The organism is Paenarthrobacter sp. NEAU-H11, from assembly GCF_050573415.1.
Taxonomy (GTDB): domain Bacteria; phylum Actinomycetota; class Actinomycetes; order Actinomycetales; family Micrococcaceae; genus Arthrobacter.
The window spans coordinates 127,170-213,432 of sequence record NZ_JBNZGA010000007.1; the positions used below are offsets into that span (position 1 = coordinate 127,170).

The 86,263-nt window shown below is 67.1% G+C and carries 89 protein-coding genes and 3 tRNA genes (1 of these 92 running past the window's edge); 37 read left to right on the plus strand and 55 right to left on the minus strand.

All coding sequences use genetic code 11. The features are described 5' to 3' along the window. Positions 1 to 56 carry the final stretch of an HAD-IIA family hydrolase gene (locus ACQ3DC_RS10985; RefSeq protein WP_157239385.1) on the plus strand. It extends 775 nt beyond the left edge of the window, so the window shows 56 of its 831 coding nt (coding positions 776–831); the start codon falls outside the window, past its left edge; its stop codon occupies positions 54 to 56. Here the strand turns inward: ACQ3DC_RS10985 and ACQ3DC_RS10990 are convergent. From ACQ3DC_RS10990 to pyrE, 4 genes are all read right to left on the minus strand, one after another. Then, on the minus strand, positions 53 to 1,093 hold the full coding sequence (locus ACQ3DC_RS10990) for an alpha/beta fold hydrolase (protein ID WP_321215236.1): 1,041 nt from the start codon (positions 1,091 to 1,093) through the stop codon (positions 53 to 55). The genes ACQ3DC_RS10985 and ACQ3DC_RS10990 overlap by 4 nt on opposite strands. Before the next feature lie 82 nt (positions 1,094 to 1,175). Then, a complete protein-coding gene (locus ACQ3DC_RS10995) occupies positions 1,176 to 1,799 on the minus strand; it encodes a hypothetical protein (protein ID WP_430752226.1) in 624 nt (207 codons plus the stop codon). Between the two features lie 102 nt (positions 1,800 to 1,901). Beyond that, entirely contained in the window at positions 1,902 to 2,669 is a 768-nt protein-coding gene (locus ACQ3DC_RS11000; protein ID WP_157239389.1) for a GAF and ANTAR domain-containing protein, read from the minus strand. A gap of 117 nt (positions 2,670 to 2,786) precedes the next feature. Then, on the minus strand, positions 2,787 to 3,371 hold the full coding sequence (gene pyrE / locus ACQ3DC_RS11005) for an orotate phosphoribosyltransferase (protein WP_157239391.1): 585 nt from the start codon (positions 3,369 to 3,371) through the stop codon (positions 2,787 to 2,789). Between the two features lie 74 nt (positions 3,372 to 3,445). Here pyrE and nadE point away from each other — a divergent pair, with 74 nt between their 5' ends. Continuing rightward, positions 3,446 to 4,300, plus strand: a complete 855-nt coding sequence (gene nadE / locus ACQ3DC_RS11010; protein WP_321215234.1) for an ammonia-dependent NAD(+) synthetase — start codon at positions 3,446 to 3,448, stop codon at positions 4,298 to 4,300. A 99-nt stretch (positions 4,301 to 4,399) separates the two neighbouring features. Here the strand turns inward: nadE and ACQ3DC_RS11015 are convergent, their stop codons facing one another. After that, complete coding sequence (locus ACQ3DC_RS11015) at positions 4,400 to 5,191, minus strand: IclR family transcriptional regulator (protein ID WP_321215233.1); 792 nt, start codon at positions 5,189 to 5,191, stop codon at positions 4,400 to 4,402. A gap of 178 nt (positions 5,192 to 5,369) precedes the next feature. On the opposite strand from ACQ3DC_RS11015, the gene ACQ3DC_RS11020 reads away from it, so the two are divergent. The 3 genes from ACQ3DC_RS11020 to ACQ3DC_RS11030 are packed head-to-tail and all read left to right on the plus strand — an operon-like array spanning position 5,370 to position 8,007. Next, positions 5,370 to 6,101 carry a CoA transferase subunit A gene (locus ACQ3DC_RS11020; protein ID WP_421093016.1) on the plus strand — a complete coding sequence of 244 codons (732 nt, stop codon included), beginning with the start codon at positions 5,370 to 5,372 and terminating at the stop codon, positions 6,099 to 6,101. 29 nt (positions 6,102 to 6,130) lie between these two features. Next, positions 6,131 to 6,820 carry a CoA transferase subunit B gene (locus ACQ3DC_RS11025; protein ID WP_157239398.1) on the plus strand — a complete coding sequence of 230 codons (690 nt, stop codon included), beginning with the start codon at positions 6,131 to 6,133 and terminating at the stop codon, positions 6,818 to 6,820. Further along, the gene (locus ACQ3DC_RS11030; protein WP_430752227.1) at positions 6,817 to 8,007 is read left to right on the plus strand and encodes an acetyl-CoA acetyltransferase; all 1,191 of its coding nucleotides are present in this window, start codon (positions 6,817 to 6,819) and stop codon (positions 8,005 to 8,007) included. Before ACQ3DC_RS11025 ends, ACQ3DC_RS11030 begins: the two co-directional genes overlap by 4 nt. A gap of 3 nt (positions 8,008 to 8,010) precedes the next feature. Here ACQ3DC_RS11030 and ACQ3DC_RS11035 read toward each other — a convergent pair whose 3' ends face one another. Together ACQ3DC_RS11035 and ACQ3DC_RS11040 are read right to left on the minus strand one after the other, a co-directional pair. Next, positions 8,011 to 8,700, minus strand: a complete 690-nt coding sequence (locus ACQ3DC_RS11035) for an ankyrin repeat domain-containing protein (protein ID WP_430752228.1) — start codon at positions 8,698 to 8,700, stop codon at positions 8,011 to 8,013. A 15-nt stretch (positions 8,701 to 8,715) separates the two neighbouring features. Beyond that, entirely contained in the window at positions 8,716 to 9,276 is a 561-nt protein-coding gene (locus ACQ3DC_RS11040) for a GlcG/HbpS family heme-binding protein (protein ID WP_430752229.1), read from the minus strand. Positions 9,277 to 9,477: 201 nt separating this feature from the next. Here ACQ3DC_RS11040 and ACQ3DC_RS11045 point away from each other — a divergent pair, with 201 nt between their 5' ends. The 5 genes from ACQ3DC_RS11045 (at position 9,478) to ACQ3DC_RS11065 (ending at position 13,085) form a co-directional block, all read left to right on the plus strand. After that, complete coding sequence (locus ACQ3DC_RS11045) at positions 9,478 to 10,764, plus strand: sensor histidine kinase (RefSeq protein ID WP_430752230.1); 1,287 nt, start codon at positions 9,478 to 9,480, stop codon at positions 10,762 to 10,764. Then, positions 10,761 to 11,387 carry a response regulator gene (locus ACQ3DC_RS11050; protein ID WP_430752231.1) on the plus strand — a complete coding sequence of 209 codons (627 nt, stop codon included), beginning with the start codon at positions 10,761 to 10,763 and terminating at the stop codon, positions 11,385 to 11,387. The genes ACQ3DC_RS11045 and ACQ3DC_RS11050 overlap by 4 nt, the downstream gene beginning before the upstream one ends. A 133-nt stretch (positions 11,388 to 11,520) precedes the next feature. After that, positions 11,521 to 11,724, plus strand: a complete 204-nt coding sequence (locus ACQ3DC_RS11055) for a cold-shock protein (RefSeq protein ID WP_013599688.1) — start codon at positions 11,521 to 11,523, stop codon at positions 11,722 to 11,724. 149 nt (positions 11,725 to 11,873) lie between these two features. Then, positions 11,874 to 12,233 carry a hypothetical protein gene (locus ACQ3DC_RS11060; RefSeq protein WP_321215225.1) on the plus strand — a complete coding sequence of 120 codons (360 nt, stop codon included), beginning with the start codon at positions 11,874 to 11,876 and terminating at the stop codon, positions 12,231 to 12,233. Positions 12,234 to 12,266: 33 nt separating this feature from the next. Then, on the plus strand, positions 12,267 to 13,085 hold the full coding sequence (locus ACQ3DC_RS11065) for a MerR family transcriptional regulator (protein ID WP_430752232.1): 819 nt from the start codon (positions 12,267 to 12,269) through the stop codon (positions 13,083 to 13,085). Here the strand turns inward: ACQ3DC_RS11065 and ACQ3DC_RS11070 are convergent. Beyond that, the gene (locus ACQ3DC_RS11070; protein WP_430752233.1) at positions 13,082 to 14,272 is read right to left on the minus strand and encodes an acyl-CoA dehydrogenase family protein; all 1,191 of its coding nucleotides are present in this window, start codon (positions 14,270 to 14,272) and stop codon (positions 13,082 to 13,084) included. The genes ACQ3DC_RS11065 and ACQ3DC_RS11070 overlap by 4 nt on opposite strands. Before the next feature lie 92 nt (positions 14,273 to 14,364). Between ACQ3DC_RS11070 and ACQ3DC_RS11075 the strand changes: the two genes are divergently transcribed. Continuing rightward, positions 14,365 to 14,871, plus strand: a complete 507-nt coding sequence (locus ACQ3DC_RS11075) for a MarR family winged helix-turn-helix transcriptional regulator (protein ID WP_321215222.1) — start codon at positions 14,365 to 14,367, stop codon at positions 14,869 to 14,871. A gap of 29 nt (positions 14,872 to 14,900) precedes the next feature. Here the strand turns inward: ACQ3DC_RS11075 and ACQ3DC_RS11080 are convergent, their stop codons facing one another. From ACQ3DC_RS11080 to ACQ3DC_RS11100, 5 genes are all read right to left on the minus strand, one after another. Continuing rightward, positions 14,901 to 15,554, minus strand: coding sequence for a DedA family protein (locus ACQ3DC_RS11080; RefSeq protein WP_323057747.1), 654 nt, complete (start codon positions 15,552 to 15,554; stop codon positions 14,901 to 14,903). A 75-nt stretch (positions 15,555 to 15,629) separates the two neighbouring features. Further along, on the minus strand, positions 15,630 to 16,406 hold the full coding sequence (locus ACQ3DC_RS11085; RefSeq protein WP_321215221.1) for an enoyl-CoA hydratase: 777 nt from the start codon (positions 16,404 to 16,406) through the stop codon (positions 15,630 to 15,632). Then, positions 16,403 to 17,428 carry a 3-hydroxyisobutyrate dehydrogenase gene (gene mmsB / locus ACQ3DC_RS11090; RefSeq protein ID WP_430752234.1) on the minus strand — a complete coding sequence of 342 codons (1,026 nt, stop codon included), beginning with the start codon at positions 17,426 to 17,428 and terminating at the stop codon, positions 16,403 to 16,405. Before mmsB ends, ACQ3DC_RS11085 begins: the two co-directional genes overlap by 4 nt. A gap of 2 nt (positions 17,429 to 17,430) precedes the next feature. Beyond that, the gene (locus ACQ3DC_RS11095) at positions 17,431 to 18,549 is read right to left on the minus strand and encodes an enoyl-CoA hydratase/isomerase family protein (protein WP_430752235.1); all 1,119 of its coding nucleotides are present in this window, start codon (positions 18,547 to 18,549) and stop codon (positions 17,431 to 17,433) included. An 11-nt stretch (positions 18,550 to 18,560) separates the two neighbouring features. Beyond that, positions 18,561 to 20,060 carry a CoA-acylating methylmalonate-semialdehyde dehydrogenase gene (locus ACQ3DC_RS11100; protein ID WP_430752236.1) on the minus strand — a complete coding sequence of 500 codons (1,500 nt, stop codon included), beginning with the start codon at positions 20,058 to 20,060 and terminating at the stop codon, positions 18,561 to 18,563. 245 nt (positions 20,061 to 20,305) lie between these two features. Here ACQ3DC_RS11100 and ACQ3DC_RS11105 point away from each other — a divergent pair, with 245 nt between their 5' ends. Next, complete coding sequence (locus tag ACQ3DC_RS11105) at positions 20,306 to 21,112, plus strand: exodeoxyribonuclease III (RefSeq protein WP_421093024.1); 807 nt, start codon at positions 20,306 to 20,308, stop codon at positions 21,110 to 21,112. 34 nt (positions 21,113 to 21,146) lie between these two features. Next, positions 21,147 to 22,046, plus strand: a complete 900-nt coding sequence (locus ACQ3DC_RS11110; protein WP_321215216.1) for a hypothetical protein — start codon at positions 21,147 to 21,149, stop codon at positions 22,044 to 22,046. A 23-nt stretch (positions 22,047 to 22,069) separates the two neighbouring features. Here the strand turns inward: ACQ3DC_RS11110 and ACQ3DC_RS11115 are convergent, their stop codons facing one another. The 5 genes from ACQ3DC_RS11115 to ACQ3DC_RS11135 form a co-directional block, all read right to left on the minus strand. Next, the gene (locus tag ACQ3DC_RS11115; protein WP_321215215.1) at positions 22,070 to 23,122 is read right to left on the minus strand and encodes a LacI family DNA-binding transcriptional regulator; all 1,053 of its coding nucleotides are present in this window, start codon (positions 23,120 to 23,122) and stop codon (positions 22,070 to 22,072) included. 134 nt (positions 23,123 to 23,256) lie between these two features. Next, entirely contained in the window at positions 23,257 to 23,505 is a 249-nt protein-coding gene (locus ACQ3DC_RS11120) for a hypothetical protein (protein WP_321215214.1), read from the minus strand. Further along, positions 23,502 to 24,398, minus strand: a complete 897-nt coding sequence (locus ACQ3DC_RS11125; protein WP_157239419.1) for a carbohydrate ABC transporter permease — start codon at positions 24,396 to 24,398, stop codon at positions 23,502 to 23,504. The genes ACQ3DC_RS11120 and ACQ3DC_RS11125 overlap by 4 nt, the downstream gene beginning before the upstream one ends. Then, complete coding sequence (locus tag ACQ3DC_RS11130) at positions 24,395 to 25,429, minus strand: carbohydrate ABC transporter permease (RefSeq protein WP_157239420.1); 1,035 nt, start codon at positions 25,427 to 25,429, stop codon at positions 24,395 to 24,397. Before ACQ3DC_RS11130 ends, ACQ3DC_RS11125 begins: the two co-directional genes overlap by 4 nt. Before the next feature lie 7 nt (positions 25,430 to 25,436). Then, positions 25,437 to 26,726, minus strand: a complete 1,290-nt coding sequence (locus ACQ3DC_RS11135; protein WP_157239421.1) for an ABC transporter substrate-binding protein — start codon at positions 26,724 to 26,726, stop codon at positions 25,437 to 25,439. 140 nt (positions 26,727 to 26,866) lie between these two features. Between ACQ3DC_RS11135 and ACQ3DC_RS11140 the strand changes: the two genes are divergently transcribed. Further along, complete coding sequence (locus ACQ3DC_RS11140) at positions 26,867 to 28,684, plus strand: glycoside hydrolase family 13 protein (protein ID WP_323057752.1); 1,818 nt, start codon at positions 26,867 to 26,869, stop codon at positions 28,682 to 28,684. Positions 28,685 to 28,688: 4 nt separating this feature from the next. Here ACQ3DC_RS11140 and ACQ3DC_RS11145 read toward each other — a convergent pair whose 3' ends face one another. The 8 genes from ACQ3DC_RS11145 to ACQ3DC_RS11180 form a co-directional block, all read right to left on the minus strand. Beyond that, positions 28,689 to 29,300, minus strand: coding sequence for a hypothetical protein (locus tag ACQ3DC_RS11145; protein ID WP_323057753.1), 612 nt, complete (start codon positions 29,298 to 29,300; stop codon positions 28,689 to 28,691). Then, complete coding sequence (locus ACQ3DC_RS11150; protein WP_430752237.1) at positions 29,297 to 29,875, minus strand: hypothetical protein; 579 nt, start codon at positions 29,873 to 29,875, stop codon at positions 29,297 to 29,299. Before ACQ3DC_RS11150 ends, ACQ3DC_RS11145 begins: the two co-directional genes overlap by 4 nt. 74 nt (positions 29,876 to 29,949) lie before the next feature. After that, on the minus strand, positions 29,950 to 30,330 hold the full coding sequence (locus ACQ3DC_RS11155) for a hypothetical protein (RefSeq protein WP_430752238.1): 381 nt from the start codon (positions 30,328 to 30,330) through the stop codon (positions 29,950 to 29,952). Beyond that, positions 30,327 to 30,518 (minus strand): hypothetical protein, encoded by a 192-nt coding sequence (locus ACQ3DC_RS11160; protein WP_104996645.1) that lies wholly within the window; start codon positions 30,516 to 30,518, stop codon positions 30,327 to 30,329. Before ACQ3DC_RS11160 ends, ACQ3DC_RS11155 begins: the two co-directional genes overlap by 4 nt. Next, a complete protein-coding gene (locus ACQ3DC_RS11165) occupies positions 30,515 to 30,976 on the minus strand; it encodes an Asp23/Gls24 family envelope stress response protein (RefSeq protein ID WP_430752239.1) in 462 nt (153 codons plus the stop codon). The genes ACQ3DC_RS11160 and ACQ3DC_RS11165 overlap by 4 nt, the downstream gene beginning before the upstream one ends. Positions 30,977 to 31,162: 186 nt before the next feature. Next, a tRNA-Phe gene (locus ACQ3DC_RS11170) sits at positions 31,163 to 31,238 on the minus strand. A gap of 48 nt (positions 31,239 to 31,286) precedes the next feature. Continuing rightward, positions 31,287 to 31,360, minus strand: a tRNA-Asp gene (locus ACQ3DC_RS11175). A 91-nt stretch (positions 31,361 to 31,451) separates the two neighbouring features. Beyond that, a tRNA-Glu gene (locus tag ACQ3DC_RS11180) sits at positions 31,452 to 31,524 on the minus strand. A 164-nt stretch (positions 31,525 to 31,688) separates the two neighbouring features. Between ACQ3DC_RS11180 and ACQ3DC_RS11185 the strand changes: the two genes are divergently transcribed. After that, entirely contained in the window at positions 31,689 to 32,735 is a 1,047-nt protein-coding gene (locus ACQ3DC_RS11185; protein WP_430752240.1) for a PHP domain-containing protein, read from the plus strand. A 17-nt stretch (positions 32,736 to 32,752) separates the two neighbouring features. Here ACQ3DC_RS11185 and ACQ3DC_RS11190 read toward each other — a convergent pair whose 3' ends face one another. After that, a complete protein-coding gene (locus ACQ3DC_RS11190) occupies positions 32,753 to 33,436 on the minus strand; it encodes a DsbA family protein (protein ID WP_323057756.1) in 684 nt (227 codons plus the stop codon). A gap of 127 nt (positions 33,437 to 33,563) precedes the next feature. On the opposite strand from ACQ3DC_RS11190, the gene ACQ3DC_RS11195 reads away from it, so the two are divergent. The 4 genes from ACQ3DC_RS11195 (at position 33,564) to ACQ3DC_RS11210 (ending at position 37,596) form a co-directional block, all read left to right on the plus strand. Then, positions 33,564 to 34,547 (plus strand): DMT family transporter, encoded by a 984-nt coding sequence (locus ACQ3DC_RS11195; protein WP_430752241.1) that lies wholly within the window; start codon positions 33,564 to 33,566, stop codon positions 34,545 to 34,547. 9 nt (positions 34,548 to 34,556) lie between these two features. Further along, positions 34,557 to 34,985, plus strand: a complete 429-nt coding sequence (locus ACQ3DC_RS11200) for a metallopeptidase family protein (protein ID WP_157239432.1) — start codon at positions 34,557 to 34,559, stop codon at positions 34,983 to 34,985. A 10-nt stretch (positions 34,986 to 34,995) separates the two neighbouring features. After that, on the plus strand, positions 34,996 to 35,916 hold the full coding sequence (locus ACQ3DC_RS11205; RefSeq protein WP_430752242.1) for a cation diffusion facilitator family transporter: 921 nt from the start codon (positions 34,996 to 34,998) through the stop codon (positions 35,914 to 35,916). A gap of 213 nt (positions 35,917 to 36,129) precedes the next feature. Further along, positions 36,130 to 37,596 (plus strand): C40 family peptidase, encoded by a 1,467-nt coding sequence (locus tag ACQ3DC_RS11210; protein ID WP_430752243.1) that lies wholly within the window; start codon positions 36,130 to 36,132, stop codon positions 37,594 to 37,596. A gap of 26 nt (positions 37,597 to 37,622) precedes the next feature. On the opposite strand, the gene ACQ3DC_RS11215 is transcribed toward ACQ3DC_RS11210, so the two are convergent. Genes ACQ3DC_RS11215 through ACQ3DC_RS11235 form a run of 5 tightly spaced genes read right to left on the minus strand, consistent with a single transcriptional unit; the run spans position 37,623 to position 44,675 of the window. After that, positions 37,623 to 38,516: an ABC transporter permease gene (locus ACQ3DC_RS11215; protein ID WP_421093033.1), complete on the minus strand. Its 894-nt coding sequence runs from the start codon at positions 38,514 to 38,516 to the stop codon at positions 37,623 to 37,625. Next, positions 38,506 to 39,441 carry an ABC transporter ATP-binding protein gene (locus tag ACQ3DC_RS11220; RefSeq protein WP_409339703.1) on the minus strand — a complete coding sequence of 312 codons (936 nt, stop codon included), beginning with the start codon at positions 39,439 to 39,441 and terminating at the stop codon, positions 38,506 to 38,508. The genes ACQ3DC_RS11215 and ACQ3DC_RS11220 overlap by 11 nt, the downstream gene beginning before the upstream one ends. Before the next feature lie 59 nt (positions 39,442 to 39,500). Then, positions 39,501 to 40,772 (minus strand): LolA family protein, encoded by a 1,272-nt coding sequence (locus ACQ3DC_RS11225; RefSeq protein ID WP_430752244.1) that lies wholly within the window; start codon positions 40,770 to 40,772, stop codon positions 39,501 to 39,503. A 57-nt stretch (positions 40,773 to 40,829) separates the two neighbouring features. Further along, a complete protein-coding gene (locus ACQ3DC_RS11230) occupies positions 40,830 to 43,616 on the minus strand; it encodes a PEP/pyruvate-binding domain-containing protein (RefSeq protein WP_430752245.1) in 2,787 nt (928 codons plus the stop codon). A 27-nt stretch (positions 43,617 to 43,643) separates the two neighbouring features. Then, positions 43,644 to 44,675, minus strand: coding sequence for a universal stress protein (locus tag ACQ3DC_RS11235; RefSeq protein ID WP_157239440.1), 1,032 nt, complete (start codon positions 44,673 to 44,675; stop codon positions 43,644 to 43,646). A 424-nt stretch (positions 44,676 to 45,099) separates the two neighbouring features. On the opposite strand from ACQ3DC_RS11235, the gene ACQ3DC_RS11240 reads away from it, so the two are divergent. Further along, positions 45,100 to 45,726, plus strand: a complete 627-nt coding sequence (locus ACQ3DC_RS11240) for an FAD-dependent monooxygenase (RefSeq protein WP_321216333.1) — start codon at positions 45,100 to 45,102, stop codon at positions 45,724 to 45,726. Between the two features lie 28 nt (positions 45,727 to 45,754). Here ACQ3DC_RS11240 and ACQ3DC_RS11245 read toward each other — a convergent pair whose 3' ends face one another. Next, positions 45,755 to 46,393, minus strand: coding sequence for a copper resistance protein CopC (locus ACQ3DC_RS11245; RefSeq protein WP_430752246.1), 639 nt, complete (start codon positions 46,391 to 46,393; stop codon positions 45,755 to 45,757). A 110-nt stretch (positions 46,394 to 46,503) separates the two neighbouring features. On the opposite strand from ACQ3DC_RS11245, the gene ACQ3DC_RS11250 reads away from it, so the two are divergent. Next, positions 46,504 to 47,943, plus strand: a complete 1,440-nt coding sequence (locus tag ACQ3DC_RS11250; RefSeq protein WP_157239444.1) for an NCS2 family permease — start codon at positions 46,504 to 46,506, stop codon at positions 47,941 to 47,943. A gap of 49 nt (positions 47,944 to 47,992) precedes the next feature. Here ACQ3DC_RS11250 and ACQ3DC_RS11255 read toward each other — a convergent pair whose 3' ends face one another. Further along, complete coding sequence (locus ACQ3DC_RS11255; RefSeq protein WP_430752247.1) at positions 47,993 to 49,297, minus strand: cation:proton antiporter; 1,305 nt, start codon at positions 49,295 to 49,297, stop codon at positions 47,993 to 47,995. Positions 49,298 to 49,476: 179 nt separating this feature from the next. On the opposite strand from ACQ3DC_RS11255, the gene hutG reads away from it, so the two are divergent. Beyond that, positions 49,477 to 50,451, plus strand: a complete 975-nt coding sequence (hutG, locus tag ACQ3DC_RS11260) for a formimidoylglutamase (protein ID WP_430752248.1) — start codon at positions 49,477 to 49,479, stop codon at positions 50,449 to 50,451. Positions 50,452 to 50,475: 24 nt separating this feature from the next. On the opposite strand, the gene ACQ3DC_RS11265 is transcribed toward hutG, so the two are convergent. Both ACQ3DC_RS11265 and ACQ3DC_RS11270 read right to left on the minus strand, forming a co-directional pair. Further along, a complete protein-coding gene (locus ACQ3DC_RS11265; RefSeq protein WP_104996630.1) occupies positions 50,476 to 51,144 on the minus strand; it encodes a response regulator in 669 nt (222 codons plus the stop codon). Next, on the minus strand, positions 51,141 to 52,718 hold the full coding sequence (locus ACQ3DC_RS11270) for a sensor histidine kinase (RefSeq protein WP_430752273.1): 1,578 nt from the start codon (positions 52,716 to 52,718) through the stop codon (positions 51,141 to 51,143). Before ACQ3DC_RS11270 ends, ACQ3DC_RS11265 begins: the two co-directional genes overlap by 4 nt. Positions 52,719 to 53,067: 349 nt before the next feature. Between ACQ3DC_RS11270 and ACQ3DC_RS11275 the strand changes: the two genes are divergently transcribed. From ACQ3DC_RS11275 to ACQ3DC_RS11295, 5 genes are all read left to right on the plus strand, one after another. Continuing rightward, positions 53,068 to 54,078, plus strand: coding sequence for a Bug family tripartite tricarboxylate transporter substrate binding protein (locus ACQ3DC_RS11275; protein ID WP_430752249.1), 1,011 nt, complete (start codon positions 53,068 to 53,070; stop codon positions 54,076 to 54,078). Then, positions 54,075 to 54,578 carry a tripartite tricarboxylate transporter TctB family protein gene (locus tag ACQ3DC_RS11280; RefSeq protein WP_321215197.1) on the plus strand — a complete coding sequence of 168 codons (504 nt, stop codon included), beginning with the start codon at positions 54,075 to 54,077 and terminating at the stop codon, positions 54,576 to 54,578. Before ACQ3DC_RS11275 ends, ACQ3DC_RS11280 begins: the two co-directional genes overlap by 4 nt. Next, complete coding sequence (locus ACQ3DC_RS11285) at positions 54,578 to 56,116, plus strand: tripartite tricarboxylate transporter permease (RefSeq protein ID WP_157239452.1); 1,539 nt, start codon at positions 54,578 to 54,580, stop codon at positions 56,114 to 56,116. Before ACQ3DC_RS11280 ends, ACQ3DC_RS11285 begins: the two co-directional genes overlap by 1 nt. A 48-nt stretch (positions 56,117 to 56,164) precedes the next feature. Next, positions 56,165 to 56,557, plus strand: a complete 393-nt coding sequence (locus ACQ3DC_RS11290; RefSeq protein ID WP_157239454.1) for a universal stress protein — start codon at positions 56,165 to 56,167, stop codon at positions 56,555 to 56,557. Between the two features lie 136 nt (positions 56,558 to 56,693). After that, positions 56,694 to 56,954 carry a hypothetical protein gene (locus tag ACQ3DC_RS11295; RefSeq protein ID WP_323057767.1) on the plus strand — a complete coding sequence of 87 codons (261 nt, stop codon included), beginning with the start codon at positions 56,694 to 56,696 and terminating at the stop codon, positions 56,952 to 56,954. 96 nt (positions 56,955 to 57,050) lie between these two features. Here ACQ3DC_RS11295 and ACQ3DC_RS11300 read toward each other — a convergent pair whose 3' ends face one another. From ACQ3DC_RS11300 to ACQ3DC_RS11315, 4 genes are all read right to left on the minus strand, one after another. Next, a complete protein-coding gene (locus ACQ3DC_RS11300; protein WP_157239457.1) occupies positions 57,051 to 57,287 on the minus strand; it encodes a hypothetical protein in 237 nt (78 codons plus the stop codon). A gap of 162 nt (positions 57,288 to 57,449) precedes the next feature. Further along, on the minus strand, positions 57,450 to 59,042 hold the full coding sequence (gene hutH / locus ACQ3DC_RS11305) for a histidine ammonia-lyase (RefSeq protein ID WP_321215194.1): 1,593 nt from the start codon (positions 59,040 to 59,042) through the stop codon (positions 57,450 to 57,452). 90 nt (positions 59,043 to 59,132) lie between these two features. Then, entirely contained in the window at positions 59,133 to 60,830 is a 1,698-nt protein-coding gene (locus ACQ3DC_RS11310; protein ID WP_430752250.1) for a urocanate hydratase, read from the minus strand. A 149-nt stretch (positions 60,831 to 60,979) separates the two neighbouring features. Further along, the gene (locus ACQ3DC_RS11315; RefSeq protein WP_430752251.1) at positions 60,980 to 61,786 is read right to left on the minus strand and encodes an IclR family transcriptional regulator; all 807 of its coding nucleotides are present in this window, start codon (positions 61,784 to 61,786) and stop codon (positions 60,980 to 60,982) included. Between the two features lie 263 nt (positions 61,787 to 62,049). Here ACQ3DC_RS11315 and ACQ3DC_RS11320 point away from each other — a divergent pair, with 263 nt between their 5' ends. The 3 genes from ACQ3DC_RS11320 to ACQ3DC_RS11330 all read left to right on the plus strand — a co-directional run bounded on the left by ACQ3DC_RS11320 (position 62,050) and on the right by ACQ3DC_RS11330 (position 64,817). Further along, positions 62,050 to 62,622, plus strand: coding sequence for a DinB family protein (locus tag ACQ3DC_RS11320; RefSeq protein WP_323057770.1), 573 nt, complete (start codon positions 62,050 to 62,052; stop codon positions 62,620 to 62,622). Continuing rightward, on the plus strand, positions 62,619 to 62,831 hold the full coding sequence (locus tag ACQ3DC_RS11325; RefSeq protein WP_430752252.1) for a hypothetical protein: 213 nt from the start codon (positions 62,619 to 62,621) through the stop codon (positions 62,829 to 62,831). Before ACQ3DC_RS11320 ends, ACQ3DC_RS11325 begins: the two co-directional genes overlap by 4 nt. A gap of 504 nt (positions 62,832 to 63,335) precedes the next feature. Beyond that, positions 63,336 to 64,817, plus strand: a complete 1,482-nt coding sequence (locus tag ACQ3DC_RS11330) for an amino acid permease (protein WP_430752253.1) — start codon at positions 63,336 to 63,338, stop codon at positions 64,815 to 64,817. 155 nt (positions 64,818 to 64,972) lie between these two features. Here the strand turns inward: ACQ3DC_RS11330 and ACQ3DC_RS11335 are convergent, their stop codons facing one another. Beyond that, positions 64,973 to 65,836 (minus strand): SDR family oxidoreductase, encoded by an 864-nt coding sequence (locus ACQ3DC_RS11335; protein ID WP_430752254.1) that lies wholly within the window; start codon positions 65,834 to 65,836, stop codon positions 64,973 to 64,975. Positions 65,837 to 65,935: 99 nt separating this feature from the next. Here ACQ3DC_RS11335 and ACQ3DC_RS11340 point away from each other — a divergent pair, with 99 nt between their 5' ends. Both ACQ3DC_RS11340 and ACQ3DC_RS11345 read left to right on the plus strand, forming a co-directional pair. Further along, positions 65,936 to 66,328 carry a winged helix-turn-helix transcriptional regulator gene (locus ACQ3DC_RS11340; RefSeq protein WP_157239470.1) on the plus strand — a complete coding sequence of 131 codons (393 nt, stop codon included), beginning with the start codon at positions 65,936 to 65,938 and terminating at the stop codon, positions 66,326 to 66,328. A 192-nt stretch (positions 66,329 to 66,520) separates the two neighbouring features. Continuing rightward, positions 66,521 to 66,784 (plus strand): hypothetical protein, encoded by a 264-nt coding sequence (locus ACQ3DC_RS11345; protein WP_157239472.1) that lies wholly within the window; start codon positions 66,521 to 66,523, stop codon positions 66,782 to 66,784. A gap of 44 nt (positions 66,785 to 66,828) precedes the next feature. Here ACQ3DC_RS11345 and ACQ3DC_RS11350 read toward each other — a convergent pair whose 3' ends face one another. Together ACQ3DC_RS11350 and ACQ3DC_RS11355 are read right to left on the minus strand one after the other, a co-directional pair. Beyond that, a complete protein-coding gene (locus ACQ3DC_RS11350; RefSeq protein ID WP_430752255.1) occupies positions 66,829 to 67,578 on the minus strand; it encodes a 3-hydroxybutyrate dehydrogenase in 750 nt (249 codons plus the stop codon). 79 nt (positions 67,579 to 67,657) lie between these two features. Then, a complete protein-coding gene (locus tag ACQ3DC_RS11355) occupies positions 67,658 to 69,040 on the minus strand; it encodes an MFS transporter (protein WP_157239476.1) in 1,383 nt (460 codons plus the stop codon). A gap of 132 nt (positions 69,041 to 69,172) precedes the next feature. Between ACQ3DC_RS11355 and ACQ3DC_RS11360 the strand changes: the two genes are divergently transcribed. Further along, the gene (locus ACQ3DC_RS11360; protein WP_321215189.1) at positions 69,173 to 70,090 is read left to right on the plus strand and encodes a LysR family transcriptional regulator; all 918 of its coding nucleotides are present in this window, start codon (positions 69,173 to 69,175) and stop codon (positions 70,088 to 70,090) included. 28 nt (positions 70,091 to 70,118) lie between these two features. On the opposite strand, the gene ACQ3DC_RS11365 is transcribed toward ACQ3DC_RS11360, so the two are convergent. From ACQ3DC_RS11365 to ACQ3DC_RS11415, 11 genes are all read right to left on the minus strand, one after another. Beyond that, a complete protein-coding gene (locus tag ACQ3DC_RS11365) occupies positions 70,119 to 71,054 on the minus strand; it encodes a spermidine synthase (RefSeq protein ID WP_157239480.1) in 936 nt (311 codons plus the stop codon). A gap of 47 nt (positions 71,055 to 71,101) precedes the next feature. Next, on the minus strand, positions 71,102 to 72,640 hold the full coding sequence (gene rfaE2 / locus ACQ3DC_RS11370) for a D-glycero-beta-D-manno-heptose 1-phosphate adenylyltransferase (RefSeq protein WP_430752256.1): 1,539 nt from the start codon (positions 72,638 to 72,640) through the stop codon (positions 71,102 to 71,104). Then, positions 72,637 to 74,064: an aldehyde dehydrogenase family protein gene (locus ACQ3DC_RS11375; protein ID WP_157239481.1), complete on the minus strand. Its 1,428-nt coding sequence runs from the start codon at positions 74,062 to 74,064 to the stop codon at positions 72,637 to 72,639. The genes rfaE2 and ACQ3DC_RS11375 overlap by 4 nt, the downstream gene beginning before the upstream one ends. A gap of 41 nt (positions 74,065 to 74,105) precedes the next feature. Continuing rightward, complete coding sequence (locus tag ACQ3DC_RS11380; RefSeq protein WP_430752257.1) at positions 74,106 to 74,822, minus strand: SDR family oxidoreductase; 717 nt, start codon at positions 74,820 to 74,822, stop codon at positions 74,106 to 74,108. Between the two features lie 57 nt (positions 74,823 to 74,879). Further along, positions 74,880 to 76,394 (minus strand): PfkB family carbohydrate kinase, encoded by a 1,515-nt coding sequence (locus ACQ3DC_RS11385; protein WP_430752258.1) that lies wholly within the window; start codon positions 76,392 to 76,394, stop codon positions 74,880 to 74,882. Further along, positions 76,391 to 77,101, minus strand: a complete 711-nt coding sequence (locus tag ACQ3DC_RS11390) for a D-sedoheptulose-7-phosphate isomerase (protein WP_430752259.1) — start codon at positions 77,099 to 77,101, stop codon at positions 76,391 to 76,393. The genes ACQ3DC_RS11385 and ACQ3DC_RS11390 overlap by 4 nt, the downstream gene beginning before the upstream one ends. Next, the gene (locus ACQ3DC_RS11395; protein ID WP_430752260.1) at positions 77,098 to 78,351 is read right to left on the minus strand and encodes a glycosyltransferase; all 1,254 of its coding nucleotides are present in this window, start codon (positions 78,349 to 78,351) and stop codon (positions 77,098 to 77,100) included. Before ACQ3DC_RS11395 ends, ACQ3DC_RS11390 begins: the two co-directional genes overlap by 4 nt. Beyond that, entirely contained in the window at positions 78,348 to 79,385 is a 1,038-nt protein-coding gene (locus tag ACQ3DC_RS11400) for a glycosyltransferase (RefSeq protein WP_430752261.1), read from the minus strand. Before ACQ3DC_RS11400 ends, ACQ3DC_RS11395 begins: the two co-directional genes overlap by 4 nt. Beyond that, positions 79,382 to 80,470 (minus strand): glycosyltransferase family 9 protein, encoded by a 1,089-nt coding sequence (locus tag ACQ3DC_RS11405; RefSeq protein WP_157239490.1) that lies wholly within the window; start codon positions 80,468 to 80,470, stop codon positions 79,382 to 79,384. The genes ACQ3DC_RS11400 and ACQ3DC_RS11405 overlap by 4 nt, the downstream gene beginning before the upstream one ends. Then, positions 80,470 to 81,006: a D-glycero-alpha-D-manno-heptose-1,7-bisphosphate 7-phosphatase gene (locus tag ACQ3DC_RS11410; protein ID WP_157239492.1), complete on the minus strand. Its 537-nt coding sequence runs from the start codon at positions 81,004 to 81,006 to the stop codon at positions 80,470 to 80,472. Before ACQ3DC_RS11410 ends, ACQ3DC_RS11405 begins: the two co-directional genes overlap by 1 nt. Positions 81,007 to 81,184: 178 nt before the next feature. Beyond that, positions 81,185 to 82,150, minus strand: coding sequence for a sigma-70 family RNA polymerase sigma factor (locus ACQ3DC_RS11415; RefSeq protein ID WP_430752262.1), 966 nt, complete (start codon positions 82,148 to 82,150; stop codon positions 81,185 to 81,187). Between the two features lie 149 nt (positions 82,151 to 82,299). Between ACQ3DC_RS11415 and ACQ3DC_RS11420 the strand changes: the two genes are divergently transcribed. Further along, positions 82,300 to 83,355, plus strand: a complete 1,056-nt coding sequence (locus tag ACQ3DC_RS11420) for an NAD-dependent epimerase/dehydratase family protein (protein ID WP_430752263.1) — start codon at positions 82,300 to 82,302, stop codon at positions 83,353 to 83,355. On the opposite strand, the gene ACQ3DC_RS11425 is transcribed toward ACQ3DC_RS11420, so the two are convergent. Further along, the gene (locus ACQ3DC_RS11425) at positions 83,352 to 83,996 is read right to left on the minus strand and encodes a hypothetical protein (RefSeq protein WP_430752264.1); all 645 of its coding nucleotides are present in this window, start codon (positions 83,994 to 83,996) and stop codon (positions 83,352 to 83,354) included. The two genes, ACQ3DC_RS11420 and ACQ3DC_RS11425, sit on opposite strands and share 4 nt — an antisense overlap. A gap of 214 nt (positions 83,997 to 84,210) precedes the next feature. On the opposite strand from ACQ3DC_RS11425, the gene ACQ3DC_RS11430 reads away from it, so the two are divergent. The 3 genes from ACQ3DC_RS11430 to ACQ3DC_RS11440 all read left to right on the plus strand — a co-directional run. Continuing rightward, entirely contained in the window at positions 84,211 to 85,197 is a 987-nt protein-coding gene (locus tag ACQ3DC_RS11430; RefSeq protein ID WP_430752265.1) for a hypothetical protein, read from the plus strand. Then, complete coding sequence (locus ACQ3DC_RS11435; protein ID WP_321215180.1) at positions 85,197 to 85,628, plus strand: phage holin family protein; 432 nt, start codon at positions 85,197 to 85,199, stop codon at positions 85,626 to 85,628. Before ACQ3DC_RS11430 ends, ACQ3DC_RS11435 begins: the two co-directional genes overlap by 1 nt. Then, a partial coding sequence (locus tag ACQ3DC_RS11440) for a DUF3618 domain-containing protein (RefSeq protein ID WP_430752266.1) occupies positions 85,625 to 86,263 on the plus strand: 639 nt, incomplete at its 3' end. The genes ACQ3DC_RS11435 and ACQ3DC_RS11440, both read left to right, overlap by 4 nt.

The window sequence follows — 86,263 nt, forward strand, 5'->3', positions numbered from 1 at the left end:
CCTTCCGGCCGAACCAGATCCTGAACTCCGTGGCGGACCTGAAGAACCAGATCTAGAACACCGTCACCCGGGAGCCGCCGCGCGGCAGCGGGAAGTGCTCATCCAGCAGTTCTTCCAGGATGGGCCGGTAGACGCCGGGGTTCCAGCCCGGGCTCGCATGGGCCGGCCTGGCGCCCTCTGTCTGCAGGGAGCTTGACACCATGTTCGCCTTGAAAGCTACGGCCCAGGCCTCCACGGCCGTCTGGTACCGGACGGTGCGGTCGCTGGGGTTGCCGATGTAGGCCATCTTGGCGCCGCCCAGTTTGTCCGCGAACCGGCTGCCCTCGAAGTGGTAGATGTACGCCGACTCGGACTGGATGAGCACGCTGGACGGGGCGATCGGCGACAGCTGCTCCAGGGTCTGGTCAAGGATCTGGCGCCAGCTCCGTTCGTCCTTATGGATGACCCGCTCCCCCAGCTCGTAGCCGCCGCGGAGGGTGGACGGGAACCGGAAACCGCGCTCATAAAGGAACACGACGCCGTCGAACCAGCTCTGGTCCAGGACGTCATGCTTGCTGTAGGGGCTGGAATCGAGAACGATGAACTGCACCTCCACGCCATGGATCTCCCGCAGGCGCGCGGCCACCTGGGTGGCCACCATCCCGCCGAAGCTGTGGCCGTAGAAGAACAACTTGGTGAGCTTCTGCGCCCGGACATGTTCGATGACCGCAATCACGATCTCGTCAATGTCCAGGCCCTGGTTGGAATACCCGACGGCGGCAAGCCGTGCGCGCTTGTTCAGCGCGCCGCGGAGGGAGTTGAGGATCCACTGGGCTTCTTCCCAACTCGTCTTATAGCCGGGAAAAAGGAACCAACTGGCATCGCGGTAGTAGAGATCGGCGAAGCCGTCATCAACGGGCAGGATCCTATTGGTCCGGCGCTGTGACTGCACCTGGCGGGTCAGCAGCATGTCCGCAGCGAGCAGTCCCGACGCACCGGCTCCCGACAGGAACCCGCGCCGGGAAAACTGTTTGAGGGCAGCACCTTCCGCCAGCAGCCGGGCCCCCGGAACCCCGGGCCGGTCCTGCGGACTTACCTCCCCCTCATACGGCACGCCTCTACCGTAGGCACACCTGAAGTTACCGCCGCAAGACGGCGCCCGTAACCATTGAGTGACGCCATGCAGCCAGCGGCGCTCAGCTGGCCGCCTGCCCCTCCGAGGCTGGAAGTGCTGCGCCGGAATCCTCCTGGCGTCGCCGCAGCTCTTCTCCGATGTCGTTGTAGCGGCCCAGCAGGTCCGAACCCGGGAACGCTTTCGGGCTGTCCAGCAGGGCAAAGATGGAGTCACTCGCGGTCAGCAGTTCCGCTTCCGAATACTCTTCCAAGGGCCGGCCGCACAACTCTTCCAGGCGGCCGACGGGCACCAGCGGAAACTCCTCGGCAAGGTCCTCGGCGTCCCCGCACCCGTCGGCCAGCCCTTCGATGAGTGCAAGCTCGGGTCCATCTGGATCGTTGCCCCCGGCCCGATCCCCGCTGCCACGGGAGACATCCAGGGAAACGCCGTCGCCGTAGATTCCAGGCAGCGTACCGGTGTCAATGGCATTCAGGTCGCTCCGCAGGCCGGCGAGGGCGGCGGACTCCACCAGCTCAGCCCCGGAAAGGTCAACGTGGATGTGGGAGCGGATGCCCATCCGCCTGATCCGTCGAATAATGTGGGCAAGTTCGGGCCGGGAGCCTTGATTCAGGCTTCCCCGGACACCGATCCGGACAATGTCGCCGGGGACATCGAGGTTAATAAAGGCATTTAGGGCGCGGTCCATAGGTACTCCAAAAGAGGTGTCTATGGCCGACGGCTCAACCTCGGTAAGCGTAACCTCCCCCGAAGCCCCGCACAACCCGTCAGTAACAAGGAAGGGAGCCTGCTATGCGCTCTGGTCCGCCTGGACTTTCCCCGGTTCCTGGAAGTGGGTCCGGGTGCCGGCACCGCCAACCGAATCAACCAAGGACTTGGCAATGTCCCTCAGCTTGGTGTTCGTGTTGCTGGACGCCTCTGTCAGGATGGCGACTGCAGCCTCCTGGCTGCACCTGTTCTGGGCCATCACAATGCCGATCGCGATGTCGATGATGGTGCGGGACTCCAGGGTGGCCCGGAGGTTTGCCGCGCTGTCGGTGTGAAGCGAGAAGCGTACGGCCAGCCGCAGCGCCTGGGAGATCTCCCGGGTGAATTCACGCGCCCTGGCAGTGGCACGCTCATCGAACTTGTGCGGGGCATCGGAGTACAGGTTCAGGGCCGCCTTCGCTTCCCCCTGCAGGTTGAAAGGCAGGGACAGCACGGACCGGAGGCCGTGGGAGGCCACGGCTGTTGCGTAGTCAGGGCCCCAGCGGTTCTCCTCGAACAGGTCCGGAACGTGGACTTCGCGCTCCTCCTGGGCGGCGGTGAGGCACGGTCCCTGCGAGAGCGAATACTGGATCTGGTCCACTTCCCGGGCCGAATCGCTGCTCCAGCCGATGGTGGCAGCCTTGCGGTCGCGGAGCAGCGTGATGCCGCAGAGCGCGTCGTCGCCGTCGCCGGCCATCTGGTGCGCGGAAAAGCGGGCGAGCTCGTTGAGGAAGTCCTCGAAGTCGGCACTCTCCAGGATCAGGTTCTGGACCTGGTCGGTGGTGCTCAAAGGCTGTTCAGGGGGGAGCATGGTGCACGTTCTCCGTACGGGATAGAGGGTTACCGCAAATGATAGAGCAGCCCCACGGCCCGGTCCACACCGCGGGCGGCCCAAGGCCGGCCCGCGAGGCGAACGTAACGGGAAAGGCTAGGAAAGCCCCAGCTCATCCTTGCCGAAGGCGAACAGGTAAGGCACACCGGTTTCCGCTTCGATCTTTTCCTTGGCGCCCGTATCACGGTCCACGATGACGGCCACAGCCACCACGTTGCCGCCAGCCTTCCGGACGCCCTCCACGGCCGTCAGGGCCGAGCCGCCGGTAGTGGATGTGTCCTCCAGGACCAGCACTTTCCGCCCTTCAACCGACGGGCCCTCCACCTGCCGGCCCATGCCATAGGACTTCTGCGCCTTGCGGACCACAAACGCGTCGACGGTCCGACCTGCGTCCGCTGCAGCGTGCATGACCGCGGTACCCACCGGGTCCGCGCCCATGGTGAGTCCGCCGGCGCACTCAAAGTCGATCCCGGCGTCGTCCGCCAGGGCCAGCATCACCTGGCCAACCAGCTTGGAGGCCTCGTGGTGCAGCGTGATGCGGCGCAGGTCGATGTAGTAGTCAGCCTCGGCTCCGCTGGAGAGGATCACCTTGCCGCGGACCACGGCGAGTTCCTTGATCAGTTCCAGCAGTCGGGCGCGGGCGGCTGCAGTATCCACTGCAGTGTCACTGGGGGAAGTCATGGACTCCAGTTTAGTGGGGGCGGCCCGGTGTGGATGCTTGAGCGTTGTTGACACTGCTGGCTAGGCTGGTCCCCATGCGCGAACTCCAGGCCAGCATCATCAAAGAAATGGGCGTACAGCCCCGGATCGATCCTGCCGGGGAGGTACGCAAGCGCGTCACGTTCCTGAAGGATTACCTGAAGGCCACCCATACCAAGGGCTTCGTTCTGGGCATTTCCGGGGGGCTGGACTCTTCCCTGGCGGGCAAGCTGGCCCAGCTGGCAGTCGAGGAGCTAGAGGCCGAGGGGGTGGAAGCCAACTTCGTGGCGGTTCGCCTGCCCTACGGCGTCCAGCATGACGAGGAAGACGCCCAGGCTGCCCTCGACTTCATCAAGCCCAAGACGGAGTGGACGTTCAACATCTCCGCCGCGGTTGACGGTTTCGAGGATGAGTTCGAAAAAACCGTTGGAACGGAAATTTCCGACTTCCACAAGGGCAACACCAAGGCGCGGACCCGCATGATCGCCCAGTACGCCCTGGCCGGAGAACACAATTACCTGGTCATTGGCACGGACCACGGCGCCGAGTCCGTAACGGGCTTCTTCACCAAGTACGGCGACGGCGGCGCGGACATCCTGCCGCTGTTCGGCCTGAACAAGCGGCAGAACCGTGCCCTGCTGGCCGAGCTCGGCGCCCCGGCCCGGGTATGGGAAAAGGTGCCCACCGCGGACCTGCTGGACGACAGGCCGGGCCGCACCGATGAGGACGAGCTGGGCCTGAGCTATGACCAGATCGACGACTACCTGGAAGGCCGGGATGTTCCGGAGTCCGTGGCCAAGTCGATTGAAGAAAAGTACCTGCGCACCCGGCACAAGCGCACGGTCCCCGTGACCATCTTTGACACCTGGTGGAAGAGCGAGGGTCCGGAGGAGCCGCGGGCCGGGCTGTAGCCCGCCGCAGCCTCCCCCACCATCAGGGGAGGCACGACGGCGCGCCGTACCGAGCGGGTCGGTGCGGCGTCGTGCTTTGCCCTGGAAGGCAGGAGAGACTCAGCGGGGCAGGCGGGCCTTCTCGCCGCCCAACTGCTGCGTGATCCGGTGGGCCTCCGCCATCAGCAGGCCGCCCAGTTCTTCCTGCCGGTCGGGCTTGAACCGCGGCTCGATTCCGGTGAGTGAGAGGGCCCAGGCGGGCCGGCCGGCCTGATCGAACACCGCCGCGCCCATGCCCCAGCTGCCTTCCAGGACCAGCCCGGGATTCACCGAGTAGCCCGCCAGCCGGGTCCGGGCAAGGTTGGCCCGGACCAGTTCCTCCGTGTGGGCGGCGGCGAAACTGCCGGCGTGTTCCACCCAGTGGCTGAACAGCTCCTCCTGCTCGGCCTCGGGCAGGAAGGCCATGATTGCTGTGCCCGCGGAGGCCACGCCGAGGGGGAACCGCACGCCCTCGTGCAGCACGAAGGACCGGACCGGAAAGCTGCCTTCCTCACGCAGCAGGCACACCGTTTCGGAACCACGCCGGATGGAGAAGAACGCACTCTCGCCGGTGGCTTCGGCAAGCCGGCGGAGGCTGGGCCTGGCGATGTCCTCCAGCGGAAACCTAGCCGACGCCACTGATCCCATCAGGAGGATCTCGGGCCCTAAAACCCAGTTGCCGCTTCCGGCATCGTGGTCGAGCAGCCCCTCGGAAGCCAGGGAGGAGAGGAGCCGGTGGACCGTGGGCCTCGTGAGGCCTGATTCCTGCACCAGCGCGGCCAGGGACATCCCCTCCGCGCTGCGCCCGACCAGCCGCAGCAATCCGGCGATGCGGCTTACCACTTGGGCCCCCTGCACGGGAATTTGGCTCATTTCACTCCTTCGATGTCCATAATGTGGATTGTGATTAGCGTACCGTCCACACTGTAGAACGGGCTAGTTTCGGCATTCTGCGACCGCCTTGACACCCCCAAAGACTCCCCGTACTGTCCCTTTCCAGACCTACTGTCCACAAAGTGGATGACTGCAGGACACTCAATGAGGAGACGCCATGACCAAACTCCAGCCAACTGCCGCCGCCGCACTGGAAGGGGGCCTGCGGGACGGCATAACCCTGGCTGTGGGCGGATTCGGCCTCAGCGGCATACCCGCAGACCTGATTGAAGCGGTGCGCGATTCCGGGGTGAAGGACCTGACGGTGGTCTCGAACAACATGGGTGTGGACGGCAAGGGCCTGGGCATCCTGATCGAGGCCGGCCAGGTCCGCAAGGTCATCGCAAGCTATGTGGGCGAAAACAAGCTCTTTGCGGAGCAGTACCTGGCCGGACGGCTTGAGGTTGAGTTCACGCCGCAGGGAACCCTGGCCGAGCGCCTGCGGGCAGGCGGCGCCGGCATCCCTGCTTTCTACACCAGGACCGGCGTGGGAACCCTGGTTGCCGAAGGCAAGCCGCACGAGGTGTTCGACGGCGAAACGTACGTCCAGGAGCGGGCCATCCGGGCCGACGTCGCGCTTGTCCACGCGCACACCGCGGACACGGACGGTAACCTCACGTACCGCTACACCGCCCGCAACTTCAACCCCGTCATTGCAACGGCAGGGCTGCTGACCATCGCGGAGGCGGAAGTCATCGTCGAACCAGGCGCACTGGACCCCAACCACATCGTCACGCCCGGCGTGTACGTCCAGCGGCTGGTCCAGGCCAGCAGCAGGATCAAGGACATCGAGCAGCGGACCGTCCGGCCGCGCGTCATGTCCGTAGCTGCCGAACCACTGGCCGTCTGAAAACCGAACCCACCGAGGAGTACACCATCATGGCTTGGACCAGGGATGAAATGGCTGCCATCGCAGCCGAAGAACTGAACGACGGCGACTACGTCAACCTGGGCATCGGCATCCCCACGCTGGTGGCCAACAACCTGCCCGAGGGCGTGCGGGTGGTGCTGCAGAGCGAAAACGGGCTGCTGGGCATGGGACCGTTCCCGTACGAGGGCGAAGAGGACGCCGACCTCATCAATGCGGGCAAGCAGACTGTCACCGTATTGCCAGGCGGGAGCATTTTCGATTCCGCCACCTCCTTCGGGATGATCCGCGGCGGCCACGTGAAGGTCGCCATCCTCGGCGCCATGCAGGTTTCCGGCAGCGGCGACCTCGCCAACTGGACCATCCCCGGCAAGATGGTCAAGGGCATGGGCGGGGCCATGGACCTGGTGGCCGGTACGCCGCGGGTGGTGGTCCTCACCGAACACAACGCCAAAGACGGTTCGGCCAAGATCGTGCGGGAGTGCACGCTTCCACTGACCGGCCTCGGCGTGGTGGACCGGATCATCAGCGACCTCGCAGTGTTTGACCTTGTGAAGAACGGGCAGGCACCAGGAGGCGGCCGGCAGCTCACGCTGACCCGCCTCGCGCCGGGGGTCACCGTCGAGGAGATCCGCGAAAAGACGGAAGCGGAGTTCGCTGTCGCATTGGAAGAAGCAGCCCTGGAAGGAGCTTCAGCATGAGCCTCAAGGAACAGTTTGGCAAGGATGTCCTGCTCACGGGCTGGGGCCACAGCCGATTCGGCAAACTGACGGACGAGACCCTGGAATCCCTGATCGTCCAGGTGTCCGCCGAGGCCATCAGCAATGCCGGCATCGAGCCCGGCCAGATCGACGAGATTTACCTCGGGCAGTTCAACTCCGGCATGATGCCGCTGGCGTTCCCGTCGTCGCTGGCGCTGCAGGTCTCCCCCGACCTGGCGAACGTCGCCGCCACGCGTGTGGAGAACGCCTGCGCCTCTGGTTCCGCTGCCTTCCAGCAGGGCACCAAGTCGCTGCTGGCGGGCACGGCCAAGACCGTGCTGGTGGTCGGCGCGGAGAAGATGACCCACGCGGGCGCCGAAGTTGTGGGGGCGGGTCTGCTGGGCGCCGACTATGACATGGCCGGCAAGGCGTCCACCACTGGATTCACCGGGCTCTTTGCCGAGGTGGCCAAGCACTCCGGGAAGCGGTACGGCGACGGGAAACTGGGCGACGTCCTGGGCAGTATCGCCGCCAAGAACCACCGCAACGGCGTGGACAATCCCTATGCCCAGCTCCGCAAGGACCTCGGCGAGGACTTCTGCCGCACCGTCTCGGACAAGAACCCCATGGTGGCCGATCCCCTGCGCCGCACGGACTGTTCCCCCGTCTCGGACGGTGCCGCCGCCGTCGTGCTGTCAGCCTCCGCAACCGGCGGTGCCACTGCGCCCGTGCGGCTCGCAGGCTTTGGCCACGCGAACGATTTCTTCCCCGCGGCCCGCCGTGACCCCGTGGCCTTCGAGGCCACCCGCGCCTCGTGGCAGCGCGCGCTGGCGATGGCCGGCGTCGGGCTGGCGGACTTGGACTTCGCCGAAGTCCATGACTGCTTCACCATCGCCGAACTGTTGATGTACGAGGCCATGGGCCTGACGGAGCCCGGCCAGGGCGCCCGGGCCATCGAAGAAGGCTGGGTGTACAGGGACGGCAAGCTGCCCGTCAACGTCTCTGGCGGCCTCAAGGCGAAGGGCCACCCCGTGGGCGCAACCGGCGTCTCCCAGCACGTCATCGCCGCCATGCAGCTCACGGGGACCGCGGGCGACATGCAGCTCGCGGCCCCCCGCCGGGCTGCCGTCCAGAACATGGGCGGCGTGGGCATCGCCAACTACGTCAGCGTGCTCGAGGCCGCCTAAACTCTAGCCGCGGTGACGGAGCAGGTTGGCGACCTCCGTAAAGCCCAGGCGTTCGGCATTCTGGAGGGCGGTCCTGCCCTCCGGATCGCGGATTTCCGGGTCGGCGCCGGCTGCAAGGAGAAGCCTGACCACCTCCTGCTGGCGGGGACCACCGCTGTTCAGCAGGATGGCCTCCTGCATGGCGGTCCAGCCCAGGTTGTTGACGTGGTTGACAGGCACGCCGGCGTCGATCAGGATCCGGACAGTGTCCACGTGGCCGTGCTCGCTGGCCGGGATCAGTGCGGTGCCGCCGTAACGGTTGGTGCTGGCGACGTCGGCTCCGGCCGCCAGCGTCAATCCGAGCACCTCGTTGAATCCTTCGGCGCCCGCGTACAGGAAAGCCGAGTCCTGGAGTCCGTCCTTGGCGTTGACGTTCCCGCCGCGGCGAGTCAGCTCCCTGACCAACGGGACGTCGTTGGCCTTGGCAGCAGTGACGAGGTCCTGGTCGAGTTGCGCCTGTTCCCCGGCGGACAGGGCCGGCGGGGGAGGCGCGGCGGGCGCCGTTGCAGGAGGCCCCCCTTTCGTGCTTTCAGGGGACGACGGCGGAGCAGCCTGCGGCGGCCGGGCCTCCTTCGGCCCCGCCTGGCACGCCGTCATGGACAAGGCCAGGGAAAGGACCAGGCCAAGCGCCCCGGACCTCAAAACCGGCATCATTCCGCGCCGCCCAGCCTACTGGCCGGCAGCGATGGCATCAGCGCCGGCTGCAGCACAGGCTTCATCCAGGGCACCGTCCGGAGCGCCGCCGACGCCGATGCCGGCCACCGAAACACCGTTGACCTTCAGCGGGAGGCCGCCAGCCAGGAAGAGCGTGCCCGGAAGGTCCGCGATGCTGGGGCCCGTTCCGTTGATCCGCTTGGCGAGCTCGCTGGTGGGGGTCCCGAAGGCTGCCGCCGTGTAGGCCTTCTCCCGGGCGGCCTCAATCGTGTGTTCGGCCGCATTGTCGCCCCGCAGGAGTGCCTGTACGGTCCCGAAGCGGTCCACCACCGCCACAGTCACGAACGGCAGGTTGTCCGCCTGGCACTTAGCCAGCGCGGCCTGGACAGCCTTGGCCGAGGCGCCCACCGAAATGCGGTTCTGCCGCACCACGTTGGCGGGCACAGGCTGGATGTCAACGGCCGGGACGGCCGACGGGGCAGGCCCGGCGCCCGCATTCGCGGCAGCCGTCACCCCGGCGGTCAGGGCAAGGGCGCCGGCGGCTGCCGCGGCGACTACTTTTGTGGACTTTTTCATGGTGTTTCCTTTGGTCGGCCATCGCTTGAAGCGGGTACGTTTTCCATCCTTCCGCCCCGGATGCCTCCTGCCATCGGGCCTTCGGCTGCTTACCGCTGCTCCATAAAGCCAGCCGTATCAGCCAAAAGGCGGAGAGACGCCGCAGGGACCCGGGCAATAACATGGTGGATACCGTTCCTTCCATCCCGAACCGGAATCCCCATGCCCACCCGAGCGTCCGTTCCATCCCCGGCCGAGGCCTCCGCAGAGAGCCAACCACCCTCCCTGGTCCGGTCCAGCACCCCGTCCGCTGTACCGTCCGCAGGCGGCCTGCCGGGCCGGGCGTCCCTGGCCGGCATCGGCTTGGCCGTTCATCTTGGCTTCGCGCTGCTGCTGGTGGCGTCGCTGGTCCGCTACGTGATGCGGCACAGCCCGGCGGACAACCTGATGGTCCTCGGACTGGCCGCCGTCGCCTGCCTGTTGTACGCCGTCGTGGCCGTGCTGGCCCGGCGCGGGCACCCCGGGGCTCCATGGATGTTCGCCCTGGTGGCAGTCTGGGCAGTCCTGGTGGTTGCAGCTCCGAGCTTTGCCTGGTGCTCGTTTGCGCTCTTCTTCCTCAGCCGCTACGCCCTGGCCGGCGCCGCGGCGTACGCCGCGGCTGGAATCACGGCCGCTGCCACCGCTGCCGGCCTGTTCCGGATGAGCGGCGGCACGGACCTGGCCATGCTCCTCGGCCCACTGGCCGTGGGCGCCATGCTGACGCTCATCTATGACCGGATCCAGCACGACGCCGAGGAGCAGCGCCGCCTGCACGCCGAGGTTTCACTGGCCCAGGAACAGCTGGCGGCGAGCGAGCGGCGCGCGGGCACCATTGCCGAGCGGGAACGGGTCTCCCGGGAAATCCACGACACCGTTACCCAGGGGTTGGCCAGCAGCCTGCTCCTGCTCGAGGCCGCAGGGCGGGCCTGGCCAAGTGACGCGGCGCGGCGGGATCTCCGCGAAGCCACTGTGCTGCTGCGGGGCAACCTGTCCGAGACCCGCAGCCTGGTGCACGAGCTCGCGTCCCCGGGTCTGGACGGGTCTCCGCTGCCCGAAGCCCTGCTCCTCGCGGCACGGCAATATGTTCCGGAGGCCAGGCTCCTGGTCACCGGGGAGCCACGTCCTGTGTCCCCGGAGGTCCGCCACGCGCTGCTGCGGGTAGTGCAGAGCGCCGCCTCCAACATCCGACTGCACGCCTCCGCGGGCGCAGCCGCCGTGACCCTCGGCTTCCTTCCGGAGGCGGTCACCCTGGACATTTACGACGACGGCGCAGGCTTCGACCCGGCGGCGGCAGCACCGCCGTCGGACGCCGGCGGTTATGGGCTGCGGGCCATGCGGCAACGGGTGGAGCAGCTGGGCGGCGTTCTTTCGGTGCAAAGCGCGCCCGGGGAAGGGACCATCGTGGCCGCCCAGTTGCCTTTGCCCCCCGCCGGACAGGGCACTGCGGACACTGCAGGGGCGCCGGCATGAGCGCGATCACCGTCCTGCTGGTGGACGACCACCTGGTGGTGAGGAGCGGGCTGCGGGCCCTCCTGGGGACGCAGCCCGACCTGCAGGTGATCGGAGAGGCAGCATCCGGGGAAGAAGCGGTGGAGCGGGTGCAGCAGCACTCCCCGGCCGTGGTGGTCATGGACCTCGCCATGGGTTCCGGCATGGACGGGATCGAGGCCATCAGGAAGATCCGCCAACGCAACAGTGGCCAGGCGATCCTCGTGTTCACCACGTACGACTCCGACGCGGATATTGTGCGGGCAGTCGATGCCGGCGCCATGGGATACCTGCTGAAGGATGCAGCTCCGGAGGAAATCTTCGCTGCCATCCGGGGAGCGGTCCAGGGCAAGAGCGTCATGAGCCCGCCCGTGGCGTCGCGGCTGTTCCAGCAACTGCGAAATCCGGAGGAAATCCTCACTCCCCGGGAGGCCGAACTGCTGAGCCTCCTCACGGAGGGACTGAGCAACCGCGAACTCGGCCGGCGCCTTTTTATCTCGGAAGCCACTGTGAAGACGCACCTGGCCCACATCTACGCCAAGCTCGGGGTGGACACCAGAGCGGCCGCAATTGCCACCGCCATCCGACGCGAAGGCATGCGTTGACCTCGCCAAATGTTGCCCAACCCTTGCAAGCGCGGCTTCCGCCCCGTACGTTGGGGACTGCGGGGGACGTTCTCCGCGCACTTCGGGCTTATTGCCCGGGGAGAGAATCAGAGTCACACGAAGGAATGCAGCCATGGCAACAGGCACAGTTAAATGGTTCAACGCCGAAAAGGGTTTTGGCTTCATTGCCCCCGATGACGGGTCCGCTGACGTTTTCGCCCACTACTCGGCAATCGCCAGCAGCGGATACCGTTCACTCGATGAGAACCAGAAGGTTGAATTCGATGTGACCCAGGGCCCCAAGGGCCCGCAGGCAGAGAACATCCGCCCGCTCTAAGGCTTAGGTGACCTCCGGCTCTGCCGGGGAAACCCTGTACCAGGCAGCGGCCCCTTCAGCATCATGCTGGAGGGGCCGCTGTTTTGCTCCCCCACGTCAGCCCCGTCGCTTCTCCCCCGATTCCGGCTGGGGTTTGGGACAATTGGAGGGTGATAGGACAGGACCAGGGCCAGGATCCCTGGGAGGAGTTCGACAGGCTAGGGCCGGCGGTGCCTGACCGCGTTCCCGGGCACCCCGGCGGGGAACCCCTCGGCTTCGGTTTCCGTACCGGCGTGCGCAGCGCACGCGTCGCCATCGGATTTGCCGTCTACACCCTCGCGCTGGGGACCATCCTGGCCCTGACCGGATGCATCTTTTTCGCCGCCCGCGGGCAATGGCTGCTCGTGGGACTGATGCTCGCCATCGAGGCAGTCTTCATTTTCGCGTTCAGGAGGCTTGTGGCGCAGGCCCGGAACCGGTCAGCCCGGCACCGTCCGCGCGGCCATGGTTTTCCCGAACAACCTGCTTGACCTTGACGCAGCGTCAACCCCTACGCTCGAAGCATGGATGCAGCGGAAGGTAAGGCCGGCCCGGACTGGGCCATCCAGGACATCGCCAGGATGGCCGGAACCACCAGCCGTACGCTGCGCCATTACGGCGACATTGGGCTGCTGAAGCCCAGCCGCGTGGGCAGCAACGGCTACCGGTACTACGACGCCGCCGCCCTCCTGCAACTGCAGCGGATCCTCCTCCTGCGGGAGCTTGGGCTGGGCCTGCCGGCCATTGCCGAAGTCTTCCGCCGGCAGACAGACGCGGTCGAAGCGCTCAGCCACCACCTGGAGTGGCTGGGCCAGGAACAGGATCGGCTTTCGCGGCAGATGGCGTCCGTCCGGCAAACAATCGAAACAATGAAAAGAGGAGGCGGGATGGTGGCGGAAAAGATGTTCGACGGCTTTGACCACACACAGTACAAGGACGAGGTGGAGGAGCGCTGGGGCAAGGATGCCTACGCAAAGAGCGATGCCTGGTGGCGGGGCATGGATGCAGCAGGGAAACAGGAGTGGAAGTCCGCTGCTGAAAAGCTCGGCAGGGACTGGATCGCCGCGGCTGGTTCAGGGGCCGCCCCGGATGGCGCTGAGGCCCAGGACTTGGCCCCGCGGCAGGTCGAATGGCTGTCAGCCATTCCCGGGACACCCGCAGCCGGGCAAGGCGGGGACCTCAAGGGGTACGTGAGCGGACTGGCGGAAATGTACGTGGCCGATGCCAGGTTCGCCGCCAATTACGGGGGTGAAGAAGGGGCGGCGTTTGTTCGTGACGCACTGCTGGTGTACGCCGACAGGAACCTCCAGGACCCGGCCCCGCCAACAGGAGGGCCCCGCTAGACGAAGGCCGACTTCCCGGTGACGGCACGCCCCACAATGAGGGAATTGATCTCGTAGCTGCCCTCGTAGGTGTAGAGGATTTCAGCGTCACCGAAGAGCTTGCCCATCTCATAGTCGGCACTGATTCCGTTGCCGCCCAGCAAGGACCGTCCCATGGCCACCGATGCCCGGGCAAGCCTGGTGGTGGTGGCCTTCGCCATGGCGGCCTGCGCCATCTCCAGCTTCCCCTCCTCCTGGACGCGGGCCAACTGCACCATGAGTGCCAGCGAGGCGGTGGCATTGCCCAGGATGTCAGCGAGCTGTTGCTGGACCAGCTGGAACCGCGCCAGTTCCCGGCCGAACTGCCGGCGGCTCAGCGAGTAGGCCCGCGCAACGTCGAACGCGGCAAGCTGGATGCCGGCGGCCTGCCAGCCCACCCAGGCGCGGGAGTCCCGGAGCAGGTCGTTCGCCTTGGCGAAGTCGGTGGCCCCGGGCAGCAGGTTGGAAGCCGGGATGCGGACGTCGCGCAGGGTGATGTCTGCGTTCTGCATGATCCGCAGGCCTATCTTGTTGCAGATCTTGGTGGCTGCATAGCCAGGCCGGTCCGTCTCCACAATGAAGGCCTTGACCTGCTGGTCTGCCATGTCCCGGGCCCACACCAGGGCAAAGTCGGCGATGGTTCCTGCACCGATCCAGCGCTTGGCGCCGTTCAGGATCCATCCATCGCCGTCCAGCCTGGCGGACGTCTCCAGCCCTCCGGAGATGTCGGAACCATGGCCAGGTTCCGTCAGGGCAAAGGCCCCCAGGCTGGTAAAGGCTTCCAGTCCCGGCAGCCAGCGGTGCTTCTGCTCCTGGGAGCCCAACTCGTTGAGGGTGCCCACGATCAGTTCGTTGTGGATCCCGGCCAGCGCCGAGAGGGACACATCCGCCCGGGCCATTTCCACGTACATGAGGCCCTTGAAAAGAACCGAACTGCCGTCCACCTGAAGCGCGCCAAGGCCATGCCTGCCCAGTTCCGCCAGCAGGCCGAAGGGGAACTCTTCCCGGTTCCAATACTGGATGGACTGTTGGCGCACCCGTGCCTGCAGGAATTCGCGGACGCTGAGGAACCTCTCGCGTTCGTGGTGCGGCAGGAGATCCGCCACGTACATCAGGTCCGCGTCAGGAAAGGGCAGTGCGTCGGCGGGACCTTGCGGCTGCACTGGCATAAGTCCCCTCCGCTCACGTAACCGTTGGATGTCCTAGTATATTCACAAGGCCAGGAAAAAGTGAGCCGCATCACCCCGAGGAAAGGTGTTCCATGCCTGCCCCGCTCTCCCGCGATCCCATTGCCGAAGCCCAGCGAAACTGGGAAGAACACGGCTGGGGGGATGTGGCCGCTCCGATGGCGGCCATAACGGCCATCATGCGCACCCAGCAGATCCTGCTGGCCAGGATCGAGTCCATCCTCAAACCGTTCGGCCTCACGTTTGCCCGCTATGAACTCCTGGCGCTGCTGAGCTTCGCCAGGAAGGGTTCGCTTCCCATGAACAAGGCGAGCGCCCTGTTGCAGGTCCATCCCACGTCCATCACGAATGCAGTGGACAGGCTGGAACGCGCCGGCCTGGTGGCCCGCTTCCCGCACCCCACGGACGGCCGGACCACGCTGATCGAACTCACCACCGAGGGGCGCACCCTGGCCAAGCGTTCGACGGCGGCCCTCAACGCCGAGGTGTTCAGCGCCCCCGGCTTTGATCCCGGCGACGTGGAGCACTTGATCCGGATCCTCCGGGCCTTCCGCCGGAACGCCGGCGATTTTGAGGATTGAGGATCATGCGGGTCTAGGGGAAATTCTGGTCAGCGTCGATACTTTTCCCGCTTGAACCGCCGGACCACGAGGGCGGCCACGGCAATCGCCAGGGCAGCGTAGACCGCGTAGTTCAGGAACTTGGAGTACTGCTCGATGAGCTGGTACTGGGTGCCCAGGAGGTACCCCAGGCCAATCAGTGCCCCGTTCCACAGACCGCTGCCGGCCAGGGTGAACAGGCTGAAGGTGCCCATGGGCATGCGCGATGCCCCTGCCGGGAGCGAGATCAGGCTGCGGATGCCGGGGAGCAGCCTGCCGAAAAAGATCGATGACCTGCCGTGGCGGCGGAACCAGCCTGCCGCGTGTTCAAAATCCTCCCGGTCCACCAACGGAAGCCTGGACAACCCCCGGATGGAGCGCTCCAGGCCCAGCCTGGCGCCAAGCCAATAGAGGAACAAGGCACCGAGGTAGGCCCCAAGCGTGCTTGCCACGAACACCATTACCAGGTTCAGGGACCCCTGCTTGGCAAGGTAGCCGGCCAGAGGCAGGATCACCTCACTGGGGATGGGCGGCACCACAGTTTCGGCGAGGGTAAAAGCACCTACGCCCCACTCGCCAAGCTGCTCTATGGCGCGGGCGGCGACGCCTACCAGGCCGGTGAGGTTATCCGTCGAGCCGCCTGCATCCCCCGCCAATGCCCACATGCCACTCCCCCATCCGGTTCAAGGTTGCCCTGCCTTGTTTACCTTACGCACCTGTGAACAGGCTGGGACCTATCCTTACCGGTGCCTGAACTCCGGCTGGCGCTTCTCGCTGAATGCCGCCATGCCTTCCTTCTGGTCCTCTGTGGCGAAGAGGGAGTGGAACAGCCTGCGCTCGAACAGGACACCCTGGGCCAGCCCGGTTTCGAAGGCGGCGTTCACGGCTTCCTTCGCCACCATGGCCGCGGGCTTGGACTTTGACGCGATCACATCAGCGGCCTTGAGGGCCTCCTCCACGACATCCTCGGCAGGCACCACCCGGGACACCAGGCCGCAGCGGTCCGCCTCCTCCGCTCCAATGAACCGTCCCGTAAGGATCAGGTCCATTGCCTTGGCCTTGCCCACCGCACGGGTCAGCCGCTGCGAACCGCCCATGCCCGGCAGGACGCCCAGGTTGATCTCCGGCTGGCCGAACTTGGCGTTGTCCCCGGCGATGATGAGGTCGCACATCATGGCCAGCTCGCATCCGCCCCCCAGTGCGAATCCAGAGACCGCGGCAATGGTGGGAATGCGGAGCCTGGTGAAATCCTCCCAGCCGCGGAACCAGTCGGCTGCATACATATCGATGTAGCTTTGGTCCGCCATCTCCTTGATGTCCGCCCCGGCAGCAAAGGCCTTGCCGGAACCCGTGATGACCACGGCTCCCACGCCCGGATCTGCGTCCATGATCCTCACGGCGGACACGAGTTCCTCCATGGTGTCCTTGTTGAGGGCATTAAGCGCGTGCGGCCGGTTCAGCGTCACCAGCCCTACCCGGCCCCGCTGTTCCACGAGGATGTTCGTGTATTCCGTCACTCCGGGCTCCCGTCGTCCTGCGCGGCACTGCGTGCTGCGCTTGGTGGTGCACCGCCTGACGCGTCCTGCAGTGCACTGGTTCTTGAGTTGTCTGGTTCCGCGCCGTCCGGGCGCCCGGACATGTTGCGGATGTCCGTGATGATGCCCGAGAAGTCCCTGCCGGCGCCCTCCCCCGCGGCAAACGTATCGTAGATTTCTGCTGCAAGCGGGCCCATCCGCGCCGCCACCCCGGTGCTTTTGAGCGCGTTGAGGGCGAGGTTGAGGTCCTTTGCCATGAGGGCTCCGGCAAAACCGGGCTGGTAGTCGCGGTTGGCAGGGCTCGTGGGAACGGGGCCGGGGACCGGGCAGTTGGTGGTGAGCGCCCAGCACTGCCCGGACGCTGCAGACGCCACATCAAACAGCGCCTGGTGGCTCAGGCCCAGCTTCTCCCCCAGGACGAAAGCTTCGCTGACGGCGATCATGGAAACACCGAGGATCAGGTTGTTGCAGATCTTGGCAGCCTGGCCCGCGCCGTGCCCCCCGCAGTGCACCGCGCGCTTGCCCATGACGTCGAGCAGCGGACGGACGTGCTCGACGTCCTCGTCCTCCCCGCCGACCATGAAGGTCAGGGTACCGGCTTCCGCGCCCACCACGCCGCCCGAGACCGGAGCGTCCACTGACCGGTGGCCGGCGCCCACAGCGAGGGCTGCCGCTTCGCGGGCCTCGTTGACGTTGATGGTGGAGCAGTCCAGGAACATGGTTCCGGGCTTCGCCGCCGCCAGCAGCCCCCGTTCTCCGGCGTTGCCGCGGTAGGCATCCAATACATGCCGGCCGCTGGGGAACATCGTGAGGACCACATCCGCGCCGGATACTGCTTCCTCCGCGCTCGCCGCAGTGGGGACGCCGGCGGCCTGGGCGGCTTCAAGGGCTGCCGGCACCACGTCGAAGCCGGTCACGGGGTAGCCGGCCTTCACCAGGTTCACGGCCATGGGCCCGCCCATATGGCCGAGGCCCAGGAACGCCACAGTGTACTTTTCAGGCATGGTCAGGCTCCTTTAGCTTGCAGGTCCACGCTGTTGAGGTCCAATTCCCTGCTGCCCAGCGGCTCAAAAAAGCGGTCCACCAGGCCCGGTTCCACCTCGGCCAGGGTGGGCGGCTTCCAGCGGGGGTTCCGGTCCTTGTCCACCACCTGCGCCCGGATGCCCTCCCGGAAGTCCGGCGCAGACAGGAACCGGAGGCCCACGCGGTATTCCTGGGCCAGGGCCTCATCCAGTGTCCGGCCCCTGATCCTGCGCAGGGAGGCCAGCGTGACCTTGACCGACGTGGGCGACTTCGCCTCGATGGTATCGGCGGCCTGCAGGGCTTCGGCGCTCTTGCCCCCTTGGTAGCCGCGCAGGCGCCGCACAATGTCCTCGGCGTCGTCCGAGGCATAGCAGCTGTCGATCCAGTCCCGCTGCCCCTCCAGCACGGAGGGCGGGGCTTCCACCCGGTAACGCCCGACGGCGGCGTCCGCCGTCTCGTCCTCCAGCGCCGCCACCAGGGCAGGCAGCCTTTCGGACGGGACAAAGTGGCTGGCCAGGCCAAGGAACAGGGCGTCCGCTGCGGTCAGATGCGCGCCCGTCAGGGCGGCATGGGTTCCGGCTTCCCCGGGGGCGCGGGACAGGAGGAAGGTCCCGCCCACGTCGGGGGCAAAGCCGATGGTTGTTTCCGGCATCCCCGTCCGGGTGCGCTCGGTAACCACCCGGACGGACCCGTGCGCGGAAATTCCAACGCCCCCGCCCAACACCAGCCCGTCCATCAATGCCACATAGGGCTTGGGATACCGGGCAATGAGGGAATTGACCTGATACTCCGTCTCCCAGAAATGCGCCGTCCTGCCACCGCCCGCCAGCATGTCTTCGTAGATTGCCACGATGTCGCCGCCGGCACAGAGGCCACGGCTGCCGGCGCCCTGCACCAGGACCGTGGCAACGCCGTCGTCGTCCGCCCACAGGGTGAGCTGCTCCAAAAGCGCGCCAACCATCCCCGCCGTAAGCGCATTCACCGCCTTGGGCCGGTTGAGGGTCACCACCCCCAGCCGGCCGCGGCGCTCGAACAGCACCTCGGCGTTGCTGCCTGCAGCTCCGGAGGGGCTCCCGGCACCGTCTGCTGCGCTGTTTGCCATGCTGGCCGCCATCAGCTTCCTTCCGGCATCACGAAGCTGGCTCCGTTGCGTATTCCTGACGGCCACCGCGTGGTCACCGTCTTGGTCTTGGTGTAGAAGCGGAACGCGTCCGCGCCGTGTTGGTTGAGGTCGCCGAATCCTGACGCCTTCCAGCCACCGAACGTGTAATACGCGATGGGCACGGGGATGGGCACATTGACGCCCACCATGCCCACGTCCACCCGGGTGGCGAAATCCCTGGCGGCGTCACCGTCGCGGGTGAAAATCGCGACGCCGTTGCCGAACTCGTTGTCAGTGCACAGCCGCAGGGCTTCATCATAATCAGCCGCCCTGACAACGCTGAGGACGGGACCGAAGATCTCATTGCGGTAGATCGCCATGTCCTTGCTGACGTGGTCGAAAAGGGTGGGCCCTATCCAGAAGCCGCCTTCATGTCCCTGCACGCTGAAGCCCCGGCCGTCGGCCAGCAGCGTGGCGCCTTCATCCACCCCTGCCTGGATGTAGCCCTCGATGCGCTCCTTGGCGGCAGCCGTGACCACCGGGCCAAAGTCCGTGTCCTCGTCCAGGCTTGGGCCCACCCTGAGCGCCTTGATCCGTTCCTGGAGCCTGGCCACCAACCGGTTGGCCGTCTCCTCCCCTACCGGCACGGCCACCGAAACAGCCATGCAGCGCTCGCCGGCTGAGCCGTATCCCGCTCCGATGAGGGCGTCGGCCGCCTGGTCCAGGTCCGCATCAGGCATGACCACCATGTGGTTCTTGGCACCGCCAAAGCACTGCGCCCGCTTGCCGTGGGCCGCAGCCGTGGCGTAGATGTACTGGGCCACGGGGGTGGAGCCCACGAACCCCACGGCTTTTACCCGGGGATCCTCGAGCAGGGCGTCCACTGCTTCCTTGTCTCCGTTCACCACATTGAACACCCCGTCCGGAACGCCCGCCTCGGCGTACAGCTCGGCCAGGCGGAGGGGCACGGAGGGATCGCGTTCGGAAGGTTTCAGGATGAAGGCGTTGCCGGCCGCCAGGGCGGGGCCGGACTTCCACAGCGGAATCATCGCGGGAAAGTTGAACGGCGTGATGCCCGCCACCACGCCAAGGGGCTGGCGCAGTGAGTGGATGTCAATCCCCGGGCCCGCATCGGTGGAGAACTCGCCCTTGAGCAAGTGCGGCGCGCCGGCAGCGAACTCCACCACTTCCAGGCCGCGCTGGATGTCGCCTTTCGAATCGGCGAGGGTCTTCCCATGTTCGGAGGAGAGCAGCCGGGCGAGCCCATCGATGTCCTGGTTGACCAGGTCCACGAACCGCAGCATGATCCTGCCGCGCCGCTGCGGGTTCATGGCCGCCCACTCCACCTGCGCCTTTTCCGCGACAGCTACTGCGTTCTGCACCTCGTCCCGGCCGGCGAGCGGCACCCGGGCCTGGACCTCGCCGGTGCATGGATCAAAGACGTCGCCAAATCGGCCTGACAGGCCGGCAGCATGGTGGCCGCCGACAAAATGGGAGAGTTCGCGGACCATGACTGCAGGCTCCTTCGCATGTGATCCAGGTCATTCCTGTTTGCGAATATACTCGGACTTCCTACTAATTTCCATACGCGCTGCCCTGGCCCCGTGGCAGTGTGGCGGTCTGCGCCGTCGTGCGGCACAGTGGTGCCCGATTCCGGCGGATTGGACCCACCGCGCGGGCGTGTCCGCGCCGTTGTGCCCCGTTTCGGAGCCCTGCCCCGGTCCGCATCTCCGGCGCTCAAGGTAGGTTAGGAACTGTGAAGATTGCTACCTGGAACGTGAACTCCCTCCGTGCCCGCGCCGACCGCGTCGAAGCCTGGCTTCAGCGCAGCGACTGCGATGTCCTGGCCATCCAGGAGACCAAGTGCAAGGATGAAAACTTTCCGTGGGAACTCTTTGAGCGGATGGGCTACGAGGTTGCCCATTTCGGCGTCAACCAGTGGAACGGGGTGGCCATCGCTTCCCGCGTGGGGCTGGACGACGTGGAGCGCACCTTCCTGGACCAGCCCTCGTTCGGCAAGGCCGGCAAGGACCCCGTGCAGGAGGCCCGGGCCATGGCCGCCACCTGCGCCGGTATCCGCATCTGGAGCCTCTACGTCCCCAATGGCCGTTCCCTGGACGACGAACACATGCCGTACAAGCTCAAGTGGCTGGAGAGCCTGAAGACGCACGCCCAGGAACTGGTCACGCAGAACCCCGAAGCCCAGGTGGCCCTGATGGGCGATTGGAACATCGCCCCGTTCGACGAGGACGTCTGGGACATCGACCTCTTCGTCAACAACCGGTACACCCACGTCAGCCCGCCCGAGCGAGCCGCCTTCCACGCCTTCGAGTCGGCAGGCTTCACCGACGTAGTGCGCCCCTACACCCCGGGCCCGGGCGTATACACGTACTGGGACTACACCCAGCTGCGCTTTCCCAAAAAGGAGGGCATGCGGATCGACTTCGTGCTGGCCAGCCCGGCCCTGGCGGCGCGCGTGACCGGCGCTGCGATCGACCGCGAGGAGCGCAAGGGCAAGGGCGCCTCGGACCACGCCCCCGTGCTGGTGGAACTGGCGGACTGATGTCAGCATCCTGGACCCACGTTGGGAGGCCGAGATGACCGGAAACCTCTACCGGGGCCAGGCCGGCCTGCCATTCTCGTCCACCCTGCGTGTCTACGAGCCGCTGGAAGCCTTCCCCGAGGAGCAGCGCCAGGCAATCCAGGCGGAGGGCGCGCGCTCGGCCTCCCGCGCCGCCGTCGAAAATGCGGAACTCCTGGCCTCGCTGGGACGCATCACGCGCTCCGGCGGCGACCCCTTCCCCACGGGACGCACGGACCTGGTCCGTGTCACCACTGCCCCGGCATCATCCGCGGGAACCCCCGGCGAAACATCCGACGACGACAATGCTGACGCGGAGCCGGTGCTGCTGTACTGCCCCAGCCAGTTGGTGCTCCGGGCCGGCCTGGCGGCCAACGCCCTGATGCAGGGCATCCACGGTCCGCTGGCCGAACTGCTGATCCCCGAGGAGCAGCGGGACAAGCATCAGGAACGGATAGACCAGGTCAAAGCCCGCGACGGATCCGTCCGGGTGCACACCCGTGCATCCACTTGGGGGATCCCCTTCAGCTGGTTCTCCCTGTTCATGGAATCGGACCACAAGGACGTGGTGGAGGCCGGCGGCCGGATCGTCACCGTCCGGGTGTGGGCGCCCATTACCGACGCCTTGGAGCGGGCACGCTACGCCGTGGCGAACCTTGCCCTGGCCGCACCGGACCTGGACATGCTGGACGACCTCGCCCAGCTCACCGAATGGCTGGAACTGTTCCACGTCAATTCGATGGTGGAGCTTGACTATGGGGCTGTTGCCGACAAGGTGTACCCGGACGATTCGCCCATGGATATCCGGCTGGGCATTGAGTGCCTCGCCGAGGGGGACATGACCGGCGCCGCTGCAGCCTACCGGCGCCTGGCGTCCCGCTGGATCCCCATCCGCCAGCTGGCGCGCGCTTCCTGACGCCATCCGCGCAGGCCAGTCGTTCAGGACTGGGGCGGCGCCGTGGTCCTTCGGACAATCAGTTCATGGGGCGCGACGGCGGACCGCACGGAGCCGATCTGCCCGTCCAGTTCGTCCAGCAGCATCTTGGTGGCTAGCTCTGCCTGCTCATCGGGCCGCTGGCCAACAGTGGTCAGTCCCATGGCGTCGGCAAAATCGTGGTTATCGATGCCCACCACGGAGAGTTCCTCCGGGACCCGCACGCCAATGCGGGCCGCTTCAAAAATAACGCCCATGGCCATCTCGTCCGAGGCGCAGAAGATGGCAGTCGGCTTTTTCCCCGGCTTGGACCAGAGCCGGCGCAAGGCTTCCTGGCCGCTGCGGACCGTGAAGTCACCCCATTCATCCCACTCGCGGCGGGTGGGGAGGCCGGCGGCCGTCATGACGTCCTTGAACGCAAGGATACGGACCCGGGGAACATCAAAGTTCAGGTCTGTCTCGTCGTCCCCGTGCAGCAGGGCAATATCCCGGTGGCCCAGGTCGATCAGGTGGCGGACGGCAGCAGATGCAGCGGCATAGTCGTCAATGCCGATATAGGCGCACTCTTCGACATGGCCACCCACCACCACCAGCGGAATGTCGATCTTCTGCAGATGGTCCAGCTCTTCGTGGGTCAGCGCCATACACAACACCAGCAGGGCATCGATCTGCTTATAGACCATGGTCTTGCTGAAAAGCCGCTCCCGGTTGCTCCCGTGTCCACCGAGGTTGAACAGCGAAAGGTTGTAGTTGCGGGCGTGCAGTTCGCGGTCCGCGCCCTCGATGGCCTTGGAAAAGAACCAGCGGCTCACGAACGGGGCAAGCACCCCGATGGTCCTGGTGCGTCCCGTGGCCAGGCCGGACGCGGAGGAGGAGGCAACGTAGCCCAGGTCTCCTGCGACGTCGAGGATCTTTTGCCGTGTTGCCGGGGACACCCGGGGCAGTCCCCGGACCGCCCGGGACACGGTGGCGGTGGACACTCCTGCGGCGGCCGCTACGTCTTCAATGCTGACCCCGCTGTGGCCTCCCCGTTGAGACCTTTCAGTTGTGCGTGCCACGGTGTCCCCTCATGTACTCCCTGCAGGTGTCCGCCCTGCTTAATGCGATACCGCCGTGCCAATCGTATTTTGGACACAGTCGTGCATCGCAGTGTTACCGCGCCGGGTGGACGCCGGCAGCGGATCCAGCTGTATCATCTCCGTTCCGGCAGGCGCCGCCGCAGCCGCACCATTCCGTACAGCGCCAAAAGCGTTGCCAGCAGGCCCAGTGCCCAGCCAAGGGCGGGCTGCGCAGTCACCTCCATCCAGACGGTGACCACAAGAAGGACCAGTGCCCAGAAGCCGAGGAACCCGATGATGATGTCAAAATCCTCGCCGGACCTCAGGAGCCGGCGGCCACCCCCCGCCCCCGGGGTGCGGGGGCGGGAAGCGTCGCGTGTCACTTGACCGCACCAGCCGTCAGGCCGGCAACGATCTTGCGCTGGAAGACAAGCACCAGGATCACCAGAGGAATGGTGACAATGGTGCCCGCGGCCATGATGGCGGTGTAGGGGATCTGGTTGGGCTGCGCGCCGGCGAAGCTGGCGATGGCAACCGTGACGGGCTTCGTTGCCTCATTCGACAACTGGCTGGCGATGAGGAATTCATTCCAGGAGGAGATGAAGGCCAGGATTGCCGTGGTGAAGATGGCCGGGGCGGCCAGCGGCATGATCACTTTCCGGAACGCCTGGCCCTGCGTGCAGCCGTCAACGCGGGCTGATTCCTCAAGCTCCCACGGCATCTCGCGGAAGAAGGAGGTCAGTGTGTAGACGGTGAGCGGCAGGACGAAGGAGATGTTCGGGATGATCAGGGCCTGGTAGGTGCCCATCCAGCCGATGTTGGTGAAAAGCTGGAACAGCGGGGTGATCAGGGCAACACCGGGGAACATGGAGGCGCCCAGGATGAACCCCAGCACGAGGTACTTGAACCGGAAGTTCAGGCGTGCCAGTGCATAGGCGGCGAAGACGCCGATCACCAGCGAGATCACCGTGACCGTCACACCGATAATGATGCTGTTGCCAAGGGCCCGGCCGAACTGGTTGCCGAAGGACGTATCGAACGCAGTGGTGAAGTTGTCCATCGTCACGTGCGTCGGCCAAGGCGTTGTGTCGTAGGTGAAGCCGACCTCGCGGAACGCCGTCACCACCATCCAGTAAGCCGGTGCAAGGCACCAGATCAGGATCACGACGGCGCTGATGTACGTACGGGCGCTCGCCCACTTTTCCCGGGTCTGGGCGGCCTTGCGGCCCTTGTCCTGCTGCGCCCGCAATGCCGTGGAGGCAGTTGTGGTTGTCATTTCTTCCCCTTACCGGTGGCTCCGCTTTGTTCCACGACGTTCGCACCGAGGAAGCGGACGAAGATGAATGCGACCAGGAAAATGATGATGAACGTAATGGTGGACAAGGCAGCTGCCGAGTTGAACCCTTGCCTGATCTGGTTGATCACCAGGATGGACAGTGTGGTGGTGTTATTGGCACCGCCGGTCAGGATGTAGGGAAGGTCGAACATACGCAGGGCATCCAGGGTGCGGAACAGGATGGCCACCATCAGCGCGGGCTTCACCAGCGGAAGCGTGATGAGGCGGAAGCGCTGCCAGGCACTTGCGCCATCGACCTTTGCGGCCTCGTAGACCTCTGCCGGGATCATCTGCAGGCCGGCCAGGATCAGCAGCGCCATGAACGGCGTGGTTTTCCAGGTGTCTGCGATGATCACTGCCCACTTGGCCGGCCACTCGCTGCCTGTCCACAGGATGGAAACGTTGAACAGCTTGTTGATGATGCCGTTGAAGTCGAACATGAAGAGCCACAGCTGGGCCGTGACAGCGGTGGGGATGGCCCACGGAACGAGGACGGCTGCGCGGACCAGGCCGCGGCCCTTGAACGTCCGCGCCATGATCATGGCCATCCAGAAGCCAAGCACTGTCTCAAAGGCCACGGTGATGACCGTGAAGAGGAAGGTGGTTCCGGTGGCGGTCCAGAACTGGCCGCCAAGGGTGCCCGGCGGGCAAGCGACGGTACCACCGTTCGGGGCGGCACACTGCTGCCCCAGCCAGTTGACGTAGTTTTGGATACCCGCAGGGCCCCCGGCCGTGAACAGCCCGGTGACCGGGTCCAGCCCCGCATCCTTCTGGAAGGACATCACAATGGCGCTGATGATGGGGTAAACAATGACGATGCCCAGGGCAATGATCGTTGGAGCCAACAGCCAGGAGGCCCATTTGCCCTGGCTGAGGATCGCGTTGTCTTCGCCTACACCTTTGGGACCGTGGTGTACATCGGGGGCGCCCGACGCCGGCTTTACCGGCGTCGGGCCCAATTCGGTTGCCATGGCTAAACTACGATCCTGCGCCAGCGGACTCGATGGACTTCTGCATGTCAGACAGCGCGTCCTTGGCCGGCTTCTCACCCTTCAGTGCAGCGTAGGCGTTTTCCTGGATCGCCTGCGTAACAGCCGGGTAGAACGGGGTTACCGGACGGGGAACAGCGTTCTCGATGGAGGTCTTCAGCACCGGCAGGTACGGAAGCTTGGCAACCAGTTCCTTGTCTTCATACAGTGCACCGAAGACCGGAGCCAGCGAACCCTTCGTGGCGAAGAACTTCTGCTGCTCTTCCGCGATCAGGAACTTCACGAAGTCCAGGGAAGTTGCCTTGTGGTCCGAGTAGACGCTGATGGCTGCGCTGTGGCCGCCGAGGGAGGAGGCACCGGGGCCGTCCTTGCCCGGCAGGGCAGCCATGCCCAGCACGTCCTTCACCTTGGAGGAACCTTCGGTGGTGGCCAGGTTGTAGACGTAGGGCCAGTTGCGGAGGAAGAGCAGCTTGCCTTCCTGGAAGGCGCGGCGGCTTTCCTCTTCCTGGTAGGTGATGGCCTCGGCCGGGATGTTCCCGTTCTTGAAGGCCTCAACCAGGTTGTTGAGGCCTTTTTCTGCCTCAGGGGTGTTCAGGTTCGGCTTGCCCTGGTCATTAAGGACGGATCCGCCGGCCGAGTTGATGGCCTCGGAAGCATTGACCGTGAGGCCTTCATACTGCTTGAACTGTCCCGAGTAGCAGCCCATGTTGTTCTGCTTTGCGATGGAGCACATCCCCATCATCTCGTCCCACGTCTTGGGTGCTTCCGGCACAAGGTCCTTGCGGTAGTACAGGATGCCGCCATCGGAAGACACCGGGGCTGCGTACAGAGTGCCCTTGTACGAGCCGGCTTCGACCGTGGGTTCAAGCATTCCCTTGGTTTCTACGGCCATCTTGTCCTTGAGGGGCTGCAGCCACCCCTTGGCTGCGAACTCGGCGGTCCACACGACATCCACGCTTGCCACATCGTAGTCAGCGTTCTTGGCCTGGAAGTTCTGTACCAGGTCGTCATGCTGCTGGTCGGCCTGGTCCGTCTGCTCCTTGAACGTGACCTTCTCGTCCGGGTGGGCAGCATTCCACTTTTCGATCAGGGGACGCACCACATTGCTGTTGTCTTTGCCTTGGACGTACGTAATGGGACCCCGGCTGTCCAGGTTCTTTTCGGCGTCGGTACCGCCGCCGCCAGTGGTCCCGCCGCCGCCTCCGCCGCCGCATGCGGTCAGGGACAGGGCCAGGACACCGGCGGTTGCAGCCGGCAGTAGGAATCTAGGGGTTTTCATTGGCTTGAAGCTCCTCGCTGAGTGACAAGTAAGTCGGCAGTGCGCTTGCTAGGTGAGGTTGATGTGGTGACCATCACACTAGTAAGGTTGCTCGTGGTTATGCAAGCGTTTACATCAAAAAGTTATCTGAGAGGAACCAAATGTCCAACCCGGCCGTTCCTGCCTCCGACGCTTCCCATGAATGGTGGACCGACGCCGTCGTCTACCAGATCTACCCCCGGTCTTTCGCGGACGGCAACGGCGACGGCATGGGCGATTTGCGCGGGGTGATGGACCGCTTGCCCTACCTGGAACGGCTGGGCGTGGATGCAATCTGGCTGTCCCCCTTCTACAAGTCGCCGCAGGCCGACGGCGGCTATGACGTGGCCGATTACCGCCAGGTTGACCCCCTGTTCGGGTCCCTGGCGGACTTCGATGCGATGTTGCATGAAACTCACCGGCGGGGCATGAAGGTCATCGTTGACCTGGTCCCCAACCACACCTCTGACGAACACGCGTGGTTCCGGGAGGCCCTCGCTGCGCCGCCGGGATCCCCTGAACGCGACCGTTACATCTTTCGCCCCGGGAAGGACGAAGTACCCGGATCCGGCGACGGCAACCGGGCACCGAACAACTGGAAATCGATTTTCGGAGGACCGGCCTGGACCCGGATCACCGAAGCGGACGGCTCCCCGGGCGAGTGGTACCTCCACCTGTTCGACACGAAGCAACCGGACCTGAACTGGGACAACCAGGAAGTGCAGGAGGAGATGCGCTCCGTACTCCGCTTCTGGCTGGACCGCGGAGCGGACGGTTTCCGGGTGGACGTTGCGCACGGCATGGTCAAGGAGGCCGGCCTGCCCGACTGGGACGGGGTGGCGGCAATGGTTGAAGGCACCTCGGCTGAGGGCAAAGTGGAGGTGCACAGGGAACCGTCGCTGCCAGGCGATGCGCCCGGCGCACATACCAATGCCGAAGAACCCCACCGCGCCGTATCTCCCGTTTATCCGCCGTCGCCCTTCTTCGACCAGGACGGCGTGCACGCGATTTACCGTGACTGGCACCGCGTCCTGTCGGAGTACGGCAGCGACCGGATGATGGTGGCCGAAGCCTGGGTGGAACCCGCGGAACGGCTGGCGCTTTACGTCCGGCCGGACGAAATGCAGCAGGCCTTCAACTTCGACTTCCTGATGGCCGGGTGGGATGCAGAACGAATGTCAGAGGCGATCGACGCATCCTTGAAGGCCGCCGCAGCCGTGGGGGCACCGTGCACCTGGGTGCTGAGCAACCACGACACCGTCCGCCATTCCACCCGGTTCGGCCTCAAGGATCCCACCACCTTTCCCAAGGGCATCGCAGCGGACGATGAGCAGCCGGATGCCGCCCTTGGACTGGCCCGGGCCCGGGCGGCCACCCTGGTGGAGCTGGCGCTGCCGGGTTCCGCCTACCTTTACCAGGGCGAGGAACTGGGGCTCCCTGAGCACACCACGCTCCCCCCGGAGGCCCGCCAGGACCCTACCTTTTTCCGGACGCAGGGGGCAGAAACCGGCCGCGACGGCTGCCGGGTCCCGCTGCCCTGGGTGGCGGAACTACCTGGTTATGGCTTCTCACAGTCCTTCCAGGGCGAAGCGGCCCCGCCCTGGCTTCCGCAGCCCGAAAGCTTCGGTCCGCTCGCAGCGGACCAGCAGGAAATCGAGGAAGGCTCCACGCTGGAGCTGTACCGGGCTGCACTGGCGTTCCGGTCCGCCCGGAACCTGGGCAAGGGTTCCCTTGAATGGGCCGAGGTCCACGCTCCGGAAAGCGGCCTGCTGGGCTTCCACAACGGAGATGTGCTGGTCCTGGCCAACATGGGCTTTGCCTCCGCGCCCATCCCTGAGGGCTATTCCGTGGAGCTGTCCAGCGGCACGGAGCCGGCCTCGGAATGGGGCCAAATGGATGAGGTGCCCGTGGACTGCGCCGTCTACCTCACCCGGAACTAGTCGTTCAGCGGACGCGCTCGGCCCTGCCGAAGCGCGTCCGCGCCCCGGCGCCGATGTGGATGAGGACAGGAATCTTCCTGCCCACCACGGCTTCAAGGGAATCCAGCAGTTCCGCCACCTCTGCTGCGAGCAGGTGCGGTGCCACGCCCTGCCGGGGCAGGAGCCGCACTTTCAAGGCCGGGGACCCCTTGACGTCATAGGTGACCACAGTGGAACCGGCCAGGTCCGGCCGGCCGGCGAGGGCCTGCTTGAGGGCTTGCTCAGCCACTCCCCCGCTGATCCGGACGTCCCCGGGAACGTCGCCGGGATCGTACTCGGCAGCCAGCAGGTTGGAGCGGCCCTTGCCCTGCTGCGCGATCCAGGCAACCATGAGGCCGATCAGCAGGAGGAGGGCCAAGGCCACCACAATCCACAGCCAGCTCTCCGAACGGCCAGGGAGACGGGTGGCGTTGAAGGCGCTGTTGGCTGTGTCCCAAAGGCCCGCGGACCAGGAGTGCCACCACGGCCCGACCGCCGGCACCGCTGCCAGCAGCATCAACAGCACTCCTATGGCCAGCAACTTAAGGCCCAGGACAGCGAGCAGGATCCTGTTGAGGAGGCTCGGGGTGCTGTTCATGCCCCGATCACCCCGGACGGCGCCACGTTAATGCGGACTCCGGGTGCGGGATCGAGCCCCATTTCATCGAGCTCATCCTGGACCGCGGCGAGCACGCTTTCCTCCCGGACGGGCACGCCGGACGTTGGCCGGACATTCACCACAACCTGCCGCCGGGAGACCACCACCATCACCTGCTCGGGTGTCACGTTGGCGGCCAGGCGGGCCCGCCGGGCCAACGAGGAGGCGATGACCTCATCGTCCACCACCACAGCCGGTCCGGCCCCGGCACGTCCGCCGGGCACCAGAAGGTGCCTGGCACGCCGTCCGGTCAGTACTCCGTTGAGGAAGAAGACCAGGCCAACCATCGCCAGCACGGCACCGATCGCGCCCAGCAGCAGCGGGGAAATCCCTGCGGGCAGGGCAACGATGCGCTGTGCCGCCGCTTGGGGATCGATGAGCCACGGAGGCTCGCCAATAACGTGCACGGCAGCTTCCAGGAGTCCGTACGCGGCCAGCACCATGACGACGACGGCGGCGATAGTTGCCATCGCTGCCCGTGATGAATGGGTTTCCCGCCGCAAAATCCGGTCCATGTCCGGCCCGTTTGCCCTGCGGACGCGTAACTGCGGGTTCGAAGCTTCAGCGCTACTCCCCTGCCGGGTTCGGTTCACTGGACCCGCCCCCCTTGGCTGATCCTGACGCCGCTGATCCTGATATCCACCCGGCTCAGCTGTGCGCCGCTGAGCTCGGCCACTGTAGCAAGGATGTGGGCTTTGGCGCTGACGCCACGGTCCCAGATGGAGCCTCCGAAGGCCTCCACCCGGTTGGGGTCGAGGGCTGCCGCCCGCAGCGGCGGTGCGCTGATCGGCGCGACGAGGGACAGTGCCAGCAGGCCGTCGTCGTCAGTCCAGTCCGCCCTGACGTCCTGGGCGTCGACGCCCAGGGCCTGGGCAGCGGCCGCCTTTGCGAGGCTCGTCAGCGCCTGCGTACTGATCCGGTTATGGCCGTTGAGCACCTGCGCCCGCACGGCCGGCGCGGGCGAACTCATGAGGATGAGCGCCGGCCGATGATGGCATCCAGCACGCCGCGCAGGTCCAGTTTGCCCTCCGCGGCACGGCCCAGCAGCGCCCCGACCGCCATGAAGAGCAGGGATATGAGGAAGCCCCACAGGCCGAACTGCAGGGACATGAAGGCGACGAACGCGCCCATCGCCATACCGGCTACGGTGAGGTTCACAGCAGTGCCTCCCTTTCGGTAGGGCCGGGGGTAGTTGGCTTTACGGGCGGCGGCACGTAGACGTCAGTGACCTCCACGTTGACCTCGATGACCTGGAGTCCCACCAGTTCCTCCACCGCGCGGTAGACGGCGGCCCGGACCTGGTCTGCGAGGGAGTGGAGGGGAGTCCCGTAGCTTGCCACCAGGCTGATGTCCACGGCCACCTGGGTTTCGCCGACTTCCGCATGCACCCCGGCAGCATGGTCCGAACTGCCGACGGCGTCCCGGATGGCGCCCAGTGCGCGTGACGGTCCGGACCCCAGGGAATAGACCCCGGGGACGGCACGGGCGGCGATCCCCGCCACCTTGGCCACTGCTGTTTCGGAGATCACGGTGCGGCCCAGCGCGGACGCCGGGACCGGGGCCGGCACGGCGCGGCCCGGGACGGCCGCCTCGGGTTGTGGGTTCTGGTATTCCATCAGGCACTCCCCCTTCTGTTGCTCCCAACCCTATCCCTTGGCCGGGGCTTACGGCAGAAGGCAGGACCCGCGGGGCCCCGCGGACAGGGCCGGGCACATCGGAGCAAGATTGGAACATCGGGGCAAGCGTTAAGGGGCTGCCGTTAAGCAGAAAAGCACCAGTTCCGAAGAACTGATGCTTCCCAGTGGTGGCTCCGACCGGCGTCGATCCGGTGACCTTTCGATTTTCAGTCGAACGCTCTACCAACTGAGCTACAGAGCCTAGGTGACTAGTCACCATGAGAGCCGGAATTGCTTCCAACAATCAGAGCGACCCTGACGGGACTTGAACCCGCGACCTCCGCCGTGACAGGGCGGCGCGCTAACCAACTGCGCTACAGGGCCTTGCGTTTCTTGCTTCCGCGGTATCTCTACCGCTTTTTTCAAGGCTTCCAGCCTACCAGACATTTTCTGCCTGCCTGACCAGTTCCTTGCGTACCCCCAACGGGATTCGAACCCGTGCCGCCGCCGTGAAAGGGCGGTGTCCTAGGCCGCTAGACGATGGGGGCCAGAACCCGTTCGGAACAAAATAAAAGGCGTCAAGCGAGGCTTTCCGTCTTTGTCCTTTGCGTTTCTCCGAACTGGACTCTAAAACTATAGGGCCTAGGCAGGAATTATCCAAAATCGGCCAAAACACCGCCGCCGGGCGGGCTGGACGGGCCAAGATGGACGGATGGATCCCGTAGCAGCGCTCAACGAGATTGCCTTCTGGCTGGAGCGCGGACGCGCCGCCACCTTCAAGGTCCAGGCGTTCCGCAAGGCGGCCGCGGCCATCAGCCCGCTGCCGCCGGAGGAAGTGGCCGAGCGTGCGCGCAACGGCCGGCTGAAGTCGATGAAGGGCATCGGCGACCGGACGTACCAGGTGATCCGGCAGGCGGTAGAGGGAGAGGTCCCGGACTATCTCGCCGACCTCCGCGAGAAGGGCGCCCGGCCGCTGGCTTCCGCCGGGGCCTCCATCCGGGACGCCCTGCGGGGCGACCTGCACAGCCACAGTGAATGGTCCGACGGCGGCTCCCCGATCGAGCTGATGGTGGCGGCCGCCGGGGTGCTGGGCAGGGAATACCTTGCCCTGACGGACCACTCCCCCAACCTCACCATCGCGAACGGGCTCTCGGCGGAGCGCCTCCTGCAGCAACTGGACGTGGTGGACGCGATCAACGACGGCATCCGCACCGCGGTCGATGACGCCCGGGCGGCCAACCCTGTGCGGTTGCTGGCCGGCATCGAGGTGGACATCCTGGAGTCCGGGGACCTGGACCAGGAACCGGAACTGCTGGACCGCCTGGACATTGTGGTGGCCAGCGTCCATTCAAAGCTCCGCGCGGACAGCCGGACCATGACCCGGCGGATGCTCGGCGGCATCCAGGATCCGCACACCAACATCCTTGGCCACTGCACGGGGCGCCTCGTCGAGGGGTCCCGGGGGACGCGGCCGCCGTCGGACTTCGATGCCAAGGATGTGTTCGCCGCCTGCGCTGAACACAACGTGGCAGTCGAGATCAACTCACGGCCGGAACGGCAGGATCCGCCGGACGCGCTGATCCAGCTGGCGCTCGAGGCCGGCTGCTTGTTCTCGATCGACAGCGATGCCCACGCGCCGGGCCAGCTGGATTTCCTGCAGTACGGAGCGGAGCGTGCCGAGCGGAACGGGGTCCCCGCTGACCGCATCATCACCACCTGGCCGGTGGAACGCCTGCTGGAATGGGCGGGCGCCCGGTAGGCCTGGCCGAACGGGTCCTACTTAACGGCGTCGGCGAGCTTCTGCCGGAAATCGGCCTTGGTGGTGAGCGTGAGCTTTTCGCCGTCCAGGAAAAAGGTGGGCGTTCCAGTCACGCCGAGCGCCTTGCCGTCCGCAACGTCGGCCAGGATGCGCTCCTCCGTCCCGGGGTCGGCGACGGCGGCATCGAAGCGGGAAAGGTCCAGCCCCAACTGCTCGGCGTAGGTGCGGAAGAGGGGGGCCTGGGACTGCTGGTTCCCGGCCCACTGGGACTGGGTTTCGAACAGCCTGTCGGCCATCTGCTGGTACTGCCCCTGCTGGCCGGCGGCCTCGGCAGCAAGGGCCGCCTGCCCCGAATTCGGGTGGGCCGACAGGGGGAAGTGCCGGTGGACGAACGTGATCCTGTCGCCGAACTCTGCCTTGAATTCCTCCACCACCGGATGGATGGAGCCACAGGACGGGCATTCGAAATCAAGGAATTCCACGAGCTGCGCCTTCTCCACCGCCGGGCTGGTCAACCGGTGGCTGTCCGTCCGGACCAGCTGTTGGGAGCCGCCTGGCTGGGAGGCGGATTCCGGTGACTTCCCCAGCGTCAGCACCGAGTACCAGGCAGCACAGCCCGCCACGATCAGCGCGAGGACGATCCAGGTCACCTTCCTGGCAAGGCGTGCAGAATCGCGGGGTGGAGCCGGGCTTGAGACCATAAACCGCATCCTAGCCGAGGCGCCGTGTCGCGGGGCTGCACGGCTGCCCGCCTTTTTGGCAGGAAGTTGCCCAGACATGGCCGATTTCCGCCAGCCAGTGCTGCCTGCCCGCGGCTAGATTTGCTTCATGCCTTCAACCAGCCCCGCCAGCCCTGCCGCCACTGCACCTCCCCAAGCCGCCGCCGCCCGGGTGAAGGCTCTCGGAGTGGCCGCCATGGTGGTGACCGTAGTCCTTTGGGCATCGGCCTTTGTGGGTATCTGGGCGATAGGCCCACACTTTTCCCCCGGCTCCCTGACGCTCGGCCGGCTGGTGATTGCCGCCGTCGTACTGGCCCTGCTGGTCCTCCCCCAACTGCTGAAGAGCAGGCTGCTGCCCCGGGGAAGGGAGTGGTGGCCCATCCTCGCCTACGGAGTGATGTGGTTCGGTGGGTACAACGCGGCGCTGAACGCCGCAGAGCACATCCTTGATGCCGGCACCAGCGCCCTGCTGATCAACGTCAACCCCATCCTGGTGGCCATCATGGCCGGCATTTTCCTCAAGGAAGGCTTCCCGCGGTGGCTGCTCATCGGGAGCCTGGTTGCCTTCGCCGGGGTGGCGTTGATCGCCTTCGGCTCCGGCCAGGCTTCCGCGCCAGGGGAACGCACGACGGCGGACGTGGCAGGCGTGCTGCTATGCCTCCTTGCCGCCGTGCTCGCCGCAGTCAGCGTCATCATCCAGAAGCCGGTGCTGCGGAAGTTTCCTGCAGCACAAGCCACCTGGTTCGGGATCCTTGTGGGCGCGGTGTGTTGCCTGCCCTTTACCGGCCAGCTCATAGCCGAGGTCCAGGCCGCGCCGCCGCAGGCAACCTGGGGCCTCGCCTACCTTGGCGTCTTTCCAACAGCGATCGCCTTCACCACCTGGGCGTACGCGCTCTCACTGGTGGATGCGGGGAAGCTGGCCGCCACCACGTACCTGGTGCCCGGAACCACCATCCTGATTTCCTGGCTGCTGCTCGGTGAAATTCCCGGCGTCCTGGGCCTGGTTGGCGGACTGGTCTGCCTGGTTGGCGTGGGTCTGACCCGGCGCAGGAGCAAGGCTGCACGCGGGGCCGGGCCGTCCGCTTCCCGCTAGAATCCAGGTATGCCAGCCAGCCTGCCGCCGGGACTGCCGACCGTTCCTGAAGGCCCCAGCGAGCCCCTTCGCTTCACCATGCCCGAGGACGAGTTCGAGGCCGCCGTCCAGGACGCCCTGGACAGCATCCCGGAGAAGCTGGCGGCCGCCATGGACAATGTGGCGGTCTTCATCGAGGACGACTACGTGCCAAAACCCGGAGAGGACCCGGACACGGTCCTGCTGGGGCTCTACGAAGGCGTGCCGCTGACCGAACGTGATTCCTGGTGGGACGCCGGCTCGCTGCCGGACAGGATCACCATCTACCGCGAACCCATCCTGGAGATCTGCTCCTCACGGGAGGACGTCATCCACGAAGTTGCGGTGACAGTGGTGCACGAAATCGCCCACCACTTCGGGATAGACGACCACCGGCTGCACGAGCTCGGCTGGGGCTAGCCTTGTAGGCATGGGACACGACCACAGCCACACCCACGGAATCACCGCGACCGGCCGGCACCGGAAACGGCTGGTGGCTGTCCTGGTGATCACGCTCGCCGTGGTCCTGGTCCAGGTGGTGGGCGCCGTCCTTTCCGGATCGTTGTCCCTGCTGGCCGATGCGGGCCATATGCTCTCTGACGCGGCGGGCGTGACGATCGCCCTGCTGGCCGCGTGGATAGCGGGACGGCCTGCCAGCGACCAGAGAACCTATGGCTACCAGCGAGCAGAGGTGCTTGCCGCGCTGGCCAACGCATTGATCCTGGTGGTGATCTCCGTTGTCATCTTCACCGAAGCGGTGCGCCGGATCGGCGCGGCGCCGGAGGTGCAGACCAACATCATGCTTTTCGCCGCCATCCTCGGCGCGGCAGCAAACGTGGCCTCCCTCCTGATCCTGCACGGCGCCCACCAGGAGAGCCTCAATGTGCGCGGCGCCTACCTGGAAGTGCTGGGTGACCTGCTGGGATCCTTCGCTGTCATTGCTGCCGCCGTGGTGATCATGCTGACCGGTTTCCAGGCCGCGGACACCATCGCTTCCGTGGTGATCGCCCTGCTGATCCTGCCTCGGGCCTGGTCGCTGCTCCGCGACGTGGTGGATGTGCTTCTGGAGGCCAGCCCCAAGGGGGTGGAAGTTCAGATGATCCGTGAGCACATCCTGTCCGTCGAAGGCGTCACGGACGTGCACGACATCCACATCTGGACCATCACATCCGGCGTTCCGGTCTTTTCCGCGCATGTGGTGGTGGAGGACGGGGTGCTCAACGCACGCGGCGCGGACCAGCTTCTGGACAAGCTGGTCACCTGCCTGGGCTCGCACTTCGACACGGACCACTGCACCTTCCAGCTGGAACCCGCCACGCATTCCGAGCACGAGGCCCATCAGCACGCCTAGCCACGCCATGCCACCGGGTTAACCGGAACGTCCGACGCGACACGCCGTTCCGCGGGTCCGGTCAAATGACACTGATGTGTTTTATGTTAGTGATGTGACTCTTGTTGCCAAAGTGCAAGGGGTCGCGTAACCTCGGACTGCTGGCGGGCATCAGAGGGGCGCTGTTGTGCCTCCACCAGGACCTCCAGCCCTACCGCTTCGAGGTTCCTGCAGATGGTTTCAAACAATTCCTTTCGCAAGTCGCTTCGCACTACCCTGGGCAAGTCCGCCGTGGTGTGTGCCGCCGTCGTGATGGTGGGGACTGCGGCAGCGCCCGCAGGCGCGCTGCCCGCCCCGCAACGGCCCTCTTTTTCCATCCCGGCCTCGCCGGAAGTCCCCTCGGCGGACGACATCGCCGCAGCGAAATCAAACGAGGCCGCCGCCGCGGACCAGGTGGCAGTGATCGAACGGATCCTTGGCTCCGCCGCTGAGTCCCGGCAGGCCGCTTTTGCCGTGGCAATGCAGGCCAACAACGCTTACGGCGAAGCCCTGGTGGAGCTGCGGCAGCGCAGCTCCGCAGCGGCAGCGGCGTCAGCCAGGGCTGCGACAGCGCAGGAGCAGCAGGACAAAACCCGCAGGCAGGTGGGGCAGCTGGCCGGCGACCTCTACCGCAACGGCGGCCTGAACCCCACGCTTGGCACGCTGGCCAGCGGCGGCGGAGAAACCCTTCAGCAGGCAGCCACCCTCCAGGCGCTCTCGGCCAGCCGGAGCCGGGCCTTTGAGGCTGCAGACGCCGCCGCCGAAGCAACACGTTCCCTGACCGCGGCAGCAGAAGAAGCCACGAAGGCCGCGGACGAGGCCGCCCGAACAGCCGAAACCCGGAAGTCCCAGGCTGACGAAGCCAACGCAGCCTCCGCCAAGGCAGTGGCGGACGCCAAGGCACAGCGCACTGTCCTGGTGGACCAGCTGGCCCAACTCCGGAACACCACTGTGGCACTGGAATCGGCCCGGGTGGACGCCCTGGACCGGCAACGGGAAGAGGCCCGGCTGGCGGCACTGGCGGCTTCGGCCGAAAAAGCGGCGGCAGAGGCGGCAGCCCCGGAGCAGCGGACCACCGCGGGCGACCGGCCTGCCGCTGCAGCACCGGCGGCACCGGCACTTCCCGCTCCCGCGGCTCCCCCGCCCGCGGCGGCTCCAGCGCCGGCGCCCGCCCCGCCCGCTGCACCGGCACCCGCCCCGGCTCCAGCCCCCGCGGTACCCGCCCCCGCCCCGGCTCCAGCCCCCGCGGTACCCGCCCCCGCCCCGGCACCCGCCCCGTCCCTTGGCGGAGGAACCTATGAGGCGGCCATCTCGGCCGCCCTGGGGAAGGTAGGCGCGCCCTACTACTACCAATGGGGCGGAACCGGCCCCTACGGTTTTGACTGCTCAGGCCTGGTGCAGGCGGCGTTCGCCGCCGCCGGAAAGAACCTTCCGCGCACGGCCGCGCAGCAGTACGCATCCGCCTCCACGCACGTACCCCTCTCCCAGGCACGGCGCGGGGACCTGCTGGTGTGGGGCTCGCCGTCGAACTTCTACCATGTAGCCATTTACCTGGGGAACGGGCAGGTGGTCCACGCGCTGAACCCGCAGGAGGGCATCGGGGTGACCCAGCTCAGCGCCATGGCCGGGATGCAGCTCTACCCGTACGCCGCGCGGTACTAGGCCGGCCGCTACCAAAGGCGCGCAGTTCAGCTCAGGACGTCCTTGGTGACGAACCGGCCGTAGGCGAGCGCGCCGAACACGGCCACGTATCCCGCCTGCAGCAGTGCGTTGCTGGCGAACGAGTCCCACAGTACGGGCTGGCGGAGCAGGTCCCCGAAGCCCAGCCAGTAGTGGCTGAAGAGCCACGGGTGCAGCCATTCGAGCTGTGGCAGTTGGTCGAGGACCTGGGACACCACGGAGATCACCACCGTGGCGGCCATGGCACCCACCGGAACCACGGTGAGGGTGGACAGGAACAACCCAATCGCGGACAGCCCGGCCAGGGAGACAGCCAGGTATGCGGCGATCAGGAGTAGGCGGAGCGCGGCCTCCGAAGGCTGGATGACGTCCCCTGACAGCAGGGTCACCGGCCCCACGGGGAAAAGCGCTGCCCCGATGGCGGCCCCGGCGAGGGCCACCGTGACCGGCGCAGTGAGGCAGAAGGCCAGCGCGCCGGCGTATTTCACCAGGAGCAGCCGGACACGGCCCGTCGGGGCAACCAGCAGGTACCTGAGCGTTCCCAGGTTTGCCTCGCCTGCGATGGTGTCGCCCGCCACCACCCCGACCGTGAGCGGCAGGAAAAGCGGGACGGACACCAGCATGGCGGTGAACGCCACGAACAGGCCGTTCTGCGTAATGCGGTCCAGGAAGGCCGGACCCCGCCCGGGGGGAACGGCCGAGGAGACCCGGACGGCCACCGCAATCAGGACCGGGAGGGCGGCCAGTGCCAGCAGCAGGGCCCAGGTTCGCCGGCGCCGGAACAGCACCGCGATTTCCGAGCCGAGAAGAGACCAGCCGGCTCCGCGCGGGGGCGCCACGGCCCCGGCGGATGTTTCCTGGTCCTGGTCCGGCACGTCCTGGTCCGGCACGCTACTGGGCAACGTCGAACCCCTCCCCGGTCAAGGCGACAAACCGGTCCTCGAGGCTCTCCCGTTCCACCGCAAAGCCGCGGACCCGGACGCCCGCCTGCACCAGCGCGGCCACCAGCTCCTCCGGGGCAGGGTGTGCCGCTCCGATGCCGTTGCGGGCAAGGTCGGCCGTCAGCACCTGCCCGTCCGGCTGGGGCGGTCCTTCCTCCGGGGCCAGCCCCAGCCGGACCAGGACGGTGGATGCCTGGCCCGCGTCCGGGGTCACCAGGCGCATGCGCGAACTGCCTGACCGGCGCAGGTCCGAAAGGGGACCCTGGGCAACGAGCCTGCCCGCACTCATGACGGCGGCATGGGTACAGATCTGTTCCACCTCGGCCAGCAGGTGGCTGGAGACGAAAACGGTGGTTCCGTCAGCTGCCAGGGACCGTACCAGGTTCCGCACTTCCCGTGTGCCCTGTGGGTCCAGGCCGTTGGTGGGCTCATCCAGCACCAGCAGTTCGCGGGGCGACAGCAGGGCGTTGGCGATCCCCAGCCGTTGTTTCATGCCCAGCGAATAGGCATGGACACGCTTGCCGGCGGCATGGCTGAGCCCTACCCGTTCCAGCGCCGTGCCCACCCTTGCCTTTCGCGTTGCGGGGTCGGCGTGCCGGCCTGCGGCATCGAGCCGGTGCAGGTTCGCCGTTCCGGACAGGAACGGGTAGAAGGCCGGCCCCTCCACGAGCGCCCCAACGCGCGGCAGGACATCTTGGAAACTGCCCGGCATCTCCTTTCCGAGCAGTTTGACCGTGCCGGCGGAAGCGGCCGCGAGGCCCAGCAGCATCCGTATGGTGGTTGTCTTTCCGGAGCCATTGGGCCCCAGGAAGCCAAAGACGGCACCAGGCGGCACGGCAAGATCCAGGCTGTCCACGGCTACCTGCTGGCCGAAATGCTTTGTCAATCCCCGTGTTTCGATGGTCAGGCCGTACGCCCAGGGTCCACGAAGCCCTGATGCGCCCGTCACGGGGCCGAGGATGCGGCTTGCAGTGTGCCCGCCGGAACCATGCCCGCATAGATGCGGCCGTCGTCGGTGAGCAGGACGGTGAACAGTGCAGTGGAGAGCACCCGCCCGCCAGGAACAACGACGGCGGCCTGGGCCAGCACCGGATTCTGCGCCAGCACCTGGCTAAGGGTTGTTCCGGCTTCGGTTCCTGCCGGAAGTTTCACCACGGTCTCCCAGCCCGACCCCGTCAGGTAGGGCCGGGCCTTGCCCTGGACATCGGCGGCGAGCTGGTCCGGGGTGAGGCGCATTCCGGGGTTGCCGGGCAACCCGGAGCTGAGTGGCCAGCGCGTGGGATGCGGGGGCTGCAGTTCCTTCACCGTGCTGCCCGGCGGCGGGACGAAGCTGAAGAGGGCGTCATCAGGGGCTTCCAGGGAGAGGCTGGTGAATCCGGCGCTGAACGCCGGCGCCTCCGCGCCGCGCGCGGTGACCTTCACGGAGAGCGGCATGCCGTTCTCCCCGTCGACGGCGATGGCTACCTTGCCAACAAGTGTTCCCTCCGTGCGCGGCTCGAGGACGAGGTTGTATGCGCGCCGGCCTGCAACGTTGAGGTCAGGGCCGATTGTCACGGCAGTTGAGCTGTCCGCCGCGGCAAGGAATTTCCCTGCCAGTTCCTGGGGTGTTTTCGGAACGGGCATCCCGTCCGGGACATGATCAGTGGGGGAAGTGCCAGGAAGCTGATGGCCAGGGTCCATCATCGGCAGGTCGCTGGCATGGGCCGGCAGTGCCAGGTGCGCCGCAGTATTGTCCTTGGACGAGTAGAACCAGACGTCACTGCCGCGCCGGATGATGTCCCGTTCCGCGAGCCGGTCCACTACCTGGACGCGTGCTTTGTCCTTGCCGTCCACGAAGACCCGTGCAGTGTGGCGGCCGGTAAGGAACTCGATCGCGGACGCTGCCCCGGCGGCCGAGGCGGGCCCGGACGTGGGACCGGTTGCCGGCAACTCCGGCAGCCCCAGGTCCGAGGACTGTTCCAGTGTGCCCGAAAAAGTGTGCGCGGTGTGGGAACCGAGCAGGGCGATCACTTCGGCCGGGGTCTTCTCAGGAAGGGGATCGCCGGCCCGTGCCGGGAAGGATCCCACCAGCACCCCAGCCGCGATCACTGCAGGGACGGCCGCGGCAGGAACCCAGCGCAGAAAGGACCGGTTCATGCCGCGTCCCGCGACCTCGCCGCGTCCGGGTAGCGCATACCGGCCGCTCATTGTCCGGCCGTCTCCGTCCTTGGAGCCCATAATCCAAGGGTACGCCTCAGGAACGCTCCCTACACGTGCCGGGCGGCCCGCAGGGGGCTAGGCGGGCACGACGGTTCCAGCGCCGCCGTCGACCGTTATTCTTTGTCCGGTGGCAAGCCGCGAGGTGGCCTCCGCAACCCCCACCACGGCGGGAATGCCGTACTCCCGGGCCACCACGGCACCGTGCGAGTTGGGCCCGCCCATTTCCATCACCAGGCCGCCGGCAGTCAGGAACAAGGGGGTCCATCCGGGGTCGGTGGACGGCGCCACCAGGATCTCCCCGGGTTCAAGGCGGGCACCCATGGGATCCAAAATTACCCGGGCGGGACCGGTGGCCGAGCCCGCTGATGCGGGGCTGCCGGACAGCGCGCCGTTCCCGGCCCCGGCGGCCGCTCCGGCAGCCGCAGCATGGAGCACTTCGGGCTCGGTTCCGTCCGAAAGCAGGACCCTGGGGACGTGCCGCCGGCCAAGTTCGCCGGCGTAGGCGGCGCGCCGTTCCAGGACGAGTCCGGGCAGCTTTCGCGGCTGGCTGGCTGCATTCGCGTCCCCGCTGTCCAGGGCACGCCGGACTTCCTCGAAATCGAGGAAGAAGACATCGTCCGGGTGCTCCAACTGGCCGGCGGATGCCAGCACAGCTCCCACGTGGGCCACCTGCCTGCGTACTTCGGCGAGGCCCAGGACCAGCTGGTACTTGGGCAGTTCCCGCAGCCCGGCGAAGAGCCTGGTGCGGCGCAGTGCGGCAGCAACCAGCAGCGCGCGCACCCTGCCGCGGCTCCGGGCCTCGGCAACCAGGCGCTCCACCTGGGCCTCTGCCTCGGCGCTCGCCCTGCTGAACTGCACGTCCGGCGCCATGCCGGGATCAGTGAGGCGCAGGTAGTTGGCAAGGACACCCAGGATGTGCGTGGGATCATCCGACCACCGGGGCATGCCCACATCGATTTCGGCCACGGCCCGCTGCCCGTAGCGGTCGAGGAACCGCACCAGGCCCGCGTGCAGGACGACAGGGAGGTTGCCGGCCCTGAACTCCGCCGCCAGTTCGGATGGCTGCCCTTCCGCCAAGGCCGTGCGTGACTCGCGGTCGTCCCTGATTGCTGATGCAAGCCGCCACAGGTCCAGGTCCATCTCCGTGGTCACGTTCCGCGGCAGGCCGCGAAGCACCTTCTCCAGGTCCTTCCAGCGGTCCCGGCCGCCGAGGAGCTTTCCGGCCAGCCACAGCATGGCGAATCCCAACGCGGCCAAGGGCAGGATGGCGGGAACCACCGCAAAGAGCCGGCCGCCCAGGAGCCGCTCCGCATGGTCGAGCCGCTGAAGGGGTCCCGCCCCGGCCTCCAATTCGAGATCCTCGGCGAATTGCCGGGTGAAGCGGTCCAGCCGGCGCAGCGCCGCCTTGGGCCGGAACAGTCCCCGGAGCACGGCCTCGGGGACGCGGGCCCGCACCGCTGCCGGCAGGACATGGCGCAGGAGTCCGAGCGGGGTCTTGCGCGTTACCGAAAACCGGGGGTCCGCAAAGACCTGTCGCAGCACCATGGCGGACCTGGCTTCCATGACGTCGAAGACCCGTGGAAGGAGCCGCCGCCCCACGCTGCTCCTGACCGGCGTTGTGAGATCGAAGTAGAGTCGCTGGGCTGCCTCCGCATACGGTGGTGGACCGCGCCGGGGGTCCGGGACTGCAAACCCTGCGGCTTTGGCCACGGAAGAGGCAACGAGCCGCAGTGAAGCCAGGCCCATCGGAGTGAGGGGGCGGGTGAGGCCCTGGGCGAGGCTGAAGCACAAGTACACCCTGGTTCCTCCACCTCCGGACTGGCGTTCCGGCACCGGGAAAAGTGTGGTGATGGGCCTCGACTGCGTCAGCCAGAGCGCCCCGCCGGTGTCGATGGCCCATTCGGTGTCCTGCGGCGAACCGAAGTGCCTTTCAGCCTGCATGCCCAGGGCTGCAAGCCCAATGGCCTGTTCGTCGGTAAGGCTGGCTGCGTCCGCTTGGCCCGGCATGTCCCGTACCTCGGTTCCGCCGCCGGGAAGGGGCCGGGCGATGAGGCGTTTATCCCCCAGTTTCCGCTCGAGGACCCGGGACATTTCGGTGTCCACAACATAGTGGTCCGGATTGACCGCTCCGGAAACCACCGCTTCGCCGAGCCCCGGGGCAGCATCGATGACAGCTTCCCGGCGCCTGCCGGTCAGTGGATTGGCCGTGAACATCACTCCGGCGGCCCGGGCGTCAACCATCCGCTGGACCACGACGGCGAGGGCTACTTCGTGCGGCTTGATCCCCAGCGCGGCCCGGTAGGCCACTGCCCGGTCTGTCCAGAGGGATGCCCAACAGTCCCGCACGGCCTCAAGGACGGCGCCGATGCCTATGACATTCAGGTAGGTGTCCTGCTGGCCGGCGAAGCTCGCGAACGGAAGGTCCTCTGCCGTGGCGGAGGACCTTACCGCCACCGGAACCGCTTTTCCCAGCGCCTCATATGCCTGCTCGACGGCGGCAACGATCCGCGGCGGAACCGGGGTGGCGCGGATGGACTCGCGTGCTTCGCCGGCCATCCCGGCAAGTTCCGTGGTCCCGCCGGGCGTTCCCGGGGGAAGGACAGCCTGGAGCCTGCCCAGCTCTGCGAGCGCGCCGTCCTGCACGGTCCTGGTGGCCTCCCGGTAGGCCGCTGTGGTCAGGCAGAACCCGTCCGGCACGGGCAACCCGGCTGCTATCAGCTCACCGAGGTTGGCTGCCTTGCCTCCGACCTGTGGAAGCATGCTCCCGTCCACCTGGCTGAGGCGAAAGATCAAGGCAGGGGCGGTGTCCCCGGACTGTTGGCCGGGTCCCTGCCCGGCCGTTCCTGATGGGTCGGCAGCCATCGCGAAGCTCCTGGCAGCAGGATCTCGTCAGGATGAGCCGAGAACCGGTCCGAACTTGGCACGGTCCGCCAGGCGGCGGTCCTCTCGGTCCGGCACCACCATGACGGGGCCCTTGGCATGGTGGAGTATGCCGTCGGACGTTGAGCCCAGGAGCATCCCCGTGAAGCCGCCCCGGCCGCGGGTACCCACAACCACAAGTTCCACATGCCGGCTCTCCTCGACGAGGACGTCAACCGGCGAGCCGTCCTTCAGCTCTGATTCGGCATGGAGATTGGGGAAGTGGCTGCGCAGCCAGGCCATGCCGGCGTCCAGGGTCACCTGGATGTCGGCAAAGAGGGCCTTGCGGTCCATGGGGGCCGGCACCCATGCCAGCGAGCCGCTGTACTGCGGGACGGCGCAGACGACGCGCAGCGTGGCGCCCATGCGTTCTGCCTCCTCTGCCGCCTCCAGGACGGCCACCCGTGCCTGCTCCGAGCCGTCAACACCCACCACCACCACGTTCTCCACGCGCTGGTGCCCGGCTTTGGCCTGCTCGGCTTTGATGCGCCTGTCCTCGGTGGTCTCGCCCAGCCGGTCCGCGCAGATCAGCGGGACCGTCACGGTGGGGCATTTGGCGTGGGCGGGCAGGGCGCTGCTCACCGAGCCGAGGAGCCTGCCCACGAATCCGCCCCGTCCGCGGGTGCCAAACACCAGGAGCTCGGCAGTCCTGGACATCTCCAGCAGCACGCCGGAGGCATCGCCGTTCTCCACGGACGCGGTGACATCGATGTCGTAGGTGGAGATCTTGTCCAGGGCCTGCTTGGCCACCGCCTCGGCGCCCTCGCGGATCACCGAATCGTCCACGGTTGCATAGCCGCCGTCGAGGCCCGACGCGGCGAAGATCGGTACGGAGTACGCGGTGACGATATGCAGCGGACGGCGCCGGCGCCGGGCCTCGCGCGCGGCCCATACAAGCGCGCACTGGCCGTGGTCCGACCCGTCCACGCCAACAACGATTCCCTCGGGAGCAGCAGTGCTGCCGCCGTCCTGAGGGTCCGGATGCAACTCTGGTGCGCCCATGGGGCCGCCTCCTCGCGATACTGCCTGATGTTGCGGCTATTCTGCCAGAAACCGGACCGTTCCCCGCGCACCCTTACCCCGGCCTGAGCTGGGAAGAAAGGCCTGCTTCCGCTTCCCACTATTCTCCGTCGCCCCTGCCATAGCAAGCCTGTCCATGGCCCGGAAGGTCCGGTTATCCACAGGAACTCCAGGGCGTCCGGGAAAGCGCCTTCAACCGGCAGGAAAGTGTTTTCGGCTTGGGCTATCCACCGCAGGAAATGTTCTGTAGTCTTCAGGACATTGTTGGTCCGGGACGCCTACTGCCTCTTTCCGTCAGGGTGCCCGCCAACGTACTGCGGCCGGACTTTGGGGGTAACGGGACGCGCGCGGGCGAGGACGCCTGCACCTGCCGAAACTTCGAAGGAGGGAACCTGTAGTGTCAAGCATGCCTGGGAATGCCGGGACCGAGCAGACCACCACTGTGATCATTGGCACGGGCCTGTCCGGCCTTGCCGTGGCCGCCGAGCTGTGCCGCCGCGGGGTGGACTCGATAGTGGTGGACGGACTGGACATCCTTGGCGCCGCACAGCCGGCCAACACAGCTTCGCTTCAACGCTGCGACGCGGCGGACTCCGTCACCCTTCGTGAACGGAACGAGATCCTGCGGCACCTGCGCAATTACGCCGCCAGCCACGCCGTGGACGTGCGGCACACTACCCGCGCCGTCCAGTTGACCATGCTGGCCGGGACTGCGACGGGAACCGCCGCTCCGCGGTGGGAAGTCCACACCCCTTCGGGCATCCTGGTCGCGGACCATATTGTCCTGACCCGCTGCGCGCACAGCCAGTTGCGGCGCATGATCAACGATTTCGGGATCGCCGTGGGCCGCAACCTCACCGCTGCCATGCGGGCAATCGGCATTTATCTGGTGGGCGTGGGCGAGCTCATCACGCCGTCGCCCAAAGAGGTCCTGCGCCAGGCCAAGACCGTGGGCCAGGCGATTTCCGCCAAAGTGCATCCGGACCGCGTTGCCTTTCCGGGCACCGGGAGCTTCGCGGCCCTGCCCTGCTAGCGCCCGCCAAGGCCCCCGCCGGCGCCCGTCAGCCCTCCTCGTCCGTGCCCGCCGTGAGCCTGCGCCGGGCGAGGACGGCAAGGGTGGCCAGCAGCCCCGCCGCGACGGCGGCGAAAATGACGATGCTCCACTGGAACGGCTCCCCCGCGTCCGCCGGGTCCGCTGGTTCGGCGGTGGTTCCAGGCCGGGCGGTCCCCATGGCGGGGGCGTTGCCAACGGCCGGAGCGGAGGCAGGAACTGTACCGGCCGCCGTCGGACTTGCCGCCGGTGACGTGCCCGGCGCGGCGGAACCGGCCGTAAAAACAAACGTCCCCTCGATGGGGTGCGAGTCCGAACTGACCACGCGCCAGGCAACGGTGTACTGCCCGGCCGCGGCTCCCGCCCTGACCTTCCGGGACGCCACGTTGTCCACGATCTCCACGGGACCTTCTGCCCACTCGGCGCCGGCGGCGTCCTTGACGGAGATGGACGCGCCAATCCCAAGCGGGTTCTTGTTGAACGTGACCGAAACCTGTTCCGGAGGCGCGGTGACCGAGGCGCCCTGGGCGGGGCTGGTGGACTCGGCTGCATCATGCGCGGCGGCGGGACCGGCAACGCCCAGCACGGCGGCGGCGGAAACGAGGAATCCGAGCCCAAAGGTCAGGATTCGGCGGCGGACGGGACGCATGCTGGGGGGCTCCTTGTGTTGGCTTCCTTACAGACTAGGCGAAATTGCCTGCCGCCCGGCCGCCGCCCCCATAGGATTCAGGTATCCCCACAGACTCCCCCGGAGGACAAATGCTTAAGCAAGGCTCTGCCCTGGACCGGTACTTCATGGTCACCGAACGCGGTTCCAACCTTTCCCGCGAGATCCGCGGCGGCTTCGCCACATTCTTCGCGATGAGCTACATCGTGGTGCTGAACCCCCTGATCCTCTCCGGCCCGGACTCCAGCGGCACCACGTTGGGGTTCACCGCAGTCGCCGCCGTGACGGCCTTCGTGGCGGGCCTCCTCACCATCCTGATGGGCGCCTGGGCAAAGCACCCCTTCGCGCTGGCCACGGGCCTGGGCGTCAACGCCTTCGTCGCCGTCACCGTTGCCACCAATCCGGGACTGACCTGGCCGGACATGATGGGCCTGGTGGTCCTGTCCGGCGTGACCATGCTCATCCTGGTCCTCACCGGGTTCCGCACCGCCGTCTTCAAGGCAGTGCCGGACGGACTCAAGACGGCCATCGTGGTGGGCATCGGGCTGTTCATCGCGCTCATCGGGCTGGTCAATGCGGGCTTCGTCCGCCGCATCCCCGACGTGGCCGGCACCACCGTGCCCGTTGGACTTGGCTTCGACGGCAAGCTCCTGGGCTGGCCCACGGCAGTGTTCGTGTTCGGCCTGGTCCTGACCATCGCCCTGGTGGTCCGCAAGGTCAAGGGCGCCATCCTGATCGGCATTATCACCTCCACCGTCATCTCCGTGCTCCTGGAGATGACCCTGCACATCGGACCAAGCTTCGACGGCAAGACCTTCAACCCGCAGGGCTGGTCCCTGGTGGCGCCCAAATTCACGGGATGGGCCGCCCCGGACCTGTCCCTGATTGGCAAGGCGAACCCCTTGGGAGCCTTTGAGCACCTCGGCTTCGTGGCAGCCACGCTGCTGGCGTTCGTGATCCTGCTCAGCATCTTCTTCGACGCCATGGGAACCATGGTGGGCCTGGCCAACGAGGCAGGCACCGTGGATGAACACGGCAACATCCCCGACGTGGACCGCGTCCTCCAGGTGGACGCCCTCGGCGCCATCGTGGGCGGCGGCGCCTCGGTGTCCTCCAACCAGATCTACGTGGAAGCCGGCGCCGGCATTGGCGAAGGCGCGCGGACGGGCATTGCCTCGATCGTTACCGGACTCCTGTTCCTGGTGGCGATGTTCTTCACCCCCCTGATCAACCTGGTGCCCTTCGAGGCCGTGGCCCCGGCTCTGGTGGTGGTGGGCTTCATGATGGTGTCCCAGGTGGGGAAGATCGACTGGCAGGACTGGGGCATTGCGATCCCGGCGTTCCTGACCTTCACGCTGATGCCGTTCACCTACTCCATCGCCAACGGCCTGGGCGCCGGGTTTATCGCCTTCGTGCTGATCCGCACCGTGCAGGGACGCGTCAAGGAGATCCACCCGCTGATGTGGGCCGTGGCGGCTGCCTTCCTGCTGTTCTTCGCCGTCGGGCCCATCGAGGCCGCCCTGGGGATGTAGCGCGGCTGCCCGGACAGGAACCCACACCCCCGCACGGCGCTGCGCCGACCTACACGGGGGTGTTGGGGGCCAGCCCCTCATCACCGGACACTGCGCGGGCCTTCTTCTCGCGGAGCCTGTCCAGCCGGTTCATCAGCGGTGAAGTGGTGGCGCCGTGGACCACGATCGACAGCGCCACCACCAGCCCCACGAACGCCCAGAGCCACTCCGCCTGGTCAGCGAACTTTCCTTTGCCCAGCGCATAGGACAGGTAGTACAGCGAGCCGATCCCCCGGATCCCGAAGAAGGAGAGCGCAATCCGCTCCCGCGGGCCGGTCTTGCCGCCCAGCAGCCCCACCCAGCCCGCCAGGGGGCGGATCACCAGCAGGAATGCCAGTGCCACCAGCACCTCGGCCCAGCCGATCCCTTCCAGCAGCCCGCGGGCGATCGCACCGCCCAGCAGGACCAGGATCACCACCGTCAGGAGCCGCTCCAGTTGCTCCACGTAGGAGTGCAGCACCCGGTGGTAGCCGTGGGTATGCTCGGCGGCCCGGATGGTCACAGCGCAGACGAAGACCGCGATGAAGCCATAGCCCTCCACCATCTCCGTGGCACCGTAGGTCAGGAACGTGGCGGCGAGGGCCACGAAGCCTTCGGAATGGTTGGACAGCCGCAGGCTGTCTGCGCGGGCAGAAAAGAAAATCCGTGCCAGCAACTTTCCGGTCAGGAAGCCCAGCAGCAGTCCGACGGCCAGCCGCCACAGGACGTCCACGCCGAACCACTCCGGGAACCACGCCAACGGGGATGACCCAACGATGCTGATGGCGATTGCCAGGTAGACAAAGGGAAAGGCCAGCCCGTCGTTAAGTCCTGCTTCCGAGGTGAGGCCAAAGCGCACCTCGTCCTCTTTGTCGGTTCCGTCGTCGTGGTCCGCGGGCTCACCCACCTGCACTTCGGAGGCGAGGACGGGGTCCGTGGGTGCAAGGCTTGAGGCCACCAGCAGTGCTGCACCAAGGCCCAGGCCCAGGAACCACAGCCCCAGCAGCGTGAGCCCAATGATGCAAAGAGGCATAGCGATTCCCAGCAGCCGCCAGGTGGTGGCCCAGCGTTGGCGGCCCACCGGCCGGTCCAGCGCCAGTCCGGCGCCCATCAGCGAGATGATCACGCACACTTCCGAGAGATGAAGGGCAAAGTCGCCGTGCGCCAAGGGGTCCGGGTCGGGAAGGGTGGGGATCAGGGCGAAAGCAGCCATACCCGCTCCGAGGAAGACCATCGGCATGGAAAAGGGCATGTTGCGCAGCAGCTTGGGGAGCACTGCGGCCACGAACACTGCGACGCCGGCGGCGGCAAACAGGATGTTGGGGGCTTCAAACATAAAGCTGTTCTCCGGCCTGTTTTTTGCGCCCGTTCGGCGCAGGCAAGGTGGTTCGGTCCCCGGGGAGGGACTGATCCACAATAGCCCCTGCTGCCGGCAGGCGCTGATGATCTTCGATTCCAGACAGGTCGACGGCGGCGCTGCTGGTTTTCGCTGTCCAATTACGGTGAGCTTGGGATATGACCCCTCCGATACCTGCCGTTGATGTCCCGCCCCAGCCCTGGACGGGCAGGTTCGACGGCGACGACGCCAGCCACCGCCGCTGGTGGCAGGCGATGGTTCCCTACGACGGCGGGGCGGAGGCGGGTGCGGACGGCGAAGGCGCGGTCCACACGCCAAAACCAGCCGTCCTGCTTGGCTTCGCCAGCGATGAGGGCGTGCGCCGGAACAAGGGCCGCACCGGCGCGGCGGCCGCGCCGGCAGCCATCCGGCAGGCCCTGGGCCCCCTGGCGTTCCACCTCGACCGGACCGTGGCCGACGCGGGGGATGTTGTGGTGTCCGGCGGCGCCCTTGAAACCGGCCAGGACCGCGCCGGCAGGGCTGTCGCTGCTTTGCTCGACGCCGGGCAACTCCCCGCGGTGCTGGGCGGCGGCCATGAAACCGCGTATGCCAGTTACCTGGGGGTCAGCTCGTCCGCCGCGGTGCAGGGCGGCCAGCGGCTTGGCATCCTGAACCTGGACGCCCATTTCGACCTGCGGGACGAGCCCGCACCCAGCTCGGGGACGCCGTTCCTCCAAATGGCCCGCGCGGAAGCCGCCGCCGGGCGCGACTTCCGCTACGCCGTCGTCGGAATTTCCGAACCCAACAACACGCGCGCCCTCTTCGATACTGCCCGGGAGCTGGGCGTCCAGTACCTGCCGGACGAGGACTGCGGGGCAGAGCGCGTCCGGGACTTCGTGGCGGGGTTCCTGGCCGGCATCGACGTGCTGTACCTGACCATCGACCTTGACGTGCTGCCGGCCGCGGTGGCGCCGGGCGTGAGTGCACCCGCAGCGTTCGGCGTGCCGCTGCCCGTAATCAACGCAGTGTGCCGGCAGGTGGCGGGGTCGGGGAAGCTGCTGCACCTCGACATCGCCGAGCTGAACCCGGAATTTGATATCGATGGCAGGACCGCCCGGGTTGCCGCGCGGCTGCTGGACACCCTGCTGCGCTGAACCGGGCGCATCCCCGGGGCCGGGCTACCTGCCTTTCAGGACGTAACGCCGCTCCGGACGGCCCACGCCGTACTTGAGCCTGACCTCCAGCGTCCCCTCGTCGTGCAGGTATTCCAGGTAGCGGCGGGCGCTGACCCGGGAGGTTCCCAGCTGCTCCGCGACCTCGGCCGCGGAAAGGTCACCTTCGGCGGCGTTGAGGGTGGCCTCCACGAGCTTGAGCGTTTCGATGCTGCAGCCCTTGGGAAGCGGCCGCTCCGTGCGGTCCAGGCCGAAGACACGGTTGACGTCCGACTGCTCGGCCACATCCTTGGCCGAGTCCAGGCCATGATAGGCGCTCCGGTAGTGCTCCAGCCGCTCCTGGAGGTCCGACTGGGAAAACGGCTTGATGAGGTAGTGCACAATGCCCCCGCGGAGGGCCTTGCGGACGGTCTCCACTTCCCGGGCGGCGCTGATCACCAGCACGTCGAGCTCGGGGGCCACCTCGCGCAGCCGGTGCATGAGCTCCAGCCCGTTGATGTCCGGCAGGTGGATGTCCAGCAGCACCAGGTCGGGCTGCAGCCGTTCCGTTTCGAGCACTGCCCGTGCACCGGTGTGGGCCACGCCCACCACGGCGAAGCCCGGCGTCCGCTGGATGAAGCCGGCGTGGACCTTCGCCACCATAAAGTCGTCATCGACGATCAGCACGTTGATCATGGCTTCACTGCCCCTTTCCTCAGCCGTGCGGTGAAGACTGCTCCGTTGTCGTTGGCCACCGTGAGGTCCCCGCCGGAGCGCCGGCAGACCACTCTCGAGAGGGCCAGCCCGAATCCGCGGCCCTCGGCCGGGCCTGCCTCCTTGGTGGAAAACCCCTGGCGGAAGATGTCCTCCACGGCCTCGCCCGGAACGCCCGGTCCGGTGTCCCGCACCGTGACGGTGACGTGGTCCTTGCCGTCCTCCACCAGCACCCTGACGGCGGCCTCCGGAAGTCCCGTCACGGCGTCAAACGCGTTGTCCACCAGGTTCCCCACCACCGTGGTGAGGTCGCGGGACAGTTCGTCGCTGACCGGGCCCAGCGCGGACGCCGGGTCAAGCTGCAGCGCCACGCCGCGTTCCGTGGCGAGGCTGGACTTGGCAATCAGCAGTGCGGCGAGCGCAGGGTCCTGGATCCGGCTGGTCACTTCGTCGTTCAGCCTGGTCCGGTCCACTGTGGCGCCGTTGACGAACTGCACCACGGAATCGTATTCGCCGATCTGGATCAGGCCGGAGATGACGTGCAGCTGGTTGGCAAACTCGTGGGCCTGGGCGCGCAGCGTGTCCGTGGCGGTCCGGGTGGCACCGAGCTCACGTTCGAGGGAGGACAGCTCCGTCCGGTCCCGGAGGGTAGTGACCGAGCCGATGTCCCGGCCGCGGGACCGGATGGGAACGCGGTTGAGCACCACCAGCCGCTCCCCCACCAGGACCAGCTGGTCCGGGTCCGGCTGCTCACGGGTCAGGACCACCTTGAGCGCCGGGTCCACGGGAAGGGATCCGAGCTTCCTGCCCACGCAGTCCGGCGGCAGCCCAAGGAGTTCCCGCGCACTGTCGTTCGCTACCGTGATGCGCTCATTGGGGTCCAGCGCCACCACGCCTTCCTTCAGGCCGTGCAGCATCGCCTCCCGGTTTTCCACCAGCCCGGTGATCTCGCTGGGCTCCATGCCGAGGGTCTGCCGCTTGACCCGGCGGGAGAGCAGCAGGGACCCCGCCACCCCCAGGACGCTGGCAACGCCGAGGTACGTCAGGAGGTTGGGTACGGCGTCGCCCAGCCGTTCAAGGGTGGACGGATAGTTGCGGCCGATGGCGGCAATCCCGATCATCTTTCCAGCATCATCGAGGACCGGAACGTGCGCGGACAGGATGGCGTTGCCGCCTTGGTCCACCACACCGGTCCAGGCGCGCCCTTCCATGACCCTGCTGGCGCCCAGTTCCAGCGGCTCCCCCAGCAGGCTCGGATCCGACGCCGCAACCACCGTGCGGTCCAGCTTCGCGAGCGTGACATGGGACGAGCCCGAGACGGTGCGAACCGACTCGGCTACAGCGGGAAGCGCTGAACCGACACGCGGCTCGGCGTCCGGCAGCAGCGCCCGCACCGCAGGATTGTTGCCGAGCGCTTCCGCGGCCGAGAGGGCCCTGCGGCCTTCAGTCCGTTCAAAGGCGGCAGCGGACTGGGCAAGCGAGATGGCCACCACCGCCACCAGCACGGCCAGGACAATCAGCAACTGCAGCACAAGGTACTGCCCGGCGAGGGACATTCCTCTTCGTCGAGTCACTGCGGGGGTTTCCTTTTGTTTCTTGATGCCTGTTCCTGGTGCCGTGCGTGTTCCCGGCGCCGTGCCTGTTCCTGGCGCGCGGGCCGGCCCTGCGGCAGTAACGGGAACTATATCCCACCGGCGCCCTGGCTTCGGCGGGAGGCGCCGGCGGGGGCCTTGTACGGCGCCGAGGTGGTTGTCCGGTGGGGCGCCGGAAACGTGAACGCAATGAACTTAACTTTCTCTGCGTACACAAGAGTGAGGTCCGTCACGCCGGGCCCTAGCATCGGAAGCACAGATCAGGTCCGCTGATCATCCTGTAGAGAATTGCATTACTGAGAAGAGGAACACCATGCGCCAGATCCGCGCATTGCGAGTCGCCGCCGTCGCTGCCGGCATCGCCCTGATGGCCACCGGCTGCGGTGCCACCGGCAAGAGCTCCACCGGTTCGGAAAGCTCCGGCGCTGCTGCCGGGCCCATCACCGGACTGCAGATCATGGTCCCCAACACCCCGGGCGGCGGCTACGACACTACTGCACGCGCCGCAGCCAAGGTCCTCGAGGACGAGAAGATCACCAGCAACACCGAGGTCTTCAACCTCGCCGGCGCCGGCGGCACCGTGGGCCTTGCCCGCGTTGTCAACGAAAAGGGCAACGGCGACCTCGCCATGCTCATGGGCCTTGGCGTGGTGGGAGCAAGCTACACCAACAAGTCCGAGTCCAAGCTGACCGAAACCACCCCGCTTGCACGGCTCATCGAAGAGCCCGGCGCCATCATGGTCAGCAAGGATTCCCCGTACAAGACCATCGACGACCTGGTGAAGGCCTGGAAGGCTGACCCGGGCTCCATCTCCGTAGGCGGCGGCTCCTCACCGGGCGGCCCGGACCACCTGCTGCCCATGCAGCTTGCAGGCGCCGTGGGCATTGACGCCACCAAGGTGAACTTCGTTTCCTACGACGGCGGCGGGGACCTCCTGCCCGCCATCCTGGGCAACAAGCTTGGCTTTGCAGCCTCCGGCGCCGGCGAATACCTGCAGCAGATCCAGTCCGGTGAAGTCCGGGTCCTGGCCACCAGCGGCGAAAAGCGGCTCGAGGGCGTCGACGCCCCGACGCTGAAGGAATCAGGCATCGACCTGGTGTTCACCAACTGGCGCGGCATCGTGGCCCCTCCGGGCATCAGCGACAAGGACAAGGCATCCCTGATCGCCGCCCTTGAGAAGATGCACGCGACCGAGGGCTGGAAGGAAGCGCTGAAGACCCACAGCTGGACGGACGCCTTCATCACCGGCGAAAAGTTCGAAACGTTCCTTACCGAGCAGGACAAGCGGGTGGCGGACGTCCTCACCAAGCTTGGGTTGGCGTGACCTCGCTGACCACAGGCCTTAAGGGCCGCGCCGAGCTGGGAGTTTCCCTCCTGCTCGGCGCGGCCGGCGTCCTTGTCTTCCTGGACGCCAACGGCCTGGTGACCCCGTACTCCCAGTCGGACCCCGTGGGTCCCAAAACAGTTCCGTACATCGTGGCCGGCTTGCTGGTGGCATGCGCTGTCCTGCTGGCCATCAACGTGATGCGGGGCGGCCAGGGCGAGGCGGAAGGCGGCGAGGATGTTGACCTCACCCACCCCGCCGACTGGAAAACCATCCTGCCCCTGGCAGGAGCCTTCATCCTGAACATCCTGCTCATCGACTGGGCCGGCTGGGTCATCTCCGGCACCGTCCTGTTCTGGGGCAGCGTTTTGGCACTGGGCAGCCGGCACTACATCCGCGACGGGCTCATCTCCGTAGCCCTGTCCCTGCTGACCTTCTACGGCTTCTACCTCGGCCTCGGCATCGCCCTGCCCGCCGGACTCCTGGAAGGAATCCTCTGATGGACGTCTGGTCCTCACTGATGGACGGTTTCGCCACCGCCCTCACCCCCATGAATTTCCTCTACGCCGTGATCGGCGTGATCCTGGGCACCGCCGTCGGCGTCCTCCCCGGGCTCGGCCCGGCCATGACCGTGGCCCTGCTCCTGCCCGTCACCTACGCCCTTGAGCCCACCAGCGCCTTCATCATGTTCGCCGGCATCTACTACGGCGGCATGTACGGCGGTTCCACCACGTCGATCCTCCTCAACACCCCCGGCGAATCGTCCTCCGTGGTCACCGCTATCGAGGGCAACAAGATGGCCAAGGCGGGCCGGGCGGCGCAGGCGCTTGCGACGGCGGCAATCGGCTCGTTCGTCGCCGGCACCATCGGCACGGCGCTGCTGGCCGTCTGCGCACCGATCGTGGTCAAGTTCGCCGTGAGCCTGGGTGCGCCCAGCTACTTCGCCATCATGGTTTTGGCCCTGCTGGCCGTCACTGCGGTCCTGGGTTCGTCCCGGCTCCGCGGCTTCGCCTCGCTGGCACTTGGCCTGGCCATCGGCCTGGTGGGCATGGACTCGGTCACCGGCCAGCGCCGCCTGACCTTCGGCCAGCCGCTGCTCGCGGACGGCCTGGACATCGTGGTGGTGGCCGTGGCCATCTTTGCCGTGGGCGAAGCCCTGTGGGTTGCCGCCCACCTCCGCCGCACTCCGCTGCATGTGATCCCGGTGGGCCGGCCCTGGATGGGCAAGAAGGACTGGAGCCGTTCCTGGAAGCCGTGGCTGCGCGGGACCGCCTTCGGCTTCCCGTTCGGCGCCCTCCCCGCCGGCGGCGCCGAGATTCCCACTTTCCTTTCCTACGTCACCGAGAAGCGCCTCACCAAGCACCCGGAAGAGTTCGGCAAGGGCGCCATCGAGGGCGTCGCCGGGCCGGAAGCAGCCAACAACGCTGCCGCCGCCGGCACCCTGACGCCCATGCTGGCCCTGGGCCTGCCCACCAACGCCACGGCCGCCGTCATGCTCGCAGCCTTCACCTCGTACGGCATCCAGCCGGGTCCGCAGCTGTTTTCCAGCCAGGGACCGCTGGTGTGGGCGCTGATCGCAAGCCTCTTCATCGGCAACCTGCTGCTCCTGCTGATCAACCTGCCGCTGGCACCCCTGTGGGCCAAGCTCCTGCAGCTCCCCCGGCCGTACCTGTACGCGGGCATCCTCTTTTTTGCCACGCTGGGCGCCTACTCGGTGAACCTGCAGGCGTTCGACCTGGTGATCCTGCTGGTGCTCGGCGCCCTCGGGTTCATGATGCGCCGGTTCGGGCTGCCGGTGCTGCCGCTCATCCTCGGCGTGATCCTGGGGCCGCGCATCGAAGGCCAGCTCCGCAAGACCCTGCAGCTCAGCGCAGGTGACCCGGCAGGGCTCTTCAGCGAGCCGATCGCCGTCGTTATTTACGTCATTGTGGGGCTGATCCTGCTCTGGCCGCTGCTCTACAAACTGGTGCGGCGGAACCGCCCGGCGGGCCGTTCACTGGTTCCCGCCAATTCCGGCGCAGCAGACACCAGCGACTAGTCCCCGCCGGCACCCTAACCCCGCATCCTGCAAACACAAGGAGATACCATGACGATCGTGGTGGGATACGTCCCAACCCCCGAGGGTGAAGCTGCCCTGACCCAGGCCATTGCCGAAGCCCGAAAGGGCAACACCACGCTGCTGGTCATCAACTCGTCCAAAGGCGACGCGCTGGTGGACAACCGGTATGCCCAGGAGCCGGAGATCCAAAGCATCGAGGACCGCCTGGCCATCCAGGGCATCCAGCACGTGATCAAGCAGCCGGTCCGCGGCCACGACGCCGCGGCCGAAGTCCTGGACGCCGCGGAGGAACACAATGCCGAACTGATCGTGATCGGACTGCGCCGGCGGACACCGGTGGGCAAGCTCATCATGGGCAGCGTGTCGCAGCGGATCCTGCTGGAGGCCGACTGCCCGGTCCTGGCGGTGAAGGCCGGTTAACGCTGCCGCGGTGATGCGTTCCCAGCGGTGAAAACGGGGGCAAGCGGGGCAGCCAAAGAGCAGTCATCTGACATTTTGCGGGAGCAGCCGGTAGAATGGCAGGGCCCTTAGGCATGAAACACAGAAAGTACTCCCAATGACTACAGCCACCCTGGAACGCGTCCCCGCCGTTTCCTCCCGCGCCGACGCCTCGGCAGCCAGGTCCATCGACCTGGAGTTTTCCAACGCGCGCGAAGTCCACGCCGGCCTGGAAGAGGCCGTGTCCGAGCTGATCGAGGTCGCCGCGCAGGAAGCCTCCTGCGGCATCCTGGTCACCCGGCTGCATCCGGGCCGCTACACCGTAGCCCTGGACGAATCGGTACCGTTCGGCGAAACCTACGAGGCCATCGCCGCCTGACCGGCAATCCTGCCGGGGCATGCCCCGGACAAAAAGAAATCCCCGCCCTGCGCAAGCAGTAGGCGGGGATTTCTGTTGTTGTGCTTCCTGGGGCTGCTAGCCGCGGCGCACCTGCACGCCGTCGGATTTGAGGAAGAGCTGCTTCTCCGACGGACCGGCCGGCACCAGCCACAGAACGTTTCCGCTCTGGGACACCTCCTCCACCTCCCCGGCGGCAACCACGTGCGCATGCTTGATGATCTCCACGTGGTCCCCGGCCTTGAGGGTCCTCCAGTCGGAAACAGCGGCGGAATGGGCGTTTCGCCTTGATAAGACTGCCCCACGAGCTTTCATTTGAACTTCTACCCCTTTGTATACGTTCTGCGCCACAGCCTCTTTGATGTGACTTTCACTACATCTTCAGTTCTACTACACTCGGCGCCCCGCGGTGGAACGTGTCGGATGAAATTCCACCAAGTGGACGCCGAGTGCGCACGCCCTGAAGATTCTTCGGATTCAGGCGAGGATGCCGACGGCGGATTCGGCCGCCCTGCGCACCTCGCCCGAGGCCACCAGCCTGTCGGCAGCCTCGAGCTCGGGTGACAGGAAGCGGTCCGTCCCCGGCCCGTCCACCACGCCGCGCAAAGCGGAGACGACGGCGGCGCCCGCCGGCCCCGGCGTCAGGACCCCACCGGAGAGCCGGCTGCGGATGTCCAGGGCGCGTGCCGACGTCACCAGCTCGATGGCGAGGACCCGGCGCAGGTTCTCCACCGCCTTCCGCAGCTTGCGTGCGGCGTGCCAGCCCATCGAGACGTGGTCTTCCTGCATGGCGGAACTGGGGATGGAGTCCACGGAGGCGGGAACAGCAAGCCGCTTGTTGTCCGAGACCAGGCCGGCCTGGGTGTACTGGGCAATCATCAGCCCTGAGTCCACGCCGGGGTCGGCCGCAAGGAAGGCCGGCAGGCCGTGGGAGCGGGCCGGATCCAGCATCCTGTCCGTCCGGCGTTCCGCGATGGAGCTCAGGTCCGCGACGGCGATGGCCAGGAAGTCCAACACGTAGGCCACCGGCGCACCATGGAAGTTGCCGTTGGAGCTGACCGTTCCGTCAGGCAGCACCACAGGGTTGTCGATGGCGGCCGCCAGTTCGCGGGACGCCACCAGGGCCGCGTGGTCCACTGTGTCCCTCACGGCGCCGGCAACCTGCGGGGCGCAGCGGAGCGAGTAGGCGTCCTGGACCCTGTTGTCGCCAACCTTGTGGGAAGCGACGATGGGGGAACCGGACAGGACACGCAGCATGTTGTCGGCGCTGGCGGCCTGCCCCGGATGCGGACGAAGCGCTGCGTGCAGCTCCGGCAGGAACACCTGGTCGGTGCCCAGCAATGCCTCGACGCTCATCGCCGCGGTGATGTCCGCCGTCGTCAGCAGCTGGCGAAGGTCCGCGATGGCCATGAGGAGCATGCCCAGCATGCCTTCGGTGCCGTTGACCAGGGCCAGGCCTTCCTTTTCCGCGAGGGTGACCGGTTCGATGCCGTGTTCTGCAAGCAGTACCGCGACAGGCTGTTCGCCGCGGCCGCCGTACGTCACGCCGTCGGGTCCTTCCGCCTCGCCCTCGCCCATGAGCACCAGGGCGCAGTGGGACAGCGGTGCGAGGTCGCCCGAGCAGCCGAGCGAGCCGAACTCGCGGACCAGCGGCGTGATGCCGGCGTTGAGCACGTCCACCATGGTCTGCAGGACCACGGGTCGGACGCCGGTGCGGCCGGACGCCAGGGTCTTGGCTCGCAGGAACATGATGCCGCGCACCACTTCGCGCTCCACTGCCGGTCCCATGCCGGCTGCGTGGCTGCGGATCAGGCTCTTCTGCAGCTGGGTGCGCAGCTCATTCGGGATGTGCCGGTTGGCCAGGGCACCAAAGCCGGTGGAAATTCCGTAGGCCGGGACGTCGCTGGCTGCGAGCTCGTCGATGTGGGCGCGGACTTTTGCCACCGTGTCCAGGGCTTCCGGGGAGATGGTCACCTTCGCGTTGTGGCGCGCGACGGCGAGCACGTCCTCGGGCGTAACGCCGCTGGACCCGAGGGTAACGGTCAGCGGTTCGTGGGTTATTGCGGTCATGGTTCCTACTTCTTGGGGTGATCGATTGCTCCGTACCTGTCGTATTGCGGGCTCTAAACGACAGGTACGGAGCAATCGATGTGGGGTTGGTTAGTGTGTCTCGTTCATGGGGATGCGGACGCCGCGTTCCCTGGCGACGTCGACGGCGCGGTCGTAGCCGGCGTCGGCGTGGCGGATGACGCCCATGCCGGGGTCGTTGGTGAGGAGGCGTTCGAGCTTCTGCGCGGCGAGGTCGGTGCCGTCGGCGACGGAGACCTGGCCGGCATGGATCGAGCGGCCGATGCCTACACCTCCGCCGTGGTGGATTGAGACCCAGGTGGCGCCGGAAGCGGTGTTGAGCAGGGCGTTGAGCAGAGGCCAGTCAGCGATCGCGTCGGAACCGTCGGCCATGGACTCGGTCTCGCGGTACGGCGAGGCGACGGAGCCGGAGTCGAGGTGGTCGCGGCCGATGACGATGGGGGCCTTGACCTTGCCGTCCTTCACGAGCTGGTTGAAGAGCAGGCCGGCCTTGGCGCGGTCGCCGTAGCCGAGCCAGCAGATCCGGGCCGGCAGGCCTTCGAACTCGACGCGCTCCGCGGCAGCATCGATCCAGCGGTGCAGGTGCTTGTTCTCCGGGAACAGTTCCTTGATGGCTTCGTCCGTGACGCGGATGTCTTCGGGGTCGCCGGACAGGGCAACCCAGCGGAACGGGCCGAGGCCCTCGCAGAACAGCGGGCGGATGTAGGCCGGGACGAAGCCGGGGAATTCGAAGGCGCGGGTGTACCCGCCCTTGCGGGCTTCGTCGCGGATGGAGTTGCCGTAGTCGAAGACCTCGGCGCCGGCGTCCTGGAACTCGACCATGGCCTGGACGTGCTTGGCCATCGAGGCCTGGGCTTTCTTGGTGAATCCCTCCGGGTCAGCCGCGGCTTCGCGGTGCCATTCCTCAACGGTGATGCCCTCTGGGAGGTAGCTCAGCGGGTCGTGCGCCGAGGTCTGGTCGGTGACGATGTCGACGGTGAGTTCGCCGGCCTTGTGGCGGCGCAGGATTTCGGGGAAGACGGTGGCGGCGTTGCCCACGTAGCCCACGGACCAGCCGCGGCGCTCTTCCTTGGCCTTGAGCACCTTGGTGATGGCGGCGTCGAGGTCTGTTTCGACCTCGTCGAGGTAGCGCTTGCCGGCGCGGCGGCGCAGGCGGGTCTCATCGACGTCGACAATCAGGCAGGCGCCCTCGTTCAGGGTGACGGCGAGCGGCTGGGCGCCGCCCATGCCGCCGCAGCCGCCGGTCAAGGTCAGGGTCCCGGCGAGGGTGCCGTTCTCATCCCCGGCGAGTTTCCGGGCAACGGCTGCGAAGGTCTCGAACGTGCCCTGCAGGATGCCCTGGGTGCCGATGTAGATCCAGGACCCGGCGGTCATCTGGCCGTACATCATCAGGCCCTCGGCCTCGAGCCGGCGGAATTCGGGCCAGTTGGCCCAGTCACCCACCAGGTTGGAGTTGGCCAGCAGGACGCGGGGGGCCCACTCGTTGGTGCGGAAGACACCCACCGGCTTGCCGGACTGGACCAGGAGGGTCTCGTCCTTTTCCATGGTTTCCAGGGTGCGGGTGATGGCGTCGAACGCTGCCCAGGACCGGACGGCCCGGCCCGTGCCGCCGTAGACCACCAGGTCATCGGGGCGTTCGGCCACCTCCGGGTCCAGGTTGTTCATCAGCATGCGCAGCGGGGCCTCCGTCTGCCAGGACTTGGCGGTGAGCACGGTGCCGCGGGCAGCTTTGACCGGGCGGGCACCGGTGGTGAAATCGGCGGGTGCCATGGTGGCTCCTTCGTGTGTAGGGCGAGTGTGGTGTTCGCGGTGATGCGAAGAGGTTCTGTATCAACTAAAGCCCGTCCGTGACGGCCCGGACAGGGCTTTCGAGGGGGTGCTGTCCGGGATTCCAGACCTGTTCCCCTCCCGGCGCCGGGCTACTTTGCGGGGCGGCCGTGGAGCCGGACCGAGAGTTCGTCGGCCACCTTCTGGACGCGCGCGGCCAGCACCGGCCACTGCTCCGCCGGCACTTTGTCCTCGAGGAACGTCACGGCGACTGCCGCCGTCGGCCATCCCAGGTGGTCCGTGACCGCGGCGGCGATGGAGCCGAAACCGGGCGTGACCTCGCCGTGTTCGGTGGCGTAGCCGCGCTGCCTGACCTGGTCCAGGTGGGAGGACAGTGCCGAGTACTTCATGATGGCGCCTTCCACCTGATGCCTTGCGGTAAAGGCCGCGGCATTGGGGTACAGCGCACGCACCTGGGACTTGGGCAGCGCCGCAAGGATGGCACGGCCGCTGGCGGTGAGGTGGCTGGGAAGCCGGACGCCGACGTCCGTCACCAGGGAGGGGCGGTTTTTGGCCCTCTCCTCCACGATGTACAGCACGTCCCGGCCATGAAGCACGGCCAGGTGGGAACTCTCGCCAACCGCATCCACGAGGGAGGCAAGCAGCGGACGGCCCAGCCTCGACAGTGGCTCCTGCCTGGAGTAAGCGGAACTGAGTTCAAAGGCGCTGATGCCCAGCCCGTAGCGCTGTTCCTCATGCAGGTGGAGCACAAAACCGTTCGCCTCCATTACGCCCAGCAGGTGGTAGACACTGGAGCGCGGCAGGCCCAGGGATGAAGCGATCTGCGACGCCGCCATCGGCCCCCGCCGCGAAGCCAGCAGTTTGAGGATGCGCAGCGTGTTTTCGGCGGCAGGGACCTTGGACGTCACCTTTGAGGCCGCCCTTGGCGCAGCTTTCATCCCGCTGCCGGCCTGCGGCCCTGGTTCGGTAATTAACACCGGTCCTCCTCATCGCCCCTCGGTAAAGCCCGGCGATATCCGGGATCCCGTACTTAAGCTTGCGCCACCGGGGGGCTCGTCACACGGAGGAACGCGCCCAATATGTCTGGTATACCGGACAGTTGCCGCCCGTCCATCAACCTTGCTGCCCTGCGCTGGGCCTTAGGCCGTCCACGACCCCGAACGAAGCCGCTGGAGCCGTTGCAGTTGGGTAGAGTCCCGTCATGGATGAAAAAGAGACCCTTCACCACTACCTCCGGGTCAGGCGTGACAACCTGCTCGGCAAGCTGGATGGCCTGAGTGAATACGACGTCCGCCGGCCACTGACGCCAACCGGCACCAACCTGCTCGGCCTGGTCAAACATGTGGCCAGCGTGGAGGTGGACTATTTCGGCGTGGTGTTCGGCCGCCCCAGCGGGAGGCACCTCCCATGGCTGGACGACGGCGCCGCACCGGATTCGGACATGTGGGCGACCGCTGACGAGTCCCGAGCGGACATCATCGAACTGCACCACTTCGCCGCGGCACACAGCGACGCGACCATCGAAGCATTGCCCGCTGACGCCCCCGGAGCAGTTCCATGGTGGCCTGAGGAGCGGCGCAACGTCACCCTGCACCAGATCCTGGTCCATATGGTTGCCGAACGTGCCCATCACCTGGGCCATGCAGACATCCTGCGAGAACTCATCGACGGCAGGGCGGGGCAGCGTCCAGGGGATCCGAACCTCACCAGGCGCAGCCCGGAGGAATGGGCCGCCCACTGCGCAGCCATCGAAACCGCGGCGAGGCAGGCATGAGCACGCGGGATGTTCCTGCCCAGGCCGGGGGCCTGCCCCCTGTTGGCCGGCCCGCCAATAGCACGCGGCTCCAAGCGGGGGTCACTTTCCTGGCCGAGGCAGCTTTACTTGGCCGCAGGAAACTGGTGGCCATGCACGGCATCGGCCCGAAGTTCGTTCGGCTCCTCGACGCGGCCGCTTTGGAGCGCGGGCTCACCTTCGAGCCCTGAAGTGTGGCCATTCCCCGGCGATGAAGGCGCTGGAGGGACCGGATCCGGGGTACCCGGATATCCTGCGTAGAGCGTGACTTTCACAGCCTCGATCCTGGCTTGAATGCGTACATACTCTGCGAGCTGGGCCAAGTTAAAGCCCTTCCTGGCAACCGCATCCACGGTACGACCATAGGCCGATGGCGGACTATTTTCTGCTGCGGCATCCCGCACTAAGGCACCATAGAGTGCCCGGAGGATTGCCTCGAGAGCTTTTCTGTGTTCCGTTTCCCAGTCTGCTTTGCTTCCCATGCCTCCAGCGTCCCGGAGGGGCCTGCGAGGATCATCCAGTATCCGTGCGTATGTGGATAACCCGTCCATGGCCCGCGCCATCCGAAACCGAAAGGCAGCGACCCGTCCAATCTGGAATGAAAGACACCGAGGCTCCGTGAGGCTCATCACGTCGCCCGGCAAAGTGGTCTGCTGTTTAGCGGTTCCCCTCCCAATGACGAGAAGGTTATTCGCATGCAACAAGCACCAAGCCCAACCCGGAACGAAAGTCCGGCCGCACAGCAAACCGCAAGATCCGCCGTCGGAAGCGTCCTCAATCGGGGCCTGAACGTGCGCCACATCCGGTTCATGGCGCTGGGCTCGGCGATCGGTACGGGCCTTTTCTACGGTTCGGCCTCGGCCATCCAAAAAGCCGGCCCTGCCGTCCTGCTGGCCTACATCATCGGCGGCGCGGCGGTGTTCATGGTGATGCGGGCCCTCGGCGAGATGGCCGTGCGGCATCCCGTCTCCGGCTCGTTCGGCCAGTACGCCAGCCGCTACCTCGGCCCGCTGGCCGGCTTTGTGACCGGCTGGACCTACGTCTTCGAAATGGCGATCGTGGCCATCGCCGACGTCACCGCATTCAGCATCTACATGGGCTTCTGGTTCCCCCAGGTTGAACGCTGGATCTGGATCCTGGCCATCATCCTTTTCCTCGCCGGGCTCAACCTGCTCAGCGTCAAGGTCTTCGGCGAGCTGGAGTTCTGGTTCTCGCTGGTCAAGGTGGCGGCCATCATCGCCATGATCGCCGGCGGTGCGGCCATCATCGTTTTCGGCTTCCAGGCCGGAGGCTCAACTGTTGCGCCGGGCATCGGGAACCTTGTAGAGCACGGGGGATTCTTCCCGTTCGGCTTTGAGGGGCTGCTCGCATCCTTCGCCGTCGTGATGTTTGCGTTCGGTGGGATCGAGACGCTCGGCATCACAGCCGGAGAGGCGGCCAACCCCAAACAGGTCATCCCCAAGGCCGTCAATACTGTTCCGGTGCGCGTCCTGCTGTTCTACGTCCTGACGCTGGCGGTACTCATGAGCCTCTTCCCTTGGGACGGGATCGGCAGCAATGGCAGCCCCTTCGTCCAGATCTTCAGCGGGCTGGGCATCCCGGCGGCACCGCACATCCTCAACGCCGTGGTGATCACCGCGGCGCTGTCCGCTATCAACAGCGACATCTTCGGCGCCGGTCGCATCCTCTTCGGCCTGTCCCGCCAAGGCCACGCTCCCTCCGTCTTCGGCAAAGTGTCCAGGCACGGCGTCCCTTGGATGACGGTGGTGATCATGGCCGCGATCCTCCTGGTGGGCGTGGTCCTCAACGCCGTCATCCCGGAGAACGTTTTTGTCCTCATTGCCTCCATCGCCACCTTCGCCACCGTCTGGGTGTGGGTGATGATCCTCGCCTCGCACGTCGCCATGAAGCGGGAAATCGCGCGGGCTGGCCTGCCGCCGTCGGAATTCCCTTCGCCGTGGTGGCCCGCCGCCTCCCTTCTCACCATCGCCTTTATGGCGCTGGTGATCGCGGTCCTGGGTGCGTTCGAGGACTCGCGCATCGCGCTCTACGTGGGCGGGACCTGGCTGGCGCTGCTGGTCCTGGCGTACCGGCTGTGGGTAAGGGGTGACGGACGACGGCGGGCGGAGCTTGTGGACGAGACCTCGCCGCTGCCGGTGGTCACCACAGGCCCCTAAAGCAAAGAACCTCCAGGCCCAACGCCCACCCGACGCTCTCTCACTTAATACCGGTTATGACCCAACGCTCGCTCACTCGCTTGAGGAAAGTGAGAGAGCGTTGGCCCAGATAGCGCGTTAAGTGAGAGAGCGTCGGGGCTGCGCGGGGGATGGGGTCAGGCAGCCGCAGCGGCCGCGCGCACAGCCTCGGACAGCGACGTTGCCGGGCGGCCGATCAGCCTGCGCAGGTCCCCGGTGCTGACAAGGAGGTCGCCCCGGGCAATGCCGAGATCGGAATCGGCCAGGATGTCCGCGAATGCTTCCGGCACTCCGAACCCGGCCAGCATTCCGGCGTATTCCGGCGCGGGAAGGTCCTGGTAGATGATGGCCTTGCCGGTGGCAGCGGTGATTTCGGCCGCAAGGTCCGCCATGCTGAAGGCGTTGTCACCGCCCAGTTCGTAGATCCTGCCCGCCTGGTCTTCGGCGACGAGCACAGCAGCAGCGGCGTGGGCATAATCAACGCGGGACGCTGCGCTGACCCTGCCGTCTCCGGCGCTGCCGGCCAGGCCACCCTGTGCCAGCGTGCCGGGCAGCTGGTCCGTGTAGTTCTCCAGGTACCAGCCGTTGCGCAGGAGGACGAAAGGAACGCGGGACTCCCGCAAAATAGCTTCCGTGGCCTGGTGCTCAGCCGCCAGCCTCATGCCCGTGGTGTCGGCATTGGCGATGCTGGTGTAGGCCAGCAGCTCAACGCCCTCTGCCTTAGCCGCCTCGATCACTGTGCGGTGCTGCTCCACCCGGTGGCCCACCTCGCTGCCGGAGATGAGGAGCACCTTTTGGGCGCCCTTCAGGGCTGCCGCCACTGAACGGGCATCTGCGTAGTCCATGGCCTTGACCCGAACGCCCCTCTCGGCGAAGCCGGCCAGCTTTTCCACGGAACGGCCCGCAGCCACGATGTCCTCCGCGGGAACGTTGCGCTCCAGCAGTGCTTCGACGACGTGGCGGCCCAGCTGGCCCGTTGCTCCGGTGATGACGATGCTCATGAAAATTCCTTCCGATGGGGTGTCTGTCATGGTTCACAACCACACCCATTCCGGAATACTTCCCGAAAGAGAGTACGCACTTTAAGGTAAGGTACTGACATGAAAGTTAGTGCCGCCAGGACCGCCGTGCAGGCGGCGCCCCTTCCCGTGGCCCTTGCCGACGGCGTCTTCCCGGCGGGGTGTCCCAGCAGGACAGTGCTGGACCACATCACCAGCAAGTGGGGCGTCCTGATCCTGCTCGCCCTGTCCGAGGGTGAGCAGCGGTGGAGCGACCTGCGGCGCCGGGCGGAGGGAATCAGCGAAAAGATGCTGGCCCAGACGCTTAAGACGCTGGAGCGGGACGGCCTGGTCCGCCGGGAGGCGCAGCCGGTGATTCCGCCGCGGGTGGACTACAGCCTCACCGAACGCGGCTACGAATTGAGTGCCCTGCTGGTTCCGCTGGTGGCGTGGGCCTTCGAGAACGCGGACGACATCGTCAACGGCCAACGTTGAACCAGGGGATCCGAAGGCAAGTGTCGGCGCCGCCAGGAAATGAGTACTTGTTACTGGTGTGACTGATGTGAATAGCGCCTAGCTTAGGCGTAAGGTGCTTAGCCGGAATGGGAGGGCCGCCCTCTGCTGGGAGCGTTCCGGCAACCTGCACCGCGGGTGAGCGGCCTCTGCCGCTTTCGAGGAGTGGTACGCATGGTCAAAACCGTTGTCCTGGACCCGTCCAGCCTGGGCCAGCCCGTCAGCCTGGGCCACGTGCTGGTGCAGGCATGGAACCGGATTACAAGGTCCTTCGCCCCCCGGTCTCCCTACAAAATCGGTGATGCCGTAGTGGCGGACGACCCCTTCAAGGGGCGCCGCGAGGGATTGGTGGTGTTTCTGCAGGGCACTTCCGTGGGTGTGGACACCGTCCACGGCGTGTTCTTCTACGACCACCGGCAGCTCAAAAAGCTGGACTAGCCCCGCGGGCCGGCCCAGCTTTTTGGGTGCCAAACAGAGCCCTGCTAGCGCGCCGACCAGCCGCCATCCATGGTGTAGCTGGCGCCGGTCACCATTCCGGCGTGGTCGGACGCCAGCCAAGCGACCAGGGAGGCCACTTCTTCCGGCTCCACGAGACGCTTGATGGCGGACTCGGTCAGCATGATTTTCGCCAGCACCTCGGCTTCGGGGATGCCGTGGACCTTGGCCTGGTCTGCTATCTGCGACTCCACCAAGGGCGTGCGCACGTAGCCCGGGTTGATGCAGTTGGAGGTGACGCCGTGTGCCCCGCCCTCGAGCGCCGTCACCTTGCTCAGCCCTTCCAGCCCGTGCTTGGCCGAAACGTATGCGCTCTTGAACGGGGACGCCCGTATTCCATGTACCGAAGAAAGATTGATGATCCGGCCGAAGTTGTTGGCATACATGTGCGGCAGCGCCGCACGGATCAGCAGGAACGGCGCCTCAAGCATGAGGGTGACGAGACGGCGGAAGTCGGCCGGCTCAAACTCCTCGATGGGGCTGATGCGCTGGATTCCTGCGTTGTTCACCAGGATGTCGCAGTCCAGGCTGAGGGCCGAGAGGGAATCCACGTCCAGCAGGTCCACGGCCCAGGAGGTGCCCCCCACCTCGTCCGCGAGTGCTGCCGCAGCCTCCTCATCTACGTCCGCGATCACCACTTTGGCCCCCCGCGCGGCGAGGGCGCGGACACTGGCAGCGCCGATGCCGCCTGCTCCACCGGTAACCAGTGCCTTGCGGCCGTTCAGCGTGTTTTCCATTAACCCAGCCTTCCAGTTCAAAAATTGTCAACGAACCGGCCTGCTCCGGCAGCACCGGAGCAGGCCAAACCCAAGCAGCTCAGCGCGTGGCGGCTGCTACCGCCAGGCCTTCGCGTTCGGCGTCGGCCCTGTCCACGTCCTCAAGGGCTATGCCCTTGGTTTCCTTGAGGCTCAACACCGCCACGATGGTGACGGCACATGCCACCAGCAGGTAGATGGCGGTGGGAACCCATGAGCCGGTGTCCTTAAGCCACTGGGTGGCCAGGAGCGGGGCCAGCGAGCCGGCGACGATCGAGGTGACCTGCGAGCCCAGCGACACCCCTGCGTAGCGCATCCGGGTTGGGAAGAGCTCGGCCATGATGGCGGGCTGCCCGGCATACATGAACGCGTGCAGGCACAGGCCGATGGTCACCGCGAGCACAATAATGACCGCATTCTTCGTGTCGAACATGGGGAAGGCGAAGAAGGGCCAGGTGGCGCCGGCGACGGCACCGATGAGGTAGACCGGCTTCCGGCCCCAACTGTCCACAAGCCGTCCCACCTGCGGGATCACCAGGAAGTGGATGACGTGGGCAATCAGCAGGGCGAACAGGAGCGAGGAAGTGTCGTATTTGTGGACGCTCTTGAGGTAGACGATCGCGAAGCTGACCACCAGGTAGTACATGATGTTCTCCGCGAAGCGCAGCCCCATGGCCTGCAGGATGCCCTTGGGGTACTTGCGGACCACCTCAAAGACGCCGTAGCTGACGGCCTGCTCCTGCTCCACCAGTTCCTTGGCCTTCAGGAAGATGGGCGCTTCAGTGACGTGGGTGCGGATGTAGTAGCCGACGAAGACGATCACGGCCGAGAGCCAGAAGGCCACCCGCCAGCCCCAGCCCAGGAATGCCTCCTGGCTGAGGGTGGAGGACATGATGTACAGCACCAGGGTGGCCAGCAGGTTGCCCACCGGAACGGCGGACTGGGGCCAGCTGGACCAGAAACCGCGGGACTTGTTGGGGCTGTGCTCGGCAACGAGAAGCACGGCGCCACCCCATTCGCCGCCCAGCGCGAAGCCCTGGATAAAACGGAGGAACACCAGCAGCGCCGGTGCGAGGTACCCGATCTCGGCGAAGCCCGGGAGGCAGCCCATCAGGAAGGTGGACACACCGATGATCACGATGGTGAGCTGCAGGGTGGGCTTGCGGCCCAGCTTGTCGCCGATCTGGCCAAAGACGATGCCGCCGAGCGGGCGGGCGACGAAGCCCACGGCGTAGGTGATGAAGGCCTGGATGATGCCGTCCAGCTCGTTGCCGGTTGCAGGGAAGAAGTACTTGCCGAACACGAGGGTTGCTGCGGTGGCGTAGAGGAAGAACTCGTACCATTCCACGACGGTGCCAACCATGGAGGCTGCGACGATCTTCTTGAGGCCGGCGCCCTTAGGGGCGGCCTCGGCCGATGATGCAGAGCGCTGTCCTACGCTCATATGTTTTCTCCTTAGTGTCCACGTCGACACGCGCTGTGATCCACAGCACTCAATGGGCTCAGATGAGTATTGCCGCAGAAACTTTCCGATTCAATGGCCAAACGGGCACCCTTTGTGTGCAGAATTGCAGATATGGAAACTAATCCGGACGACTTGCTGGTCCTGCTGGCCGTCTCACGGTCAGCGAAATTCACGACGGCGGCACAATCCTTGGGACTGAACCACACCACCGTGTCCCGCCGGATAGCCGCTTTGGAGAAGTCGCTGGGCGGCAGGGTGCTGGCACGGGCAGCGGGCGGCTGGGAACTGACCGACCTGGGCACCCGGGCGGTGCAGGTAGCTGAACAGGTGGAGGCGGCGATGGGTTCGTTGGGACCTGCCGGCAAGGAACCGGACCCTATTACCGGCGTCGTACGCATGACCGCGACGGACGGGTTCAGCGCCTACATCGCTGCTCCTGCCGTGGCGCGGCTGCGGCGGAACCACCCGGGGCTGTGTGTAGAGGTGGTGACCATGACCAGGCGGGCGCTGCAGCAGCGCTCGGGGCTGGACATTGAAGTAGTGGTCGGCGAACCGCAGGTGCACCGGGCCGAAGCGGTGCGGCTGGGCGAGTACATGCTGGGGATGTACGCCTCGCGGGCCTACCTCGCCGAGCACGGAACCCCGGCCAGCGTGGCCGAACTCAACGAGCACCCGCTGGTCTATTTCGTGGATTCGATGCTGCAGGTGGACGACCTCGACGCGCCGCGCCGGCTGGTGCCCGGGATGCGGGACGGCGTGACGTCCACCAACGTCTTTGTCCACGTGGAGGCAACCCGGGCCGGAGCCGGGATCGGCTTCCTGCCCTGCTTCATGGGCGACCTCCACGACGACCTGGTCCGCCTCCTGCCCACCGAAATCGCCGAACTGCTGCCCTACTGGATGGTGCTTCGGCCGGACTCGCTGCGCAGGCCTGCGGTGGCGGCAGTAGTCCAGGCGCTCCGGGAACAGGTGGCCGCGCACCGGGAAAAGCTGCTGGGCCGGGGCAAACCCTCCTCCATTGCTCCGTAACTGCCGTTTTCAGGCCTCAAAACGGCAGCTACGGAGCAATGGACGGGGCGGGCGGGTCGTGGCGGACCGGGGCTCCGGCCGCGAAGGCCCTGACCTGCGCGTCGTCCCACAGGTGCGCCGGGACGGCACCGCCCAGGAGCCGCCGGGCCAGCTTCGGATCGTCGCCGAACGGTGTATCGCTGCCGGCCATCACCATGTTGCCGTAGCGCCGGCCCTTGAGCATGGCCGGGTCCGCGATGATGACGGTGTGCTTGAAGGAAGCCGCGATGGTGGCGGCATCCTCCCGGGCGTTTTTCAGGTCCGGGGCGTCACCGGAGTTCACCACATACAGCCCGCCGGGCGCCAGGACGCGCTTAATGTGCTGGTTGAACTCGGCAGTGGTCAGCGGGCGCGGGGTCACGGCCCCGGCGAAAACATCCCGGATGATGAAGTCGCGCGTATCCGCCGTCAAGGTTTCGGTGACTTCCCGGGCCTCCCCAACGCGGATCCGCAGCAGCGGCGCCTTGGGCAGGTCGAACCAGCCGCGCACGTACCCGGCCAGCTTGCCGTCCAGCTCCACCACCACCTGCCGGGCGTCCGGGTAGACGGCATGGAAATAGCGGGCCAGCGAGCAGGCGCCGCCGCCCAGGTGCAGGCCGCGCAGCTTTGGGGCCTCACGTTTCTGCACGCCGCCGGAGGAAGCGCCCGACGGCGGCCAGCGGGACTCGATGAGCGCGGCCATCCAGCGCATGTACTCGAAGTCCAGGAACAGCGGGTCCGCCAGGTCGATGTGCGAGCTCATGACGCCGTTGATCTTCAGGAGCCAGCCTGTGGAGTTGTCCTGGTCCGCGATCAGCTCGCAGTCCCCGGTGTCGATGTAGTAGACACCCTCCACCGGACCGTTCGGACGGGTCCCCTTCGGCACTTCCACCACGCCCGCCGCCGGACGGCTGCCGCGGCCCCCCGGTTTTCCGCGTTTCGCCATTACCCGTGCCCCGCTTCAGTCCGACCAACCAGTTCGAACCTCCAACCCTAGTTGGTCTGCACGGCCCCTTCACCTTCGCGGATCCGGTTCACCACGGCAGTGGTGGAGCGCTCCGCCACGTAATCCAGGATGGCCACCCGGCCCCCGTACTCCTCCACGGCCGGGGTTTCGGCCAGCATCTCCGGGGTGTAGTCCCCGCCCTTGGCGTACACCTCGGGCCGCAGCTGCCGGATCAGCGGGGCCGCGGTGGGGGTATCGAAGACGGTCACGTAGTCCACGCAGCTCAAGGCCGCCACCACCGCAGCCCGGTCCGCCACCCCGTTGATGGGCCGTCCCGCGCCCTTGAGCCGCCGGACGGAGCCGTCACTGTTGAGCGCCACCACCAGGATGTCGCCCAGCTGCTTGGCCTGGTTGAGGTACCGGGTGTGGCCGCTGTGCAGCACATCGAAGCAGCCGTTGGTCAGCACGATCCGCTGGCCCTCGGCCCGGTGCAGTTCCAGCTGCCGTTCCAGTTCATCCGCACCCAGGGCGGTGTCCGCGAATGCCTTCAGGTAGCGGCTGAGCTGTGCCGTGCTGCAGACGGACGTGCCTGGCTGGTGCACCACCACGTCCGCAGCGGACTGCGCCAGGTCCAGGCCCGCCGTCAACGGCAGGCCCGCTGAGCGGGCCAGGGTCAGGGCGGCCACAAAAGTGTCGCCGGCTCCCGACGCCTGCTTCTCCGCCGCCGGACGGGCCCACGTCCGGTGCGTGACGCCGTCGGGCCTTAGCAGGACGGTGCCGTCACGGTCCAGCGTGACCACCACCGCCCTTGCGCCCGTAGCCTGCAGCAGCTCATCCGCGTGCCTGCCCACCTCGGCCACCCTGTCCTGCCCCTCGGGCAGCCGCACGTCCAGCATCCGCGCCGTTTCCTGCGCGTTGGGCGTCACCAGGTCCGGACGGAGCGGCGCCCAGGGTCGGGGATCGTGCGAATCAACCACCAGCAGGGGGCGCCCTTCGCCATCCCCGCGCCCTTTGCCCGCCAGGGCCTCTTCCAGGCCACGGCGGACAGGGTCCGCCAGGACGCCGGTGCCGTAATCGCAGACCAACACCGAGTCCTGGTGCTCGACGGCGGCCCGCACCGACGCGGCCAGCTCCGCCAGCGCTTCGACGGGCACGGACTTGGCCGCGTCGTCGATGCGCAGCATCACCTGGCCGCCGCTGCTGATCCGGATCTTGGTGGTGGTGACCATGTCCGGGTGGTCCAGCAGGTAGGTGACGTCGATCCCCGCCGCCACCAGCTGGTTCCGGAGGTCCGCGCCGGCGTCGTCCGTTCCGATGATGCCGGCAACGGACACCCTCGCCCCGAGGGCGGCCAGGTTCATTGCAGTGTTGGCCGCCCCGCCGGGCACTGACTCGCGGGACTGGATGTCCACGACCGGTGCGGGTGCCTCACGGCACAGCCGCTCGATGCTGCCGCTCCACCAGCCGTCCAGCATCACGTCACCAATCACCAGGATGGCCGGCTTTTCCGCCGCCAGCCGACCGGGAAGCCACTCGGCGAGTGCCCGCTGCTGCGAGAGGTCCCCGGCTTCCGGCAACGTGCTCACGACCGGTCCTTGCGGGGGTCCGCGGCCGGCGGCGCTGCTATGTGCACTACTTTCACCCGGCTGAATTCATCCAGCAGTTCCGGGCCGTAGCCGAAACCGGCGCCGCTGATGCCGCGGGGCTGGGCCGCGCCGCCGGGGGCACCGCCGAACACCTCGTTGATCTTGACGGTGCCCACGGGAAGGGCGGCCACCGCCTGCTGGATGTGGGCGATATTGCCGGACAGGACCGTGGCAGCGAGTCCATACCTGCCGCTGCACGCGAGCCGCAGGCCGTCGTCGAACGTTTCCACCACCTGCACCGGGGCAACCGGCCCGAACGTTTCTTCCCTCATGACCTCCATCGCCTCGGTGCATCCGGTCAGCACCGTGGCTGGGTAGAAGGAGCCCGGACCGTCCGGAAGGGCGCCGCCCTCCACAGCGTGGGCGCCCTGCTGCAGCGCGTCGGCCACGTGGGCGTGGACGGCGTCCCGCATCCGCCCGTCCACCAGCGGGGCCACCGTGCTGTTGCCGTTGCGGAGTGCTGCCTCCGCCTCCAGGGCGGCACAAAACTCGGTGGCGATGTCCTCGTGGACGTAGATCCGTTCAACCGCCACGCAGATCTGGCCGCTGTTGCTGAAGGCACCGATTGCCGCCTGCTCCGCCGCCCACACAGGATCGACGTCGCGGTCCACCAGCAGGGGATCGTTCCCCCCGTTTTCCCGGATGACATGCGCGCCGGTCAGGGCTCCGGCCGTGGCAATGCGGGCACCGGCGGCGCTGGAGCCCACGTGCGCGATGACGTCCACTTCCGCCTGTGCCAGAAGCGCGCCAACGCCTGCTCCGCCCGAAATTGTCTGGAAGGCGCCCGGCGGGAACGCCGGCGCCAGGACCTCCCCCAGGGCTTCGCCGAGCCGCGGGCAGCGTTCGCTGGGTTTGTGGATCACCGTGTTGCCGGTGACCAGCGCCGCGCCGATCAGGCCGCACGCCACCGCCACGGGATCATTCCACGGGGTGAGGAGCGCTGCCACTCCCCGCGGCTCCGCCACCGTGTAATCCGAGGCCAGCGCATTGCCGCGAAGACTGAGTCCGCGGTGGACCGGACCGAGTTCGGCATACTGCTCCAGGGTGGAAACTCCGGCAGCGATCCCCGCCAGCGACTCGTCCACCGGCCGGCCCGTTTCGCTGGCATTCAGTCCAGCCAGTTCCCGGGCGGCAGCCTCGAGCGCACGTGCTGCCGCCTTGAGCGCGGCCCCCCGCTCAGCCGGGGCCGTGGAAGCCCAGTCCGGCGAAGCGCTGCGTGCTACCTCCACCGCCCGGGCCACGGCGTCCGGTTCGGCCTCGGGCACGGTCCAGAGGACCTCGCCGGTGCGCGGGTTGCGGATGGTGATTCCGGCCGGCGCGGCTGATTTTTGGTCCGTTGTTGTTTCGATGGCAGTGGTAGGCATGGTGTCCCTCCCGTCGTTTCCGGTCTGGTGGTCTGTTGCCTTTAGGGCCAGGAGCCCTCTTCCTCGTGGCAGATCAGCATTTCGCGGACCTCGCAGCCCGTGGGCTGGTTTAGCGCGAACAGAATGGCCTGCGCCGTATTGGCGGGGTCGTTGAGGCGGGAATCGTCCTGGGGCTTGTACTGCTCGGTGCGGTCATCAAAGAAGCGCGTCTTCATGCCGCCGGGGATCATGGTGGTCACGCCAATCTCTCCGCCGGTCTCGGCAGCGAGCGCGTGGCTGAAGCCCACCACGCCGAACTTCGAGGCGCAGTAGGCCGTCGCATCGGCCACCGCGCGCTTGCCCAGGGTGGAGGCAACGGTCACCACCCGGCCGTGGGTCGCCTTGAGGTAGGGCAGCGCAGCCCGGACGACGGACACCGTGCCCATCAGGTTGACGCCGATCACCTTCTCCCACTCGGTGGCTTCGACGTCGGCCAGCTTGCCGCAGCGGTCGATGCCGGCTGCGGTGACTACGGCTTCCAGTCCCCCCAGCGATTCGGCGGCTTCCTTGACGGCGGCTTCCACGGCCGCACGGTCCGCGACGTCCACTTCAAAGGCCTTCACGCCGGAGACGTTGCTGATGTCCCGGTCCAGCACCACGGGCGTGCCGCCCGCCTTGAGGACGGCGTCGACGACGGCGGCCCCCAGTCCGGAGGCACCTCCCGTTACGAGCACGCGGCCGGGGGTGTTCGGGGCAGTCACATTCACTTCTGCAGTCATGGTGTTCCTTTCACTGGGGAATACAAACTTTGGGGCGGGTGGGCGGCCGGCGGCCGGTCAGCTCACCTTGGCGAGGGCGTGGGCCAGTCCGGTGGTGGAACGGGCGGGGTGGTAGGGAACGGTTAGGCAGCGCCCGCCCCACTTCTCCACGAGGTCGGCCTCCGGGAGGCGGGCGCCCTTGTAGTCGCCGCCCTTGACCCAGATGTCGGGGCGAAGGCGCTCCAGGGCCGCTTCCGGGGTGTCTTCATCGAAGATCATCACGGCGTCCACGCATTCCATGGCCAGCAGCAGCTCGGCCCTGTCCTGTTGGCCGATGATGGGCCGGTCCGGGCCCTTGAGCCGGCGCACCGAATCATCGGAGTTGAGGCAGACGATCAGGCAGTCCCCCAGTTCGCGCGCGGCCGCAAGGGACCTGACATGGCCTGCGTGCAGGAGGTCGAAGCAGCCGCCGGTCGCCACTACCTTGCCGCCGTTGTCCCGCACCACCCGGGCCAGCAGGAGCGGTTCGCTGATCCGCCGCTTGCCGCCCACAGGGGTCGGGGGCCTCAGCGGTGCCGCAATCGGGGCGTCGGAGCCGGCGTCGGAAGCGGCTTCGGCGTCGCGGCCGGAACCGGGGTCCGGCAAGGCGGACACTCCCCCGTTGGCCAGGAAGTCGGCGGCATCATGGACTGCGAGCCTGGCGGCCTCCCCGAGGTCCCTGCCCGCCAGGAGGTGCACGGCCAGGCTGGCCGCGAGCCGGTCGCCCGCACCGCAGGGATCGCCCGCTTCCACCCGGGGCGCCGGCACGGCATCCGGGGAATTACCGCCCGCCCGCAGCAGCACCGCGCCGTGTTCGCCCTTGGTGACCAGGACGGCGCGGCTTTGCCAGTGCTCCAGCAGGATTCTGCCGGCCTGGACAGACGGGTCCTCCGGCTGGCGCTCCGGCGAATGCCCTTCCAGCCCGTGGACATCCCGGCGAGGGCCGCCGGGCACCGGGGCCTGCCGGCGTTCCCCCGCCAATGCCTGGGCCGCTTTGCTGGCCTCTGCGAGGTTGGGGGTCACCACGGCGACGCCCGGCACGGGATCCGGGCCGGCGGGATGCGGATCCCAGATGATGGGGATGGTGCCGGCCAGCCGGGCCAGGAGGTCGCGGAGCTGCGGATTTGCCGCCAGGCCCCTGCCGTAGTCGGCCACGACAATCGTGCCAGCCATCTCGACGGCGCGGAGCATGGCCGGGCTGGCGTCCGGGATGGGGACCTCCCCGCAGCCCTGGTCGAAGCGGACCACCGGGTGCGATCCTGCCCTGACCCGGGTCTTGACCGGCGAGGCATAACCGCTGGGACCGGAAACGAGCCGCACTCCGGTGAGGTGCGATTCCAGCTGCCGGCCGGCGTCGTCATCGCCCAGGACCGTCACCAGCGTCACGGGCCAGCCGTCCTGGGCGAGCATCCGCGCCACCAGGCCCGCACCGCCGGCACGCCGCTTCACGCCGGAAACGTCCACTACGGGAACGGGCGCATCGGGGCTGAGCCGGGTGGCGTCGCCGGACAGGTCCACGTCCAGCATGACGTCGCCCACCACGACGATCCTCATGGCCGGCCTCCCCGCAGTGACAGGGCGGCATCGGCGCCGCTGCGCCGGCCCACTTCCAGGTCAAAGGCGCGGCACATCGCATGCAGGGCGATCAGGTGCCCTTCCTGGGCGTTGGCGTTGAGGGCGTCGACCATCACGGCTTCATCGCAGGCATCGGCCAAGGGATTGGGGCCGACGCCGGTCAGCGCCCAGGTGGTGATGTTCAGCCGGGCGGCAACTTCCGCCGCGCGCAGCAGGTTGGCGCTCTTGCCGCTGGTGGACAGCAGCATGAGCACGTCGCCGGACCGGCCGTGCGCGCGCACCTGCCGCGCGAAGACGTCGTCGAAGCCGTAGTCGTTGGCGATCGCGGTTACTGCCGAGGATTCGGCATGCAGCGAGATCGCGGAGAAAGGGACGCGTTCGCCGTCGAACCTGCCCACTAGCTCGGCAGTCAGGTGTTGCGCTTCAGCCGCCGAACCGCCGTTTCCGGCTGCGAGCAGCCGCTGCCCGCGCAGCAGGCGCTGGGCCAGCTCCAGGCCCCAGGCGGCAAGGCGGCTGGACTGGCTCCGCAGCGAATCCAGCGCCGGCATCACGTTGTCCAGGTGCGTCAACACGATGTCCGAGCTGACCGGGTCCACAAAGCCGGATCCGGGCAGCGCCGCGGGCAGGGCCGGCGGGGCGGCCAACATCCGCAGGTCGGTTTCACGAAGGGACCATTCCGCCGTCACAGTGCCGCTCCTTCCATCGGGGCAAGGCTGGCGGGAGCCCCTGCCATCGCCAGCTGATAGGCCTTTTCGGTCTCGGCGGCCACCCGGTCCCATGAGTACCTGGTGCGGGCCCGGAGCTTGCCCGCATTTCCGAGCTCCGCCCGCAGCGTGGGGTTGTCCAGCAGCATGGCAAGGGCGGACGCGATGGCCTCGGGATCCCGCGGCGGCACGTGCAGCCCGGTCCCGTGGTCCACCACGGTGTCACGGAGGCCGCCCACGGCCGCGGCCACCACCGGGACGCCGCAGGCCATGGCCTCCAGCGGAACAATGCCGAAGGGCTCATACCAGGGGGCGCACACCACGGCATCGGCACTGCGGAAAATCCCCGGCATCGCCCCCCGCGGCACCTGGCCCTGCAGCCTCACCTGCTCCGAGACCCCCAATTCGGCCGCAAGGTCCATCAGGCGGCGCACTTCGGGATCGGCATGGAGCGCCCCGGAGTCCCCGCCGCCGCCCACTATCAGGAGCTCGACGTCGTCGAACCCCGCCTCGCACAGGTACGGCAGCGCCTTGATCACCAAATCCACGCCCTTGCGCGGCACCAGGCGGCCCACCGACAGGATGCGGTGCCGGCGCGCGCGGGCATCCACGGGTCCCTCAGCGGAGAAAAAGCCCAGGTCCACACCGCAGGGGGCGATCGAGATCTTGGCGGTGCTGATGCCCATGGCCTTGAGCTCAAACACCTCGTCCGAGCAGGTGGCAATGATCCGGTCCGCGGACCGGCCCACGCCTGGTTCAAGCCAGCGGCGTTCCTGCGGGCTGGTGTCCTCTGCGCCCTGGTGCCGCCGCTTGACGGTGCCGAGGGCATGGAAGGTCTGGATGACGGGAATGCGGTACCCGGCATCCGGGCGCCTGGCTGCGTCCAGGGCGGCCAGGCCGGACATCCAGAAGTGGCCGTGCACCACATCCGGCGGCCGCCGGCTCCAGTCCCCGGCCACGCCGTCGGCCAGGTCGCCCATGAAGGGCAGCAGTTCGTCCTTGGGAACATGGCGCGGCGGTCCCGCATCCACGTGGACCACCTCAAGCCGGCTGCCCACCCGGACCCTGGCGTGAAGCCCCGTTGCATCCCTGCGGGTGTAGACAGTCACGTGGTGCCCCCGCCTGGCAAGGGCTTCGGACAGCGCCGCGACGTGCACGTTCTGCCCGCCGGCGTCCACTCCGCCGAGTGCCGCCAGGGGACTGGCGTGCTCGGAAATCATCGAGATTCTCATGGGGTCTTCCTCTCCCGCGCCGGAACAAGGATCCGCTCGTCCGGGCGTTCGTTGTGGCGGTGGCTGGACTTGATGACAACGAGGTCCGCCAGGACCTCATCCCAGCGGTCCTGGAACCTGCCCAGGCCGTAGCGTTCCAGTGCAGCCTCGCGGGCGGCGACGCCCCGCCGTCGTGCTTCCTCCGGATTGGCCACCAGCCGCTGCGCGCAGCGGAGCAGTTCGTCGATGTCGGCAGAGACGGCGCCGGCTTCCGGCGGCACCGCGCGGGGCGCTTCGGTGGTGGCCAGGGCAACCACCGGCATGCCCAGGTGCATGGCCTCCAGGAGGGACAGCCCCAGGGAGGTCCAGCGCATCGGGTGGATGTACACCCGGCACCTGGCCAGTTCACGGTGCAGTTCCCGGGTCTTCAGGTCGCCCCTCGGGGTCAGCCGGGACTCTGCTATCCCGGTGGCGGCGGCCAGGCCGTCGGTCTTCATGCCAAAGACCTGCAGCGGCGCCACCGACGCGAAGGCGGGCAGCAGGTCCGTTCCGGTAACGCGGCCGCGCCGGATGGGTTCATTCACCACCACCCCCAGTTCGGGCAGTTCCCCCGTGTAGAGCTGTCCGGGGTCCGGGATTCCGTGCTCGACCACCGTTGCAGCCGCAGAGCCGTTGTCCCAGGCCAGCCTGTTGAAGTGCGTCACGTGGACCAACGGGATGCTGCGCTGGTCCGCAAGCGGGTGGCGGGTATTGGGGAAATCGCCCTTGGGGGTGTTGTGCTCCACGTACACGGCAGGCAGGTCCGCGCCTGGCCGGCGGCCCAGCAGCCGGGCAACTTCGTCGATTTCTTCCGGGCGTTGAAGGACGACGGCGTCAACCTCCTCCGGGTCCAGCGCTGCGAGGTCCACCTCCCGCACAGATGCCGGCCAGTCCCTGCCGGCACGGCCAAGCCCCCAGGGTCCGCCGCCCGGCAGGACGGGAAGGAGGTACTCATGACGGCCGCGCACAAAGGCGTCCGTCCAGGAACCGTGGACATGCCAGAGCAGGATCTTCATCTGTTGCGGGCCTTTCTACGGGTGCTGACGTGGGTACTGAAAGAGCTCACTCCGCCCATCAGGCGCTCCACCGCCGCCACCACGTCCTCGGGGGAAACGGAGTCCAGGCAGGGGTGGCCCGGGACCGGGCAGACGCGGGCGCGGGTCATCCGGCAGGCTGCGTTCTGGTCCCCCAGGAGTTCCAGCGGAACCCCGTACGGCGCCCAGCGGATGGCCGGAACCACCGGCGAAAAGAGGCAGGCAACGGGTGTGCCCACGGCGGCCGCGAGATGCGCCGGACCGGTGTTGCCGGTGACCACCGCCTCCGCCCCTGCCATGACACCGGCCAGTGTGTGCAGGTCCGTTCGGCCGCCAAGGTCCAATGCTGAGGGCCCGGCCACCGTGGCGGTCAGCGACGTTTCCCCCGGACCGCCCGTCACCACCACGCGGTGCCCTGCGCCTTGGAGGAGTTCGACGGCGGCCGCGTGGTGCAGCGGCGGCCAGGCCCTCGCGGGAACGGCCGCGCCGGGGTGGACCACCACATAAGGCTCCCCGCCCACCAGGTCCCGGACATCCGGCACGGATGCCAGGTGCAGCTTGCCGTCGTCGCCGGCCGGGAGCCTGAAGCCGGCGGCCTCGGCGATGCCCAGGGCGCGTTCCGCCTCGGGCTGGTCCTCGGGGAAGTCCTCCCCCGGTTTGAGCCGGACGTCCAGGAGGGATCCCGCGTAGTCAGTGGAAGCCCCCGTGATGCGCTCAACGCCCGCCAGCCGCAGCAAAAGCGCCAGCGGAAGGGGCGACTGATGGAAGGAGGTGAGGATGACGGCTTCGGTAATCCTGGAGTTCCGGACATACTCAATCAGCCTGTCGGCGTGCGGTCCGGTCATCTTTGGGGCGGGATTCATGATCCACGGGCTGTCCCAGCTGTAGACCTCAGCGGCTCCCGGCAGCACGCCGGCCGCCGCCTCCCCCTGCCTGCCGCACAGCAAGACGACGTGGTTGGGCCTGCTGCCGTCCGGGATCCTGCCGTTGGCTACGGCCCTGACTGCAGGACCGGCCAGCAGGACGTCGCCCATGCTGTCCAGGCGCGCCACCAGGACGCGCCCCATTACCGCCCCTCCTGCAGCAGGAGCACGGCGCCCGCAAGGTCCTGCGCCACCAGGCGGGCTTCAGCCACTTCACCGGCAAGGGTCACGTGCGTCGGGACCAGCACTCCAGTGGCGCCGGCTGCCTCCGCGGCCCGCACGTCCGCGCCGATGTCACCGATCAGCGCGGCCTCAGCCTCCCGGATGCCGAGTTTCCGGCATGCGCTGTGGACCATGCCCGGCGCCGGCTTCCGGCAAGGGCAGCCATCCTGCTCGGCATGGGGACAGACTTCCCACACGTCGAAGGGGCCCAGCAGTTCGTCCACCCTTGCATTGACACTGGCCACTTCGGCGGCAGTGATCATGCCGCGGGCAATGCCTGACTGGTTGCTGACGACGCCGGTGGCAATGCCCTCGGACCGCAGGGCGTCAAGCACGGCTTTGGCGCCGGGCATTGGCCGGACAAGGTCGGGGTTCCCGTTGTAGGGGACGTCGACCACCAGCGTTCCGTCCCGGTCGAAAAGGACAGCCCTGAGCCTGGATGTTGCGGTGCTTCCCATGCCCTCCCTGTTCCCCTCTGCCGCTGCCCCTAAACGGGGCCGGACGGTTTTCTCACCTGCCGGCCGCTTCTGGCGCCAAGCCACTGAGCAGGCAAGATAACGCTGCGATTGCCTGCTGCGGCTTCTCCCGTGCGTCCCGGGGAGGGCCGGCTTCGGTGCTCCGGCGGGAGCGTGGCTGCTACTTCTTCCTGGCCTGGGCGGTGCCCCTGCGGGCCGGGTTCCGGCCCGGCCAGGCAGGATTGCCCGGCCCGTGGAGGGCCCGCAAGCACGCTTCGGAGGCCGTTGCCCTACTTGCGCCATGGCTTCCGGTTCCGCGGACTGTTTTCCCTCGGACTGCGTCCAGTTCCCGCGGGTGCAAGCTTGCCTCAAGCCTTCGCTGGAGCTCCACCAGGACTTTGGCAAGGCGCCGTGAGACCTGCATCTGGGACATGCCCAGCCGCTTCCCCAGCTGCACCTGGGTCTCCTCGCAGAAGTAACGGCGGTAGAGGAGCTCCCGGTCCGCTGTGTCCAGGTCCTGGATCGCGTCGCGCAGGCAGGCGAGCTCCTCCAGGCGTTCCAGCGGCGTTTCGGGGCATGCCAGCACTTCACCGATGGACGGCGCGTCCGAATGCGGGTTGACGGCGTCCAGGGAGTCCGGGTGCATGCTGCTGGACGCCGAGATGGCCTCCTGCACTGCGGCCGGATCCTCATCCAGCACACCGGCAAGTTCGGCCACACTGGGGTTCCGTCCCAGCGACTGGGTCAGCTCCGGCTCGGCCCGGAACATCCGGGAACGCAGGTCCTGGATGTGCCTGGGCGGCCGGACCACCCAGGTGCGGTCGCGGAGGTACCGTTTGAGTTCCCCGGTGATGGTGGGGGCAGCGTAGGCGGGGAAGCTCTCGCCCTTTGACTGGTCAAAGCCGCGGGCCGCCTTGACCAGCCCCAGATAGGCCACCTGGTTCAGGTCGGCCCGCTCGCGTCCGCGGGCCTCGAAGCGGGCGGCCAGGGCCTCGGCCAGGTCCAGGTAGCCAAGCACAAGATCGTTTTCGAAGGTCTGGCGCAGCCGTCCCATTTTGGCCCGGGACGGGCTATTTCCCATGAATTCGGGCTGATGTTGGTGGGCGGCCGTAGTATCCGCGGCAAGTGCGGGAAGGTATTCGGGCATTGTCGTTGGTTCCCTCGGGTCGGGGGTCCGAAAGCCTGCGGCAAGACTCAGAAGAAGGAAATCATAAGGTTGCTTATAAAACAATCCCTCCCGGTTATAGGCTCGCCCTGTAAGCGGTACTAGCCGGCCACGCCAAGGAGTCCCTGCCAATGCACATCGCCATCACCGGAGCCAGCGGAAACGCGGGAACGGCCCTGCTGCGCAAGCTGCAGGCGGAGTTGTCCCAAAAACCGGGAAGCCTGCAGTTGACGGGGATCAGCAGGCGCCGCCCTGACACCAGCCGGGCACCCTATTCAGGGGTGGAGTGGCACACCCTTGACGTGGGCCTGGCGAGCGACCGGCCCCTGCTGGACGCTGCGCTGGCAGGAGTGGACGCCGTCGTTCACCTGGCATGGCAGATCCAGCCCAACCGGGACCTTGAGCTGCTGTACCGGACCAACGTCACCGGCACCAGGAACGTCCTTGCGGCAGCCGGGAAGGCCGGCGTGAAACAGGTGGTCTGCGCGTCGTCCGTGGGCGCCTACAGCAAGGCTCCCAAGGATCGCCGGACGGATGAGTCGTGGCCTGCCCGGGGCATGCCGGGTTCACACTACAGCCGGCACAAGGCGGAGCAGGAAGAAGCCCTGGACGCTTTCATGTCAGCGGAGCCGGGCATCTCCGTAGCCAGGCTGCGCCCGGCCCTGATCTTCCAGCGCGACGCCGGGAGCGAGATCGGGAGATATTTCCTGGGGCCGCTCATCCCAAGGCTCCTGCCGGGGAGGCTGCGGGTGCCTGTCCTGCCAGTCCCGGAGGACCTCATCTTCCAGGCGGTCCACGCCGACGATGTGGCTGATGCCTACTGGCGCGTCATTGACCAGCGCGCCTCCGGGGCATTCAACGTTGCAGCCGAACCCGTCCTGACACCCCAGGAACTTGCCCGCATCCTGCGGGCCCGAAGGATCCTGCCCATCCCCATGGGACTGCTCCACGCCGTCGTTGGTGCGGCATGGAGGCTGCGGCTCCAGCCCACAGACTCCGGGTGGATTGAGATGGCGGCCGGAGCCCCCGTCATGGACACTGGCCGGGCACGGCGGATACTTGGCTGGGAACCCCGGCTCTCATCCACCGAGGCAGTCACCGAGGTACTGGCGGGCATGGGAACGGGGGAAGGAGTTGCTCCCTCCCCCGTCCTGAAACCGAGGAACGTTCCTTCGCCCGCGGACTAGATGCCCGGGCGGGGATTCTGCCTGTCCCCGTGGGCACCCCCGGCAGGATTGGGGCCCTCGTTGCGCCGGCCGTCCCGGTCAACGTCGGCGCGGTCAACATCGGTGCGGTCCGCGTCGGTGCGCTCAGCGTCGGGGCTGGCTTCATCACGTAATGCCGGGCCCCCGGCAGTGTCAGCCCGGCCGCCTGCGGCGCCCTCACGGTTGGCACCCTCGCGGCTGGCGTGGCGGACATCTTCACGGTCGGCGTACTCACGGTCTGCATGGCCGGCACCGTCGCGGTGGGCACGGTCGCGCCGGTCGCCCCTGCCGTCGGGGTCCAAGGTGACGTCAGGGTCAAGCTCGTCGGCTTTGCGTGTCCGTTCGTTCACGTCGTCGCGGAGCGACTTGGCCTCCGTGGCCTGCTGGTCCGCCTGCTGGCGCAACCGCGCCGCATCCACCTGTGCCTGCTCCGCATCCGCCCTGGCCCGGATCGCCTTCGCTTCGCGCTCGCGGGCATCGAGCTCCTTGGCCTCGGCCTCGCGGCGGATTTCAGCCGCCTTCTCCCGATGTGCGTCATCCCGCTTCTGCTGCATCGCCTTGCGGCGCCGCCCGCTTGCCAGCAACAGCAGAACCACCAGCACCACCACAACGACGGCAACCAATACCCAAATCCATGGAGCTGTTTCCAACCTACCCACCACTTTCCACTTCGATGTACCCGGCAGGCGATCGCCTTACCGGCCGACTCTTTTGGAACCTAATGCAACTCGCTTAGCAAGGGTACTTACCTTTTATTAGTAATCATGCTTATTATTTTACGGCCAGTATTGCTGGTTCTTGATCAACAACCGGCCTTCTTGGAAAGAGAGAGCGAAGATGACAGAGAACCAATGGCCCGAGGACCCCGCCTACACGGCCCCGCCGGCCTCCACAGGAATTCCGGGTGAGCGGTCCGCCGCCACCTTCCCGTCCGCCGCCACTCCCCCCTATGGCCAAACCCAGACCGGCGACATCTCCGGGGCTTCCCGCAAGGATGCGGCAAGGGAAGAAGCAGCAGACGTTGCGCGCACGGCCAAGGATTCCGCCCAGGGCGTTGCCCAGACCGCCAAGGAGGAAGCCGCGCATGTGGCCTCCGAGGCGAAGACCAGTGCGCAGGATCTTTTGCACCAGGCGAAGTCGGGCCTGACAAGCCAGGCGGGAACCCAGCAGCAGAAGGCAGCGGAAGGCATCCGCTCCATTTCCAGCCAGCTGCAGAGCATGGCCGAGGCACCTGACCAGCAGGGCGTGGCCAGCGACCTGGTCCGTCAGGCTGCCAGCACTACCGAAACGGTAGCCTCCTGGCTTGAGACCAAGCAGCCGGGCGACCTTCTCGGCGAAGTCCAGAGGTTCGCCCGCAACCGCCCCGGCACGTTCCTGCTGATCGCTGCAGGCGCGGGTGTCCTGGCCGGACGGCTCACCCGCGGACTGACCGCAGGGGCCCCCGAAAGCTCGTACGGCACGGGCACCACCACGGCCGGCCTTGCCGGCCAGTACCCGGGCGCCGGGTATTCCGGTACGCAGTACGGGGACCAGTACACCGAGTCGTATGCACCGGCAGGCGGGACAGTGCCGCCTCCTCCGGTCCAGCTTCCCGGGCCGGCCACCACCACCGCAGGGTACGACGGCGGCGCTCCCGGCAGCGGCTACGGGGAGCCAACGCATCCGGCCAGCGCACTGGACAGCCCCCAGCTGGTTGAAGAACCGTGGTCCGGAAACCGGGTTGCCGACGATCCGCTTGGCAACCGAGACCTCGCCGACGATCCTATGGCAGGTGATCCCCTCACCCGGGACCGCTCCAGGGATGGCCAGTCTGGCGGGCTGTGATGAGTAGTTCTATTCCGGAGATGCCCCCGAGCGAGGCGCACCTGAAGGCTGATAACGCCTCGCTGGGTGAGCTGCTCGGGGACGTGACCCGCGACCTGTCCACGCTGATGCGCCAGGAAGTGGAACTCGCCAAGGCCGAACTCAAACAATCCGCGACCAAGGCCGGCAAGGGCTCGGGCATGCTCGCCGGCGCAGGCGTGGCCGGGCACTTCGTGCTCGTCTTCCTGTCCCTGGCCCTGATGTTCGCCCTCGGCGCCCTGATGCCCCTGGGCTGGGCCGCCCTGATCGTCGCCGTGGTCTGGGGCATCACCGCCGCGGTCCTGGCCTCGATCGGGCGCAAGGAACTCAAACAGATCAAGGGCCTGCCCCAGACCGGCGAGACCCTGTCCGAAATTCCCCCAACCCTAAAACCAGGTGAGGTAAACCGATGAGCGATAACCCGGACGCAATCCGTTCAGACATAGAAGCCACCCGCGCCCGCCTGGGCACCAACGTTGACGCGGTCGCCGACAAAGTCACCCCGTCCAACATCGTCCACCGCCAAACCGACAAAGTAAAAGACGCGGTCACCGGCGTGAAGGAGAAAATCATGGGCACAGCAGACTCAGCCACCAACACCGTCAACGACCGGATGCACTCCGGCGCCGGGCACACCAGCAACGCGATGCACTCCACCGGGGACACCCTGCACGGGGCCAGGGACAACGTGGCCTCCACGCTGTCCGACGCCGGCACCGCGATCTCCAACGCCCCGGACCAGGTCAAAGCCAAAACCCAGGGCAACCCCCTGGCCGCCGGCCTGATCGCGTTCGGCGCCGGGATGCTCATCTCCTCCCTGATCCCCGCCAGCGACAAGGAACGCGAGGCAGCCCAGCAGCTCAAGACCGCCGCCGAGCCCCTCGCCACCCAGGTCACCGACGCCGCCAAGGACATGGCCCAGGACCTCAAGGAACCCGCCCAGCAAGCCATGGAAAACGTCAAAGCCACCGCCACCGACGCCGCCCAAAACGTCAAAACCGAAGGCCAACACGCCGCCACCGACGTCAAAGACCGCGCCACCGACGCC

Excerpts from the sequence above, each read along its gene's own strand:
- ACQ3DC_RS10995 (WP_430752226.1), bottom strand. The coding sequence starts at position 1,799 with ATGGACCGCGCCCTAAATGCCTTTATTAACCTCGATGTCCCCGGCGAC.
- ACQ3DC_RS11000 (WP_157239389.1), bottom strand. The coding sequence starts at position 2,669 with ATGCTCCCCCCTGAACAGCCTTTGAGCACCACCGACCAGGTCCAGAAC.
- pyrE (WP_157239391.1), bottom strand. The coding sequence starts at position 3,371 with ATGACTTCCCCCAGTGACACTGCAGTGGATACTGCAGCCGCCCGCGCC.
- nadE (WP_321215234.1), top strand. The coding sequence starts at position 3,446 with ATGCGCGAACTCCAGGCCAGCATCATCAAAGAAATGGGCGTACAGCCC.
- ACQ3DC_RS11015 (WP_321215233.1), bottom strand. The coding sequence starts at position 5,191 with ATGAGCCAAATTCCCGTGCAGGGGGCCCAAGTGGTAAGCCGCATCGCC.
- ACQ3DC_RS11020 (WP_421093016.1), top strand. The coding sequence starts at position 5,370 with ATGACCAAACTCCAGCCAACTGCCGCCGCCGCACTGGAAGGGGGCCTG.
- ACQ3DC_RS11025 (WP_157239398.1), top strand. The coding sequence starts at position 6,131 with ATGGCTTGGACCAGGGATGAAATGGCTGCCATCGCAGCCGAAGAACTG.
- ACQ3DC_RS11030 (WP_430752227.1), top strand. The coding sequence starts at position 6,817 with ATGAGCCTCAAGGAACAGTTTGGCAAGGATGTCCTGCTCACGGGCTGG.
- ACQ3DC_RS11035 (WP_430752228.1), bottom strand. The coding sequence starts at position 8,700 with ATGATGCCGGTTTTGAGGTCCGGGGCGCTTGGCCTGGTCCTTTCCCTG.
- ACQ3DC_RS11040 (WP_430752229.1), bottom strand. The coding sequence starts at position 9,276 with ATGAAAAAGTCCACAAAAGTAGTCGCCGCGGCAGCCGCCGGCGCCCTT.
- ACQ3DC_RS11045 (WP_430752230.1), top strand. The coding sequence starts at position 9,478 with ATGCCCACCCGAGCGTCCGTTCCATCCCCGGCCGAGGCCTCCGCAGAG.
- ACQ3DC_RS11050 (WP_430752231.1), top strand. The coding sequence starts at position 10,761 with ATGAGCGCGATCACCGTCCTGCTGGTGGACGACCACCTGGTGGTGAGG.
- ACQ3DC_RS11055 (WP_013599688.1), top strand. The coding sequence starts at position 11,521 with ATGGCAACAGGCACAGTTAAATGGTTCAACGCCGAAAAGGGTTTTGGC.
- ACQ3DC_RS11065 (WP_430752232.1), top strand. The coding sequence starts at position 12,267 with ATGGATGCAGCGGAAGGTAAGGCCGGCCCGGACTGGGCCATCCAGGAC.
- ACQ3DC_RS11070 (WP_430752233.1), bottom strand. The coding sequence starts at position 14,272 with ATGCCAGTGCAGCCGCAAGGTCCCGCCGACGCACTGCCCTTTCCTGAC.
- ACQ3DC_RS11075 (WP_321215222.1), top strand. The coding sequence starts at position 14,365 with ATGCCTGCCCCGCTCTCCCGCGATCCCATTGCCGAAGCCCAGCGAAAC.
- ACQ3DC_RS11080 (WP_323057747.1), bottom strand. The coding sequence starts at position 15,554 with ATGTGGGCATTGGCGGGGGATGCAGGCGGCTCGACGGATAACCTCACC.
- mmsB (WP_430752234.1), bottom strand. The coding sequence starts at position 17,428 with ATGCCTGAAAAGTACACTGTGGCGTTCCTGGGCCTCGGCCATATGGGC.
- ACQ3DC_RS11095 (WP_430752235.1), bottom strand. The coding sequence starts at position 18,549 with ATGGCAAACAGCGCAGCAGACGGTGCCGGGAGCCCCTCCGGAGCTGCA.
- ACQ3DC_RS11100 (WP_430752236.1), bottom strand. The coding sequence starts at position 20,060 with ATGGTCCGCGAACTCTCCCATTTTGTCGGCGGCCACCATGCTGCCGGC.
- ACQ3DC_RS11110 (WP_321215216.1), top strand. The coding sequence starts at position 21,147 with ATGACCGGAAACCTCTACCGGGGCCAGGCCGGCCTGCCATTCTCGTCC.
- ACQ3DC_RS11125 (WP_157239419.1), bottom strand. The coding sequence starts at position 24,398 with ATGACAACCACAACTGCCTCCACGGCATTGCGGGCGCAGCAGGACAAG.
- ACQ3DC_RS11130 (WP_157239420.1), bottom strand. The coding sequence starts at position 25,429 with ATGGCAACCGAATTGGGCCCGACGCCGGTAAAGCCGGCGTCGGGCGCC.
- ACQ3DC_RS11135 (WP_157239421.1), bottom strand. The coding sequence starts at position 26,726 with ATGAAAACCCCTAGATTCCTACTGCCGGCTGCAACCGCCGGTGTCCTG.
- ACQ3DC_RS11140 (WP_323057752.1), top strand. The coding sequence starts at position 26,867 with ATGTCCAACCCGGCCGTTCCTGCCTCCGACGCTTCCCATGAATGGTGG.
- ACQ3DC_RS11145 (WP_323057753.1), bottom strand. The coding sequence starts at position 29,300 with ATGAACAGCACCCCGAGCCTCCTCAACAGGATCCTGCTCGCTGTCCTG.
- ACQ3DC_RS11150 (WP_430752237.1), bottom strand. The coding sequence starts at position 29,875 with ATGGACCGGATTTTGCGGCGGGAAACCCATTCATCACGGGCAGCGATG.
- ACQ3DC_RS11155 (WP_430752238.1), bottom strand. The coding sequence starts at position 30,330 with ATGAGTTCGCCCGCGCCGGCCGTGCGGGCGCAGGTGCTCAACGGCCAT.
- ACQ3DC_RS11165 (WP_430752239.1), bottom strand. The coding sequence starts at position 30,976 with ATGGAATACCAGAACCCACAACCCGAGGCGGCCGTCCCGGGCCGCGCC.
- ACQ3DC_RS11185 (WP_430752240.1), top strand. The coding sequence starts at position 31,689 with ATGGATCCCGTAGCAGCGCTCAACGAGATTGCCTTCTGGCTGGAGCGC.
- ACQ3DC_RS11190 (WP_323057756.1), bottom strand. The coding sequence starts at position 33,436 with ATGGTCTCAAGCCCGGCTCCACCCCGCGATTCTGCACGCCTTGCCAGG.
- ACQ3DC_RS11195 (WP_430752241.1), top strand. The coding sequence starts at position 33,564 with ATGCCTTCAACCAGCCCCGCCAGCCCTGCCGCCACTGCACCTCCCCAA.
- ACQ3DC_RS11200 (WP_157239432.1), top strand. The coding sequence starts at position 34,557 with ATGCCAGCCAGCCTGCCGCCGGGACTGCCGACCGTTCCTGAAGGCCCC.
- ACQ3DC_RS11205 (WP_430752242.1), top strand. The coding sequence starts at position 34,996 with ATGGGACACGACCACAGCCACACCCACGGAATCACCGCGACCGGCCGG.
- ACQ3DC_RS11210 (WP_430752243.1), top strand. The coding sequence starts at position 36,130 with ATGGTTTCAAACAATTCCTTTCGCAAGTCGCTTCGCACTACCCTGGGC.
- ACQ3DC_RS11225 (WP_430752244.1), bottom strand. The coding sequence starts at position 40,772 with ATGGGCTCCAAGGACGGAGACGGCCGGACAATGAGCGGCCGGTATGCG.
- ACQ3DC_RS11230 (WP_430752245.1), bottom strand. The coding sequence starts at position 43,616 with ATGGCTGCCGACCCATCAGGAACGGCCGGGCAGGGACCCGGCCAACAG.
- ACQ3DC_RS11235 (WP_157239440.1), bottom strand. The coding sequence starts at position 44,675 with ATGGGCGCACCAGAGTTGCATCCGGACCCTCAGGACGGCGGCAGCACT.
- ACQ3DC_RS11240 (WP_321216333.1), top strand. The coding sequence starts at position 45,100 with ATGCCTGGGAATGCCGGGACCGAGCAGACCACCACTGTGATCATTGGC.
- ACQ3DC_RS11245 (WP_430752246.1), bottom strand. The coding sequence starts at position 46,393 with ATGCGTCCCGTCCGCCGCCGAATCCTGACCTTTGGGCTCGGATTCCTC.
- ACQ3DC_RS11250 (WP_157239444.1), top strand. The coding sequence starts at position 46,504 with ATGCTTAAGCAAGGCTCTGCCCTGGACCGGTACTTCATGGTCACCGAA.
- ACQ3DC_RS11255 (WP_430752247.1), bottom strand. The coding sequence starts at position 49,297 with ATGTTTGAAGCCCCCAACATCCTGTTTGCCGCCGCCGGCGTCGCAGTG.
- hutG (WP_430752248.1), top strand. The coding sequence starts at position 49,477 with ATGACCCCTCCGATACCTGCCGTTGATGTCCCGCCCCAGCCCTGGACG.
- ACQ3DC_RS11265 (WP_104996630.1), bottom strand. The coding sequence starts at position 51,144 with ATGATCAACGTGCTGATCGTCGATGACGACTTTATGGTGGCGAAGGTC.
- ACQ3DC_RS11270 (WP_430752273.1), bottom strand. The coding sequence starts at position 52,718 with ATGTCCCTCGCCGGGCAGTACCTTGTGCTGCAGTTGCTGATTGTCCTG.
- ACQ3DC_RS11275 (WP_430752249.1), top strand. The coding sequence starts at position 53,068 with ATGCGCCAGATCCGCGCATTGCGAGTCGCCGCCGTCGCTGCCGGCATC.
- ACQ3DC_RS11285 (WP_157239452.1), top strand. The coding sequence starts at position 54,578 with ATGGACGTCTGGTCCTCACTGATGGACGGTTTCGCCACCGCCCTCACC.
- ACQ3DC_RS11290 (WP_157239454.1), top strand. The coding sequence starts at position 56,165 with ATGACGATCGTGGTGGGATACGTCCCAACCCCCGAGGGTGAAGCTGCC.
- ACQ3DC_RS11295 (WP_323057767.1), top strand. The coding sequence starts at position 56,694 with ATGACTACAGCCACCCTGGAACGCGTCCCCGCCGTTTCCTCCCGCGCC.
- ACQ3DC_RS11300 (WP_157239457.1), bottom strand. The coding sequence starts at position 57,287 with ATGAAAGCTCGTGGGGCAGTCTTATCAAGGCGAAACGCCCATTCCGCC.
- hutH (WP_321215194.1), bottom strand. The coding sequence starts at position 59,042 with ATGACCGCAATAACCCACGAACCGCTGACCGTTACCCTCGGGTCCAGC.
- ACQ3DC_RS11310 (WP_430752250.1), bottom strand. The coding sequence starts at position 60,830 with ATGGCACCCGCCGATTTCACCACCGGTGCCCGCCCGGTCAAAGCTGCC.
- ACQ3DC_RS11315 (WP_430752251.1), bottom strand. The coding sequence starts at position 61,786 with ATGAAAGCTGCGCCAAGGGCGGCCTCAAAGGTGACGTCCAAGGTCCCT.
- ACQ3DC_RS11320 (WP_323057770.1), top strand. The coding sequence starts at position 62,050 with ATGGATGAAAAAGAGACCCTTCACCACTACCTCCGGGTCAGGCGTGAC.
- ACQ3DC_RS11325 (WP_430752252.1), top strand. The coding sequence starts at position 62,619 with ATGAGCACGCGGGATGTTCCTGCCCAGGCCGGGGGCCTGCCCCCTGTT.
- ACQ3DC_RS11330 (WP_430752253.1), top strand. The coding sequence starts at position 63,336 with ATGCAACAAGCACCAAGCCCAACCCGGAACGAAAGTCCGGCCGCACAG.
- ACQ3DC_RS11335 (WP_430752254.1), bottom strand. The coding sequence starts at position 65,836 with ATGAGCATCGTCATCACCGGAGCAACGGGCCAGCTGGGCCGCCACGTC.
- ACQ3DC_RS11340 (WP_157239470.1), top strand. The coding sequence starts at position 65,936 with ATGAAAGTTAGTGCCGCCAGGACCGCCGTGCAGGCGGCGCCCCTTCCC.
- ACQ3DC_RS11345 (WP_157239472.1), top strand. The coding sequence starts at position 66,521 with ATGGTCAAAACCGTTGTCCTGGACCCGTCCAGCCTGGGCCAGCCCGTC.
- ACQ3DC_RS11350 (WP_430752255.1), bottom strand. The coding sequence starts at position 67,578 with ATGGAAAACACGCTGAACGGCCGCAAGGCACTGGTTACCGGTGGAGCA.
- ACQ3DC_RS11355 (WP_157239476.1), bottom strand. The coding sequence starts at position 69,040 with ATGAGCGTAGGACAGCGCTCTGCATCATCGGCCGAGGCCGCCCCTAAG.
- ACQ3DC_RS11360 (WP_321215189.1), top strand. The coding sequence starts at position 69,173 with ATGGAAACTAATCCGGACGACTTGCTGGTCCTGCTGGCCGTCTCACGG.
- ACQ3DC_RS11365 (WP_157239480.1), bottom strand. The coding sequence starts at position 71,054 with ATGGCGAAACGCGGAAAACCGGGGGGCCGCGGCAGCCGTCCGGCGGCG.
- ACQ3DC_RS11375 (WP_157239481.1), bottom strand. The coding sequence starts at position 74,064 with ATGCCTACCACTGCCATCGAAACAACAACGGACCAAAAATCAGCCGCG.
- ACQ3DC_RS11380 (WP_430752257.1), bottom strand. The coding sequence starts at position 74,822 with ATGACTGCAGAAGTGAATGTGACTGCCCCGAACACCCCCGGCCGCGTG.
- ACQ3DC_RS11385 (WP_430752258.1), bottom strand. The coding sequence starts at position 76,394 with ATGAGGATCGTCGTGGTGGGCGACGTCATGCTGGACGTGGACCTGTCC.
- ACQ3DC_RS11395 (WP_430752260.1), bottom strand. The coding sequence starts at position 78,351 with ATGAGAATCTCGATGATTTCCGAGCACGCCAGTCCCCTGGCGGCACTC.
- ACQ3DC_RS11400 (WP_430752261.1), bottom strand. The coding sequence starts at position 79,385 with ATGAAGATCCTGCTCTGGCATGTCCACGGTTCCTGGACGGACGCCTTT.
- ACQ3DC_RS11405 (WP_157239490.1), bottom strand. The coding sequence starts at position 80,470 with ATGGGGCGCGTCCTGGTGGCGCGCCTGGACAGCATGGGCGACGTCCTG.
- ACQ3DC_RS11410 (WP_157239492.1), bottom strand. The coding sequence starts at position 81,006 with ATGGGAAGCACCGCAACATCCAGGCTCAGGGCTGTCCTTTTCGACCGG.
- ACQ3DC_RS11415 (WP_430752262.1), bottom strand. The coding sequence starts at position 82,150 with ATGCCCGAATACCTTCCCGCACTTGCCGCGGATACTACGGCCGCCCAC.
- ACQ3DC_RS11420 (WP_430752263.1), top strand. The coding sequence starts at position 82,300 with ATGCACATCGCCATCACCGGAGCCAGCGGAAACGCGGGAACGGCCCTG.
- ACQ3DC_RS11430 (WP_430752265.1), top strand. The coding sequence starts at position 84,211 with ATGACAGAGAACCAATGGCCCGAGGACCCCGCCTACACGGCCCCGCCG.
- ACQ3DC_RS11435 (WP_321215180.1), top strand. The coding sequence starts at position 85,197 with ATGAGTAGTTCTATTCCGGAGATGCCCCCGAGCGAGGCGCACCTGAAG.